The sequence below is a fragment of the Micromonospora sp. NPDC048170 genome, assembly GCF_040652795.1.
Taxonomy (GTDB): domain Bacteria; phylum Actinomycetota; class Actinomycetes; order Mycobacteriales; family Micromonosporaceae; genus Micromonospora.
Window position 1 is genome coordinate 57,672 of record NZ_JBEZMR010000007.1, and the last position, 114,233, is coordinate 171,904.

Consider the following 114,233-nt stretch of genomic DNA (forward strand, 5'->3'; position numbering starts at 1 on the left):
ACGCGCCGCCGTCCCGGTGGCTCGGCCTGAACAGCGCCAACACGGCGCTGACGGTGATCGACTACCGCGACGGCCTGCCGCCCACGATCGTGATGTTCAACGACATGAGCCACCTGCCGACCGACCTGCGCTGGACCGGGTTCCCGGCGGCCGTTTGGCCGTGAGCTCCGCCGACCGGTGCGATCCCACCACGTGGCCGACCGAGGCCCCGGCTGGAGTCCAGCCGGGGCCCCGGTGGGGTGGCGCCGCTGCTGCTAGAGCGTCAGCGTCCAGGTGTTGATGTAGCCGGTGTCGGCGGAGGCCGCGTCCTGCACCCGCAGCTTCCAGGTGCCGTTGCGGGCCTCGGAGGAGAGGTTGACGGTGTAGGTCTGGTTGATGTTGTCCGTCGAGCTGCCCGTACGGTTGTGCAGGACGTAGGCGCTGCCGTCGGGGGCGACGAGGCTGACGACCAGGTCACCGATGTAGGTGTGGACGATGTTCACGTTGACGGTGCTGGTGGCGGAGGCGTTGCCGGAGCAGCCGCTGATGGTGATCGGGCTCTCCACCGTGGTGTTGTCGGGGACGGTGACGTCGGTGCCGTTCGTGCCGGTGCAGCCCGGGGGCGTCCCGCCGACCAGGTTGAGCGTCCAGGTGTTGAGGTAGCCGGTGTCGCCGGAGGCGGCGTCCTGGACCCGCAGCTTCCAGGTGCCGTTGGCGGCCTCGGAGGAGAGGTTGACGGGGTAGGTCTGGTTGATGTTGTCGGTCGAGCCGCCGGTGCGGTTGTGCAGGGTGTAGACGCTGCCGTCGGGGGCGACGAGGCTGACGACCAGGTCACCGATGTAGGTGTGGACGACGTTCACGGCGACGGTGCTGGTGGCGGAGGCGTTGCCGGAGCAGCCGCTGATGGTGATCGAGCTTTCGACAGTGGTGTTGTCGCCGATGGTGACGTCGGTGCCGTTGGTCTGCGAGCAGCCGGGCGGCCCGTTGACCGTCAGCGTGTACGACGCGGTCTGGGTGGTGACCGTGCCGGTGCCGGTGACGGTCACCGGGTAGGTGCCCGGCGCGGTGGTGCCGGTGGTGGAGACGGTCATCGTGGCGGAGTTGCCGGAGGTGACCGACGCCGGGCTGAAGCTCGCCGTGGCCCCGGCGGGCAGGCCGTTGGCGGAGAACGTCACCGTCTGCGCGCTGCCGACCGTGGTGGTGGTGCCGACGGTCGCGGTGACCGAGCTGCCCGGGTTGACCGTGCCGGAGGTCGGCGCCACCGACATGGCGAAGTCCTGCGTCGGCGTGCTGATGTTGCCGACGTAGAGCAGCTTGTTCGGCGAGCCGGTGCCCGGGTTGGTGACCTTGCCGTTGGTCGCGTCGTTGACGAGCTTGTCGCGGACCTGCTGCGGGGTGTACGACGGGTTGGCGGCGAGCACCAGCGCGGCCGCGCCGGCCACGTGCGGGGTGGCCATCGACGTGCCGCTGATGGTGTTGGTGGCGCTGTCGCCGGTGTGCCAGGCCGAGGTGATCGACGAGCCCGGGCCGAAGATGTCCAGGCAGGTGCCGATGTTGGAGTAGTCGGCCCGGGCGTCGGTGCTGGTCGTCGCCCCCACGGTGATCGCGTTGGGGGTGCTGGCCGGCGAGACGTTGCAGGCGTCGGCGGAGTAGTCGTTGCCGGCCGCGATGGCGTAGCTGACGCCGTCGGCGATGGAGGCGGTGACCGCGTCGTTGACGGCCTGGTCCTTGCCGCCGCCGAGGCTCATGTTGGCCACCGCCAGCTCACCGGGGTCGTGGTCGCCGGTGACCCAGTCGATGCCCGCGATCACCCCGGCGTACGTGCCACTGCCCCCGCAGTCGAGGACCCGGACGCCGACCAGGGTGACGTTCTTGGCGATGCCGTACGCGGTGCCGCCCACGGTGCCGGCGACGTGGGTGCCGTGGCCGTTGCAGTCGTCGGCCGCGCCGCCGTCCACCGAGTCGAAGCCGGTGACCGCGCGGCCGCCGAAGTCGCTGTGCGAGAACCGGATGCCGGTGTCGATGATGTACGCCCGGACGCCGGAGCCGTTGTTGGGGTAGGTGTAGGAGTTGTTCAACGGCAGGTCGCGCTGGTCGCTGCGGTCCAGTCCCCACGACGGGGTGGGGCTCTGCGTACCGGAGATCCGCATGACGTGGTTCTGCTCGACGTACTTCACCGACGGGTCGGCGGCCAGCCGCCGGGCCTGCGTGGCGGACATCCGGGCTTCGAACCCGCGTACCGTGTTCTGGTAGGTCCGGGCGACGGTGCCGCCGTGCCGACCGGCCAGAGCGCGGGCGTTGCCCGTGACCTCGGCCCGGGTCACCGCGGTGTCCTTGAACACCACGATGTACGAGTCGGAGACCGCGGTGGCGCCGCCGGCCTGGAGGATCTGCCCCTCGGCGGGAGCGGCCGTCGCCGGAGTGCCGAACGCCACCGCGGCGGTGACCGCGGCCGTTGTGACGCCCAGACGCCAGTGGCGCCCGGACAGGCGGGGGAGTTTCATCAGTCGTCCCTCTCCTGACGCCCGGATCCGGTGCGGGGTGGTGCAGAGACCCGGGATGGTTGATCTGGTCGGGGTGATGCTAGGCGGTGATGTATTCAGATGTATAGATGAAAGAATTTCCGCGTTTCCCGCTGATTTCCGGCGGATGTGAAGGACTTGCCGTGCCGACACGCCGGTTTTTGCGTCATCGGTCGAGGCCGGCGTCCCACCCACCGGAGCCGGTCCGACGTGGCGACAGGCGCTGGCGTGGGAGCGGCGGGTGGTCGGTGTCCCGGTGCTTCCAGCGCTTCTCGACGCCGCCTCTGCCCGCCGCTGACAGCCTCACCGCAGCGATTCCGCCGGCCCGCAGCGCGTGTGCGCCGGTTCGGCGGTCACCTTCGAGCTTGAGGAGCACGCGGTGGCTGACACGTTTCCGTCGACAATCTCCCGCGCCGAGGTGCCGGCCAACCGCCGACGGGGCGGCGACATCCGGGTCCTGCTGAGCCCGCGCACGGTGGCGGCCACGGCGGGGTTCATGGGCATCCTGACGCTGGCGTCGGGCGAGTACGTGGCCGAGCACTACCACCCGTACTCGGAGGAGTACCTGTACGTCGTCGAGGGCCTGCTGACGCTCACGATCGACGGGCACGCCATCGAAGTCGGGGCGGACCAGGCGGTGCTGGTGCCGATCGGCGTCCGGCACCGCGCGGAGAACCGTGGCGGGCAGACCGTGCGGGCCGTCTTCCACCTCGGCCCGCTGGCGCCGAGCCCGGAGCTGGGGCACGTCGACACCGAGGAACTGCCGCACCCGGGCGAGCACCAGGTCGTCGTGGGGGACCGCGCGTGAGTGGCCGGCGCGTGGTGATCGTCGGCGTCGGCGTGGTCGCGCCGGGCGGCATCGGGCGCAAGGCGTTCTGGGACCTGATCTCCGCCGGGCGTACGGCCACCCGGCCGATCTCGCTGTTCGGTGCGAGCGGATTCCGGTCCCGGATCGCTGCGGAGTGCGACTTCGACCCGCTCCTGGAGGGGCTCAGCCCGCAGGAGGCCCGCCGGATGGACCGTGCCGCGCAGATGGCGGTCGTCGGCGCCCGCGAGGCCGTTGCCGACAGTGGCCTGGACTTCGAGGCGCTGCCGCCGGAGCGCACCACGGTCAGCGTGGGCAGCGCGGTCGGCTGCACGACGGGCCTGGAGGAGGAGTACGTCGTACTGAGCGACGGCGGCCGTCGGTGGCTCGTCGACCACACGTACGGCGTGCCGCACCTCTACGGCTACATGGTCCCCAGCACGATCGCGACCGAGGTGGCCTGGACCGTCGGCGCCGAGGGACCGGTCGCGCTGGTCTCCACCGGCTGCACGTCCGGGCTGGACGCGGTCGGCCACGCGGTGGAGGTGATCCGCGAGGGCACGGCGGATGTCGCGCTGGCCGGCGCCACCGACGCACCGATCTCGCCGATCACCGTCGCCTGCTTCGACGCGATCAAGGCGACGTCGGCGAAGAACGACGAGCCGTACAGCGCATCCCGGCCGTTCGACCGGCGCCGCGACGGCTTCGTGCTCGGCGAGGGCGCGGCGATGTTCGTCCTGGAGGAGTACGAGCACGCGCGCCGCCGTGGCGCCGAGCCGTACGCCGAGGTGGCCGGCTTCGCCAACCGCAGCAACGCGTACCACATGACCGGGCTGAAGCCGGACGGCCGGGAGATGTCCGAGGCCATCGACGCGGCGCTGCGGCAGGCCCGTCGCGCGCCGGGCGACGTGGACCACGTCAACGCGCACGGCTCCGGCACGAAGCAGAACGACCGGCACGAGACGGCCGCCTTCAAGCGCAGCCTGGGCCGGCGGGCGTACGAGGTGCCGATCAACTCGATCAAGTCGATGGTCGGGCACTCCCTCGGCGCGATCGGCTCGATCGAGATCGCGGCGTGCGCGCTCGCGCTGCGCCACCAGCTCGTGCCCCCGACGGCCAACCTGCACCACGCCGACCCCGAGTGCGACCTGGACTACACGCCGCTGGTGGCCCGGGAGGCGCGGCTACGGACGGTGCTGAGCGTGGGCAGCGGCTTCGGCGGCTTCCAGACCGCGATGGTGCTGACCGGGGACCGCTCGTGAGGGCCGCCGTGATCACCGGGCTCGGCGTGCTGGCGCCGACCGGCCGTACCGTGGCGGAGCACTGGTCGTCGGTGCTGGCGGGGCGTTCGGCCCTGGCCGGCATCACGCACTTCGACGCGTCGTCCTATCCGGCGCGGGTCGCCGGCACCGTGGCCGGGTTCGCGGCGCGCGAGCAGGTGCCCGGCCGGGTCGTGCCGCAGACCGACCGGTGGACCCACCTCGGGCTGGCCGCGGCGGCGCAGGCGCTCGACGACGCCGCCCTCGACCCGGCCGCGCTGCCCGAGTACGAGATGGGCGTGACGACCGCGAGTTCCTCCGGCGGCACCGAGTTCGGCCAGCGCGAGATCGAGGCGCTGTGGCGGGACGGGCCGGGGCACGTCGGCGCGTACCAGTCGATCGCCTGGTTCTACGCGGCGACGACCGGGCAGATCTCCATCCGGCACGGCATGCGCGGCCCGTGCGGCGTGCTCGTCACCGAGCAGGCCGGCGGGCTGGACGCGATCGGCCAGGCTCGCCGGCTGGTCCGTGGCGGCCTGCGCGCGGTCGTCACCGGCGGCACGGACGCGTCGCTCTGCCCGTACGGGCTGGTGGCCCAGCTCAGCTCCGGCCGGCTGAGCACCGGCACCGATCCGGCCCGCGCGTACGCCCCGTTCGACGTGGACGCCGCCGGTCACGTGCCGGGCGAGGGCGGTGGCATGCTGATCGTCGAGGAGGCGGAGGCCGCGACCGCGCGCGCCGCCGCCCACCGGTACGGCACCGTCGCGGGGTACGCCGCGACGTTCGACCCGCCGCCCGGATCGGCCCGGCCGCCCGCACTCGGCCGGGCGATCACCGCCGCGCTGGCCGACGCAGGGCTGCGGCCGGAGCGGATCGGCGCGGTGTTCGCCGACGCGGCAGCGGTCCCCGAGTTGGACCGGCAGGAGGCGCACGCGATCGCCGGCGTCTTCGGCCCGTACGGCGTGCCGGTCACCGCGCCGAAGACGATGACCGGCCGGCTCTACGCCGGCGGTGCGGCGCTGGACCTGGTGACCGCGCTGCTGGCGCTGCGCGACGGCGTGATCCCACCGACGTCCGGCGTCCGGCACCCGGTCGACGAGCTGCGGCTCGATCTGGTGCGTGACGGGCCACGGCAGGCCGACCTGGAGCACGTGCTCGTGCTCGGGCGCGGTTTCGGTGGCTTCAACGCCGCAGTGGTCCTGTCCCGATGAGTTCCCGACGTACCGAGGAGTGGGCGTGCCCGAACTGACCCTGGAAGACCTGAAGCGGATCCTGCGCGTGGCCGGCGGTGAGGACGACCCGGAGACGCTCGACGGCGACATTCTCGACGTCTCGTTCGCCGACCTCGGATACGACTCGCTGGCGATGCTGGAGACGGTGAGCCGGATCGAACGCGAGTTCGGCACGTCCCTGCCCGACGAGTTGGTACCCGACATGCCGACACCCCGCGTCGCGCTCGACACCATCAATTCCCGGCTGCGCGCGGCGGCCTGATCCACCGGCCGGGCCGGGCATCGTCCGGCGGGGCCCGACGGGAAGGAGACGGCCGTATGACATCGGCCGGCACGACCGACGAGACCGTGACGGCATTCGTGCGCTGCCCGGCCTGCGGACTGATCACGTACGCGCGGCGCCTGGCCCGGGCGGGCGGCGTGTGCCCGGAGTGCGGCGCGCACGGGCGGCTGTCCGCGCCCGAGCGGCTCGCGCACCTGCTGGACGACGGCATCGCGACGCCGCTCCCCGCGGACGATCCGGTGCGCGACCCGCTGGCCTTCGCCGACTCCCGGGTGTACCCGGACCGGCTCGCGGCGGCCCGGAACGCGACCGGGCTGGACGAGGCCGTCGTCTGCGCGCGGGGCACGATCGGCGGCGTTCCGGTGCTGGTGGCCGTGATGGACTTCGGCTTCCTGGGCGGCAGCCTCGGCGCGGTGGTCGGCGACCGGATCACCCGCGCTGCCGAGGCCGCCCTGGCGGAGCGGACACCACTGATCATCGTGACCGCGTCCGGCGGCGCGCGCATCCAGGAGGGCGTGCTCTCGCTGATGCAGATGGCGAAGGTGAGTCAGGCCGTCGCGGCGCTGGACGACGCCGGCCTGCTCACCGTCTCGATCATCACCGAGCCGACCTTCGGCGGCGTCGCCGCGTCCTTCGCGACCTGTACGGACGTGCTGATCGCCGAGCCCGGAGCCCGGATGGGCTTCGCCGGTCCGCGGGTGATCGAGCAGACCGTCCGGGAGCGGCTGCCGGACGGGTTCCAGACCGCCGGCTTCCTGCTCGACCACGGGATGGTCGACATGGTCGTACCCCGCGGCGACCTGCGCGCCGTGCTGGGCCGCCTGCTCGCGGTGACCCGACCGGCGGTGCCCGCCGAGGTCGCCGACGTGGTGGTCCGCGACCCGGCCGCGCTGCCGGAGACCGACGCGTGGGACGTCGTGCGGGCGGCGCGCGACCCGGAGCGCCCGACCACGGTGGACCACGCCGGCGCCCTGCTCGACGGCTTCGTCGAGCTGCACGGGGACCGGCTCGCGGGCGACTGCCCGGCGGTCGTCGGCGGGGTCGGCATCCTGCGCGGGCGGCCGGTGCTGCTGCTCGGGCACCAGAAGGGGCACACCACCCGCGAGCTGATCGAGCGCCGGTTCGGCATGGCCTCGCCGGAGGGCTACCGGAAGGCGGCCCGCCTGCTGCGGCTGGCCGCCAAGCTCGGGCTGCCGGTCGTCACGCTGGTCGACACGCCGGGCGCGTACCCGGGCGTCGCGGCAGAGGAGCGCGGCCAGGCGCTCGCCGTCGCGGAGATCATCAAGCAGCTGTGCTCGCTGCCCGTGCCGGTGGTCTCGGTGATCACGGGGGAGGGCGGCAGCGGCGGGGCGCTCGCGTTCGCGGTCGCCGACCGGGTGCTCTGCCGGGCGGACGCGTTCTACTCGGTGATCAGCCCGGAGGGGTGTGCCGCGATCCTGTGGAAGGACGCCGCCGCGGCGCCGCAGGCCGCCCGCGCGCTGCGGCTCGGTGCCCGGCACCTGCTGGCCTCGTCGGTCGTGGACGGCGTGCTGCCGGTGCCGGCCGACCCGGCGGCGGCGGTCGCGGCCGTGGGCGACGCCGTCGCGGTCGCCCTGGGCACGCTCGACGGGACCGGCCGCCGCGAGCTCGTCGCCGCGCGGCGCGCGCGGTTCCGCCGGTACTGATCGTGCGGGGCCGGCACCGTCGTCGTCCGCCGACTGGCCGCCACCGGCTCAGTGGTACGGATGCGCCGTCTTGTCCGGCGGCTGCGGAGGATCGCCGTCGACCCGCGGCGCAGGGATCAGCGCGGCCCCGATCGCCTTGTTCACCGCGTCGATGCGCGACACCGCGTTGAGCTTGTTGAACACGTGCCGCAGGTGCCGCTTGACCGTGCCCTCGCTGATGAAGAGGCGGCGGGCGATCTGTGAGTTGCTCAGCGCCTCGGCCGCGAGCGAGAGCACGTCGTGCTCCCGGCGCGAGAGTTGCACCGTGCGCGACACCACCGGGAACACGTCGCGCTCCCGGTGGCCGTCGCGGGCGCCGCCCGGCAGGGCCACCGGGCGGCGCCGGGCCGGCAGGATCAGGTGGACCCGACCGTCGTCGCGGCCCACGCCGCGGATGGTGGCGAGCAACTCGTCGCTGGAGACGCTCTTCGGCAGGTACGCCCGGATGCCCAGCGCGAGCAGGTCCGGCACGATCCACGTGTCGTCCTGCCCGCTCAGCACGACGATGCCGCTCCCCGGCCCGTGCGCGCGCAGCGCGCCGACCACGTCCAGGGTGGTGGGACCGGTCAGTTCCCGGTCGACAAGCACGACGTGCGGACGGTGGGCGGTGGTCAGGACGACCGCGTCCGCCGTGCGCGGGTCGGGCGCGTCGTGGATCACCGAGAGGTCGGGCTCTACGTCGATGATGCGGCGTACGCCCTCCCAGAAGAGCGTCGTTCCGCCGAGCGTCAACACCCGTATCGGTTCTTCTGCCCGGGGTGCGGCAATATGTGCCGGATGAGTCGCGGCGCCGGTTCCATGTGGTGGTGAATAACCCGTCAACAGTGCCCCCGATGCCTGTTTAGGTCGTCCGCGATAATCCTGCCGTATCATCCAGTCGCAGTCCAGCCAACGGGCAGTCGCAATGGCGATAGCGAATGTCAGGGCGTGCCTATAAGGTCCGCTATCGCCAGGTATCGCAGTGTTCATGGACAGTGCCGCGGTGATCTCCTGGCAGGTGTCTGCGGGATGACCCGAAGGGGGTGGTTGCCCTACCCCCTTCGGCCAGAGCCGCTCGCGCGGCCGATGTAATTGGCGTTTGTTCAATAGTCTCGACGTGGCCGGATCGATCAGGAATTCGGTTGCCGAGACAATTGGAAATGGCTTGTGTGACGGGGGTAACAAAGTGATTCACTATCGCATGCTCGGTCCACTCGAGGTCGAGGTCGACGGCGCATTCCGCACGCCGACCGCGCCGAAGAACCGGCAGGTTCTCGCCCTGCTGCTGCTGAGCCCGGGCCGGGTCGTCCCGATCGAGTCGTTCATCGAGGAACTCTGGGACGCGGATCCGCCGGCGAGCGCGGTGACGACGACCCAGACGTACATGTACCAGCTCCGCAAGATCCTGCACGGGGACGACGGTCGCCGCGAGCCGGTGCTGCTCACCCGCGCGCCCGGCTACCTGCTCCGGGTCCAGCAGGGGCAGACCGATGTGGAACTGTTCGACCGGTTCGCCGGGCAGGGCCGGGCGATGCTCGCCGCCGGCGAGGTGCAGCGCGCCGCGGAACGGCTGCGCCAGGCCCTCGCCCTCTGGCGCGGCCCGGTGGCGATGCCGGACGTGAGCTGCGGCCCGCTGCTGCAGGCCCACCTCGCGGCACTGGAGGAACGGCGCATCCGGGTCCTCTACGAACGGATCCAGGCCGACCTGATGCTGGGCCGCTACGCCGACCTGGTAGCCGAGCTGCGCCGGCTGGTCGCGGAGCGTCCGCTGGACGAGTGGTTGCACTGCCGCCTGATGGCCGCGCTCTACGGCCTGGGTCGCCGGGGTGAGGCCCTGGCCGCCTACCAGCAGGCCCGCGACGTGCTCCAGGAGCAACTCGGCCTCGATCCGTCCGCCGCCCTGCGGCGGATGCAACGCCTGGTGCTCGCCGGCCTGCCGCTCGACGCCGCACCGGCATCCTCGCTGGTCTCCTGAGGACGGTCCCTACCGCTAAACGCCACGGTGCCCGGCGCGGCACACGCGCCGGGCACCGACGTCCGGAGGTCAGGGGGCCTCGCTGGTGCTGGCCGGCACCCGCCCGGCCACCACCAGCGACGGGATCGGCAGCCGGACGGCCGCCACCAGGCCGACCGTCAGCAGCACGGCCGTCAGCCCGAACACCACCTGCGCCGCGTCCAGCACGGACGTTCCCGCGCCGGCGGACAACCGGGCGTGGAAGACCCCGGAGAGCACGGCCAGGGCCAGCGAGCCGCCGACCTGCCGGCTCAGCGACTGCACGGCGAGCGCGGCGCCCAGGTGCGCGGGCGGCGCATGCCGCAGCAGGGTCAGCGTGTAGACCTGGAACCCCAGGCCGATGCCGACGCCGATCGCCATCGTGGCCAGCGCCCACCCGGCCCAGCCGCCCGGCCCGAGGTCCGGGTGGGTGAACGCGAGCCACGCCGTGCCGGCGATCAGCAGCGCGGTGCCGGCCACGCCGAACCACTGCGTGTGGCCGACGCGGGCCAGCAGCGGCGTACCCGCCAGCGACACCACCAGCGTGCCGAACGTCAGCGTGAGCAGGTAGATCCCGGCGTCGGCGGCCGAGGCGCCCAGCGAGACGAACACGACGGGCAGGAACGTGACCACGACGAGCATGCCGGCGCCGGTGTTCCAGCCCTGCACCGCCACCGACCGCACCACCCGGTCGCGCAGCAGCGCCGGTGGCAGGACCGGATCGGCCGCCCGGTGCGCCGACCGCCGCCACAGGGTGAGCAGCACGGCGGCGGCCACCACCAGCGCGACCACCTGAGGCGACGTCCACGCCCATCGGGTGCCGGCCGAGCCGGCCAGCAGCACCAGCGCCGTGAGCGCACCACCCAGCCACAGCATCCCGGCATGGTCGACCGGGCCGCCGCGCGCGACGCGCGGCAGCCGCAACGTGGCCACCAGCAGCAGGGCCAGCACCGAGGGCGGCACGGTGACCAGGAACGCCCAGCGCCAGCCCCAGGTGTCGGTCAGCACGCCACCGGCCACCGGGCCGAGCGCGGTGCAGAGGTTGAGCAGGGTCGCGGAGACGATCTGGTAGCGCACCAGCCGGCGCGGGTCCAGCAGCTCGGCATAGATCGCGTACGCGGAGACCATCAGGCCACCGGCCCCGGCGCCCTGCACCGCGCGGGCCGCGATCAGCTGGTTCATCGACTGCGCCAGGCCGCACAGCACCGAGCCCAGCGTGAGCACGACCAGCGCGACCACCAGGAGCGCGCGCCGGCCGCGCACGTCGCTGAGCTTGCCGTACCACGGGGTGGTCACCGTGGCCGCGAGGACGGCCGCGGTGGTGACCCAGGTGAAGCGGTCTGCGCCGCCGAGGTCCGCGGCGATCGCCGGCAGCGCGGCCGCCGTCAGGTTGAGGTCGACCATCGCGAGCAACTGGGCCAGCACCACCCCGGCCAGCGGAAGCATGATGCGCCGGTCAGGCATGGTCGAGTCCGTCGCGTTCGCCGGGGGAGCCCGGGGGACGGTCGGCGGAACGCGGCATCGGGCGCCGTGGCTGCTGTGGCATCGGCGGGCCCATCGGGTGGGTGAGGGCGGCGCACCACCCGTACACCAGGATCACCCGCCCGATCCGCCGGCTGAGCCGCCGCCAGAACCCGCTCACCGCCACTGCCCGGCCCGGCCCGGCACGGCGCCCGTGCGGCCGCGCACCGCGTCCGCCGCGGTGGCCAGCGCCACGGCGTCCGGAGCCGGCGAACGCCAGGCGACGTAGCCGTCCGGGCGCAGCAGGATCGCCTCGCCCGGGGCCGCCCGGTAGCGGCGTTCCCAGCCGCCGTCCGGGTCGGTGTGCGCGTCCAGCACGACGAGCGGCAACCCGGCCTCGTCGGCGGCGGTGCGCCAGCCAGCGCCGTCCGGGCCGGTGAGCAGCACCGGGCCGTCCACCGGCAGGTCCAGGGTGGAGATACGGCGGCCGAGGTGGCGCAGCCACACGTGCGGCAGCCGGGTGCCGGGCCGGCCGGTCAGCTCCGCCGGCCCGTAGGCGGGCACGTCGGGATCCGCACCGTCGTCCAGCACCGCGCTGGAGCGGTACCGCAGCCCGAAGGTCAGCGTGAGGTCGTCCAGGATGCCCTCGCCGCGCTGCGGTGCCGCGAACCCGGTGCCACCGGTCACCCGGCGGCGGCACTGGTCGACGGTGAGGGCCGCGACCGCCAGCCGCTCCTGCTCGTAGCTGTCCAGCAGCGCCTCGCCCGCCTCGCCGGACACCACCGCCGCCAGCTTCCAGGCCAGGTTCTGCGCGTCCTGGATGCCGGTGCTGGCGCCGAAGCCGCTGACCGGCGGCATCACGTGCGCGGCGTCACCGGCCAGGAAGACCCGGCCCTCCCGGAAGCGGGCCGCCGTCACCGCCGACAGCTCCCACGGCTGGGTGTCGCGGATCGTCAGCGGCAGCTCCGGGTCGCCGATCGCCGCCCGCACCAGCTCGGCGCACCGCTCACGGGTGAACGCCGTCACCCCGCCGTCCGCCGTTGGGTCGAAGCGGACGTAGAGCGTGCCCTGTCGCAGCGTGTCGTCGTGCACCAGCAGGCCCTCGACCGCATCGTTGCGCACCTGGCAGATCGCGAAGCGCCGCCCGCGCAGCGGTGTCTCCAGGTCGGCGTCGAAGACGATGCTCAGCTGGTGGTGCAGGCCCCAACGGCCCCGCACCGGGATGCCCAGCCGCTCGCGCACGATGCTGCGCGGGCCGTCGGCAGCGACCAGGTAGGCGGCCCGCACCTCGGTGACCCGGCCGGTCGCCCGGTCGGTGACCTGTGCCGTCACGCCGTCGTCGTCCTGCCGGAACGCGGTCAGTTCGGTGCCGAACCGGACGTCCGCCCCCAGTTCCTCGGCCCGCGCCCGGATCAGCGGCTCCAGCCGGTCCTGGCTGAGCAGCGCCCACCGGCACGGTGTGAGGCCGACGAGGTCGGCTCCGCCCGGCAGGTCGTGCCGGAGCACCTCCGCACCGGTCAGGCTGCGCACCCGGGCACGCAGGGTGTGCCCGTCGAAGCCCCGGCTGGCCTCGGTCACCGCCGCCTCCAGGCCCACGGCCCGGAGCACCTCCACGGCGCGCGGGTTGAAGCCGCGCGCCCGTGGGTGCGGCGACGGGGACGGGCGCCGCTCGACCAGGACGGTGGGCACGCCCCGGGCGGCCAGGTACGCCGCCGTGGTCAGCCCGGTCACCCCGCCGCCCGCGACGAGCACGGCTGTCTGCGAGTGCTGCACGGTGTCTCCTTCTCGTGCGCGGTCAGGCCGGCCGGACGCCGGAGAGCAGGGTGTTGTGCACGCCGAGCGGCGCGGCCGCGACGCCGGTGAAGCCCGCCCCCGCCAGCCACCCGCGCGCCTCCGCGGCGGTGTACTCGGCCCCGTGCGGCGTCACCATCAGCATGTTGAGGCTGGTCAGCAGGGCTCCCGCAGTGCCCCGGCGGTCGTCGTCGATCATCGGGTCGATCACCATGAGCCGACCGCCCGGCGCCAGTGCGTCGAACGCGCGGGACACCAGCACGCGGCGCTCCTCGATGCCCCAGTCGTGCAGCACGTGGCTCAGGACCAGCACGTCCGCCGAGGGCATCGGCACGGTGAAGAAGTCGCCCGCGTGGAAGGTGACCCGGTCGGCGATGCCGAGCTGCGTCATGTGCTCGGTGAAGACCGGCTCCACGCCGGGCAGGTCGAAGACGCCCGCCTTGAGGTGCGGGTGCCGTCGCAGCAGCGCTGCCACCAGGTTGCCCCGGGCGCCGCCCACGTCCACGACGCTCTCCACCGACGCCCAGTCGAACGCCTCCGCCACCGGCGGGCCGATCATGCCGTTCAGGTAGTCCATGCCGGCGGTGAAGTTCCGCCAGGCGGCAGTCGTCCGGTACTGCTCGGTGAACATCTGCGGACCGGCACCCCAGCGGTTCTGCGGCTCGCCGGTGCGCAGCGCCTCGCCCAGCCGGTCCCAGCGGGCGTCCGCGGCGGAGAGGAACGCGCCGACGTAGGAGGGACGGTTCGCGTTCAGGAAATGGTCGGACAGCGGCGTGTTGCGGTAACGGTCGCCGTCGCGCTCCAGCATGTCCAGGGCGACCAGCGCGTCCAGGAAGTCGGGTACGCCACGTGGGTGCAGCTCCAGGCGTACGCGTAGCTGCTCGGCGGTCAGCGGGCCGTCGGCGAGCACGGTGAAGACGCCCAGCTCGGCGGCGATCAGCGTGACCTTACGGCTGAAGTACGCCGTGCCGAGCCGCCACAGGGGCTCGGCGCTGACCGGCTGCGTGTCGAGGGAATCGGGCACGTCGGAAACCTCCACTCGGATGGTGTGCTGCGAGCAGGCTGCGCGGTCGGGCTGGAGCGCGGGTCGTACCGCCGTCGAGCCCTGCGGTCGTCCCGCGCTCGACGACCGCGCGAGCGGGGTCCGGCAGGCTCCGGGCGGTCACCCGACGAGAGGGGCGAGAGCGGATGAGCTCCACCAGCACCACCGGCCCGCCGGCCTTCCCGATGCCGTCGCCGTTTCCCGGCGAGCCGCCGGCCGAGTTCGCACGGCTGCGCGCCGAGGAGCCGGTCACCCGGGTCACGCTGCCCACCGGGGACGAGGCCTGGCTGGTCACCGGCTACGCGGAGAACCGCGTCGTGCTGACCGACGCCCGGTTCAGCCGGGCCGCCGCAGCCGCGCCCGGCGCCCCCCGGCTGCAACCCATCCCGCCGGATCCCACCTCGATGCTCAACATGGACCCGCCCGAGCACACCCGGCTGCGCCGCCTGGTCTCGCACGCGTTCACGCCGCGCCGCATCGAGGATCTCCGGCCCGCGCTGCGCCGCGACGTGGACGCCCTGCTCGACGACGTGCTGGCAGCCGGGCCCCCGGCCGACCTCGTCGCCGGCTTCGCCCGTCGGCTGCCGGTCGCGGTGATCTGCGAGCTGCTCGGCGTGCCGGGCCCGGACCGCGGTCGGATCATGCGATGGGTCGACCTGCTGCTGAGCCTCACCACGCACCCGCCGCAGCGCGTCGGCGCCGCCCGGGGGGAGATGAAGGCGTACCTGGCCGGCCTGGTCCGCGCGACCCGGGCACGGCCGGGCGACGGCCTGCTCAGCCAGGTGATCGAGGCGTACGACGAGAGCGGCGGCACCGACGACGAGGAGGTCGTGATGCTGGCCGCGACCATCCTCACCGGCGGCTTCCTGACCACCGCCGGGGAGATCGCGCTGTCGATCCTCACGCTGCTGCGCCACCCCGTGCAGCTGGCCGCGCTGCGCCGCGAGCCCGACACCCTGCCACGGGCCGTGGACGAGCTGCTGCGCTACAACGTCCTCACCACCGGCGGCGGCCTGCTGCGGGTCGCCACCGAGGACGTCGAGCTGGGCGGCGTGACGATCCGCGCCGGTGCGGCCGTGCTACCCGCGATCAGCGCGGCGAACCGCGACCCGCGCGTCTTCGACCACCCGGACCTGCTCGACTTCGGCCGCCCGGACAACCCGCACATCACGTTCGGTCTCGGCGTGCACTACTGCCTCGGCGCCCGCCTGGCCCGGGTCGAGCTGGAGGAGGCGGTTTCCGGAGTGCTGCGCCGACTGCCGCCGACGCTGCGGCCGGCGAACGACGTGACGGCGCTGGCCGTGCACCCCGGGCACCTGGTGCGCGGCCTGCCGGAGCTGCCGGTCACCTGGTGAAGGGAAGCGGATCCCGCCACCCGGGCCGCACCAGACCCCACTCGTAGGCCAGCACCACGAGCTGCACCCGGTCGCGGGCGCCCAGTTTCGTCATCACACGGCTCACGTGCGTCTTCACGGTCGCGACGCTGCATCTCATGCGGTCGGCGAGTTCCTGGTTGGTCAGGCCGCCGGCGACCAGCACCAGCACCTCGCGCTCGCGGGAGGTGAGCTGGTCGAGGCCGGGCGTCGCCGGGGGCTCGTGACTGCGGGCCGCGTACTCCTCGATGAGCCGGCGGGTGACCGACGGCGCCAGCAGGGCCTCACCGGCGGCGACCACGCGCACCGCCTGCAACAGCGCGGCCGGCTCGATGTCCTTCACCAGGAAACCGCTCGCCCCGGCCCGCAGGCCGCGGAAGATGTACTCGTCATGCTCGAACGTGGTGAGGATGACGACGCGGACGCCGGACAACTCGGGCCGGGCGGCGATCCGCCGGGTCGCCTCGATGCCGTCCATCCGGGGCATGCGGATGTCCATCAGCAGCACGTCCGGCCGCACCTCGGCGGCGACCCGCACGGTCTGCTCGCCGTCGGCGGCCTCACCGGCGAACTCGATGTCCGGCTCGGACTGCAACAGGGAACGCAGACCGGCCCGCACCAGGGTCTGGTCGTCGGCCAGCATCACCCGGATCATCGGGCACCGCTCCGGACCGGCAGCCGCGCGGTGACCAGGAACCCGCCGTCGTCGGCGCCACGCGCCTCGAACGTGCCGTCCACCGCGGCCACCCGCTCGCGCATGCCGAGCAGGCCGTTGCCGTGCCGGGGCAGGCCGTGCGGCACCCCGCGGCCGTTGTCCCGGACCTCGACCGCCAGTTCGCCGTGGACGTGGACGATGCCGATCCGGGCGCGGGACGCACCGGAGTGCCGGACCACGTTGGTCAGCGACTCCTGCACGATGCGGTAGACCGCGAGGTCGAGGCTGGCCGGCAGCGCGGACGGCACGTCGACCACGTCGAGCGAGACGTCAACGCCGTTGGCCACCACGTCGCGGACCAGGTTGTCGAGGTCGGCCATGCCGGGCGCCGGACCGGTCGGCAGCTCCTCGTCGTCGACCCGGCGCAGCATGCCGAGCGTCGACCGCATCTCGACCAGCACCTCCCGGCTGGTCGCGCGGATGGCCAGCAACGCCTCGCGCGCCTGGTCGACGTCGCGGTCGATCAGGTGCGCCGCGACGCCGGCCTGGATCGTCACCGTCGAGATGCGGTGTGCCAGCACGTCGTGCAGTTCGCGGGCGATGCGCATGCGTTCCTCGACCGCGCGGCGCCGGGCCTCCTCCTCGCGGGTGGCCTCGGCCAGCGCGGCCCGCTCCTGCGTCTGGCGCAGCCGCTCCTGGTGGCTGCGGGCGGCCTCGCCGACCGCCATGATCAGTGAGAGCCAGGCGATCAGCCACACCGCGCCCTGCGTGTTGGGTTCGCGGTCGTGCACCTGGCCGAGCAGGAACACCCCGGCCAGGAAACCGAGCGAGGTCAGCCCCGCTGCGAGCCGGTGCGCCGACACGACGGCGAAGTAGATCGCCACGGCGGGCGCGATGGTGAACGCGCCGCCGGGGAAGTTGAGACCGTGGTAGGTGAGGGACAGCGCGAGCGTGCCGGCCAGCATCACGAACGGCTGGCGACGATGCAGCACGACAAGGGCGGCATCGGCCGCCAGCAGCAGGTAGCCGAGCGGGAGCGGGGGGTGCGGCGAGCCGTCGCCCCAGCCGATGATGGCGGTGGCCGCGAGGCTCACGGCCAGCACGACGAGCGCCGGCCCGACCTCGCCGGCCAGGCCGTGGCGCACCGCTGAGCTCCAGCGGGCGGCCGAGCCGCGACGGGTCGCTGAACCCCGGTGGCGTCGCAACCGGTGGGCAAGCACCCACCCAGGGTAGGTGAGAGCGCCCGCGCGGTCACCCGACCGGGGAACACGTGCGGCGTACATCCTCAGGCCAGCCGGGCGCCGCCGCCCTGGCCTGAGGATGTAGCCGATGAGTCGTCCACGGCCCGACGCCCTTTCTAGCGTGTTTCGGCAGACTCGTCGCCATGGACGCCGTCGAGATCAGCAGACTGCAGTTCGCCGTCACGGGCTCGGTGCACTACCTGTTCGTGACGCTCTCCCTGGGGCTGGTGCTGTTCGTCGTCGCGTTCCAGACGCTGTGGACGTTCCGCAAGGATCCGGTCCACGAGCGGCTGACCAAGTTCTGGGGCCGGCTCTACGTCGTCAACTACGGTGCCGGCATCATCGGCGGCCTGGTGATGGAGTTCCAGTTCGGGCTCAACTGGGCCGGCCTCGCGCATGTCACCGGCAACGTGCTCGGCGGCCCGATCGCGATCGAGACGCTGGTGGCGTTCTTCATCGAGGCGACGTTCCTCGGCATGTGGATCTTCGGCTGGGGCCGGATACCCCGCCTGCTGCACCTGGGGCTGATCTGGGTCGTGGCCATCACGGCGTACGTCTCGGCCTACTGGATCCTCGCGGCCAACGCGTTCCTCCAGCACCCGGTCGGTCACGAGATCCGCGACGGGGTGGCCTTCCTGACCGACTTCGGCGCCCTGATGCGCAACCCCAACCTGCTCGACGCGGTGCAGCACGTCGTCTCCGCGGCGGTGGTCACCGGCGCGTTGTTCGTCGCCGGGGTGAGCGCGTGGCAGCTCCTGCGCCGTACGCCCGACGTCATCGAGTTCCGCCGGTCGCTGCGCTTCGCCGTGGTCGCGCTGCCGATCGGCGTCTACCCGGCCATCCACTTCGGGTTCCTCCAGGAGGTGGTCATCGAGCAGAGCCAGCCCGGCAAGCTCGCCGCGATGTACGCCGACCCGGAGCGCACGCTGCGGGTGCAGCAGGAGCTCGCGGCACGGTTCGGCCCGGGCGACTGGCTGCCCCCCGACTGGGTGTCGGTGCCCTACCAGATCATGATGCAGACGACGTTCGGCCTGGCCCTGCTGTCGATCGTGTTGCTGGTGCTGCTGATCCGCAACTGGGTGGTGCGGCTGCGCGTGCCGCTCTACCTCCTGGTCGCGCTCATCCCGGTGCCGTTCGTGCTGGTGATCTGCGGCTGGCTGGTGCGCGAGGTCGGACGGCAGCCGTGGGCGGTCTACGGCGTGCTGTCGACGGAAGACGCCGCCAGTCCGCTCTCCACCGGGGCCGCCGCGGCGTCGTTCACCGGCTTCGCGGTGGTGCTGGGCGGGCTGGTGCTGCTCAACATCGTGCTGCTCGGGCGGTTCGCCCGCCGTGGCATCGAGGACGACGCGCTGGGCATGCCGCTGGGCGCGACGCTCGGCTCGTCCACGTCCGACGACGACTCCGTACTCGTGGGCAGGTGAGGTTCGTGGATCTGTTCTTCGTGCTGTTGCTGGGCCTGCTGCTCGGCGGCTACCTGGTGCTCGACGGTTTCGACATCGGCAGCGGCATGCTGGTGCGCCCGCTCGGCCGCACCGAGTGGGAGCGCCGGGCGATGATCACGGCGTTTGGGCCGTTCCTGCTCGGCAACGAGGTGTGGCTGGTCGCCACCGGCGGGGTCCTGTTCGGAGCGTTTCCCCTGCTCGAGGGCGAGGTGCTCGGCGAGCTGCGGGCTCTGGTCTGGCCGCTGCTGGTCGTCTGGGTGGTGCGCGACGCGGCGGTCTGGTCCCGCAGCCGCCTGCCCGGCGCCCGCTGGCGCGGCTTCTGGGACACGACCCTGGCCGTGGTCAGCACGGTCTTCGCGGCCGGCTGGGGCGTGGTGGTCGCCAACCTGATGATCCGGCTCGGTGACGGTGGTGCCGCGCATCCGGTGTACGGCTGGTTCTCGCTGCTCTGGGCCGTGACCATGGCGGTGGTCTTCGCCGGGCACGGCGCCGTGTTCCTGACGGCCCGGCTGCCCCAGGTGCCGGCCGCCGCGGTGGCGGGCACCGCACGGCGGCTGCTGCCGGCAGGCGCGGGCCTGCTCGCCGTCGCGACCGTGGTGACGGTGGCCGCCGGGGTGCTGCCCCAGCGGGCCGGTGCGCTGGTGCCGGTGGCGCTGGCCGGGTTCGCGGCGGCAGCCGCACCCCTGGGCGCGCGGGTGCTGCTCGGGCGGGGCCGGCCGGGCCTGGCACTGGCCGCCACCGCCGGCGCGGTCGTGGGCCCGCTGCTGATGGTGGCGACTGCCGGGTGGGTGGTCGTACGCGACTCGGCCGCCGACCCGGCGTCGCTCTCCGTGCTCGGCGGCGTCGCGGCGGCCGTGCTGCCGGTGATCGTTCTCAGTCAGGCGTGGATGTGGTGGGTGTTCCGGCACCGGGTCGACGAGCGCTCGGTGGTGTTCTTCTAGTGCGGCGTGCCGGGGCCGCCGGGCCGTGGTCAGGGCAGGGGACGACCGCCGACGAGCGTCTCGCCGTAGGCGAAGACGGTGCCGGTGCCCACCTCGCGCGGCGCCAGCGACGCCAGGTCGGCGAACGCCGGGTCGCCGGTCAGCCACAGGTCGGCCGGCCCGGAGCGCAGGCCGGTGAACGTCACGTCGGTGACCCGGGAGGCGACCAGGCCGGCGACCGGCTCCTCGCCCGGCACCCAGCCGGGGAAGACCCGGCTGTGCGCCAGCGGCAGCGTGAAGAGCGGCGGCGGGTCGGCGTGCTCCACCCGTGCGTACACCGTGCCGCGGCCGATCCGCTGGCCGAACGCCGAGGCCGTGCCGCTGAACGTCCCGGCACCGGTCGCCGGCGGCCCGGCCCGGCCGGCACGCACCGGCCGGGTCTGGCTGATCTCGCCGAACTGCTTCGGCATGCCCTGGATCCAGCCGCGTACCAACGGCACGGCGCTGTCCACCCAGGCGTAGGGACACCGCACCACCGGCACTCCCCGGTGCTCGCAGGCCAGCAGGACGAGGAACTCGGCGAACTGGCACCGCTCCGGCGCGCCCAGTTCGTCGCCCGAGTCGGAGCACCACTGCCACTGCGCCCAGACGGCGGCGGCCGCACCGGCGTCCGGGCCGGGGTCGAGGCCGGGCGGCAGGTGCCGGGCCACGGCGTCCGGGTCGGCCCGGTACTCCACCATCACCACCTCCCCGGAGAAGTGCCACGGCGGCGGGGTGACCATGGCCGCCGTACCCGAGGGCGACAGCGGCAGCGTGTAACCGTACGGTTCCGTAGGGGTGATGGGATCGTCCATGACGGACACCGTAGGAACGGGTGATCCGGCCGTTCTCGAGCGCGGCTCGAGCATTCGCGGATGGCGTCGACCGAGGGAGGAAACGACCGCATGCGAGCGGACGAGACAACCATGGGGGAGGCGGCCGTCACCGCCCGGGACCTGACCCGGGTCTACGGCAGCGGTGACGGGGCGGTCCGGGCACTGGACGGCGTCTCGGCGTCGTTCCCGCTCGGCCGCTTCACGGCCGTGATGGGGCCGTCCGGGTCGGGCAAGTCGACGTTCCTGCACTGCCTGGCCGGTCTCGACCGGCCGACGTCCGGCGAGGTGGTGGTCGCCGGTCAGGAGCTCACCCGGCTGGGCCGCACCGCGCTGGCCAGGCTCCGCCGGGAGCGGATGGGCTTCGTGTTCCAGGCGTTCAACCTGCTGCCGGTGCTCACGGCGGAGGAGAACATCACGATGATCGCCCACCTCGCCCGCCGTCGGATCGACCGCGCCTGGATGACGCAGCTGGTGGCCCGGCTCGGCCTCACCGACCGGCTGGCGCACCGGCCGGCCCAGCTCTCCGGCGGTCAGCAGCAGCGGGTCGCGATCGCCCGGGCGCTGCTCACCCGACCGGACGTCGTCTTCGCGGACGAGCCGACGGGCAACCTCGACTCCCGTTCCGGCACCGAGGTCCTGCGGTTCCTGCGTGAGGCGGTCGAGACCGAGAACGCGAGCATCGTGATGGTCACGCACGACCCGAAGGCCGCGGCGTACGCCGACGACGTGCTCTTCCTCGCCGACGGCCGGATCGTCGACACGCTCGCCGAGCCCACCGTCGACGAGGTCCTGGCCCGGCTGCGCCGGATCTCCAGCCCGGAGTGAGGGGGCGGCATGCGGATCCTCTGGCTGATCACCCGCCGAACGGTCGCCGAGCGGTGGCCCCGGCTCGTCGGCACCGTCGCCGCCGGCGCGCTCGCGACCGGCCTGCTCGCCGGGTCGCTGCAGTTCGTCCTCCAGTTCACGGCGGCGATGGACGACGTCGACGGCAGCGAGTACGCCACCGTCTCGCTGGTCGCCCGACCCGGCGACGCGCCGGTGCGCGGCCCGGAGAGCGGCTCCGGCGCCCGGGTGAGCGCGGCGGCGGTCGACCGAGTCGCCGCGCTGCCGGGCGTCGCCGCGGCGGCCGGTGACGCCGCCGTGCCGGCCGAGATCGTCGGTGCCGACGGGCGCGCCGTCCCGGCACCCGCCGGTGGCGGCAGCTATCTGCGGCCGTGGGTCGCCGCGCCGCAACTGTCGGCGTACGCGCTGGTGGCGGGACGGGCGCCGGCCGCGGCCGGCGAGGTCGTCATCGACCGGCAGACCGCGCGTGGCGGCGGCCTCGGGCCCGGCGACGTCACCACGCTGCTGCTGCCGGACGAGGCCGCACGGGTGACGGTCGTCGGCGTGGTGACGGTCGGCGGCGGGGACGCGTCGGCGGGCGGGCTCACCGTGCTCACCGACCCGGGCCGGGTGCGCCAGGCCGCCGGGCTCGGCGACGACTGGCAGGCGCTCTGGGTGGCGGCCACGCCCGGAGCCGACCGGGCCGTGCTGGCCGGTGCCCTCCGCGGGGCGCTCGCCGGTGACGCGTCCCGCTCCGACGTGTGGGTGGGCACCGGCACGCAGGTGCGGGACGCCCAGCGGCGCACGATCGCCGAGCTGGCCACCCAGATCACCACCAACCTCGGCATGCTGGCGCTGGTCGGCGCGTTCGTCGGGGTGTTCGTGCTGGCCGGCACGTTCGGCACGCTCGTGCGTCAGCGTGCCCGCGACCTCGCGCTGCTGCTGACCGTCGGCATGACACCGCGCCAGGTACGGCTGCTGCTGCGCGCCGAGGCGGTATTCGTCGGGCTCGCCGCGGGCCTGCTCGGCCTGGTCGTCGGTCTCGGCGTCGCGCGCCTGCTGGCCGGGCCGCTGGCGGGCACCGGGCTGGACACCGGCGGTGCCGGTCCGCAGCTGGGCCTCGCCTACCTGCTGCCGCCACTCGCCGCGGGCCTGCTGATCACCTGGCTGGCCTCGGCCCGCCCGGCGTGGCGGGCGTCGCTGACGTCGCCGGTCGAGTCGCTCGCCGAGGCGTCGGCCGACTCGTCGGGCCGGTCCCGGCGGCGCCTGCTCGGTGCCCTGCCGGTGCTCGCCCTGGCCGGGATGTTCGTGGGCCTCAGCTTCCTGGCCCGCCGGGAGGATCCGACGCCGGAGGGCGTGACGTCGGCCGGCGCGGCTGCCATCCTGGCCGGTCTGCTGCTGCTCTCCGCGCTGGCCGTGCTCGGGCCGTACGTGGTGCCGCCACTCGGCCGGCTGGTCGGCACGCTGGCCGTCGCGCTGCGGCCGGACGTGGGCCGGATGGCCCGCGCGTTCATCGTGCGCAGCCCGCGCCGGGTGGCCTCGGCCGCGTCCCTGTTGATGCTGACCGTGGCCCTGTCGACCGTGACCTGGTCGTTGGTCACCTCGATCACCGAGGGCCGCGCCGACCGGGGTACGGCCGCGGTCCGGGCCGACCTGGTGGTGAGCACCGACGGTGGCAGCGGCCTGCCCGCCTCGGTCGCGGAGCAGGCCGCCACGGTGCCCGGGGTGCGGGCGTCCGCCGAGCTGGTGCGGGCGCGCACGACGGTCACCGACCCGATCCCGCCGCCGCGGGTGCGCGGCCGGCCGACCGTCGTGCCGCCGCTCACCGTCACCGGCGCGGACGGCGCGGCACTGGCCGGGCTGGTCGACCTAGGCGCCGCGGGCCGGCCGGTGTCCCGTCTCGCCGACGGGCAGATCGCGGTCGCGGCGGAACTCGCCGAGGCGTACGACTGGCCGGTGGGCACCCGGATGACCGTGCGGGCCGCCGAGGGCGTCCGCGTGCTGGAGGTCGTCGCGACGTACTCCCGGGAGGCACAGGTGATGGTCGGCGACGCGATCGTCACCTCGGCCACGGTCCGGGCGATCGATCCGGTGGCGTTCGTCTCCGTGGTCCTGGTCGCCGGGGCCGGCCCGGTCGCCGACGGGCTGCGGGCGGCGGTGGCCGACGTGCCCACCGCGCGGGTGGACCCGCCCCGCGCCTACCTGACCGGGGCGGGTGGCGGGCTGATGTTCGACCCCACGCTGCTCTACGTCTTCCTCGGCGTGGCCATCGTGACGGCGCTGTTCGGTGTCGCGACGACGCTTTCGCTGTCGGTCGCGGAACGCACCCGCGAGTTCGGCGTGCTCGGGGCGGTCGGCGCGGCGGAGCGCCAGGTCCAGGCGCTGGTCCGGTGGGAGGCGGCAACCGTCGTGGTGCTGGGCACCGGGCTCGGCGTGGCGACCGCGCTGGGCGTGATCCGCCTGGCGCAGGCCGTCACCGGCAGCGATCTGATCGCGGCACGTCTGCCCGGCTACGCGCTGCCGGTGATCGTCCTCGGTGCGGTCACCGTGACGGTACTGGCGTCGGTGCTGCCCGGCCGCCGGGCGGCGCGCGTCCCGGTGCTGCTCGCGGTGCACCGGGAGTAGGGCTCGAATCGTCCTCGACCGGCGGGCGATGTGCTCCTGTGAACCTTCTCGGGACACGGCGATCGTCGCGAGGAGGACGGCTGATGGGCGGTATCGCGGGCTGGCTCGATTTCGAGCGCGACCTGAGCACGTACCGAGGGGTGGTGCTCGCCCAGCTGGGCACGCTGGCCCCGCGCGGGCCGGACGGCGAGGGCGTGTTCGTCGCACCGCACCTCGTCGCCGGGCACCGGGCCCGGGCGGTCGTCGAGCGCGGGCGCGCAAGCCAGCCGGTGAGCGTGCGCGGGCCGGGCGGCGGGCGGGCGACCCTGCTGCTCGACGGCCAGGTCTACAACTGGCGCGAGCTGCGGGCCGAGCTGGCCGCCGCCGGGCACGAGTTCACCGGCGGCGGCGACGCCGAGGTGGTCGCGCACGCCTACCTGCGCTGGGGCCCGGCGTTCGCCGAGCACCTGGACGGCATGTTCGCGATCGCGGTCTGGGACGCCACCCGGGAGCGACTGCTGCTGGTGCGTGACCGGCTCGGGGTGAAGCCGCTGTTCTACCAGCGGGTGGGCGGCGGCCTGACGTTCGGCTCCGAGCCGAAGGCGCTGCTCGCGCATCCGCTGGCCGACCGCGAGGTGGACGCCGACGGTCTGCGCGAACTGCTCGCCTTCACCAGCACACCGGGCCGGGCGGTCTTCCGCGGCATGCGGCGCGTGCTGCCGGGCGGCGTCGTCGAGGCCGGCCGGGACGGCACGACCGAGCACCGCTACTGGGAGCTGACCGCCGCGCCGCACCCCGACGACCGGGACGCCACCGTCGCCCGGGTGCGCGAGCTGCTCGGCGCGTCGGTCGCCCGGCAGCTCGGGGCGGACACGCCTCCGGCCGTCCTGCTCTCCGGCGGCGTCGACTCGTCGACGGTCGCCGCGCTGGCCGCCCGCGAGCTGACCCGGCGCGGCGAGGGGCCGCTGCGGACGTACACGATCGGCTACCCCGGTGGCGGGCCGGGCACGCCAGGGCCGATGCGCAGCGCCGAGGACGCACCCTTCGCGGCCGAGGTGGCCGCACACCTCGGCGCCGAGCACACCTACCTGGAGCTGGACCCGGCCGAACTGCTGGACCCGGTGGCCCGCGGTTCGGCGGTCGCGGCGCAGCAGGACATGCCGGTGGCGGCGCCGCAGTTCCCGGCGTCGCTGCGGTTGCTGTGCCGCCGGATCGCCGTCCACAGCGGTGTGGTGCTTGCCGGGGAGCAGGCGGACACCGTGTTCGCCTCGTTCATGGGCATGGACGACCCGACCGTGATCGGCGCGGACACCTACCCGTGGATCGCCGCCACCCGCGACCGGCTGCCCCCGGCCGGTCTCGGCACCGGCCTGCTCGCCCCGGACCTGCTGGCCAAGCTCGACGTGCCCGGCTATCTCGCCGACACGTACCGGGCCGACCTCGCCCGGGTGCCGCGTCTCGACGCCGAGGACCCCGCCGAGGCACGGCTGCGGGAGATCTACTTCCTGCACCTGCAGGGGTGGCAGGAGTTCGGCTGCGCGCTGGACGACGGCGTGAGCGCGGCCGAGGGCGTGGAGCTGCGGTGGCCGTTCTGCGACCACCGGCTCGTGCAGTACCTGTACAACGTCCCGTGGTCGCTGAAGACCTCGGGCGGTCCCAAGGGTCTGCTGCGCGCCGCGGTGGCCGATCTGCTGCCGGCCTCGGTGCTGACCCGGCCGTCCAGCCAGTTCCCGACCGGGCGGAACCCGGCCTACGCCGGGTCGCTGCGTCGCGAGGCCGCCGAGGTGCTCGCCGATCCGCACGCGCCGGTGCGCCGGCTGCTCGACGTGCCGGCCGTCCAGCGGGCGCTGCGCGCGCCGTTCGATCCTGCCCGCGCGTGGCGGGACCTGACCGACCTGGAGATGGTCCTGCAGCTCAACCAGTGGCTGACGAACACCGCCGCGCGGCTGTCGCTCTGAGCCCCTGCCCCACCGACACCTGGAGTGCGTACATGAGTCCCAGCACGCCCCTGCTGCGTGAGGCCAACCTGACGGAGATCGAGTCCCTCGCGCTCAGCAGCCAGCTCAACATGGCGGACGGCCACGCCCGCCAGGAGCTCACCGAGGCGCAGCGGAGCATCATCGACGAGCTTCCCGACCTGTTCGGCAAGGCGGCCGCGCAGCCGGTCGACGACCTCGAACGCGAGGCGCACGGCGCGTACCTGCACCTGTTGCGCCAGCACAGCTACCCGACCGGGCCGGGCGGGGTGCTGACCTGCTACTCCTCGTCGGTCGCGATGGAGATCCTGTCCCGGTCGCTGGCGGCCTCCGGCGGCGGCCCGGTCGCGCTCGTGCACCCGACCTTCGACAACATCCCCGACCTGCTGCGCGGCAACGGCCTGCGGCTGCTGCCGGTCGAGGAGGACGTGCTGCACCACGGGCCGGTGGGCGAGGCGGTGCCCGAGGCAGTGCGGTGCCTCTTCGTCACCACGCCGAACAACCCGACCGGCCGGGTGCTGGCCGAGGAGCGGCTGGCGGCGATCGCCGCCGAGTGCGCCGCCCGGGACGTCGTGCTCGCCCTGGACACGTCGTTCCGCGGATTCGACACCCGCAGCCACTACGACCACTACGCCGTGCTGCGCGACAGCGGCTGCCGGTGGGTGGTCATCGAGGACACCGGCAAACTGTGGGCCACGCTGGACCTCAAGGTCGGGCTGCTGGCCTACGGCGACGGTGTCGGCCTGCCGCTCGCCAAGATCCACTCCGACATCCTGCTCGGCGTCTCGCCGTTCATCCTGGTGCTGGTCACCCGGTTCGCCGAGGACGCGGCGGCGGGTGGCCTGACCGACCTGCACCGCTTCGTCGCGGACAACCGGGCCCTGGTGCGCGCGACGCTGGCCGACGTGCCCGGCGTGTCGTTCCCCGACGTCGACGCGCGGGTCAGCGTCGAGCGGGTCGACCTCGGCGACCGTCCCTGCCTGGACGTCTGGACCAGGCTCCGGCAGGGCGGCGTCTACGTCCTGCCGTGCGGCCAGTTCCACTGGGCCGACCCGGCCCGCGGGGACCGCTCGCTGCGGATCGCGCTCGCCCGGCCGCCCGGCGCACTGGACGCGGCCGTCCGCGCGCTGCGGGCCGTGCTGCTGGACGCGTGAGCGGCGGACCGTACTGGCGGGCGGGCGTCGTGCAGTCCGTCGCGCCCCCCGGCACGACCGACCTCGGGCCGGGCTACCTGGACCCGGCACTGCTGCCGGTGCGGTCGCTCGCCCGGGCGTACGCGCGGGCGCTCGACGAATTCGGCCCGGCTGCCCTCACCTACGGGGAGAACCGGGGTCCGGCGCCGCTACGCGAGGCGCTCGCCGCCCGGGCCGGGACCGGGCCGGACCACGTGCTGGTCACCGCCGGCGCCTCGCAGGGGCTGCACCTGGTGGCCGGCACGCTCACCCGACCCGGCGACGTGGTGCTCGCCGAGCCGCTCAGCTACGACTACGGCCTGCGCGTCCTCACCGATCGCGAGCTGCGGATCCAGGCGGTCGAGTCAGACGCGGACGGGCCGGTGCCCGGGGCACTGACGGCCACGGCGCGCCGGATCCGCAGGGGAGGGGAGCGGGTGGCGTTCGCGTACCTGATCCCGACGTACCGGAACCCGACCGGCGTGACCGTGCCGGCGGGGCGCCGCCGCGCGCTGGTGGCCGAGGCGGCGGACGCCGGCGTGCCGATCGTCGAGGACGACGCGTACGCGGGCCTGCGCTACGACGGCCCGCCCGAGCCGCCGTCGCTGCACGCGCTCGCCGGGCGGCGTGGCGTCGTGCGGCTCGGCACGTTCGCCAAGACGCTCGCGCCCGGCCTGCGGTTGGGCTGGATCGAGGCCGAGCCGCGGCTGGTCCGGCGATTCGCGACCGCCGGCTGGGCGGACAGCGGCGGCGGCTTCAACCACCTGGCCGCGCTGGCGGTGGCCACGTTGCTGGCCGGCGGCGGCTACGACCGCCACCTGGCGTGGTTGCGCGGCGAGCTGCGCGCCCGGCGGGACGCGTTCGCCGGGGCACTCGGTGTGGCCGCACCGCACGGCGGGTTCTTCGTCTGGCTGCCCGCGCCGGACGGGGACGGCGCCGCCCTGCGGGAGCGCGCCGCCGCGGCCGGGGTGTCCGTGGCCGACGGGCGGCGCTTCGGCGCGGCGGGCGCGGGTGCCGTACGCGCCGCGTTCAGCTTCCACCCGCCGCACCAGCTGGCGGACGCCGGAGCCCGGCTCGCCGCCGCCCGGACGGCTCCAGCGCGGCTGGACGTCGCGTCCACATCGGATTGACAGCATCGCCGACGACGGAGAGGGGACGGCCATGGCCGGTCACACCGACAACAGCATCGTCATCGACGCGCCACTGGACCTGGTGTGGCGCATGACCAACGACGTGGAGAACTGGCCGGAGCTGTTCAGCGAGTACGCCAAGGCCGAGATCCTCCGCCGCGACGGCGACACGATCCGGTTCCGGCTCACCATGCACCCGGACGAGCAGGGAAACGAGTGGAGCTGGGTCAGCGACCGTACGCCGGACGTCACCCGGCGCACGGTGCGGGCGCAGCGGGTGGAGCCCGGCTGGTTCAGGTACATGAGCCTGTTCTGGGAGTACCGCGAGGTGCCCGGCGGGGTCGAGATGCGCTGGGTGCAGGACTTCGAGATGCGCCCGGACGCGCCGGTGGACGACGCGCGGATGACGGAGCGGCTCAACCGCAACACGGCCGTGCAGATGGAGCGCATCCGCACGCTCGTCGAGTCGGCCGCCCGGACGGCCTGAGATGGCGCTGCTGCTGCCCGTCGCACTGCTCGCCGGTGGCCTGGTCGCCGGGATGCTGCTGTGGTCGGCGATCGGCGGTGTGCCGTGGATGCGGCGGCTGAGCGGACCGGAGTACGTACGGCTGCACCGCTTCTGGTCCCCGCGCTTCGACCCGCTCGCGCCGGTCGCCGTGCTGATCACCGTGGCCGCCGACGTCGCGCTGCTCGCCGCCGGTCCGGCCCGGGACGCCCGGCCCGCGCTGGTCGTGGCCGTGGCCGCGCTGGCCGGCGTGATCGCGGTGTCGGCGGCCCGGGCGGCGCCGCTCAAACGCCGGGTGCTCGCGCTCGATCCGGACCGGCTGCCGGACGACTTCGCCGCCCGCGACCCGCGCGCCGCCTGGCAGCGCTGGAACCTGGCCCGCACGGTGCTGGCGGTCGGCGCGTTCGCCGCGAACGCCGTCGCCGTCGGCCTGCTGCTGCCCGCCTGACCCGAGGAAGAGACGAGGAATGAGATGACGACCGAGACCGCCACCGGGGTACGGGTGATCCTCTGGTACCGCGTGCCGGAGGGCGACGTGCTGAGCCTGGCCGACACGTACCGCCGGATCGGCGAACACCTCGCCGGCACGCCCGGCATGGTCAGCAGCGAGTTGCTGACCTCCCGGGACGAGCCCGGGGTGCTGATGGTGACCAGCCGCTGGCGCACCGAGGAGGACCTGCGGCGCTGGGTGCACTCCGACACGCACCGGCACACCACCCCGCTGCGCCCCTATCTGGACACCGGCCGCACCCGGCCGTGGGAGACGTTCGACGTCGCCTCCGAGACCTGACCGCCGATCGCGAAGGGAGTGCCGTGAACGACCAGGAATCCCCGCTCGACCAGTTGCGCCGCACCGCGGCGGCCCTGCTCGAGCTCTCCCCGAGCCCGCCGTCCGGGCTGCGCCTGCGCAGCGGGGACCTCAGCGTCGAGGTCGACTGGGCGGAGCCGGCGCCGGTGGCCGCCGTAGGGCGGACCGCGGTGTCGGCGACCGTCGGCGCGACCGCCGAGGAGCCCGCCGCCGCGCCGGTGGCCGTACGGGCGCCCCTGCTGGGGACGTTCTACCGGGCGCCCGCGCCGGAGGCGCCGCCGTTCGTGGCGCTCGGTGACCGGGTCGAGGTGGGCCAGCAGATCGGCATCGTCGAGTCGATGAAGCTGATGAACCCGGTGGAGTCGGAAGTGGCCGGCGAGGTGGTGGAGGTGCTGGTCGCCGACGCCACGGCGGTCGAGTACGACCAGGCGCTCCTCATGGTGGCCACCGACCGTGCCGGCGGCGGCTGCGCCGAGGTGTTCGGCGGGGGAGAGCGACCATGAGGTTCCGCTCGGTCCTGGTCGCCAACCGTGGCGAGATCGCGGTACGCGTCGTGCGGGCCTGCCGGGAACTCGGCATCCGGACGATCGCCGTCTACTCGACCGCCGACCGCGACGCCGTACACGACCGGCTCGGTGACGAGCAGGTACACATCGGACCGGCACCGGCCCGACGCAGCTACCTCAACGCCGCCGCGGTCATCGAGGCGGCCCTGCAACGCGGCGCGGAGGCGGTGCATCCGGGGTACGGCTTCCTCTCCGAGGACCCGGACTTCGCCGCCGCCTGCGCCGAGAACGGCTTGACGTTCGTCGGGCCACCACCGGAGGTGATCGGCCGGTTCGGCGACAAGGCTGCCGCGCGCGCCGCGATGGGCGAGGCCGGGCTGCCGATCCTGCCGGGCACCGGCACGGCGGTCGAGGAGGCCGAGGCGCGCGCCGCCGCTGACGACATCGGGTACCCGGTGATCATCAAAGCGGTGGTCGGCGGCGGCGGGCGGGGCATGGAGATCGTCACCGGGCCGGACGCGTTCGCCGCGGCGTACCGGCGGACCCGGGAGACCGCCCGGCTGCTCTTCGGCGACGACCGGGTCTGCGTCGAGCGGTTCCTGACCGCCGCGCACCACATCGAGGTGCAGGTGCTCTGCGACGACCACGGCAACGCGGTGCACCTCGGGGTGCGGGACTGCTCCGCCCAGCGGCGGCGGCAGAAGCTCGTCGAGGAGAGCCCGTCGCCGGTGGTCGGCCCCGAGTTGGCCGAGCGGATCGCCGCCGCCGCGCTGCGCGGCGCCCGGGCGGCCGGCTACCGGGGCGCGGGGACGTTCGAGTTCCTGCTCGACGCCGAGAGCCGGGACTTCTACTTCATGGAGGCCAACTGCCGCATCCAGGTCGAGCACCCGGTGACCGAGATGGTGACCGGCGTGGACCTGGTCCGCGAGCAGTTGCTGATCGCGGCCGGCCAGCCGCTCTCGATGCGGCAGGAGGACGTGCGCCCGTACGGTGTCGCGGTCGAGTGCCGGATCAACGCCGAGGACCCGGACCGGGACTTCGTGCCTGCGCCCGGCCCGCTCACCGAGTTCGTGCCGCCCGGTGGCCCGTTCGTGCGGGTGGACACCCACGCGTACCCCGGACTGACCGTCACGCCCCACTACGACCCGCTGATCGCGAAGGTCATCTGCTGGGGGCCGGACCGCGAGACCGCTCTGGACCGCATGGACCGGGCGCTCGCCGAACTGCGCGTCGCCGGTCCCGGCGTGCGTACGACCACCGCTTTCCTGCGCGAGCTCATCGCCCATCCGCTGTTCCGCAAGGGCGTGCACACCACCTCCCTGGTCGACCTGGTCGTCGCCGAGCGGCGGCCCCAACCCACCTGGAGCACGACATGACACTGGCGCCGGACATCTCGCTGGTACGCGGCGCGGACGGCGAGGTGACGCTGCTCATCGACGGCGTGCAGGCGATGCAGGGCTGGGAGGCGGAGCTGATGTGGCGCTCCGCGGATCTGCTGTGCGCCGGCGGCGGGGACTACCTCGAGGTCGGGCTCGGCCTGGGATACTCCGCGCTGCGCATCGCCGGCCACCCCGGGACCCGCCGGCACACCGTGATCGAGAAGCACGCCGAGGTGATCGACCTGTTCCGGGCCGAGCACCCGGCGGCGCCGGAGAACCTGGACATCGTCCACGCCGACTTCTTCGACCACCTGGAGCGCCTTCCGCAGGCGGCGTACGACGGCGTGTTCTTCGACCCGGAGCTGCCGCGCGAACTCTTCGAGGACCGCGCCCGGCTGGACGAGTTCATGCCCCGTCTGGTGCGCGCACTGCGGCCGGGCGGGCGGTTCGTGCCGATGTTCTCGCTGGACGGCGCGGTGCCGGACGCCGCCACCTGCACCACCACGCCGGCCGCGATGCTCGACCGCTACCTGCGGTTCTTCGACCGGGTGGAGGTCGTCCGGCAGCCGTACCGGGCGTACGCGGGCACCGAGTACACCCCGTCGGACCACGGCGACGCGTTCATCCTCTGCTTCGCTCGAGCCTGACGCTTCGATCCAGGAGGGACCACGATGGCACAACGCACCCTGATCATCGCGCGGATGGACGAGGCCGACAAGCAGGCGGTCGCGGACGTCTTCGCCGAGTCCGACGCCACCGACCTGCCGGTCATGCTCGGCGCCTCCCGCCGGACACTGTTCTTCTACCGCGGCCTCTACCTGCACCTCATCGAGGCGCGGGACGGCCTGACCGAGCGGCTCTACGACGCGCGTGAGCACCGGCTGTTCGGCGACGTCAACACCAAGCTCAGCAGGTACGTCTCGCCGTACGACCCGGACTGGAAGGAACCCCGGGACGCGATGGCGGAGCCGTTCTACACCTGGGTCCGGTGACCGGCGTGTTCCGCGTGCTGCTGACCATGCGGGTCGACCCGGACCGCGGCGCGGAGTTCGAACGGGCGTGGACCGAGGTGGCCGGAGTGGTCGGCCGGGAGCCCGCGAACCTCGCGCAGGAGCTCTACCGCGAGCCCGGCGCGGTCTACCACGTCGTCACGGACTGGACCGACGAGGAGTCGTTCCGTCGCTTCGAGACCAGCGAGGCCCACCGGGGACACCGGGCGCGGCTCGACCCGTTCCGCCGCGCGGTGCGCATGACCACCATGCGCCTGGTCCACCGCTCACCAACCGGAAGGGATGCCTGATGCCGGCGACCACCACCACACCCGTCACCCGCGAGCGCCTGAACGGCCTGATGCAGGCCTACAAGTCCACCAGCCTGCTGCGTACGGCCGTCGAGTTGGGGGTGTTCGACGCGCTGGCCGACGGCCCGGCCACGGCCGACGCGCTGGCCCTGCGGCTCGGCACCCATCCGCGGGGTACGCGGATCCTGCTCGACGCGATGGTCGCGATCTCGCTGGCCTGGCTCGATGGCGACGCCTACCACCTGCCGCCCGGCGCCGAGCAGTTCCTGGCCAGCAAGAGCCCGCAGTACCTCGGCGACATGACGAAGGTGATCTCCAGTGACTGGGAGTGGGACGCGCTGAAGCGGCTCACCGAGGCGGTCCGCCACGGCGGTACGGTCATGGACGAGCACGCCGAGACGGCCGAGTACGAGTACTGGGTGGACTTCGCGTCGTTCGCCTCGGCGATCGCCACGCCCACCGCCCGGGTGATGACCGACGCCCTGGGGGACTTCTCGGCGGCCCGCCCGTCGCTGAGGGTGCTCGACCTGGCCTGCGGGCACGGCATCTACGGTTACACGTTCGCGCAGCGGCACACCCAGGCCACCGTGACGAGCCTGGACTGGGACAACGTCGTGCCGGTCGCCGCCCGGCACGCCGAGCGGCTCGGCGTGGCGGACCGGGTCGACTACCGCACCGGCGACATGTTCACCGCGCCGCTCGGCGGGCCCTACGACGTGGTCATGCTGACGAACGTGCTGCACCACTTCAGCGAGGAGCGCGGCATCGAGCTGCTGCGGCGGGCGCGGGAGGCGCTGACGCCGGACGGCCGGCTCGCGCTGGTCGGCTTCACCACCGGCGCCGGCACCCCGGCCGAGGACCCGGCGCCGTACCTCTTCTCCATCCTGATGCTGGTCTGGACGGCGGAGGGCGAGGTGCACTCCCGGGCCGCGTACGACCGGATGCTGGCCGCGAGCGGCTTCGCGGAACCGGAACTGCACACGGTGGCGCACCTGCCGCTGCGGGTGCTGATCGCGTCGCCGGCCGACCTGCCCGCGCGGTGAGCCGGCGCCTCCTGCGGGTGGTCGTCGCCGTGGCGCACACGGCCTGGCGTGGTCTGATGCTGTTCGGCGCAGCGATGGCCGGCGTGCCCCTGGACGACGACGGCCAGTTGCGCGCACCTCTGGGAGGGCCCGGCGGGCGGCACCCCGCCGGGCCGCCACCGGAGCGCCCGCTCACCGCCCGGGAGCGGGCGATCTGGGCCCAGCTCGAAAGCCGCATCGCCCCGCCTCGCTGACCGGTGCGGCCCGCCCGACCATGAAAAGATCGAGACGGCGAGAAGGTCCGCCGGTCAGGACGTGCTGGCGGAACCTTCGGGGCGATGTCAAGGTCCGCGGCGCGGCGACGACCACCAAGCGAGCGGCGTCACCGGGGCGCCGACTGCCGAGGAGAAGAAGACGTGAAGTTCCTCTTGATCATGCACATGAACCCGCAGATCTGGCAGGCCCTCACCGAGGACGAACGCAACGAGGTGATGAACGGCCACGACGCGTTCATCGACACCATCCGCGAATCCGGTGAGCTGCTCGGGTCGACCGCGCTGGCGGAGCCTCCGGAGAGCGCCGTCGTCCGGGTCCGCGGGGGCGTGCCCACGGTGAGCGACGGACCCTACATCGAGGCCAAGGAGTTCCTCGGCGGCTACTACCTCGTCGAGTGCGCGAACCGGGACCGCGCCCTGGAACTGGCCGCGATGATCCCGGACGCCAGGGTGGAGGGGCTCGGCATCGAGGTCCGCCCGGTGGTCTTCGCGGCGGGAGCCGAAGCGACGCCGGGCGCGTGAGTGGCGCCCGGAGATGAAGTTCCTGTTGACGGTGTACGCCCGCGCCGAGGTCGCGGTGCCGCCACCGGACGCGGACCGGGACTTCGTGGCGGCGGCCCGGCAGTCGGGTGAACTGATCGACTGCCAGGTGCTCGCAGACCCGTCGACCAGTCTGCTGGTACGCGTCCACGACGGCGGGACCAGCGTGGCCGACGGTCCGTATGCCGGGCCGCCGGCACACCTCGCCGCCTGTTACCTGGTCGACTGCGAGGACCGTGACCGCGCGGTGGGACTGGCGGCGATGATCCCGGCCGCGCGCCACGACGCGGTCGAGGTGCGGCCGGTGATGCTGGCCGCCGGCCTGGAGATGTGAGATGAGCGCCGAGGACCTGGGTCGCCTGCTGCGGGAACTGGCGCCGCAGGTTCTCGGCGCGCTCCTGCGCAGGTACCACGACTTCGAAACCTGCGAGGACGCGCTTCAGGAAGCCATGTTGGCGGCGACGGTCCAGTGGCCGGCCGACGGGGTGCCGGAGAACGCCCGCGGCTGGCTGGTCACGGTCGGGTCCCGCCGGGTCGTCGACCAGATCCGCAGCGAGCGGGCCCGCCGTGACCGGGAGATGTCCAGCGCCAGCCGGGAACTCCCGGACGCGACGGTCACCCCCGGCCCCGGCGAGGGGGTCGCGCGCGACCACGACGACACGCTGACGCTGCTGTTCATGTGCTGCCATCCCGCGCTGACCCCGGCCTCGCAGGTCGCCCTCACGCTGCGCGCCGTCGGCGGTCTGAACACCGCCGAGGTCGCCAGCGCGTTCCTGGTGCCCGAGGCCACCATGGGTGCGCGGATCAGCCGCGCCAAGCAACGGATCCGGGCCGCCGGAACCACGTTCGACATGCCTGCGGGGCCGGCGTACGCCGAGCGGCTGGGCGTCGTCCTGCACGTGCTCTACCTGATCTTCAACGAGGGCTACACCGCGAGTTCCGGCCCTGACCTGCAACGACCCGACCTGGCCGCCGAGGCGGTGCGGCTCACCCGAGCCATCCATCGTTCGTTGCCCGACGACGGCGAGGTGGCCGGCCTGCTCGCGCTGATGTTGCTGACCGATGCCCGCCGCGCCGCCCGCACCGACACCGTGGGCGGTCTGGTCCCCCTGGCCGAGCAGGACCGGGCCCGCTGGGACAGCGACCTGATCGAGGAAGGTACGCGGCTGGTCACCGATGCGATGCTGCGCTCGCCGCTCGGCCCGTACCAGTTGCAGGCGGCGATCGCCTCCCTCCACGTGCAGGCGCCCCACGTGGCGGACACCGACTGGCGGCAGATCAGGTTTCTCTACCAGGTGCTGTGCCGGATCGCGCCGACCCCCATGGCCGCCCTCAACCACGCGATCGCGGTGGCCATGACCGACGGTCCGCGGGCCGGGTTGGCCATGCTGTCGGTGCTGGCGGCCGACGACCGGATGGCCCACCACCACCGACTCGCGGCCACGCGTGCGCACCTGCTGGAACTCGCCGGAGACCCGGCCACCGCGCGGGAGGAATACCTGCTCGCGTCCCGCCGCACCACCAGCCTGCCCGAGCAGCGCTACCTTCGCGCCCGGGCCGACCGGCTCGCGGAGGCGGACCCGGCCTCCTGACCGGCGCCGGTCGGCGGTACCGCACCGGCGGGGTGCACCGGTGGTGGTGGACGGCGGCGCCGGTGGGGACGGTCAGATGAGGGTGCGCCAGTAGCTCCAGAACTGCACGCCGATCAGCGCGGCGAAGGTCAGCAGCCAGAGGGTCGGGATGGTGCTGTGTACGCGTAGGGCGGCCCCGGTGATGCGGCGCGGTGCGGGCAGCCGGCCTTCCTGCAGGTTGTAGAGGGTGGTGTAGCTGAACAGCACGATCATGACGACCCACACGACCATGCAGTACGGGCAGAGCGCGCCGATGCGGTACAGGCTCTGGAAGAACAGCCAGTGCACGAACGCGACACCGAACAGGGCGCCGGCCTGCAGGCCGAGCCACCACCAGCGGGGCAACTGGAGCCGGGCGAGTACGGCGACGCCGGTGACGGCGACGACGGGGAAGGTGGCCAGGCCGATGAGCGGGTTGGGAAACCCGAACACCTCCGCCTGCCCGGTGGACATGATCGATCCGCAGGAGAGGATCGGATTGATGGAGCAGCTGGGCACGTAGGCGGGGTTCTTCAGCAGGGCGATCTTCTCGACGGTGAGCACGAACGCCGCAAGCGCGCCGACCAGCCCGCCGACGACGAGGATCCAGCCGGTCAGCCGTTCGCCGAGGACGCGAGGTTCGGCAGTGTCGGCGTCCGGCCCGGTCTCGCCGGCCAGGTCGGCGCTGTTGGCCTGGAGCCGGTTCACGAGGCGAGGGACGCGTCGATCGCGGCTTTCAGGCCGGCGTAGGTGGGTTGGTCGGTGTACTGCTTGCCGTTGATGAAGAACGTCGGGGTGCCCCGTACGCCGAGGTTCTCGCCGTCGGCGGCGTCGGCCTTGACCCGGGCCGCGACCTCGGCGCTGGCCACGTCGGCCTTGAACTTGGCCATGTCGAGGCCCATCTCCTGCGCGTAGCCCTCGAAGACGGCGCCCTGCGGCTGCTGGTTGTGTCCCCAGGTGTTCTGGGTGTCGAACAGCTTCTTGTACATCTGCTCGAACTTGCCCTGCCGGGCGGCGGCCTCGGCGGCGTGCGCGGCGTTGAAGGCGTTGGGGTGGCTGGCGATCGGGAAGTAGCGCACCACGTAGGTGATCCGGTCGCCGTACTCGGCCCGCAGTTTCTCCACTCCGGGGTAGGCGGCCAGGCACGACTCGCACTCGAAGTCGAGGAACTCCACCACGGTGGTCTTGCCGTCCGCAGCGGTGGACAGGCGGTGGCTGTCGGGGCGTACGAGCGCCTCGGCCGCCGCCGTGGTGGGCGCGCTGTTCTGGTTGACCACGACGATGCCGACGACCACGGCCATGGCGACGGCCAGCACCCCGAGGGTGACCTTCAGGTTGGTGCTCATGCCGGTCCTGCGGATCTGGCGCGCGGCCTTGCCGGCGCCGGCGTTTCCGGCGGCGGCTCGGGCACCCGGCCTGGCCTGCGCCGTACGGGTGTCGCCGGACGCCGGGGAACCGGCGGGCCGCGCTGCTCCCGCGGGCTTGCCCTTGGCGGTGCGCTTGCGTGCCTTGGCGTTGTTCGCTGGCATGACACCTCACCCTTTGTTCGGCGCGTCTGAGCGCGTCCCGTCCATGATCGGACGCGACGATACAGCTCTGGCTTTATTCATTGCTGGATGAATCCTGAGTCTTGGCTGTGAGCGGTCGATGAGGTGCCTGAACTGCCAGAAGGCTCGAGTGCTCGCCCTTAGTACACTGACCGATGTACTGTCAGGGGGTGGAGACGTTGACGCACGGGCAGGTGCTGGCCCGCTTCGGCCACGCCCTGTCGGATCCGACGCGGGCGCGGCTGCTGCTGGCGCTGCGCGACGGGCCGGGCTATCCGGCCGAGCTGGCCGACTCGCTGGGCGCGACCCGGCAGAACCTGTCGAACCACCTGGCCTGCCTGCGCGGGTGCGGCCTGGTGGTGGCGGTGCCCGAGGGCCGCCGCACCCGCTACGAACTCGCCGACGCGCGGATGGCCCACGCGCTGGGTGACCTTCTCGGGCTCGTCCTCGCGGTCGACCCGGCCGCGTGCCCGGATGCCGAGGAGAAGGGCTGCTGCTGATGGGCCTGCCGTCGATCCGGTTCGCCCCGGCGGGACCCACGCCGGCGCGGCGGGCGGTGCTCGCCCGGCGGGTGCGCCTGTTCGTGGCCGCGACGATCACCTACAACGTGATCGAGGCGGTCGTGGCGATCACCGCCGGCACCATCGCCTCGTCGACCGCGTTGATCGGCTTCGGCCTGGACTCGATCATCGAGGTGTCCTCGGCCGCCGCGGTGGCGTGGCAGTTCGCCGGCCGCGACCCCGAGGCCCGCGAGAAGGTCGCGCTACGCGTCATCGCGGTGTCGTTCTTCGCCCTGGCCGCCTACGTCACCGTCGAGTCGACGCGGGCCCTGATCGGCGGCGCCGAGGCCGAACACTCCAGCGTCGGCCTCGCCCTGGCCGCGCTGTCGCTGCTGGTCATGCCGGCCCTGTCCTACGCGCAGCGTCGTACCGGCCGGGAACTCGGCTCGCGGTCGGCCGTCGCCGACTCCAAACAGACCCTGCTGTGCACCTACCTGTCCGCCGTGGTGCTCGTCGGGCTGGCCGTGAACAGCCTTTTCGGCTGGTCGTGGGCCGACCCGATCGCCGCACTGGTCATCGCCGTGGTCGCGGTGAAGGAGGGCCGGGAGGCATGGCGTGGCGACACGTGCTGCGCCGTGCCGCCGACCGCCTCCCTGCGCACCGACGCGCCCGCCGGTGCCGGCGACACGTGCGGGTGCTGCTGACCAGGCCGTGCTCCGCTGAGGGCCAACGGGGTCGTACGCCGACGGCGCCGGGCGCGCTCCGCTGACCCGGGCCGACGACGGAAAGGAGCGCTTCCGCGGCGCCGGGCGCCGGTCAGGTGCCGGCGGCGATGTCGGCGGCGAGTCGTTTCGCGGCCGAGCGCAACACCGGTGCGACCCGTTCGGCGGCCTGCCGGGTCAGCCGTCCCTCCGGGCCGGAGACGGAGAGCGCGGTCATCGTGGGTGCGCCGACGACCGGTGCGGCGACGCAACGGACGCCCACCTCCTGCTCGCCCTCGTCGATCGCGTATCCGGCCGCGCGGATCCGGTCGAGTTCGCGGTCGAACTCCACCAGGTCGGTGATGGTGCGCCCGGTCATCGCCGGTAGCCCGGTGCGAGCGAGGATGCCGTGCGCCTCCGTCGCCGGTAGCTGGGCCAGCAGCGCCTTGCCCACTCCGGTGCAGTGCGGCAGCACCCTGCGGCCCACCTCGGTGAACATCCGCATCGCGTGCGGCGACGGCACCTGCGCCAGGTACACCACCCGGTCGCCGTCCAGGGTCGCCAGGTTGGCCGTCTCGCCGGTCGCGGCGACGAGGTCGGCGAGGATCGGCCGGGCCCGTTGGGCGAGGTGCCGGTTGGCGGTGTCGCCGAGCCGGATGAGTCGGGTGCCCAGGGCGTAACGGCGGGACGGCTGTTGGTGCACGTAGCCCATCTCGACGAGGGTCCTGATCAGCCGGTGGATGGTGGGCTGGGGGAGACCGGCGACGGCCGCGAGTTGGGAGAGCCCCATCTCGCCACCCGCGTCGGCGAGGTGTTCGAGCAGGTCGAAGGCGCGCTGAAGGGACTGCACGCCGGACCTGCCGGTCGGCGCTGCCTGCGGCACCGGGACTCCCCTCGTGGTGTCGGTCGTGGTTCCGGATGGCCCGCTCTGATGATATGGTACCCCCCGACTTCCGCAATGCGGAAATGCTTATTCACAATGCGAAAGGCAGGGGTTGGGGTATGGCCACAGATGCCTCGGTGACGATCGTCGGACCGGCCGTCGTGGGCGGTACGGAGGTGCTCACCCCGGACGCGCTCGCCTTCGTCGCCGACCTGCAGCGCCGCTTCGGCGCCGACCGGGACCGGCTCCTCGCCGACCGGGTGCGCCGCCGTGCCGAGATCGCCGGCACCGGGCGCCTGGACTTCCTGCCGGAGACGGCCGACGTCCGGGCGGCCGACTGGCGGGTCGCGCCGGCGCCGGCCGACCTGCGCGACCGGCGGGTGGAGATCACCGGCCCGACCGACCGGAAGATGACGATCAACGCGTTGAACTCCGGTGCGCGGGTGTGGCTCGCCGACTTCGAGGACGCCACCGCGCCGACCTGGGCCAACGTCGTCGGCGGCCAGCTCAACCTGACCGACGCCATCGAGCGGCGGATCGAGTTCACCAGCGCCGAGGGCAAGCAGTACCGGCTCACCGGCGACCGGCTGCCGGCGATCGTCGTCCGGCCGCGTGGCTGGCACCTCGACGAGCGGCACCTGCTCGTCGACGGCGCGCCGGCGGTCGGCGCACTGGTCGACTTCGGGCTCTACTTCTTCCACAACGCCCGCCGGTTGATCGCGGCCGGCAGCGGACCGTACTTCTACCTGCCGAAGCTGGAGGGCCACCGGGAGGCCCGGCTGTGGAACGACGTCTTCCGGCACGCGCAGGAGGTGCTGGGCATTCCCACCGGCACGATCCGCGCCACCGTGCTGATCGAGACCATCACCGCCGCCTTCGAGATGGACGAGATCCTCTACGAGCTGCGCGAGCACGCCTCCGGCCTGAACGCCGGGCGATGGGACTACCTGTTCAGCATCATCAAGACCTTCCGCGACGCCGGCTCCGGATTCGTGCTGCCGGACCGCAACTCCGTGACGATGACCGCCCCGATGATGCGGTCGTACACCGACCTGCTCGTTGCGACCTGTCACCGGCGCGGCGCGGTGGCGATGGGCGGCATGGCGGCCTTCATCCCGAACCGCCGCGAGCCGGAGACCACCAGGGCGGCCCTGGCCAGGGTGCGGGCGGACAAGGAACGCGAGGCCGGCGACGGCTTCGACGGCTCCTGGGTGGCGCACCCGGACTTGGTCGCGGTCTGCCGGGAGGTGTTCGACGCGGTCCTCGGGGACCGGCCGAACCAGGTCGACCGTGAACGGGACGACGTGAAGGTCACGGCCGACGACCTGCTCGACATCGCTGCCACCCCCGGCACGGTGACCGAGGCGGGCCTGCGCAACAACATCGCGGTCGGGCTCCGCTACGTCGAGGCGTGGCTGCGCGGTACCGGCGCGGTCGCCATCTTCAACCTGATGGAGGACGCCGCGACGGCGGAGATCTCCCGGTCGCAGGTCTGGCAGTGGGTGCGCACCGGGACGGTGCTGGACACGGACGCGGTGGTCACGGTGGACCTGGTCCGCGGCCTGATCGCCGAGGAGGTCGCCGCGCTGAGGGCCGAACTGGGCGAGGAGCGGTTCGCCGCGAGCCGGTACGAGGTGGCGCGCGAGGTGTTCGAGGAGGTGGCACTCGGTACGAGCTACGTCGACTTCCTGACCCTGCCGGCGTACCGGTTGCTCGACGGCTGAGGCACGCGGCCGGCGAGCGTGGGCTGCCGGGCGGAACGCCCAGCAGCCCCGGCGCGGCGCGGGTGCCGGGGAGCCGGTCTACCGGGGCGCCCGAGAAGCCGGGAGTCCGGTGTGGGCGGCGCGGGTCGCCGCGGCGATCGTGGACGACGACTGCTGCAACAGCGGTACGGCCTGGGCGACCAGGCTGTCGTTGATCCGGGCGGTCGGCCCCGACACGGACAGGGCCAGGGTGCCGGGTGGGCCGGGAACGGCCACCGCGACGCAACGCACCCCGACCTCCTGCTCGCCGTCGTCGGTGGCGAAGCCGTTCGTGCGTACGGTCCGCAACTCCCGCAGCAGGTCGTCCAGATTGGTGATGCTGGTCGGCGTGGCCGCCACGAACTCCGTGTTCGCGTACACGTCGGCGATGACCTGGTCGTCGAGTTGGGCGAGCATCGCCTTGCCGACGGCGGTCCGGTACGCCTCCACCCGCCGGCCGACCTCGATGGACATCCGCATCTGGTGACGGGAGGACACCTGGGCGAGATAGACGATCTGGGTTCCCTCGAGCCGTGCCGCGTTGGCGGTCTCGCCGAGGGCCTCGACCAGCGTCGCCAGGTGCGGCCGGACCAGCGGGGCGATCATGGCCAGGGCCTGGTCGCCGAGGTGGATGAGGGCGCTGCCCAGGGCGTACCGGCGGTCCGCCTCCTGCCGCAGTATGCCGGCGCTGATCAGTGTCCTGAGTAGCCGGTGGATGGTGGCGATGGGCAGGCCCGTGGCGGTGGCCAGTTCGGACAGCCCGCAGGGCGCCCCGGTGTCGGCGATGACATTCATGATCTGCAATGCCCGCTTGACGGACTGGACGCCTCCGCCTCCGCCCGTGCTGTCGCCTTCGCGTTCCATGTCCCCTCGTTCCCCGACCGCCGATTCGCTCGCAGATGCCTGCGCGGCGCACATCGTATGCCGTGCGGCGGCACCGGTGCTGCATCCACCCGCGTGCAGTCCGGCTCCGGCGACGGAGTATCCGCCCGGCCGAATTCAGATCCTCCGAACGAACACTTGACGTGCGCGATGCGGATACTACTATCCACTCTACGGAAAGCGGCCCCGGGTCGATTCACGCCACCTGGTCCTGGTGCGCAGGTCGGGGCCACGCCGGCTGGCCAGCCTGGCCCCCGGCACCAGCGCAGCACCTTCTGACGCCCGACCCCGCGCAGCCCGACGAACGTCCACGTACCGGGAGGTCCCCCGTGTCTCACCGCAACCCCCACCGCCGCCTGCGGGCGGCGACAGCCGGGCTCGCCCTGCTGCCCCTACTGCTCGCCGCCTGCAGCACCGGCGGGGGCGACGAGAGCGTCGGCGACGGCATCAAGGCCGGACAGGTCGATGCCAACCAGGCCAAGGTCAAGGACGGCGGAACGCTCGCCTACTCGATCGAGGTCGACGTCAAGAACTGGAACATCCTGCACGCCACCGGCGACGTCTTCGGCTACCGGCAGATCCTCAACCCGGTGCTGCCGCACGCGATGATCTCCCAGCCCGACTTCACGATGGCCAAGAACGACGCGCTGGTCACCGAGGCCAAGGTCGTCAAGGACTCGCCACAGACCATCGAGTACCGCATCCGGCCGGAGGCCACCTGGTCGGACGGGACGCCGATCACCGCCGACGACTTCAAGTACACCTGGCAGGTCCAGGACCCGCAGCAGTGCCCCACCTGCGAGCCGGCCAGCCAGGCCGGGTACGACCAGGTCGCCTCGGTGACCGGCGGCGACAACGGCAAGACCGTCACCGTCGAGTTCAAGAACACCTACCAGCCGTGGCGGCTGATGTTCCCGCACCTGCTGCCGGCGCACATCGCCGCCAAGCACGGCGACCTGGCCACCTCGTTCAACGACCACTTCACCCGCACGGTGCCGACCTGGTCGGGCGGGCCGTACCTGATCTCCGAGTACGTGCCGAACCAGTCGGTCACCATGAAGAAGAACCCCAAGTGGTACGGCGACGGCCCGCACCTGGACCAGCTCGTCTTCCGGATCCTCACCGACGAGCGGCAGGCCGTCACCGCGATGGCCAACAACGAGATCCAGGTCGTCGTGCCCCGCCCCACCCTCGACCTCGTACAGCAGCTCAAGGGCATCAGCAACGTCACCACGTCGCTGGCCTCCGGGCTGGTCTACGAGCACCTGGACATCAACATCGCCCACCCGGCCCTGGCCGACGTCGCCCTGCGCCGGGCGATCTTCACCGCGGTCGACCGGCAGGCCATCATCGACAAGACCATCGGCCAGTTCGCGGCCGGCACCAAGCCGCTCGGCAACCGCAACTTCATGCCCGGCCAGAAGCTCGAAGGCGTCGACGCCTACGCGGACACCGTGACCCCGGCGGGGCTCGGCGACGGCAACATCGAGGCCGCGAAGAAGATCCTCACCGACGCCGGCTACGTGCTCGGCAGCGGAAGCCTCACCGATCCGAAGGGCAAGGCGGTACCGCCGCTGCGGATGCGCTACAGCAAGGGCAACCAGGTGCGGCTGGACACCTCGGTGCTCGTGCAGAACCAGCTCAAGCAGCTCGGCATCACGCTCCAGCTCCAGGAGACCGACAGCCTCGGCACCACGGTCAACACCGGTGACTTCGACCTGATCGTCTTCGGCACCAACCTCGACGTCATCCCCACCGCCACCGCGCAGTCCGTGTTCGGCTCGAAGGGCACCCACACCGGCTACAAGGACCAGGAGATCGACGGCTGGCTCACCGACGCGGCCCGCACCCTGGACCCGCGGCAGGTCGTCGACCTGCTGAACAAGGTGGACACCCGGATCAGCGAGCAGGCCGTCACCCTGCCGATCTACCAGACGCCGACCCTGGTCGCGTACCGCAGCGACATCGGCAACGTGCGGGTCAACCCGACCCGTTTCGGCACCAGCTACAACAGCCAGGAGTGGGGTATCAAAGAGTGACGGGTGAGCACCGGCCCGGCCGGGACTTCATCGTCGAGGTTCCGTCCCCGGCCGTGGAATTCAACGAGGTCTACCGCAACTTCGTCGGCTCGGCCGGCTACTTCGTGGCGAACAACATCTACAGCCGGCTCGTCGTGTTCGACACCGGATCCCCGGCGGCGTACCCGGACCTCGCCGAACACTGGGAGATGGCGCCCGACGCCCGTACGCTGCGCTTCCAGCTCAACCGGCACGCCCGCTGGCACGACGGTGAGCCGGTGACCGCCGAGGACGTCGCGTACACCCACCTGACCGCCCTGGCGAACGGATACCACGCCGCGTCGTTCCTGCACGACGTGCAGGACATCGAGGTGCTCGGCCCGCACGAGCTGCGGTACGTGCTCCGCCGGCCCAACGCCGGGTTCCTCGCCCAGCTCGGCAACCTGGTGTTCGCCCACATCCTGCCCAGGCACCTGTACGAGGGCACGGACTGGGCGACCAACCCGTACAACCAGCAGCCGGTCGGCTCCGGCCCGTTCCGGTTCGTCGAGCACGTACCCGGCGAGCGGGTGGTGCTGGAGGCGTGGGACGGCTACTGGGGCCCCCGCCCCCAGATCGACCGGGTCATCCTCGACATCGAGCCCGACCTCGACGAGGCCGTCCGCAAGGTCGCCGACGGGCGGGCCCACTACATGGTCCAGGACGTGCTCACCTTCCCCCGGCTGCACCTGGCCGAGGGGAGCAAGGACGCGTCGGTGTGGCGCAAACGCGGCCCCGGGATCGCCGTGCTCGGCTTCAACCACACCCAGGAGCGGTGGCACGACCGACGAGCCCGCGCCGCCATCGCACACGCGGTCGACCGCCGCCGGCTGATCCCGCTGTCGGATCCCGGCTGGTCCGAGCCGTACGACCACTACCTGCCGCGCAGCGTGGACTGGGCGTACGCCGACGACGCGACCGCGCCGGCCTTCGACCCGGCGGAGGCGGTACGCCTGCTCGACGCGGCCGGGATCACGTCAGCCGGCGCCGACGGGCCGACGCTGCGGCTGGCGTACATGAAGAACTTCACCGGTCACGCCGGAATCGCCGCGGCGGTCGCCGAGGACCTGCGTGCCGTCGGACTGGACGTCGAGGTCGCCGGGCTCGACTCGCCGACCTGGGCCCGCCAGGTGGCCGGCGACGCCGCGTTCGACCTCACGATCAGCGGCGGCAACATGGTCCCCGACCCGGAGATCACCGCCAGCCGGTTCGAGACCGGCGGCGGACGCAACCACGCCCGGCTGTCCGACCCGGAGGCCGACGCCTGCTACGCGGCGGCCCGGGCCACGATCGACCAGGCCCGGCGCGGCGAGCACTACCGGGAACTGCAGCGGGTCTGGGCCCGCAACGTCGACTGGGTGCCGCTGTTCTGGTACGCGGCCTACTACCTGCGCAGCGACAGCTTCTTCGGCTGGCCGGACCAGGTCGGCTTCCGGGTGCCGTTCTGGCACTGGGGCCGGATCCGGCCCGTCGAGCGCTGATCCTTTTCCATCCATCCGTAACCACCTTGGGCAATCCCCACCCTGATCACCGAGGAGAGGTCTTGGACGAGTACATCGTCGTCGTACCCAACGGTACGACCGAGATCAACGAGTCGTACCGCAACTTCGTCGGGGGCGCCGGCTACTTCGTCGCCAACAACATCTTCAGCCGGCTCGTCGTCACCGAGGTCGGCGGCGCCTCGTCCTACCCGGACCTGGCGGAGCACTGGGAGTGCCTGGACGGCGCCCGGCGCTGGCGGTTCACCCTCAACCGGCACGCCCGCTGGCACGACGGCCAGCCGGTCACCGCCCACGACGTGGCCTACACCCACCTGACCGCCCTGGCGAACGGGTACCACGCCGCGTCGTTCCTGCACGGCATCGCCGACATCAAGGTGCTCGACGACCACCTGGTCGAGTACCACCTGGAGGAGCCCAACGCCGCGTTCCTCACCCAGCTCGGCAACTTCGCCGCCACCCACATCCTGCCCAAGCACCTGTACGAGGGCACCGACTGGGCGACCAACCCGTACAACCAGCAGCCGGTCGGCTCCGGTCCGTTCCGGTTCGTCGAGATGGTGCCCGGTGGGCGGATCGTGCTGGAGGCCTGGGACGGGTACTGGGGGCCGCCGGCCGGCGTGGACCGGGTGAGCATCGTCGTCGAGCCGGACCTCGACGAGTGCGTCCGCATGATCGCCGACGGCAGGGCGCACTACGCCCCGCAGGACGTGCTCACCATGAAGCGGCTGCCGCTGGCCGAAGGCTCGGCGCACGCCAGCGTCTACCGCGAGCGCGGTCCCGGGGTCGCGTTGCTGAGCTTCAACTACCGGCAGGAGCGGTGGGCCGACCGCCGGCTGCGGCTGGCGCTCGCGCACGCCGTGGACCGCAGCCGCCTCGAACGCTTCGCCGAGCCCGGCTGGTCGGAGCCGTGGGCCAACTTCTTCCCGGGCAGCAGCTTCGCGGTGGCCCGTGACGTCAAGGCGGTCGGCCACGACGCGGCCACGGCCGAGAAGCTGCTCGACGAGGCCGGCTACCCGCGCGACGCGGACGGTCGTCGGCTGTCGCTGCGGATGTACTACATGGCCACCTTCGACGGCCACGGCGGGCTGGCGCGCAGCGTCGCCGAGGACCTCGCGGCGATCGGCGTGCACGTCGAGTACGCCGGGCTGGACTCGGAGACGTGGTCGCAGCAGATCGGCCGGGAGGGCGACTTCGACCTGACCATCAGCGGCGGGAACATGATGCCCGACCCGGACATCACCGCCAGCCGGCTGGCGGGCGGCGGGCAGCGCAACCACCTCGCGCTCGCCAATCCCGACGCCGACGCCTGCTACGTCGCCGCCCGGTCGACCACCGACATGACCGAGCGGATCGCGCACTACCGACGGCTCCAGGAGGTGTGGGCCCGCGACGCGAGCGTGGTGCCGCTGTTCTGGTACTGCATCTACCTGCTGCGTAGCGACCAGTTCTTCGGCTGGGCCGACCAGGTCGACTTCCGGATCCCGTTCTGGCACTGGGGTCGCCTCCGGAAGATCACCGGCGGCGAAGGCTAGCCGGCAGCGGGCGCGGGAGGGTTCCTCATGGAGATCGTGGGCTTCGCCCTGCGGCGGCTGCTCGTCGCCATTCCGGTGCTGTTCGTGTCGACGTTTCTGATATTCCTGGCCGTTGCCAAGTCCGGTGATCCGCTGGCCGAGCTCCGGGAGCGACAACCACCGGTGCCGCCACACACGATCGCCGCCGAGGAGGCCCGGCTCGGGCTGGACCAGCCCGTGCTGCAGCGGTACTGGAACTGGCTGACCGGGGTCGTCCAGGGCGACCTCGGTCCGTCGGTCGACCGCAACGCCGACATCGGCATGGAGATCGCCTCGCGCCTGGGCATCACGATGCGCTTCGTTCTCATCGCGATGCTGATCGCGGCCGTGCTGGCGATCCTGGTCGGGGTCGTCAGCGCGGTCCGCCAGTACTCCTGGCTGGACTACCTGTTCACCTCGACCGGGTTCCTGTTCCTGGCGATGCCGTCCTTCTGGCTGGCCGTACTGCTCAAGCAGGGCGGCATCGAACTGAACACCCTCGCCGGGCGCACCCTGATCTACACCGTCGGCGACAGTTCGGTGATCCCGCCGCCCACCCTGGGCGGCCGGATCGCCGACTTCGCCGGCCACCTGGTGCTGCCGACCATCACGCTGGTGCTGATCAACTTCGCCGCGTGGAGCCGGTTCCAGCGCTCGTCGATGCTGGACGTGCTCGGCAGCGACTACGTCAAGCTGGCCACCGCCAAGGGCCTCCGGCGGCGCACCGTGCTGCGCAAGTACGCCCTGCGCACGGCGCTCACCCCACTGGTGACGGTCATCGCGCTGGACTTCACCGCCGTCTTCGCCGGGGCGGTGGTCACCGAGACCGTCTTCCAGTGGCGGGGCATGGGCGACTACCTGCTGGAGTCCATCAACGGGCGGGACGTCAACGCCGTGATGGCGTGGCTGCTCGTGGCGGCGGTCGCGGTGGTCCTGTTCAACCTGTTCGCCGACATCCTGTACGCCGCTCTCGATCCGAGGATCCGTCGTGTCAGCTGAACCGCTACCGGTGTCCGCACCCGCCGCCGCGCCTGGTCAATGGCGCGGTGTCCTCGCCCGGTTCCGCCGGCACCGGCTCGCCGCAGCCGCCCTGGTGGCCCTCGTGCTCGTCGCGTTGTTCGCGTTCGTCGGCCCCCTGCTGTGGCGCTACGGCCACGACGACATCACGCCCGACAACTCGCAGCCACCGTCGGCGGCCCACCCGCTGGGCACCGACTCGCTCGGCCACGACCTGCTCGCCCAGGTGATGCGCGGTACCCAGCAGTCCCTGCTGATCGCGCTCACCGTGGCGTTCGGCGCGGCGGTGGTCGGCACCGTGATCGGCATCGTCGCCGGCTACTACCGGGGCCGCACCGACGCCCTGCTGATGCGGCTGGTGGACCTGTTCCTCACCGTGCCGACGATCGCGGTCGCCGCCGTGCTCGGGCACAACTTCGCCGGCAGCGGCGGCGGGTGGATGCTCATCGCGGCCGTACTCGCCGCGCTGATGTGGACCAGTGTCGCCCGGGTCGTCCGGGGCGTCGTGCTCGGCCTGCGGGAACGCGAGTTCATCTCCGCCGCCCGGGCCCTGGGGTCGTCCGACCTGCGGATCATGCTGCGGCACGTCCTGCCGAACGTGGCCGCCCCGATCATCGTGTCGGTGACCATCCTGGTCGCCACCGCGATCCTCGCCGAGACCGCGCTGTCGTTCATCGGCTTCGGCGTCCAGCCGCCGGACACCTCCCTCGGCCTGCTGGTGGCCAACGCCCAGTCCGCGGTCGCCACCCGGCCCTGGCTGTTCTACTTCCCGGGCCTGGTCATCCTGCTCATCGCCCTGTCCATCAACTTCATCGGGGACGGGCTGCGCGACGCCCTCGACCCGACCCAGACCAAGGGCCCGCGCCGCCGCCGGTACCTCGCCCGGCCGGCCGCCCGCACCGAGGCGGTGCCCGACGACGTGCTGCTGTCGGTCCGCGACCTGCGGGTGGTGTTCGCCGCCGACAGCGGCGACGTGCCGGCGGTCCGCCACCTCGACCTGGACCTGCGCCGGGGTGAGGTCGTCGGCCTGGTCGGGGAGTCCGGCTCGGGCAAGTCCGTCAGCGCCGCGGCGCTGATGGGGCTGCTGCCGCCCACCGCCACCGTCAGCGGCTCGATCCACTTCGCCGGCCAGGAACTCGTCGGGCTGCCCGAGCCGCAGTTCCGGCGGCTACGGGGCAGACGGATCGCCATGGTGTTCCAGGACCCGATGTCCTCGCTGAGCCCGGTGCACACCATCGGCGACCAGGTCGCCGAGGCCGTCCGCGTGCACCAGGGCGGCTCCCGGGCCGCCGCCCGGGCCCGCGCCGTGGAACTGCTGGACACCGTCGGCATCCCCGACGCCCGCAACCGGCTCGACGACTACCCGCACCAGTTCTCCGGCGGCATGCGCCAGCGGGTGGTGATCGCGATGGCCATCGCCAACGACCCGGATCTCATCATCGCCGACGAGCCCACCACCGCCCTGGACGTCACCGTGCAGGCCCAGGTGCTCGCCGCGTTGCGGGCCGTCCGGGAGCGTACCGGCGCGGCGATCCTGATGATCACCCACGACCTCGGGATCGTGGCCGAGATCGCCGACCGGATCGCGGTGATGTACGCCGGCCGGCTCGTCGAGGTCGGCACCGCCACCGACGTGTTCGACAACCCCTCGATGCCCTACACCCGGGGCCTGCTGGACTCCGTACCCCGCCTCGACCGGCCCGCCGACGAGGAGCTGTGGGCGATCCCCGGCTCACCGCCGAGCATGACCGCACTGCCGGCGGGGTGCGCGTTCGCCCCCCGTTGCGCGATCCGCACACCCGACTGCTCGGCCGCGGTGCCGACCCTCCTCCCGGTGACCCCCGGCCACCTGGCGGCGTGCCTGCGCCTGACCCCGCACGACGGTGCCCCGCCGGAGAACGCCACCACCACGTCGATCCCCGAAAGGCCGTGACGACATGACCTCCCGTGCACCGCTGCGAACCCGTGCCGGGGAACGCCAGCTCCTCCGGTTCCCCGTACTGACCGACCTGGACGGCTCGGAACTGGCCATCCACGCCCACGTGGTGACGGGCACCGCCGACGGGCCGACGCTCACCCTGCTGTCCGGGGTGCACGGCAACGAGTGGTTCTCGCACGCGGTGCTGCGCGAGGTGCTGGCCGGCACCGATCCCGCGACGCTGCGCGGAACCCTGGTGGTCGTGCCGGCCGCCAACCCGTACGCACTGCGGACCGTCACCCGCTATTCCAACGACATCCAGCAGGTCGGCTTCGTCAACATGAACAAGGCGATCCTGCGTGACACCGAGTCGATCACCGGACGGACCGGTCAGGTGCTCGTGGAGCAGATCGTCGAACGCTCCACCCACCTGCTCGACTTCCACCCCGGCCCGTGGGGCACCACCTGGGGCGTCGTGCTCTACGACTCGACCGGTCCGCTGTCGGCCGCCGGCCGGGAGATGGCCGTCGCCTTCGGTATGCCGTACATCCAGGGCGAGGACGCCGCGGTCGCGTTCCCGAACTCGGTGTTCGACGCGGCCAGCGCCGCCGGGGTGCCCGCCATCGGCATCGAGGTCGGCGGCCTCGGGTTCGGCTCCCGCAGCGAGGCCGACTGGATCGCCCGCAACGTCGACGGCGTCCGCCGGACGATGGCCCACCTGGGCATGCTCGACGAGCCGGCACCGCCCCGGCCGGTCACCGACGTCGAGGTCCGCTGGGACCTGCGGCCCGCGCACGGCGGCATGCTGGTACCCGAGATCACCGAGGAGCGGCTGCTGACCGCCACCACCGAGGGGGAACTGCTCGGGCGGTTGCTCTCCCCGGTCGAGCTCACCGTCATCGAGGAGTACCGCTCGCCCGGCGACGGGATCCTGCTGTCGGTTCCGCGTAGCCATCCGGTGCACCCGTACAACTTCGGGTTCGTCATCGGCCGGGCCCGCGGGAGCGCGGCATGACCGCCGACGTGCTGCTCGACGTCGACGGACTGACCAGGCACTTCCCCGTCCGGCGGGGAAACCTGGTCAAACGGTCGGCGGGGGTGGTCAAGGCCGTCGACGGCGTCTCGTTCCAGCTCCGGCCCGGCGAGACGCTGGGCATCGTCGGTGAGTCCGGCTGCGGAAAGTCGACTCTCGCCAAGCTGCTGACCCGGCTGGACCAGCCGACCGGCGGGCAGATCCGCTACCGGGGAACCGACATCTCCGGGCTGCGTGGCAGGGAGCTGCGCGACCTGCGACGGCGGATCCAGATCGTCTTCCAGGACCCGTACTCGTCGCTCGACCCGAGGATGACCGTCGGCCAGATCATCGCCGAGCCGTTCGTCGTGCACGGCGAGTTGGGCACCGCCGACCGGCGCCGGCGGCGGGTCCAGGAACTGCTGGAGACCGTCGGGCTCAACCCCGAGCACGTCGACCGCTACCCGCACCAGTTCTCCGGCGGGCAGCGGCAGCGGATCGGCATCGCCCGTGCCCTGGCGTTGCAGCCCGAGGTGGTGGTCTGTGACGAGCCGGTGTCGGCGCTCGACGTGTCGGTCCAGGCGCAGGTGATCAACCTGCTCCGGCGGCTGCAACGGGACCTCGGTCTGGCGTACGTGTTCATCGCCCACGACCTGTCCGTCGTGCGGCACATCTCGCACCGGGTCGCCGTCATGTACCTCGGCAAGGTGGTGGAGACCGGCACCGTGGCGGAGATCTTCGACCACCCGGCACACCCGTACACCCAGGCGTTGCTGTCCGCCGCGCCGGTACCGGACCCGCACCACGCGCGTGAGCAGATCCTCCTCCGTGGCGACCCGCCCAGCCCGGTGAACCCGCCCAGCGGCTGCCGGTTCCGGACCCGCTGCTGGCAGGCCGTCGACGCCTGCGCCGGGGAGCAACCCGCCCTGGTCCCGCGCGGTGTCGGGCATCCCGTGGCGTGCATCAACGTGGTCCCCCCGACGGCGCGGAACCTGCCGGCCGTCGCCTGACGACACCCGCACCGGCGCCTACTCCGCCCCCGTCGCGCGGACGCTCCCACCCGGCAAGCCGGGTGGGAGCGTCCGTGTGCGCGCTACCTGTTACCGGAGCTGGTAGGCGCGGGTCACGATCTGCTCGACGGTGTTGCCGTCAGCGTCGGCGGCCTGCACCCGCAGCGACACGAACCCGTTGGTCGCGGCCAACTTCGGGTGCCGGACGCTGGCCTCGAACTGTCCCGTCCGCTTCCGGTCGACGTCGGCGAACTGCCAGGTCGCGCCGTCGTCGTAGGAGACCCACAGCTTCGTGTCCCGTACCGCCGGCCCGGACAGCCCCTTCGGGTGCCGGACCGTCAGGCCGATGTCGAAGCGGGAGTCGGCCCGGGCCCGGTTGTCGAGGTCGACATCCACGTCGTAGTCGACCGACAGCATCGGCATGAGCTGCCGGGCGTCCGCCCGCTGCGAGTGGAACGTCCAGGCGGTGTTGACCCTGGTGGCGGTCGTCCACCAGGCGTCCTCCCGCGCCACGTCGAGCGTCACCCGGTACTCGGCCCGCTCCGGCGCGGCCGGGAAGGCGAACGTGGCGAAGTTCGCGGCTCCGAGGTACTCGCCGTTGCGGTGGACCGTGGCGCGAACCTTGTCGGTCTGGATGACGTGCGGCTGCTGCCTGTGGTCGGCTCCGGTGTCGAGCATCGCCGAGGCCTGGACCACCACCAGGTCGCCGTCGCGGTAGGCCGCGTCCGTCAGATCCGCGGGCAGGGCCGTACGGACCACGGGCTTGTTCCAGGCCGGGGAGAGCCGCTGCCCCGGGCGCAGCACCTTGACCGTCTCGATCTGCTGGGACCCGCCCAACTGCCACACCGGAGCGAGCAACGTGGTCTGCCCGGTCCGCAGACCGGCGCTGACGTACTCGGTCCGGGTCGACGGCATGATCAGCCGGTCCAGGGCGCCGTACGCCACGCTCTGTCGCGGTGCCCAGATGTACCGGAAGTGGCCGCCCTCGGTGCCGTTGGTCGAGGCGTGGTAGGAGCTCCGCAGGGTGGCCAGTTCGTCGTGCCGGACCCGGTACCGCTGGTTCGCCGGCAGGCCGCCCTTCTCCACCTGGAGCAGTTCGTAGGCGTACGGGCTGACCGTCACGCCCTTGAACTCGACCGTGACCCGGTCACGGCGCAGGAGGTCGAGCAGTTGCCCACCCTGCTTGCCGGAGAGGGTCATCGCCGGGATCGCGGTGGGCGTGCGGGTCCAGAAGTCGACGCCCCACCGCTCGGGGACGCTGTTGTAGACGATCACCGCTGCCGCGCCTGCGGCGACCGCGTTGGCGAGTTGCTGGGCGGGGGAGACGGTGGCACTGCGCTTGACCAGTGCGGTCCTGCCCCGCACCGCGAGTCCGGCGTACTCCTGGGCGGTGCCGGTCCCGGCGGAGACCACCTCGAGCCGCCGGGTGCCGTCGAACCGCACCGAGCCGCCGTTGCCACCGAAGTAGGCGGCGTCGTCCAACGACGTCGCATTCCGGCCGACGACCCGCGCGGCCAGGTCGAGCGCGGTGAGCGTCCACCCGGTGTACGCCTCCAGGTTGTCGTTGGCCCGCTCCGTGGGGATCGAGTAGAGCGCGGTCTCGCCACCCGCCCACATCTCGAGGCCGTACCCGAACTTCTGGTCGCTGCTGCTGTTGGTGAAGCCGATCCGGGCCCGGTCGGTCTTCGTGGGATTCGGCGTCCGCATGCTCACCGCCGAGGCCTTACGCCCGTCGAAGGTGACCGTCCGGTCACCCGTGATCGAGATGTTCGGGATGATGCCCTGGGTGTACTCCCAGAGCCGGTTGTACTCCGGGCTCGGGTCGGAGATCGCCGCGTGGAGGGTGTACTCACCAGCCGGCAGGGCCAGCGCGACCGTCCCGTCCGCATCCGGGTACGACACCTCGGGCAGGCCGGGACGCCCGAAGTCGAAGAGTCGCACCTCCGACTTGGCGAGCGCGGGCGCCGCACCGTTGCGGCCGATGACCTTGATCTTCACCGCGAACCGCTCCACGTCCTTGACCAGACCGACGGCGGTGGAGACCACCGTCGTACCGTCGGCGGAGACGCCGGCCAGGTGGGCGCTGTAGGTGCCGGTCGGCACCCCCGTGGGGTTCATGGTCACCGGCACCGTGGCGGTGCCCTTCGCCGGCACGGTCACCGTCCCGGCACCGAGGCCCAGCAGCCCGGCGGGCAGAGCGGCGCCCCGCAGCGACAGGGCCAGGGTGACCGGCTGGTCGCCGTCGTTGGTGTACGTCACCTGCTTGACCACCGGCGCGGTGGCATCCCACCGTACGATGCCGTAGTTGACCACGCCGGTGCCGAACACGTCCTGCTGGACGGCCCGGGACACGTCCACCCGACCCGCTCCCTGGCTGAACGCCGGGTCGCTGGCGTGCGCCTTCGCGGTGCTGACCAGGTGGGCCTTGAGCCGCTCGGCGGTCCAGTCCGGATGCTGCTGGGCGAGGATCGCGGCAGCGCCGGCGACGTGCGGCGTGGCCATCGACGTGCCACTGGCCGAGGTGTAGTGCGGGTCGACCGGCTTACCCATCGAGGTGCCGGCGGCCCGGGCGGCGACGACGGCCACCCCGGGCGCGGTGATCTCGGGCTTGATCGCGCCGTCGCCGATCCGCGGGCCGCGGCTGGAGAAGTCGGCGATGTCGTCCGCGTCGTCGACCGCGCCCACGGTCAGCGCCGCGTCGGCCGTACCTGGGGAGCCGAGGGTGCTCGCTCCGCTGCGGCCCTCGTTGCCGGCGGCGATGGTGAAGAGGGCACCGGTCTCGGCGGTCAACTCGTTGACGGCCAGCGCCATCGGGTCGGTGCCGTCGGTGCCCGGGCCGCCGAGGCTCATCGAGACGATCTTGGCACCGGACCGGGCCGCCCACTCCATCCCGGCGATGATCTCGGAGTCCGCGCCGTAACCGCCGTCGCTGAGCACCTTGCCGATCAGCAGTTGTGCGCCGGGCGCCACCCCCTTGTTCTTGCCACCCGAGGCCGAGCCGGAGCCGGCGATCGTCGAGGCGACGTGGGTGCCGTGGCCGTGTCCGTCCTTGACCTCCTCGCCGGCGATGAAGCTCCGACTGTCGACGATCTTCCCGGCGAAGTCCGGGTGGTTCGGGTCGATGCCGGTGTCCAGCACCGCCACCTTCACCCCGGTGCCGTCGTAACCCGCCGCCCAGGCGCCGGGCGCGCCGACCTGGGGCACGCTCACGTCGAGCAGCGCCTTGGCCTTGGCGTCCAACCAGACCCGGTCGATTCCACCGGCGAGCTGGGTACGCGCCGTACCCGCCTGCGGTCCGTCGTCGTCGATGGCCTCCCAGAACGACTCCGCCTGCTTCTTGTCCGCCGCCATCGCCGCGCCGTTGATGCTGGTCAGCGGCCGGAGCGCCTGGCCGCCCGAGGGTGCCGCGGCACGTGCGGCGACGCCGTTGCCCCGGTACCGCACGATCAGCGGGATCGACCCCGTACGGGCGTCGTCGTACCCCTGCTCGATCAGACCGGTCACGTTGAACAGCCGCCGGTCCAACCGCCCGGCCGTGATCAGCGACTGGGCCTCCTTGGGCAGGACGTAGATGTCCTTGCCGACGGTGGTGATGGTGGTTCTTCCGTTCGAACCCTCCTGCCCGTTCACCGCCACCGCAGTCGGCCGGTTCGCGCCGCTCGTCACCGTGACGACGTCACCGGTGAGCAGGGTGACCTGGTGGGTCGTCTGCGCCGGCCGGGGGACCGCGGTCACGCCGCCTTCAGTGGTCGGCGGCTGCCCGTGGGCTGCCGCACCGCCGCCTGTCGCGACGAGCGCGGCAGCGACGGTGACGCCGAGCAGCGTCCGTCTACGCCATATCCGCATCTCATTGACTCCTGTCCATGAAAATCGCTGGCCTGGTGATCAAACAGCCTGGTCAATGTCTGGCCGGCGGCGCTACGGTCCAGCCTGGCGAGCACCGGACATGTCGGGTCTTCGCCACGCGTCGATGTCACGGAAGGGCGCGCCCCGCTGCCTGATCGCACATGCGGAGTCCCTGGTCAGCGGGCCGATGGCGTAACCGAGACTGGTGCGACGCACAGCGGCACGTGGGAGGGGCGAGATGCTAGGTGGGTTCGGCATTGACGAGCGCGAGGAGGCGGTCTATGCCGAGATCCTCCGCCGCCGCCAGACGACCGTCACCGAGGTGTCGGACGCTCTCGGCATCGATCCCGCCACCGTCGGCGACTGCCTCGCCAAGCTCGCCTCACTCGGTCTGGTCACCGGCCACGACACCGGACTGCACACGGCGGTGGCCCCGGACGTCGGACTCGGCGCACTGATAGTGCAGCGTCAGGCCGAGCTGCAACGGGTCCACGGCAGGCTGGCGGAGCTGGTCGCGGTGTACCGCACCGGATCGTCCTGGCCGGCCGGTCAGGTGGAGACGATCACCACGCCCGAGCAGCTCGCCACGTGGATCGACACCATGGAACGGGGGGCCCAGACGGAGATCCTGGCGTTCTTCCGACCGCCGTACATCCTGAATCCCGATCTCGAAACCTTCAGCAGGTTCGCGCCGACCTACCGCTACGTGTACGAACGCAGCGCCTTCGACGACTCCCGGGTTCCCGAGGAGATCAACGGATTCCTGCGGAGCGGCTACGAGATCAGGATCGCGGACGCCCTGCCGAACAAGATGATAATCATCGACCGGCAGGCCATCCTCCTGCCGATGCGGCTCGACCAGACGAGCATGCACCCCGGTTTCCTGCTGATCCGCGGCGAGTCCCTGGTCCGGATGCTGGTCGACCTGTTCGAGCGGGTGTGGGCGGCGGCGACACCGCTGCGGGTCACCGCCGCCGGTCTCACCGACGGCGCACAGGCCATGGACGAGGTCGACGTCCTCCTGCTCACGCTGCTCTTGTCCGGGCTGCCGGACAAGACCGTCGCCGCCCGGCTCGGTACCAGCGAACGCACGGTGCAACGCCGGCTCCGTCGCCTGATGGAGTTGGCCGGCGCCAACAGCCGGATGCAACTCGGCTGGTACGCCGCCCGGTCCGGCCTCGTTCCGCTCTGACGATCACCCGTCCGGCGACGAGCGGCGTATGGCGCCGCGGATCGTGTGGACGATGCTGGTGGTTCGCGTCGGCGGTGAGGCTGCCCCCGTCGCGGGACACCTTCCACGTGTTCGTGCCGGTACGACCATGGGGCGAGCACAGGCCAGGCGGCGGCGGGGCCAGCGGTTGCGGCGGAACCCCGGGACCGCACGGGCGCACCGGTCATGCGGTTCGCCCGATGAAGGGCCGGATCGTCCGTACGCTCAGGCCTGTGACTGCTCCGTCCGGCGCGGCGCCTCAAGGGCTGACCAGCGCGGAGGTCGCCGAGCGGGTGGCGGCCGGGGCGGTCAACTCGGTGCGGCGGCGCACCAGCCGCCCGCTGCGGCAGATCCTTCGGGCGAACCTGCTGACGCGCTTCAACGCCCTCATCGCCGTGCTATGCGCGTTGGTCCTGATCTTCGGTCAGCCGATCGACGCGGTCTTCGGTCTGGTGATCGTGGTCAACAGCGTGGTCGGCGTGGTCCAGGAGTTGCGGGCGAAGAAGGTCCTGGACAGCCTGGCCGTTCTCGCGGAGGCGCCGGTGCGGGTGCGGCGGGACGGCCGAGAGTCGCCCGTCGCGTCGCGGGAGGTGGTCGTCGACGACGTCGTGCTGCTCGGCCCGGGGGAGGAGGTGCCGGTGGACGGGACGGTGCGGGACAGCGATGGGCTGGAGATCGACGAGTCGCTGCTGACCGGCGAGGCGGAGCCGGTCGGAAAGCAGCCAGGCAGCGAGGTGCGGTCGGGCACGTTCGTGGCGGCGGGAAGTGGCCTGATCAGCGCCACCCGGGTGGGCTCCGACTCCTACGCCGCCCGGCTGGTTGCCGCCGCCAGCGTCTTCGACCTGACCGACTCCGAGTTGATGCGGGGCACCAACCGGTTCCTGCGACTGGTCACCTGGATCATCGTTCCCATTGGCGCGCTGCTGGTCGTACGGCTGTTCCTGGCCGGGTCGAGCGTGTCCGACGCCGTGGTGGGGAGCGTGGCGGGGATAGTGCCGATGATTCCCGAGGGGCTCGTGCTGATGACCAGCGTCGCGTTCGCGGTGGGAGTGATCCGGCTGGGCCGGCACCGATGCCTCGTGCAGGAACTGCCGGCGGTGGAGGTGCTCGCCCGCGTCGACACGCTCTGCATCGACAAGACCGGCACCCTCACCGAGCCCGGCATGGCCCTGAAGGAGGTGCGCCCGCTCGCCGGTACCGCACCCGAGACCGTCCGGGCAGCGCTTGTGGCCCTCGCCCGGACCGAGGCGAACCCCAACCCGACGATGGCGGCGATCGCGGCCGGCCTGTCCGACGCCGGCTGGCACGCTGACGACAGCATCCCCTTCTCATCCGCCCGCAAGTTCTCGGGGGCGACCTTCGCCGGGCACGGTACCTGGCTGATCGGCGCACCCGAGGTGTTGCTGCCTGCCGGCGACCCGGTTCGCTCCGCCGCCGGCGAACTCGCCGCGGGCGGGCTCCGGGTGCTGGTCCTCGCCCGGGCCCCCGGCCTGGACAGTCACGAGCGCTCCGCCGCCGCCCTCGTCGTCGTGGAGCAACGGATCCGGGCCGACGCGCCGGACGCCGTGCGGTACCTCGCCGCGCAGGGCATCGACGTGAAGATCCTCTCCGGGGACAATCCCGCCACGGTGGCGGCGATCGCGCGGAAGGTCGGGGTGCCGGGCGCGGACGACCCGGTCGACGCGCGTTCCCTCACCCGGGATCCGGCCGTACTCGCCGACCTGGTCGCCGGCCACGCCGTCTTCGGACGGGTGAGCCCTCAGCAGAAGCAGGAGATGGTGGGCACGTTGCGGTCGCGCGGCCGAACCGTGGCGATGACCGGCGACGGGGTCAACGACGCGCTCGCGCTCACCGACGCGGATCTCGGCGTGGCGATGGGCTCCGGTAGCCCCGCCACGCGGACGGTCGCCAAGATCGTGCTTCTCGACGACACCTTCAGCGCGCTGCCCCGAGTCCTCGCCGAGGGCCGCCGGGTGCTGGCCAACATCGAACGCGTGGCGAACCTCTACCTCACCAAGACCGTGTACGCGCTGCTCATCGCGCTTCTCGTCGGCGTCGCGCGACTGCCGTTCCCGTTCCTGCCCCGGCACATCACGCTGGTCGGAACACTGACGATCGGCGTGCCCGGGTTCTTCCTCGCCCTCGCCCCGACCGACGAACGCGCACGCCCGGGTTTCGTGCCCCGTGTCCTGCGCTTCGCGGTCCCGGCTGGACTCGTCGCCGCCCTCGCCACCTTCGCGGCGTACGCGGTCGGCCGGCGCAACACCGCGTCGAGCCTCGCGGCCGACCGGTCGACCGCGACACTCACGCTGTTCCTCGTCGCCTTCTGGATCCTCGCGCTCGTCGCCCGACCGTACACTCCGTGGCGCCTCGGCCTGCTCGCCGCGATGGCCGCCGGCTTCGGGGCCGTGGCCCTCGTGCCGGGCCTCCGCAAGGTCGCGGCCCTCACCTTTCCCGACCCGCGCGACACCCTCACCGCGGTGGGAGTCTCCGTCCTCGCCGCCCTCGCCCTGCTGGTGTTGCGGCAACGCCCGGCGGGGCCGAACGCGGGTGGCGGCAGATCATGATGGTGCGCGCGCGTGACGGCCATGACGCGGGCCGGGCCCGCACGGTATTGGATATCGATCATGAGTCAGAATGCGATCACGGTCGGTCCCGCCCTTGTCGTGCTTCTGGTGGTGCTGATCGCCGTCGCGGCAGTGGTGGCCAGACTCGGTGGTCTGGGGATGGGCCGTGCGGCGGTGACGGCGGGTTGTCGCGCCACCCTTCAGTTGGCCGCGGTGTCCGTGCTGATCACCGCAGTTCTGGGTTCGGCCTGGGCGACGGCCGGGTTCATCGTCCTGATGCTGACCATCGCGGTCGGCACGTCGGCACGCCGGGTCGCGTCGGTCCGCCATGGCTGGCCGGTGGTCGTCCCGATCGCGGTCGGCGCGGTCCCGGTCGGGGCGGTGATCCTCGCGGCCGGCACCATGCCGTTGACGACGGTGGCAGTCCTGCCGATCGCCGGCATCCTGATCGGTGGCGCGATGACCGCCACGTCACTCGCCGGTCGCCGTGCACTGGACGAGCTGCGTCAGCGGTACGGAGAGTACGAGGCAGCGCTGGCTCTCGGCTTCGGCCCCCGGGAGGCGGCCCTTGAAGTCTGCCGCCCCAGCAGCGGGCAGGCGCTCGTGCCGGCCCTCGACCAGACCCGGACGGTCGGGCTGGTGACGCTGCCCGGAGCGTTCGTGGGCGTACTGCTCGGTGGCGGGTCGGCCGTGCAGGCCGGCGCCACCCAGCTGCTCGTCCTGGTCGCCCTGGTGGCTGTCGAGGCGGTGGCGGTGACGGTAACCGTCGAACTCGTCGCCAGAGGCCACATCCGGCGCCCACCCATCACGTAGCCGGTCGCCCCCGGTCCGTCGCCGGCGCGCTCGGGTGACCCGGGACTCCTGCCGGCCCGGGCGGCGTAGGTCATTCGTCCGCTTCGCGGAGAAGGCGGCGCAGGATCTGTTCGTCCTGTTCGTCGAGAGCGCTGACGAAGCGCCGGAGTACCGAGGCGTGGTCGGCTTCGGCCCTCAGCAGTCGGCCCATCCGGCCGGCGACGAGGGCGGGGGCGTCGGCGACGGCCGCGTAGCGATAGGCGCGTCCATCTCGCTGGCGGGTCACCGCGTCCTTGTCGAACAGGCGGGTGAGGGTGGTGACGACGGTGCTGTACGACAGGGGAGTGGACCAGTCGAGTCTCTCGCGCACCTCGGCGGGGGTGAGCGCCCGGCCTGCGTCGACGAGCGCGGTGATGATCTCGGCTTCCAGTTCGCCGGGGCGGCGGCGGTTGCCGTGCCGGTCGCTGTCGGGTTGATCGTTGGCCGCCACCCGGCAGAGCCTACCGACCGCCCGGGTGCGCGGAGGCGAGCAGGTCAGCCAGGTGGTGGCAGACTGGCCGGGTGCTCGGATCGGAGGAGGGACATGTTCGATCACTTCGTCTGGTCTGTGGTGGTGACACCGCTGCTGGTGCTCGCGGCGGCCTGGTTGTTGAGCGAGCGGCTCCGGCCGGGCCCGGCCGCCGTGGTACTGGCCTGGTCAGTGGCGGTTGCTGCCGGTGCCAGCCTGGTGAACGTCGCCGCCTTCGCCGTCAAGGCCGTGGCCGAGACACCTGCTGTGGCCCGTCGGTTCGACTTCTCGGACAGGGTCGTGCGCCAGGACACCGCTCATGTGCCGTGGGTGTCCTGGCTGTCCCTGCTGATGTTGGCCGTGGCGGGCGTCGCTCTCGTGCGGCTGGCCCGCCGGCACCGGCGGGCGCAGGCGGCCCTTCGCCACTACGCCGAACTGCCGGGGCAGGTGGGCGGGCAGTTGGTGGTTCTCGACGACACCCGGGTCGACGCGTTCGCGGTGCCGGGTCCCCCGAACCGGATCGTGGTGACGACCGGCATGCGGGCTGTGCTCGACGACGAGCACTTCGCCGCGCTGCTGGCGCACGAGCGGGCGCATCTGGCCGGGGGGCATCACCGGTTGGTCCGGCTGGCGCAGTTCGCCGCGGCGGCGCATCCGATGTTCCGGTGGGCCGTGCGGCGCATCGAGTACCTCGTCGAGCGGGACGCCGACGAGCGGGCCGCCGTCGATGTCGGTAGCCGCCGGGTCGTCGCTCGGGCGATCGGTGCGGCGGCACTGGCCGCCTCGGGGCGTTCGGGCCATGCCAGCGTCCTGCGTCTCACGCCGGCCGATTCGGACGTCGCCCGGGCCGGGGCGGTACCCCGCCGGGTGGCATCGCTGCTCCATGACCGGACGGGTAGCCGGTCTCGCCTGATGGCGGCCGTCCCCGCCCTGCTCGCCGTAGGTTCCGTCGTGTGGACCGGGGAGTGCGTCTACGACCTGCATGAACTGATGCGGGCTGCCCGTACCCGGATCGGGTGAGCTGGGCACCGCGAGTCGGGAGCACCAGGGGTCGTCGCTAGGTGAGGTTAGGCTCTGCTAACTTCTACAGCCAGTAGAAGAGCCAGGGCCCGGCTCTGCCCAGCTATCGAAGGAGCACCGCTGTGCCCGCCCCCATCCGAACTCCCCTCCTCGCGCTGGCCTGCGCCGGCCTTCTCCTGCTCGGGGTCACCGCCTGCGGCGATTCGGCGTCGACCGACGACACAGCGGCCGCCCCGGCTTCCGACAAGAAGATCACCCTCTACAGCGGGCGCAGCGAGTCGCTGATCAAGCCGTTGCTGGAGAAGTTCACCCAGCAGTCCGGCATCACCGTCGAGGTCCGTTACGCCGGGACCGCGGCGATGGCCAGCCAACTGCTTGAGGAGGGCGAGAAGTCGCCGGCCGACGCGTTCCTCGCCCAGGACGCCGGAGCCCTCGGCGCCGTGGCCAAGAAGGGCATGTTCGCACCGCTTCCGGCAGACGTCGTCGCCAAGGTGCCGCAGCACTACCGCGCCAGCAGCGGGCAGTGGGTGGGCGTGACCGCGCGCTCGCGGGTCCTGGTCTACAACCCGGACCTCGTACCGGCCGCCCAACTGCCGACGTCGGTCTTCGACCTGACCGGCCCGGCGTGGAAGGGCAAGGTCGGCGTCGCCCCGACCAACGCCTCATTCCAGGCGTTCGTCACCGCGATGACGGTGCAGCACGGCGGGGCCAAGGCCAAGGAGTTCCTCGCCGGGCTCAAGGCCAACGACCCCCAGGTACGCGAGGGCAACGGCCCGATCGTGGAGGAGGTCGACGCCGGCAAGCTGGCGGTCGGGCTGGTCAACCACTACTACCTCGGGGAGATCGCCCACGAGCGCGGCACCACTCCGGAGAAGATGAAGGCCAAGCTGCACTTCTTCCCCAACGGCGACACCGGCGCCCTGGTCAACGTCGCCGGGATCGGCGTGCTCAAGAAGGCGGTCCAGGACCCCGACGTGAAGACCTTCGTCGACTACCTGCTCGGCACCGAGGCGCAGACGTACTTCACGGAGAAGACCTACGAGTACCCGGTCGTCAGCGGCGTTCCTGCCCCGGCGTACGCCCCGGCCCTGGACACGTTGAAGGCTCCCGCAGTTGACCTGAACGACCTCGACCAGCTTGAGGCGACCATCAACCTGATCAAGGAATCGGGACTGGTCCCCTGAGTACTCCGTTGACCGTCGAAAGGCGGGCCCGCGCCGGCGGGTCCGCCCCTCGGCGTGGGTTCCGCCGCCGGGCACCCCGCCCGATCCTGCTCGCCCTGTCGATCGTCGCCGTCGCAGTGACCCTGATCCCCCTGGCCTATCTGGTGGTACGCACCGGAGAGGCGGGCTGGACGCGGATCACCGAAGAACTGCTCACCCGTCGGGTCGCCCGGCTGGCGCTGCACACCCTGGGTCTGGCCACGGTGGTCACGCTCGGCTGCCTACTGCTCGGAGTTGGCGCGGCGTTCCTGGTGGTCCGCACCAATCTGCCGATGCGGCGGCTCTTCGCGGTGCTCGCCGCGCTGCCGCTGGCGGTGCCGACCTACATCGCCGCGTTCACCTGGGTGTCGACCGTCGACGGGTTCGAGGGGTTCTGGGCGGCCGCGCTGGTGCTCACGCTCTGCTCGTACCCCTATGTCTTCCTGCCGGTCGCGGCCGCGCTCGCCGGCAGTGACCCGGCGCAGGAGGAAGTGTCCCGGTCACTGGGCCGCGGCGGCTGGGCCACCTTCACCGCGGTGACCCTGCGCCAGATCCGTCCCGCGCTGACCGGGGGTGGCCTCCTGGTGGCCCTGTACGTCCTCGCCGACTTCGGCGCGGTCTCCATCCTGCGCACCGACACCTTCACCCGGGCCATCTTCATCGCCTTCGACCTCGGCTTCGACCGGACCGGGGCCCTGGTGCTGTCGCTCGTGCTGGTCGGGCTCACCGTGCTGATCCTCGCCGGGGAGACCGCGAGCCGCCGATCGGGGACCCGGCACGCATCCCTCGGCGGCACCCGCCGGTCGCCGGCACGGATCAACCTGGGCCGGTGGGGCTGGCCCGCCGCCGGCGCCCTGACCGCAGTCGTGACGCTCGCCCTCGGTGTCCCGGCGGCCAGCCTCGCCCGCAGGCTCGCTGAAGGCGTGTCCCGCCCCGGCAACTGGACCGAGGTGGCCACCGCGGCCGGCAACTCACTGTCGCTCTCGCTTGCTGGCGCCACGTTGACCATGCTGCTCGCCCTGCCACTGGGCCTGCTCACCGCCCGAGCCCCCGGGATGGTCTCCACCACCCTGGAACGACTCAGCTACCTCAGCCACGCCCTGCCGGGGCTGGTGATCGGCCTGTCCCTGGTCTTCTTCGGGATCAACGTCGTCTACCCGCTCTATCAGAGCACCGCGTTGTTGGCCCTCGCCTACGCCGCCCTGTTCCTCCCGCTCGCCACCGCCGCCGTGACCGGCGCCGCTGCGCAGGCCCCGCCGGTCCTGGAGGACGTCGCTCGGTCGCTCGGTCGCGGACCGGTGGCCGTGCTGCGAACGGTCACCCTGCCACTCACCCTGCCCGGCATCGCGGCCGGCGTCGCCCTGGTCTTCCTCACCTGCATGAAGGAGCTGCCGGCGACCCTGCTGCTGCGACCCACCGGCACCGACACCCTCGCCACCGAACTGTGGACGAACACCTCGGTGGCCGCCTATGCCGCCGCCGCACCGTACGCGGCCCTGCTGGTCGTGCTCTCCTCGGTGCCCACCTGGCTGCTGACCGCCCGCACCGGAGTCCTGATCAAGGAGAACCAGCCGTGAGCTACCTGGAACTGCAGGCGGTGGCCAAGCGCTACGGCCAGGTGGACGCGGTCACCCGTGTCGACCTGACGGTCGCGCCGGGCACCCTCACCGCCATCCTCGGCCCGTCGGGCTGCGGCAAGACGACCCTGCTGCGCTGCGTCGCCGGCTTCGAGCGGATCGACGCCGGCACCATCACCGTTGACGGCCGCACCGTGGCCGGCGACAGGACCCACCTCGCGCCCCACCGCCGCAAGGTGGCGATCGTGCCGCAGGAGAGCGCACTCTTTCCGCACCTGTCGGTTCGGGACAACGTGGCGTACGGACTGGACCGCGCGACCCGCCGCACCAACCGCGTCCATGAGGTGCTGACCCTGGTCGGGCTCGCCGAGCATGGTGATCGGATGCCGCACCAACTCTCCGGTGGGCAGCAACAGCGGATCGCCGTCGCCCGGGCCCTGGCACCCCGGCCAGCACTGATCCTGCTCGACGAGCCGTTCAGCGCTCTGGACGCGGCGCTGCGCGCAGACCTGCGCGAGGACATCCGCGTCGCGCTACGCGCCGACGGGGCGACCGCGGTTCTCGTCACCCACGACCAGGGCGAGGCGCTCTCCGTCGCAGACCAGGTGGCCGTCATGCGCGAGGGCGTCATCGTCCAAACGGCCACCCCCACCGACATCTACCACCACCCCACCGACCCGTGGACGGCGACCTTCGTCGGGGACGCAGTCCTGCTGACCGGCCAGGTTCACGACGAGACCGTCCACACCCCACTGGGCGCGGTGCCGATCACCCCACCACGACCCGGCAGTTCGGCACCCACCACCACCGAGGTCGACGTCATGCTGCGCCCGGAACAGATCCGCGTCGGCCGAGCCGACGAGGGCGTACCCGCCACCGTCGAGACGATCGCATTCCACGGCCACGACGCCCTGATCAGGCTGCGGCTCAGCGACGCCGGAACGATCACCGCCCGTGTCTTCGGCACCACCAGCCTGCCGGCCGCCGGCACCGTGGTCGGCCTACGGGTCCAGGGCACCGCGCTGAGCTGGGCGACGAGCGGGCGACCCAGGGCCGGCACTGATCAACTACCTCCGCCGGCCCGGCAGCCGCTCTCCAGGTGCTGAAACCCTCTGGCAAGATCGCCGGAACGCTTGGCGAGGCCCGCGTCGCTGTCAGTGTCGGGGTGGGCGATGCCCGTCGGAAGAGCATTCCGGTCTCCTCGAGGCGGAGGGAAGTCAGCCCGTCAGTTGGTTGACCAGCTGTGCGTGACGGCCGGCGTCGAGGCCGTAGGTGCTGACTATCGTGGCGCCCGGGGAGACGACGAGGAGACCGTCGTCGTCGATCAGGACGCCGACCTGGTGACTCGACCGGAACCAGAGCTCCTCGGTGGGCACTGGAATCTCGCGTGCCATGAACTCGGCCCGACGCTCCTGGCCGAGGTGGCGTTCGAGGTAGAAACGCAGCTGCTGGGTGAAGGTCAGCCAGCCCTCGTTGAGCTCGTCGTAGATGCCGTCCCAGGTCGAGTGGCCGGGGGGCGCCGCCCGGGTGATGCGGACGACCGTGGTGTCGCCGGCCGGTTCCAGTTCGAACCGCCCGGCGCCGGTGTCCAGGGTGAGATCCTCGGCAGAGATCGTCACATCGTCGAGGTAGATGGCTCGGATCTCGTCGTCCAGGGTGTCGGCGTCCCAGCCGTGCCAGCGACGGAGATGCTCCGGTTCGGTCAGCGCCCGCCACACCGTGTCGGCGGGCGCCGCGATGGTGACCTCGACGATGACTGGCTCGCTCATGGCTGGTTCCTCCTGTCGTGGGGAGCTGGATAGGCGCCGGTGACGAGCCGGTACGGCCGGCCGCCGGCTGCCGATGTGTTGAACTGGCTGGCGAGTTGACCGATGGCCGAAGCCAGGGCCTCGCTGAACCGTCGGAGGTCGTCGGGTTCCGCGAACGACACCTCGGTCTCGACGGTGAACGTGAGCAGGCGGGAGTTCGTCCTGCCGGCGGCCTCCTGCATCCGGCCGACGTCCCGCACGATGTCGCTGGCGGCGATGATCAACCGTTCCGCGGCATGCCGATCACTGGTGGTCGAGGTGACCTGCATGACCCGCTCCACGCAGCCGCGCCGGCGTCGCTCCTCGACCAGCTCGACCATCCCGGCCTGTTCCAGCAGTCGCAGGTGGTAGTTGACCCGCTGCCTGCCGAGGCCGAGCTCTGCGGCGAGCTGGGTCGCCGAGGCCGGCTGCCGAAGCCTGTCGAGAAGTTGCCGACGCAACGGGGAGGCGGTGAGGCGAGCATCGGACATGCCCGCGACGCTACTTTTGGAAAAAGAAACTGTCAATTGGTTCGGTGCGGCGTGCCCCTCCTTTGTCGAAGACCGGGAGACTTTGTTGAAGACCGGGCGCGTCCCCCGGCCGGAAGCCGGGGGAACTGGCAGAACCAGTCAGCGGAAGTCTGCGGCGTGGTCGTGCGCCCACTGCGCGAACGTCCGCGCGGGACGTCCGGTCACCTGCTCCGCCGTGGGTAGCGGCGCCCCGGCCGTGGGAGCCGGCTCCGTCATCGACTCCGGGTCGGACTCGTTGCCCGAGTAGTCCTCGAACCCGAGCAGGAAGTCGGCGTTGTCGGCAGCGAAGCCGCCCTGTTCCCGGTAGATCCTGCGCGCCTGCTCGGGAGTCGGCACGTCCAGTCGCACGTCACGACCGATCGCCGCCGCGATGGCACGCACCTGCTCCCGTCTGCTGATCAGTTCGGGCCCGTTCAGGTCGTACGCCCTGCCGTGGTGGCCGTCCTCCAGCAGCGCGGCGGTGGCGACCTCGGCGATGTCGCCTTCGTGCACCGGGCACCACGCCTCGTCGGGGAAGGGTTCGTGGACCACGCTTGCGGCGCGGACGGACGGCCCCCACAGCCAGAGTTTGTTGAGCATGAACTCGCCAGGACGTACGTGTGTCCATTCCAGGCCCGAGTCCTCCACCGCCCGCTCCACCGGCAGGTGGAAGTCGGTGTCGTGGCCGCCGGTGACCGCAGCGGAGGAAAGCACCACGACGCGCCGTACCCCGGCCAGTTTCGCCAGACCGACCACCTCGCGCGCGGTCTGGGCGACCGGAAAGAGGTACATCCGCTCGACGCCGTCCAGGGCCGTCTCCAACGTCGCCGGCTCGTCGAGGTCGCCGCGCACCACCTCGACGCCGTCGGGAAGTCCGGCCGAGCCGGGGGAGCGGGTCAGTGCGCGTACCCGCTCGCCCGCCTCGACCAGGCGCGCGACCACGAGCCGGCCCACGTTCCCGGTGGCGCCGGTCACCAGAATCGTCATCGAATTCTCCTCCGATCGGCAGCGGTTCGGCGCGTACGCCGGACACCCGTCCGGGGGACGGGTGGTAGGCGGGATCTGCGCTCGTCGGCGGCGTCGCGCTCGATGGCGGCTCATCTTCGCCTGCTCGGCGGGAGCGTGGCAAACACGAATGGCCGTGGCGGGCTAGCCTCCTGACAGAGATCACTTGAGGAGTTGGCCATGCCGAACCTGCCGTCTCGCCCCACGTCCGTGCTTCGCGTCGCCGCCGCGGCGATGCTGAGCGTCGGCGTCGCCGCGTCCACGCAGGCCTGCACCACGCCGGCTCCCGAGAACGGGGATCCGACGGCCTCGCCGACGACATCGGCACCCGCCACCGGCAGCGGTGCGACCACGGGCGCGCCGTCGCCCACCGGCTCGGGGTCGACGGGCGGGTCGCAGGCGGACCCGATCCTGCGGGGCGAACGGCAGGTCGTGTTGCGGCCCGTCGCGTCGTTCGAGTCGATCCTGGCGGTCGACGCCAAGGGCCGACTCAACCTGACCGGCGGCTACACGGACAAGAGCCTGTTCGTGTTGCTGCCCGCCGGCGGCAACAAGTACCAGATCCGGACCGCGAAGGCACACGGCGGCGGCGAGCCCGACTGCATGGGCCTGCGCGACAACGGCAGTGCTCCGGCGACGGTCGTGGCGACCGCCTGCGACTCCAGCCGGGCCGGTCAGTTGTTCGTCATCGAGAAGACGCAGGAGAAGGACGAGGGCCGGCCCACGTACACCATCGAAGGCGAGGGCAAGGTCCGGCTGCGCGCGACGGACCGGCAGGGCCTGACCGTCGAGCGGGCGGGCGAGGGTGCTGCGGGAGAGGGCCTGACCTTCGACTTCGTCGACAACGGCGCCGCGCCCGCCGGCCCGGGCGACTGACGATCGGGCACCGCTCCAGGACCGAACGTGACGGAGGTGAACCCCGTTCTCGCGGCCGGTGGGGGTGGTCCATCATGTGCTGACCGCCGAGGAGGTCGCCATGCCCGTCCCGCACCAGGTGCCGCCCCCGGCGCCGCCGAGCGCCGACGGCCGCGCCGCCGCTGACGCGCCCACCGGCGATCCCGCCCGGCTGCGACCGCGCATCTGGGTCGCGGTGGTGCTGCTCGGCCTGGTCGGCCAGCTGGCCTGGACGGTCGAGAACATCTATCTGAACCTCTTCGTGTACGACACGGTCACCGACGACCCGACCGTGATCGCCACGATGGTCGCCGCCAGCGCCGCCACCGCCACGCTCGCCACGCTGCTGCTGGGCGCGCTCTCCGACCGCACCGGACGGCGCCGGGCGTTCGTGGCGGGCGGCTATCTGCTCTGGGGCGTCTGCACCGCCGCGTTCGGCTTCCTCACCGTGGGCGCGATGGGTGACATCGCGCCGGTGGCGAACGTCGTCCTGCTCACCGTGATCGCGGTGATCATGCTGGACTGCCTGATGTCGTTCCTCGGCTCGGGCGCCAACGACGCGGCGTTCCAGGCGTGGGTGACCGACGTGACCCGGCCGGCCAACCGCGGCCGGGTCGAGGCGGTACTGGCCGTCATGCCGCTGCTCTCCATGCTGGTGATCTTCGGTGGCTTCGACGGGCTGGCCCGCGCCGGTGAGTGGCGGACGTTCTTCCTGGTCATCGGGGCGGTGATGGCGGCGGCCGGCGTCGTCGCCTGGTTCCTGGTCGAGGACAGCCCCACGCTGGTACGCAACGACGCCGGTTACCTGCGATCGGTGGTCCACGGCCTGCGGCCGTCCGCGATGCGCGCCAACCCCGGCCTCTACCTGGCCCTGACCGCCTGGTCGGTCTGGGGCGTGTCGACGCAGGTCTTCCTGCCGTACCTGGTCATCTACCTACAGCGCTACCTCAGGGTCGAGGGGTACGCCGTGGTGCTCGCCGCCGTGCTGGTGACCGCGTCGGTGGTCAGCGTGCTCTCCGGTCGTGTGATCGACCGGGTCGGCAAGGTCCGGTTCGTGCTGCCGGCGGCGGCCGTCTACGGCACCGGCCTGCTGCTGATGTTCCTGGCCCGCGGCACGCTGCCGGTGATCGGCGCCGGGATCGTGATGATGTCCGGGTTCATGCTGGTGCTGGCGCCGCTGGGCGCGCTGGTGCGGGACTACTCGCCGCCGGATCGGGCCGGTCACGTGCAGGGACTGCGGATGGTCTTCGCCATCCTGATTCCGATGCTGGTCGGCCCGTACCTGGGCGCGGCGGTGATCAGCAACGCCGGCGAGACGTACCAGGACCTGGGGGTGGTCCGGCAGGTGCCGACGCCGGGCATCTTCCTGATGGCGCTGGCCGTGCTGACGCTCATCGTCGTACCGGTGCTGGCACTGCGGCGCCGGGGCGGGAGGATCGCCGCGTGACGCTGACGACGCAGTGGGGCGAGGCGCTCGACCCCGAGCAGGTGCTGCCCGAGTATCCGCGCCCGCAACTGGTCCGGGACAGCCACCTCAACCTCAACGGCCGGTGGGCGTACGCGATCACCGACGACGCCCGCGAGCCGGCGCGGTACGACGGCGAGATCCTGGTGCCGTTCTCGCCGGAGGCGCCGCTGTCCGGGGTGGGGCGGCAACTGCTGCCCGGTCAGACCCTCTGGTACCGCCGCGCGCTGCGTCTGCCCGACGGCTTCCGCCGACCAGGCCACCGGGTGCTGCTGCACTTCGGCGCGGTGGACCAGACCTGCTCCGTGCTGCTCAACGGGGTGCCCGTCGGCGGGCGCACCGGCGGCTACCTGCCGTTGACCTGCGACGTCACCGACGCGCTGCGCGACGGCGAGAACGTGCTGGTCGTCGCGGTGCGCGACGACAGTGACACGGGCTACCACGCGCGCGGCAAGCAGAAGCTGCGCCGGGGCGGCATCTGGTACACCGCCCAGTCCGGGATCTGGCAGACCGTCTGGGCCGAGTGTGTCCCCGAGGCCCACGTCGAGCGGCTCACCCTCACGCCCCACCTGGCGCAGGGCTGTGTCGAGGTGACCGTGCACGCCGACGTGGCCGCGGCTGACGCGGAGATCCGGATCCTGGCCGACGGCGTCGTGGTCGCCGAGGCGAGCGCCGCCGCCGGGGTCGCCGTGCGCCTGCCGCTGCCCGAGGTACGCCCCTGGACCCCCGAGGACCCGTTCCTGTACGACGTGACGGTCGCCTACGGCGACGACCGCGTACGCGGCTACGTGGGGATGCGCTCCTTCGGTGTCGGGCCGGACGCGGACGGGGTGCTGCGGCTGCTGCTCAACGGGCAGCCGTACTTCCACGCCGGGGTGCTCGACCAGGGCTACTGGCCGGACGGCCTCTACACCCCGCCGTCGGACGAGGCGATGGTCGCCGACATCGCCGCGATGAAGCGGCTCGGCTTCACCATGCTGCGCAAACACATCAAGATCGAGCCGCTGCGCTGGTACCACCACTGCGACCGGCTCGGCATGCTGGTCTGGCAGGACATGGTCAACGGCGGTGCCGCGTACCATCCGCTGGTGGTCACCGCGCCGGTGCTGACGCCGCTGCGGCTGCCCGACCGGGGCCGGTGGCGGCGCTGGTTCGGCCGGGGTGACGCGGCCGGGCGCGACGAGTTCCGCGCCGAGGTGCGCGAGACCGTCGAGCACCTGCGCAACGTGGTGAGCATCGCCGTCTGGGTGCCGTTCAACGAGGGCTGGGGGCAGTTCGACGCCGCCGAGGTCGCCCGGGAGGTGGCCGCCCTCGACCCGACCCGTACCGTCGACCACGCCAGCGGCTGGCACGACCAGGGCGGCGGCGACCTGCGCAGCCTGCACGTCTACTTCCGTCGCTTCCGCGTGCCCCGGCCCGACGCTGCGGCGGGCGGGGACCGGCGGGCCCTGGTGCTCTCCGAGTACGGCGGCTACACCCTGCGCGTCGACGGGCACACCTTCGGGCCGGCGGAGTTCGGGTACAGGCGCTACCGCACCGGCGCCGAGCTGGCCGAGGCGTTCACCCGGCTGCACGACGAGCAGATCGTGCCGGCCGTCCCGGCCGGCCTCGCGGCCACCGTCTACACCCAACTGTCCGACGTGGAGGACGAACTGAACGGCCTGTTCAGCTACGACCGGCGGGTGCTCAAGCTGCCCGAGGAGGTCGTCCGGCAGGTCAACGTCCGCCTACGCCTGCCGCCCAGGGGGTGAGGAAGGGTCCCTTCCTTGTCCCACACCCTCAGCGTCACCAGCGGTTGCGCGCCTCCTCGGCCCAGCCGACCAGGCCGTCCAGGTCGACCCGTTCGCCGTCGTCGGCCGCCGCCCAGCCGGTGAAGTGCCCGAAGCACTGGTGCGTCTCGTTGGCCAGGACGCCGAAGTTGGTCCGGGCGACCTTCTCGTGGAACGGGTGGAACTCCACCGCCACCCGTGTACCGCTGATCCGCCACGGCCGCAGCCAGTCGGCACGGTCGTACTCCCAGCGCAACTCGTCGCCGATCTTGTGCAGCCGGCCGTCGACGAAGAGCCCGTTCTCGGTCGAGCCGGTGCCGTCGGTCCACCTGCCGCCGAGCTGGATCGCCCGACCCGGGCCGCTGCCGGCGGCCCAGTTCCAGCGGATCGCGTACGGCCACCTGCCGCGGCCGTGGTCGAGGACGGCGAAGGAGTCCGCCTCGTCGACCGGATGCTCCACCCCGTCCACCCGCAGGGTGCCGCGCACCGGGCGGCCGACGTCCTTGACCGTGTACTGGAAGCGGCGGGTGCTCCAGGGCACCACCACGCCGAGCGACTCGTGACCCACCGGCATCGGCACCACGAGATCGACCTCCAGGCCGGGGGCGGTGGCGCGGATCGTGGTCCCCGACGCGCCCTGGTCGATGTCGATCGAGAGCCCCCCGCCGCGGGCGCGCACGGCGCCGGCCCCGCTGACCGGCGGGAAGACGGTGCCCCGGGCGAAGGGCACCACCGCGCCCCTGTCGATCTCGACCTTCGTCGTACGGTCCAGCACGTAGAGGCCGTGCACGCCCGCGTAGTCCAGCGACGAGGCGACCAGGCCGACGATGTGGGTCGGGGTGACGATTCCCCAGTACTCCCAGCGCTTGTTGCGGCCCCAGCCACGCAGGTTCGCCCGGTGCACCGGGCGGCGGCTCCAGCCCACCGCGGCGGGGTGGAGCCGCCCGCCCGGCAGGCACAGGTCGACCGGCCCGGCGATCTCCTTCTCGTGCGTCACGACGGCGAGGGTAGCCGGTCGGGCTCGTGGGTCTGGCGTGGGTCTTCGGGCTGGACACGGCTGCCCTAGTGTGGGGCCGGTGGAGGCAGGCGATCTCCTGTGGTTACCGGGAAACCGCAGGAGAGTGGCTGTCGACCTGGAACAACGCACTTTCCAGCAGATCAGGGGACTCATGGGGACCAGGCAGTTCAGGGGCTCGCCCGAGGACGCGGACCTGACGCGCGCGGACTCTCTGGCGCGGGAGATCTTCTCGGACGTCGCCAACAAGTGGGCGTTCCTGATCATCGAGTTTCTCGGTGAAGGCACCCTGCGGTTCAGCGAGTTGCGCAACAGGATCGAGGGCATCAGCCACAAGATGCTCACCCAGAACCTGCGCATGCTGGAGCGCAACGGCCTGGTCGAGCGGAACGTGCACCCCACCGTGCCGCCGCGGGTCGAGTACACCCTCACCGAGCCGGGCCAGGCCCTCCGCCAGACGGTCGATGGAATGTGCGGCTGGACCCGCCGGTATCTCGGTCACATCGAGGACTCCCGCCGCCGCTTCGACCCCTGACAGGCGGAGCGCCGGTGTTCAGTCGAGGACCGCGGTGGCCTCGACCTCGACCAGATGCTCGGGGATGTCCAGGGCGGCCACGCCCAGCAGGGTGCCCGGCGGGACGGGGGTGACGCCGAGCTTCACGGCGGCCCGGGCGACCCCCGCCAGGAACAGGGGCATCTTGTCGGGGGTCCAGTCGACGACGTAGACCGTCAGTTTCGCCACGTCGTCGAAGGAACCACCGACCCCCGCCAGGGCGGTGCCGATGTTGAGGTAGCACTGCTCGACCTGAGCGGCGAGGTCACCTTCGCCGACCGTGACCCCGTCGGCGTCGCAGGCGACCTGCCCGGCGATGTGGACCAGCCTCGACCCGGTCGAGACCGACACCTGCCGGTACACCTCGACCTCGGGTAGTCCAACGGGGTTGACCAGGGTGACGGCCATGTCGACTTCCTCTCCTCGTCGTGACGGGCGGTGGTTTCGCCAGCACCGGAACGACGACGCTTTCGCTCTCTTCGGGTTACTCAGAAACCGTAGGAGAGTGGTCGGCGACATGGAAGAACGCACTTTTCGGTAACTGGGTCACCCTCCGGTGACCGTGCGGTCCGGAGGCCCGCCCAGGGGACCGCACGCGTGATCAGCCGTGGTCGTCCGGGTTGGTGCTTCGGCGCTGGGGCGCGAGGACGCGCCACAGCGCCAGGGTCGCCACGAGCGACGCCGCACCGGCCAGCGCCATCACCGTTCCCGGACCGAACACGTCGCTCAGTGCGCCGCCGACGGTGGCGGCCAGCCCCTGGATCGTCATCAGGCCGGCGCTGAGCAGCCCGAAGGCCTGGCCGCGGCGGGCCTGCGGAACCGCGTCGAGGAACCGCCGGGCCAGCCCGAGCTGGTAGGCGAAGCCCGCGGTCGCCGCCGCGAAGAGGACCGCCGCCAGCCACAGGCCCGGCCGGGCCACGAAGGTCAGCATGGGTACGCCGAGCAGCAGCGCGAGCCACGGCGTCCACGCCTCCCGGTGGGCCGGGCCGACGAACCGCCCCACCAGCAGGTTCCCGAGGAGCATCCCGAACGCGGCGGCCATCAGCAGCACTCCCGCACTGGCCCCCGGCCCGAGCCCGGCGGCGTACGGCACGGCGACCCCCTCGGCGCCGACGAACAGCGAGCCGGGCAGCCACTGCGCCAGCAGCAGCCCGCGGATCCGTCGGTCGGCGAGCAGTGCCCGGTTGATCCGCCAGGTCTCGCGGACCGCCCCGGAACCGTCCCGCCCCGTGCGGGACGGTCGCGGCGCGAGCCCGGCGCGGACGAGCAGGGCGGAGAGGGCGCAGGTCGCGGCGGTCGCCCACAGCGCGCCGTACGGGCCGATCCAGCCGAGCAGCACACCGCCGAGGGCGAACCCGACGACCTGGGTGCCGCCTGCCGCGATGGTGAGCAGGGACCGGCCGAGCACGTAGGCGTCGCCGGGCAGCACCTCCGGCAGCAGCGCGGCCCGGGCGGCGTTGCTGACCGGCGCGAACAGACCGACGGCCGCGGCCAGGACGAGCATTCCCGCCGGGGAGAGCACGCCGAGGGCGAGGATCACCACCGTGGCGAGCCGGAGCAGGTCGTAGCCGACGATCACCGCGCGCGGGGGCCACCGGTCGGCGAGCGCCAGCATGAACACCCCGCCCAGCGCGTGCGGCAGGAAAGCGGTCACGTACGCCAGCGCGGAGAGCAGTCCCGAGCCGGTGCGCTCGTAGACCAGCACGGACAGGGCGATCATCTTCACCGTCTCGCCGACCATGAAGACGCCGAAGCTGCCGAACAGGACGCGGGACTCGGCGGCGGCGAAGACATCCCGGTAGGTGGCGGGCCGGGCGGCGCCGGTCGTGGTGGGGGTGACGTTCACCAGGCAAGCCTGTGGGTCGTACCGACGGTGGCCTATCCTTTCGCTGTCCGACGAAAGGTGCGACGTGCGGATCGAGGTCACCCCGGCCGATGTCGCGGCGAGCCGGTACGCGATCTCCCCGCTGGGCGAGGCGGTGTCCGCCCTGCGGCTCTGCGCCGGCCAGAACGCCGCCACCGCGCTGATGCCGTGGGTGACCCGGGCACGACCGGCGTATGAGCGGCTGCGGCGGGAGTCGCCCGCGGTGGGTGCCCTGCTGGCGTTGCTGCGCCATGGCGGCTACAACGCGGACTTCACCCAACCGCCACCGGACGGCGCCGGGCGGGAGTTCGCCGACGAGTTGGCCGTGGTGCGGGCGACCCCACTCGCGCAGGCCCGCAGCGAACTGGCCCGCAACCTCGCCGGCCCGCGAAGCACCCCACCGGCGTACGCCCGCGCGATCTACCGCTCACCCGACGTGGTGGACCTGCTCGCGGACGCGATCGAGGCCGCCTGGGTGGCGCTGGTCGAGCCGGACTGGCCCCGCCTGCGGGCGATCCTGGAACGGGACCTGCTGCACCGGGCCGGCCGGCTCGTCGCGTACGGCTGGGGGGCGGCCGTCGCGGACCTGGACCCCCGGTTGCGCTGGGTGCCCGGCGGGGCGGTCGGGGCGATCGAGGTCTCCCACGCCGACTCGCGCGTCTGCCGGCTCGACGGCCGGGGGATGCTCTTCGTCCCCACCGTGTTCGGCACCATGATCACCTATGCCGACCCGCCGTGGCCGTTCGCCGTCGTCTACCGGGCCTCCGGGGTGGCGGAGCTGCTGGGTCCGCCCGATCCGGCCCGGCCCGAGGACGCGCTGGACCGGCTGGTGGGGCGCGGTCGGGCGGCGGTGCTGCGGGCGCTGGCCGTGCCCGCCACCACCAGCCAGCTCGTCGTCCAGCTCGGGCTCAGCCTCGGCGGTGCCGGCGACCACCTGGCGGTGCTACGCGACGCGGGGCTGATCGCCGGGACCCGCACCGGACGGTCGGTGCTCTACCGGCGTACCCCGCTCGGCGAGGCACTCGCCGGTCCAGGGTGACCGGCCCGTCGCGACGGGCGGGCAGCCGCCGATGGAACAGCGGGTCGAAGGCGGGGCGCCGGCTGTCACCGCGTGGCGGCGGCGTGGCGGTCGAGGGCGCGCAGGAGGTTGCCGCCGAGGATGGCCTCGCGGCCCTCGACGGGCAGCCCGTCCAGGCCGATCGGGTCCGCGGCCTGCGCGAAGGACACGTGGTCCAGGCAGGGCGGGAAGTCGGATCCCCAGTACAGGCGCCGCGGGCCGAAGGTGTCGAGGAGCAGGTCGACGAAGGGGCGGGCCGCCTGGTGCGGGAAGCCGTGCGAGGGGCGGCTGACCGCGTACAGCCCGGAGATCTTGACCCCGACGTGGGGTAGCCGGGCCATCCCCGCCAGCGGGGCGAGGACGGCCCGCGCGGCGTCGCGGGTGGGTGCCTCGGCCTGTTCCCCGGGCAGGCCGAGGTGGCTGAAGAGCACCGTGCACCCGTCCAGGGCGGCCAGGGCCGGACCGAGCCGGGTGGTCGCCGTGGGAGTGGCGTTGAGGCTGACCAGCGCCTTGACGCGGTTCAGTGTCGACGCCTGCCGCGTCATCCAGCCGGCGAACGCGTCGGCCGCCGCCTGGTCCGCCAGGTACGCGGCGACGCCGACGAAGCCGGCGGACAGCCAGTTCTCGGCCCCGGACCCGCCCACCGGTCCGCCTGGTGGGACGTAGGCGACCGCGGCGATCCAGTCGTGCGCGGCGGTGAGGCGGGCGAGGTGGTCGTTGTTGCCGACGAAGCGCGGCTCGCCCTCGTAGCCGATCACCAGTGCCCGTTCGATGCCGTGCTCGCGGCGTATTCCCTGGTAGACGGCCAGTTCGTCGCCGCCGGCGGGGGAGTGGCCGTAGCGGCCGGGGTAGCCGTCGGCGAACAGGTGCAGGTGTGCGTCAGCGCGTCGCATGGTCGGACCCTAACCCAAATTTCCGCAGGCCATTGACGCGGCGGCACCCCTGACTTAGGTTCTTGTCTCAATTAGGTCCGGATTGTTGGGCGTGAGCAAGGGGTGAACCGCGTGACGCTGGCAGGCGACAACGTTGATGAACTGGTCCGGCTGCGGCGCCAGCTTCACCAGCACCCTGAGCTGCGGTTCGCCGAACGGCAGACCGCCGCTACCCTCGTGGAGCTGTTGCGGCCACTGGGCCGGATCCGGACCGGAATCGCCGGAACCGGGCTGACCCTGGAGATCGATGGGGCTGCCCCGGGACCCGAGGTCCTCCTTCGGGCCGATATGGACGCCTATCCCGTCCAGGACGCCAAGCAGCAGCCGTACGCCTCGCGTAACCCCGGCGTCTGCCACGCCTGCGGGCACGACGTGCACATGACCGTCGCGTACGGTGTCGCCGCCCGGCTCGCCGCCGACCCACCACAGCGGGGCTCGGTGACCGTGCTGTTCCAGCCCGCCGAGGAGATCCCGTTCGGGGCCGACTCCGGCGCCGCCGCGGTGCTCGCCGACGAGGCGTTCCGTGACCGCCGGTACGCCGCCGTACTCGGCCTGCACTGCTGGCCCGATCTGGCGGCGGGCACGCTCGGCGTGGACCGGAACACCGCGATGGCGGCGAAGGACGCGTTCCGCGTCGAGGTGCTCGGGCTGGCCGCACACGCCGCGACCCCGGCGCTGGGACGCGACGCCATTCTCGGCCTCACCGCCATGGTCACCACCCTGCACGCCGCCGTGGCCCGGTCCCGCAACCCCGAGGAACTGGTCGCCTTCAACATCGGCACCATCTCCGGCGGAGCGAGCCAGAGCCAGGTCGCCGACTGCGCCGAGGCGACCGGAACCCTGCGGACCCACGACCCGGCCGTCCGGGACCGGCTCAAGGCGGTGATCGAACGCGTCACCCGCCAGCAGGCCGCCGCACTCGACCTCGGCGTGCGCTTCACCTGGGCCAACGAGATGCCCCCAGTGCGCAACGCCGCCGAGCTGGTCGCCCTCGCGCACGCCGAACTGCCCGGCATCGTCGACGTCGTCGACCTGCCGGTGCCGCCGCTGACCACGGACGACTTCGCGCTGCTCGGTGCCCTCGGCCCGAGCCTCTACGTCAAGCTGGGCGTCACCGGCGAGCGCGGCGGAGCCCCGCTGCACTCCGGCGCGTTCGACGTCGACGAGCGCTGCCTCGTGACGGGCGTGGCCGCGCTGGAGCGGCTCACCCGGGCGGTCCTCGACGGTCGACTGCGGGCCGGCGCCGCACCGACCGGGGCGGTGGACGCGTGAGCGACGGGCCGCGGGTGGCGGTGATCGGGGGCGGCGCGTTCGGGGCCCGGCACGTCGCCGCCTACCAGGGCCTCGGCGTTCGGGTCGACGCGTTGGTCGACCCCGACGCGGCCACCCGGGAACGAGTCGCCGCCCGCCACGGCATCGCGCACACCTTCGCCACCGTCGCCGACCTGCTCGCCGCGCGTACGCCGGACGCCGCGTCCGTGTGCGTGCCCGGCTCCGCGCACCGCGCCGTCGCCGTCGCCCTGATCACCGCCGGGGTGCCCGTCCTGGTCGAGAAGCCGCTGGCCGCTACGGTCGCCGACGCCGCCGCCATCGTCGCCGCCGCCGAGACGCACGGGGTGCTCTGCCAGCCGGGGCACATCCTGCGGCACAGCCCCGCCCACCGGGCGCTGCACGACGCCGTCCGGGCGGGCCGGCTGGGCCAGGTGCTGGCCGTCTCCTCACGCCGGGACCGCCCCCGCACCCTGACCCGGCTCTTCCCCGACGAACATCCCGCCCTGCTGACCGCGGTGCACGACATCGACCTGGCGCTGTGGTACGCGCAGTCGCCGGTGGTCGAGGTGCGCGCGGCGGCCCGGACCCGACCGGGATCGGCGACGCCGGTGCTGGTGTGGGCGGAGCTTCGGCACGCCAACGGCGTCGTGTCGTCGATCCGCAACAGCTATCTCCTACCCGAAGACACCCCCAACCACACCGCCGACCTGGTCGAGGTGTACGGCACCGACGGGGTCGGCCACGTCGACCTCGGACAGCCCACCGTGCTCGTCCAGGCCGGGCTGACGGAGGCGCCGGACTGGCTGCTCTCCCCGGCCGACGGCGGCGGCGCACTCGCCGCCGAGATCCGGCACTTCCTGCGCCGGGTGGACGGTAGCGAGTCCACCCCGGTCGTTCCCCTCGCCGACGGGCTGCACGTGGTGCAGGTCGCCGCCGCCGTCGCCGACAGCGCCACGGCCGACGGTGCCCCCCGTCGGGTTCCCCCATCCCCCTCCCTGACAGGAGCTTCTGCCGATGATCCGACGTAGATTGGCCGCCGGCATGGTCGCCGCCGGCATGGCCGCCGCCGCGTTGCTGACCGGTTGCGGCGGCGACGACGCCTCGACCGGCCCGGTCACCCTCAAGGTGCTGACCTGGGAGCCGGGCGGTACGGAGTACTGGAAGCAGGTCAAGACCAGCTTCGAGGCCAGCCACCCGGACATCAAGTTGGACATGCAGTCGGTGCCGTTCGACAAGTACCCCGAGGTGCAGGGCCCCTACATCACCTCCCAGTCGGGCCCGGACGTGATGGCCAACAACGCCGGTCTGGAGTTGTTCGACCGACGCGGCGCGTACGTGCCGCTGGGCGACAGGGCCGCCGAGATCGGCAAGGACCTCGTCACCTACAGCGGCGCCTGCGAGGGCTTCGACACCGCCAAGCCCTGCTACGGCGTGCCCTTCTCCTACCAGGGCAACGTCCTCTACTACAACAAGAGCGTCCTGACCGCCGCCGGACTCGACCCGGAGAAGCCGCCGGCGACCTGGACCGAGTTCAGCGCCGCCTGCGACGCGGTGAAGAAGGCCGGCAAGACCTGCCTGGCCCTGGGGCTGTCGGGAACCTTCCCCGCCTACTGGGACTTCCCGGAGATCGCCCGGAGCTACCTGAGCGAGGACGACATCCGCGGCCTGCTGGCCGGCACCCTGTCGTGGAAGGACCCGAAGCTCGTCGCGGTGCTGGGCAAGCTCGCCGAGATCACCACCAAGGGCTGGGCCAACAGCAACGCGCCGTCGATCACGATGCTCCCCGACGGTGCGGACATCTTCCAGCGCGGTGACGCCGCGTTCGCCGGGACGATCATCTCCGACGCGGTGAACTGGGAGGCATTCGGCAAGGCCCTCGGTGACGACAAGCTCGGCGTCACCCGCTGGCCGGCGGCCGAGCCGACCGCAGCCCTGGCGCAGAAGTTCTCCGGCATCGAGGGCGCCGTCTACGGCGTGACGAAGTGGAGCGAGAAGAAGGAGGCCGGCCTGGCCTTCATCACCTGGCTCGCCGGCAAGGAGAACGGTGAGCTCTGGGTGAAGCACGCCAAGGGCCAGCCGCTGAACAAGAACGTCGACAAGGCGCTGCTGCCGTCCTCGCCGGCCTTCCAGAAGATCCAGGAACTGGTCGCCGACCCGACCCTGCACGCCGGCGTGATGCTCTCCGGCCCCGAGGCGGACGCGTTGGCCCGCGGCTGGCAGCAGGTGAGCCTGGGCCAGCTCACGGTCGACAAGTGGGCCGAGCAGATGCAGCAGGCGCTGGAGCGTAGCCCCACCAAGAAGCAAGGCAAGTAGCCGTACGGGGCGGGGCGGTCGACGCCCCGCCCCGCCCCGCGACCGGAGAAGGAAGCCAGATGACGATCTCCACCGCGCCGGTGCCGGAGCCGGTGGCCGCCGACGGTCCACCCCGGCACGCCCGGCGGCCCAACCGCCCCGGCCGGGCCCGCGAGTGGTGGCTGGGCGCCGCGCTGGTGCTGCCCGCGCTGGCCCTCGCCGTGATGTTCAAGCTGGTGCCCCTGGTCCGGGGAGTCATCACCAGTTTCGAGTCGTCCAGCGGGTTCGGTGGCAGCTCCTTCGCCGGGGCCGACAACTACACCCGGATGCTCGACGACCCGATGGTGCGCACCAGCTTCCGCAACGCCCTGCTGGTGGTGGCGACCCTGCCGGTGTGGGTCGTGCTGCCGCTGGTGCTGGCGGTGCTGATCCACCAGCGGTCGCCGGGTTGGAAGTTCTTCCGGGCCGTCTACTTCATCCCGTACACCATCGCCCCGATCGTCGTCGGGATCATGTTCCGGCAGATCCTCGCCCCGGACGGACCGCTGAACGCCATGCTGCGGACGGTCGGCCTGGAACCGCTGGCGATCGAGTGGCTCAACGGCCGGCACAGCGCGCTGTTCTCACTGGTCGCGGTCGCGCTGTGGAGCTTCTTCGGCCTGGGCGTGATGACCTACCTGGCCGGGCTGGCGACCATCCCCGACGAGATCGTCGAGGCGGCCTACCTCGACGGCGCGGGGTTCTGGCGGCGGCTGCTCTCGGTGGTGGTGCCGATGCTGCGGCCCACTGTGGCGTACTGGAGCGTGCTCTGCGCCTCCGGCGTCCTGATCTGGCTCTTCCCGCTGATCTACGCGCTGACCCAGGGCGGGCCGGGAGACGCCACCATGCTGCCGGAGTACCTGGTCTTCCTGACCACCTTCCAGTTCCTGGACCGGGGCTACGGGTCCGCCATCGGCATCGCGCTGTTCGTCTTCGTCGCCGTGCTCTCCATCTTCAGCGTGCGACACATGTTCACAGAGGGGACCAGGAAGCCGCGATGAACCAGCGCCAACTCGCCCGGATCGGGCGCTACCTGCTCACGTTCGCGCTGGTCGTCGTCGCGGTCGCGGCGGTCTACCCACTGCTGTTCACGGTGGTCAGTTCGCTGAAGACGCAGACGGGCTTCGCCCAGGACCCGCTGGGCCTGCCGAGCGGGATCACCCTCGACAACTACCTCGAGGCCTTCCGCCGGATGAACATGCCCCGGCTGCTGCTCAACTCGCTGGTCACCACCCTGGGCGGGCTGGTGCTGTCGGTGCTCGCCGCGTTGCTGGTCGCGTACGCGGTGACCAAGCTGCGCTTCCGCGGCGGCAAGGTGGTCTTCCTGCTGATCATCGTCACGTTGACCATCCCCAGCCAGGCGATCATCTACCCGCTCTACCAGACCGTGCTGGACCTGGGCATGTCGGGCGAGTACCAGGGCCTGATCTTGGCGTACGCGGCGTTCGGGCTGCCGTTGGGCACCTACCAGCTGGCCGGTTACTTCCAGCAGGTGCCGGACGAGCTGATCGAGGCGGCCCGAGTCGACGGGGCGGGGCACTTCACCATCCTGTTCCGGCTGCTGGCGCCGATCGCCGCGCCGGCACTCGCGGCGCTGGCCATCTTCAACTTCGTCTGGATGTGGAACGACCTGCTGCTGCCCCTGGTCATCATGGGCGGTTCGGACAGCAAGACCCTGATGGTCGGGGTCTCCCTGCTCAGCGGCCAGTACGACGTGTCGGTGCCGCTGGTCAGCGCCGGTCTCATCGTCGCCCTGCTGCCGGTGCTGATCATCTATCTGGTCTTCCAGCGTCAGCTCGTCTCCGGCGCGCTCGCCGGCTCCGGCAAGTGACTCAGCCGGCGGCCGATCCGGGTGCCTCGGGGCCCGGGGCGCAGCTGTGTCACCTCTACCGGCTGCGCCCCGGGGCCGAGCGGGAGTACGAGCGCCGGCATGCCGAGATCTGGCCGGAGATGTCGGCGTTGCTGGACGAGGCCGGCATCTACGACTACCACATCTACCGGCACGGACTGTTGCTGATCTGCGTGCTCCGCACCCGCGACGGCTACCCGCGGGCGCGCCGGGTCACCGAGGCCGCGGCCGTGCAGGCACGCTGGACCCGGTCACTGGCCCACCTGTTCGCCGAGATCGGCGACGCCGACGGGGAGCCGCTGTGGGCGTACCCGGTCTTCCACCACGCGGGCCGGCCGCCGTCGGCCTGACCCCGGCGTCCCGTACGACGGTTGCCCGGCGGTGTGATCCGCCGGGCAACCGTGTCGTGTGCTCAGACCGCGTAGGCGACGGAGCCGTCCGCGCGCAGCGGGATGCGGTGCAGGTCCCGGCCCGTCAGGTCCAGGGCGGTGGCGCCGGCGAGATCCAGGGTCACGCCGAGCCCGGGCTCCTGCGGCACCGGCAGGAAGCCGCCCTCGCGTCGTACGCAGGCCCGCGCCGGTCCGTCGGCCAACTGGTCGTCGAGGGGGGAGTACTCCTGCACCACGAAGTTGGGGATGGCGGTGTCCAGGTGCACCGAGGCCATCGTCAGCAGCGGGCCGAGGCAGTTGTGGCTGACCACGGCGGCGTGGTGCGCCTCGGCCAGCGCGGCGATCTTGCGGGCGTGACTGATGCCGCCAGCCAGTCCCAGGTCGGGGCGGACGTACTGGGCGCCTCCCTGGGCGAGCAGTTCCTTGAACTCCCAGATGGTGTGCAGCCGTTCCCCGTTGGCCATGGGCACGCCGAGTGCCCGCCGGGCGACGTCGGACTGGCTGCTGACACTGTCGATCTGGATCGGGTCCTCCACCAGCAGCGGCAGGTGCCGGGCCAGTGCGGGGACGACCGCCTCCGCCTGCAACGGGGTGAGCTTGCGGTGCAGTTCGACGAGGAGGTCCACATCGGGGCCGACGGTGTCGCGGACCGCGGCCGTGGTGGCCTCGGTGGACATGACCAGCCGGGCCAGCGACAGGTCTGCGTAGTCGGCCGGCAGCGGGTCGAACTTGACCGCGGTGAAGCCGTCGGCAACGGCCGCCGCCGCCTGTGCCGCCAGCGCGTCCGCGCCGGTGCCCGGCAGCAGCAGGTGCAGGCGGATCCGCTCGCGTACCCGGCCGCCCAGCAGCTGCCAGACCGGCACGCCGAGACGCTTGCCGAGCAGGTCCCACAGGGCGATGTCCACCGCGGAGACGGCCGCGGAGAGCACCGAGCCCCGGAACGGGCCCATCCGGTAGAGGTGGTGCCAGTGGTGCTCGACGCGGCTGGGGTCGGCGCCGAGCAGATGGGGACGGAACGCCTCCACCACGGCGTGCACCGCGGCGGGATATCCCCAGCAGGCGGACTGGCCGACGCCGACCAGCCCGTCCGATGTGTGCAGCTGGACGAAGTGCGCGTCGCCCAGCACCACCGAGTCGACGGCGGTGATCTCCATACCTGCCCCCAATTAGAGACCAATAACGGCCAGAAACTTGCTTGTGCACTCTTCCATAGCCTCGCAGGGCTGGTCTAGGCTTCGGAACGAACGAGCCGGAATAAGGCTCTAACTGCTAGGGGGGTGTGATGGGTCTGCCGGACGACTATCGGCTCATGGCTCGGATCCGCCGGTTCGAGGAGCGGCTGGCCGCCCTCAAGGACGACGGCGAGATTCCGGGTTCGATCCACCTGTGCAACGGCCAGGAGGCGATTCCGGTCGGCGCCTGCCGCGCGCTACGCGACGGCGACCACGTGACCGCGACCTACCGCGGCCACGGCTGGGCGATCGCCCGGGGCGTGGACCTGGCCGGGCTCTTCGCCGAGATGATGGGGCGTGACTCCGCCCTCTGTGGCGGCCGGGCCGCCTCGCCGTACCTGTCCGACCCGAGTCGCTGGTTCCTCGGGGAGAACTCCATCGTCGGCGCCGGAGTGCCGGTCGCCGCCGGCGCCGCGCTCACCGCGCAGCGCACCGGCAGCGGCGCGGTCTCGCTGGTCAGCATCGGCGACGGCGCGATGAACCAGGGCAACGTCCACGAGGCGATCAACCTCGCGGCCGTGCTGGACCTGCCGCTGGTGCTGGTCGTGGAGAACAACGTCTACTCCGAGATGTCCCGGATCGAGGACATGGTCCGCGTCCGCCAGCTCGCCGAACGCGCCCCCGGCTACGGCATTCCCGGCCGCGTCGTCGACGGCAACGACGCCGACGCGGTGGCCGAGGCCGTCGCCGAGGCGGTCGCCCGGGCCCGTGAGGGCTCCGGCCCCTCCATGGTGGAGGCCATGACCGAACGGCTGGTCGGCCACTACAGCGGCGACGTGCAGCACTACCGGCCGGCCGGCGAGATCGCCGCCGCCCGCGAACGGGAGCCCCTGGCCCGGATCCGGCAGACCGCCGATTCCGCGCTCGCCGCCCGGCTCGACGTCATCGACGCCGAGGTGGCCGCCGAGGTCGAGGCCGCCGTCACCGCCGCCCGCGCCGTGCCCTTCCCGGACCCGGCGACCGCCAAGGAGCACGTCCATGTCTGAGTCCCTGCGCTACATCCAGGCCGTCAACGCCGCACTCACCTGGGCCCTGGACGCCCGCGACGACACCGTCTACTTCGGCGAGGACGTCGCCCTGCCCGGCGGGCCGTTCGGCGCCACGAAGGGGCTGCACAAGCGGTTCGGCTCCGCCCGCATCTTCGACACCCCGATCTCCGAGACCGGCTTCCTCGGCATGGCCCTCGGGGCGGCGATGACCGGCCTGCGCCCGATCGCCGAGATCATGTACGCCGACTTCTCGTTCGTGGCGATGGACCAGTTCGTCAACCAGATCTCCACCATCCACTACTCCAGCAACGGCCGGTGGAAGGCCCCGCTGGTGGTCCGGATGCAGCAGGGCTACTCGCCCGGCGCCTGCGCGCAGCACTCCCACTCGCCGGAGGCGTACTTCGCGCACACCCCCGGCCTGCGCCTCGCGCTGCCGTCCACCCCCGACGACGCGTACCAGATGCTGCGTACCGCGGTGGTCAGCGACGATCCGGTGATCGTCGCCGAGGCGCGGATGCTCTACCCGACGCGTGGGCCCGTGCGCACCGACGCCCCGGTCGAGCCCGTCGGCGGGGCCCGCGTGCTCCGTCCCGGCGGCGACGTCACCGTGGTCGCCTGGTCCCGGATGGTCGGTGCCGCCCTCGACGCGGCGGGGCAGCTCGCCGAGGAGGGCATCGAGGCCGAGGTCATCGACCTGCGCTGGCTCAACCCGCTCGACTTCGACACCGTCGCCGCCTCGGTGGCGCGCACCGGCCGTCTGGTCGTCGCCCACGAGGCGAACCTGACCGGCGGGTTCGGCGCGGAGATCGCCGCCCGGGCCGCCGCGGAGTGCTTCGCCGACCTGCGCGCCCCCGTCGCCCGGGTGGCCGCCCCGGACGTGCCGATGCCCGCCGCCCCGGCCCTGCAGGCCGCCGTCGTGCCCGAGGCCGCCGACGTGGTGGCGGCGGTACGCCGGACGGTCCGTCCGTGACCGGCGACACCCCGTCGGCCGGGCTGCTGTCCGGCCGACGGGTGGTCGTCGTCGGCGGCGCCTCCGGCATCGGCCTGGCCACCGTCCTGGCCGCGGCTGCCGCCGGCGCGTCGGTGGCCGTGCTGGACGCCGACGGCGCCGGTGCGGCCAGCGCCGCCGAGCAGGCCCGCGACGGCGGGGCGAGCGCCTGTGCCCGGCAGGTCGACGTGACCGTCGAGGCCGACGTCTCCGCCGCTCTCGACGGCGCCGCCGCCGAGCTCGGCGGGATCGACGCCGTGCTGCACGTGGCGGGCGTCATGCGCGGGCAGGGTCTGGACGTCCGGGAGGTCACCGCCGAGCTCTGGGCCCAGGTGATCGCGGTCAACCTGACCGGGCCGTTCCACGTCGCCAAGCACGCCGTGCGGCACCTCACCGGCCGGTCGGGCGTTCTCGTGCTCGTCGGCTCCAAGGCGGGCGTACAGAACGGGTCGGGCTCGGTACCCTACGGCGCGAGCAAGGGAGGGCTGCACGGCCTGGCGCTCACCCTGGCCCGACAACTCCGTCCACACGGGATCCGTGTGCACGCGCTCTGTCCCGGCGACATCGACACGCCGCTGATGCGGAGGTCGTTGGCCGAGGCACGGGCCAACGGCGCGGACGGGGGACGGGTCGCGGAGATCGAGGCCGCCCTTGGCCGGCCGGAGGATGTCGCGTCCACGCTGGTCCTGCTGGCATCGCCGGTCAGCGACGGTGTCGTGGGCACCGTCCACACCGGCTGAGCAGCCCACCCCCGAGGGCGGCGACGACGTGGAGGCAACAAGGTGATCGGCATCATCGGACCGGAGGACTCGATCCGGCTCGTGCAGGAGGTCGCGGCCGGCGAGGGACGCGCCGGGGAGCTGACCGCCCGCGCGTACACACGACCCGAACAGGCGCCCGAACTCGCCCGCGAACTCGACGACCTGTGTCAGGTGCTGCTGTTCACCGGGCGCATCCCGCACGCCTTCGCGGCCGGCGCCGGCGGCCTGCGCGCCGAGATCGACTTCATGCCGCACGCCGGCATCGACCTCTATCGCACACTGTCGCGGATGCTGCTGGCCAGCGGTGGAAGGCTGCCCACGGTGAGCGTCGACACCATCGAGGCCGACACCGTCCGGGAGACCTACCACGACATCGACCTGACCCCGCCCACCGAGATCCTGCCGATCGCCGACTCCTCCGGCCTGCTCTTCTCCGGCCTCGACGAGATCGTCGCCTTCCACCGCGAACGATACGCCTCCGGCGCCGTCGAGGCGTGCCTCACCTGCCTCGGCGCGGTCCACCGCGACCTGCGCGAGAGCGGCGTGCCGGTCTGGCGCGTCGAACACACCCGCGCCTCGGTCCGCGACGCCCTGCGCCGGGCCTGGCTCGCCGCGGAGATACGGCAGTCCCGGGCCACTCAGATCGCGGTGATGCTGATCGAGTTGGCCGAGCAGACCGGCCGCGGCCACGACCAGTACCAGGTGGAACGGCAACGCCTGCGGCTGCGCGAGGCGCTACTGGAACACGCCGAGCGGATGCGGGGCAGGCTGAGCACGATCGACGACCGGACGCTGCTGATCACCACCACCCGGGGCACCGTGGAGAGCGCCATCGCCCGGCACCGCTCCGGCCACGCGACCCTGCTCACCCTGCGTGGCGTCGACGTCGCGCACACCGTCGGCTTCGGCGCCGGCACCACCATCGCCGCCGCCGAGGACAACGCCCGCAAGGCGCTGGCACTCGGGCGCGGCAGCGGCGACACCCACGTGGTCTTCCCCGACGGGGAGATCTACTCCAGCCGCGAGAGTCCCGTCAAGCAGCGGCTGCGCGAGACCGCCTCCGGGGTGCTGCGCATCTCCGAGCAACTGCGGATCGGACCGCTGTCCACCCGCCGGCTGCTGGAGGCGCTGCACCAGACGGACCCGAACGAGGTCACCGCACGCGGCCTCGCCGACGCGTACGGGGTGGAGGTCCGCTCGGCGCGCCGACTGCTGAACTCGCTGCGCGCGGCGGGCTACGCCGAAGAGATCGGCGTGCACGTCAGCACCGGCGCGGGCCGGCCGCAGACAGTCTACCGGGTGGAGATGCAGCGGCTGTTCGACGAGGTCGGCGGTGGGGCGTGAGGTTCGAACCGACCTTCCTGGTCACCGCCACGTTCGCCGCCGACGCCGCCGTCCGGCGCGAACCCCACCGCCAGGCCCACCTCGCCCGCGTCGAGGCGCTGCTCGCCGACGGCACCGCCCTGATCGCCGGGGCGCGGGCGGACCTCGGCGCCTCCGTCCTCGTCCTGCGGGCCGCCGACGCCACCGCCGCCCGCGCCCTCTGCGAAGAGGACCCCTACTGGCGGCACCGGGTGTGGACGGCCATCGACGTGGCCGACTACCTGGCCGCCATCCCTCCACCCCACGGAAGGTCATGATGTCGCAGTACCGCCAGATCACCGGAATCCGCGTGCGGGGCGCCGCGTCCGCGCCGTACGCCGCCCAACTGCTGGCCCAGGGCCTGGGGGAGACCGCCGAGGGTACGACGGTCGACCTCGACGTCGACCCGGCGCTGCCCGAGGGCGGCTACCGCATCGAGGTGCCCGAGCGGGGTGCCATCCGGCTCACCGGTGACCCCTTCGCCGGTCTGGTCTACGCCGCGCGGGAACTGCTCACCCTGGCCACGCCGGCCGGCCTGCCCCTGGGTGTCCGCACCGGATCGCCCGGGATGCCGCTGCGGACGCTGTGGACGTGGGACCACTCCACCAACTGGGATCTGCGCCAGCTCGGCCAGCAGGAGCTCGGGGCACTCAACCCGTACGCCAAGTCCGCCGACGCGTTCGGCGCCGACTACCGCCGGCTGGTCGACTTCTGCAGCCGCGAACGGATCGGCGGCATCGTGGTCTACGGGCTGCTGCGCGACGCCCACGGCGGCGTCGAGGCGGCCCGCGAGCTGTGCGAGTACGCCAACGCCCGGGGCGTACGCATCATCGCCGGCATCGGCGTCAACGCCTACGGCGGCATCTACTTCGACGGCCGGCACCGCTTCAACCTCGCCACCTGGCTGCGGCAGCGACCCGACCTGGCCGCCGAGCTGCCGAAGAAGGTCGGCTTCGACATCGACGACTTCGGCGACCTGCACTTCCCGGCCAGCGAGTACATGATGGCCGCCTGCCCCTCGCAGCCGGACAACCTCGCCTGGAACCGCGACGCCGTCGACTGGCTGCTGGACACCCTGCCCGTCGGGGGCATCAACTTCGAGACGGGCGACTACGGCAGCTGCGCCTGCCACCGCTGCACGGCCCGCACGGGCGGCGAGCGCACCTCCTGGTCGTACGAGGCCATGCGCTCGGTCTATCCCACGCTCCTGGAGACCGCCCGCCGCAAGGGCCCGGCGGGTGTCCCGCTGCGGCACCTGGTCGAGGTCTACTGGGACAACATCTTCGATCTCGACGCGCAGAAGCCGCTGGCCGAGCTGCCCGACGACGTGGCCTACCAGTACTGCGTCAACCGGGGCTTCTGGTACGAGAACCGCGACCGGCTCACGGCGGCGCACGTCGAGAAGCTCCCGCACACCACCAACGTGCTGCGCACCCACGCCGGGTCCCAGTGGAACCGGCAGCGACACTCCTGGGTGCCCGAGATGTACGCCGACATGGGCACCCGGGCCGGCGGCGCCGGGATACGCGGCCTCACGATCTTCGCCGAGGCGTCGGCGTACCACCCCACCAACGAGATCAGCTACCTGGCGTACGCCCGCTTCACCTGGAACCCGGGCCTGGCGTGGGCGGACTTCTGGCGGGACGAGGTGGCTCCCCGGTTCGGCGGCGACGCCGAGGCCGAGGCCTTCCGGGCCGGGGCCGCCCTGCTGGACGACCCGCCGGCGACGGCGGACGCGCTCGCAGCGGTGCGGGGCGACGCGCTGGACATGGTCGCCGCGACCGGCGGTGACATCCAGCGCCGCTGGCTGTGGCTGGCCGAACGCAGCGCCCGCCACGCGCACTGCGTCGACTGACGACCGCTACCCGGCCTGCCGATCGTTGCGCGGACCCGGGCCTGCCGAGTCGGTGCCCTCGTCGAGGTCGCCGACGAGCGGGCCCGGGGCGCGCATCCGCCACGCGTCGGTGACGAGTTCGCTCAGGCGATCGACCTCCACCTGCGCCAGCCGCAGCATGACCAGCGGCAGCCCGTCGTACGCGGACGTGGTGAAGAAGACCTCGGGCTCGCCGAGGAGCAACGCCTGCTTCTCCGCCTCGTCGCCCACGTACAGCACCGCGATGTCGGTCCGGATGAGGCGCGACGTGCCGGGTCTGCGCTCGGGATAGGACCAGACGAACCCCTTGTCGGCGACCCGGAAGTCGAAGCCCTCGCTGTCGATCTCGGTCACGTGCGGCAGCGTCAGCGCCAGGCGACGGACGTCGTCGGCGTCAACCATCGAGCCTGCTCCAGAACGTCGTCTCCCTCACCCGCGCAGACTAGCCGCCGCTTGTCACGGGGATCCACGAGCCCGGCCGAAGGCAGCGGGGGCCGCCGGTGTCCCGGCGGCCCCCACAGGTGTGACGTCGATCAGACGATCTCCACCCCGTAGACGCTCAGCGCCTCGGTGACCGGCTGGAAGTAGGTGGTCCCGCCGGAGGAACAGTTGCCGCTGCCGCCCGAGGTCAGGCCGAGGGCGGTGCTCCCGCTGAAGAGCGCGCCGCCGCTGTCGCCCGGCTCGGCGCAGACCGTGGTGCGGATCAGGCCGGTGACGGTGCCCTCGGCGTAGTTGACCGTGGCGCCGGTGGCCTGGACGGTGCCGCCGTGCAGGCCGGTGGTGCTGCCGGAGCGCTGCACCGACTGCCCGACGAAGGCGTCGGCCGCACCGGTGATGTCCCGGGTGGTGCCGTCGTAGAGGTAGACGCTGCCGTCGGCGGCGCCCGCGTCGCGGTGCTCGACGATCCCGTAGTCGTCACCAGGGAAGCTGCCGGTGCCGCCGGAGCCGAGCAGACTGTTCTGCCCGGAGTCGGCGTACCAGTTGGGGGTGATGTCGGTGCAGTGCCCGGCGGTGAGGAAGTAGTACGTGTCGCCGCTGCGGACGTTGAAGCCGAGCGAGCAGCGACCGCCACCCTCGGCGTAGATGGCCTCGCCGCCGGCGGCCCGGGTGCTGAGCGTCCCGGCCTCCCGCTCGATGCGCACGGCGCCGCCGAGTCGCTTGGCGACGGCCTCGACGCGGTGGAGCTTAGCGCCGGTCACCGTGCTGTCGACGGAGACGACGACCTGGTTTGTCGCCGGGTCGGTCCACCACGCGGTGCCGGCGACCCGTGCGGCGCCGTCGAGGGTGGCGGTGGCCCGGGCGAGCTCGTCCGCGCCACGGGTGACGAGCTTCGGGGTCGCGCCGGCCGCGCGGACCTTTCGGGCGGCGGCGTCGTCGGTCACGGTGACGACCATGGCGCCGTCGGCCCCGGCGTACGCCCCGGCCGAGCGGTCGCCGAGTGCGGCGGCGAGCGCGGTGGCCTGGTCGGGGGAGGCGGGCGTCGCGGGTGCGGCCTGAGCGGGAGCGCCGGCCAGTGTGCCGACGACCAGCGCGCCGGCCACGGAGAGCGCGGCGGCATGGCGCAGCGGGGACCCGGAGAGTCGCATGTGGTACCTCCATGGAGCTGAGCACGAGCTGCCTTTCGGGCAGCCCCGGGCAGTCGACCAGGTGATGGGGGTCACCCGATCGGAGGAGTCGAAGTATTCATAGATCCAATATTGATTGCAAGGGTGCCGGTTGGTCGGACTAGGCCGGTTCTCACAGCTTGGGTCCGGACAGCCCGACGAGTGGCGAGTCAGGCGATTAGTGGTAGTTCGCCGCTGATTCGCAGGTCAGCGCGCCCGGTTGGGCGGGCCCGTCGGGCGGGATCGGTCGCCTGCCCGACCGGATGGCGGGACAGAGTGGATGGCGGAAATTGGTGCGGGCAGCCGCCTCGGCGGTACGCCGCCTGACCGATCAGACCCGGTGAAAGTGCATGGACAGCGCCCTATGCGTTCGCGGCTTCCGCTTTGAGAGTGCCGAGGAAGCCGGTCCAGCCGGTGCAGGTGTCTGCGACGAGGTTGGGCGGCAGGCTGATGTGGTGCAGGGTCAGCAGGGTGCCGCCGGCTTGCGCCGACAGGGTCACCTCGACCTGGGAAGAGCCGGGCGGCAGATCGGGCACGCCAGGCGTCGGGTCCCAGCCGAATGTGAAGACGATCTTCTCGTACGGCCGAAGCTCGGTGAAGCGGCCGCGCACGACGGGCCGTGGGCCGTCGGAGAGCTGGAACGTCAGTTCGCCGCCCGGCGTGGGGTCGAGGTCGGCCGGACCGAGCCAGCGGGCCATGCGCGCCGGGTCGGTGAAGAAGCGCCAGACCACCTCGGGCGGGGCTTCGATCCAGATGGTGCGCTCGATCATCCTCGGTGTTCCTTCTCCACTTCCCGCTTGAGGTGGTCGAGCCGGGCCGCCCACATGGTGTCCAGGAAGCCAGCCGCCTCGGCGAAGCCTTCAGCCCGCAGCCGGTAGAGGCGGCGGCTTCCGTCGCGTCGCACGTGGAGCAGGCCGGCGTGAGTCAGGACACGCAGGTGCTGCGAGACGGCTGGCCGGCTGATCATCGGGAACTGCGCGGCGATCTCGCCGGCTGGGACCTCGCGGTCGCGGGTGAGGAGGAGGATCCCGCGGCGGGTCGGGTCGGCCACGGCAACGAACACCTCGTCCATCCACACCCCTTGGTGTTAGCTTGTGCTTAACAGCTTACACGAGGACAGGAGTGTGACTGCGGTGATCGAGCGGCTCGAACCCCTGGTCGGACGGTGGAGATCCAGTGGCCGCACGGTGGACGGCGTGCAGATCGCCGGCACGGACGCCTACGAGTGGTTCCCGGGCGGCGGGTTTCTGGTGCACCACGTCGACGTGCGGATGGGTGAGGGCCGAGTGCAGGTGATCGAGATGATCGGCGACCCGGACCCGGCCGACGCCGGCCGGCTGCGGATGCGGGCGTTCGACGACCAGGGCGGATATGGCGAGATGCGGGCAAGCGTCGACGAGGCCGGTGTCTGGACGTTCACCGGGGACACGATGCGCGCGACGCTGACCATCGACTCGGGCGGCCAGACGATGGCCGCGAAGTGGGAGCGCTTGCCCGACGGCGCAACCTGGGTGGACTGGATGGACATGGAGTTCGTCCGCGAGGCGTGAGCGCTGGCGCGGCGCGCGACCGGTCCACCGTCGTCCGCGAGGAACGGGCAGGCCGGATCCGCCTTGCCACGGTCCGTTCCGTCGCCGGCCGGCCTGGTCGGGCACCAGGCCAGCCGGCAGCAGTCGCCACCTGCGGTCAGGCGGCCCCGACGGGCACCGGTTCGGGGGCGGAAACCGGCGCGCTGACGGAGGCGGGAACGGGGACGGGAACGGAAGCGGGAACCAGCGTCTTCTCGGGCAGGTACCTGCCGAGCTTGCGGATCCGCCTGGCGTTGTTCTCCATGACGTCGATCGACGGCAGGTCGGCGTCGGCCCGCACGATCGTCGGGTTGGCGGCAGCCGTGTGGATGTTGTTCAGCAGGGTGTGGAACGACCGGGGGAACAGCGAAGCGACGAACCGGGACTGCTGCCGGCCGCGCCGGATGCTGGCCACCGGCTTCGACCAGTCGATCTGGCCGGCCCGGAACCGGTGCTGGCGGACGAGTTCGCGCCGGAACACCGGCCACGGCACCAGCTTCAGATCGAACCGCTCGGCGATCTCCCGCGTGGTCACGGGGGTCACCGGGAAGCTGATCACCCGCGGCGCGTTCGACAGTGCGTTGGCGACCACCGACCGGGCCAGCACGTCACCCGCCACGACCGGGCTGGTGACCTCCGAGTTCCAGACCATCCCGAGCTGGAGGACGTGCGAGATCATGTTCCAGAACGAGTACTCCATCCCGGGGTCCTTGAACCCGGTGCTCGGGCCGCCCAGCGCGAACGGCGCCTGGTAGATGTGGATCGGCACGCCGTCGCGGTTCGCCCGCAGGCTGATGTGCTTGACGACCCACTTCATCCGGCTGTAGCCGGTGTAGAAGAAGCTGTTGCGGTAGAAGTCGCGCCACTGCTGGTAGACCTCGCTGCCGACCGAGCCGATGACGTGCAGCGTCTTGAACCGCTTCCGCAGGCAGAACTCGGCGAGCCGGAGCGTCGGCAGGACCTTCTCCTGGCGGTATCGGGCGTACGGGTAGTCGTGCGTCGTCGCGCCCGCGGCGTCGATCACCACGTCGACCTCGGTCAGAAGTTCGTCGTAGTCGGCGGGCGCCAGCCCCATCGCCGGCTCCAGGTAGCTGCCCTCCAGGACCGACAGCTTTCCGGTGTCGGGCAGGTCCATCTTGTACTTCCGCAGCTGTCGGGCGATGCGGTCCTGCCCGGACTTGTCGCCCTTGCGGCGAACCAGGGCGTAGACCGTGGCGACCCGGGTGTCGCCGAGGAGTTCACGCAGCATGTGCATGCCGACGAACCCGTTCGCGCCCAGCAGGAGCACGTTCTTCGGCTCGCCGTCGGCGCGTCGGGGAAGTCTCTTCGCGACCGCTCGCGGATCCTCGGAGTAGGCGAGCGAGATCCGGTTGGGGTTGCCCGTCGAGAGCGCGACGCGGTCACTGTGGTGACGCAGGGAAATGTGCATGGGGTTCCGCCTTTGCGTGGAGGGTGAGGGTCGTGGAGCCGGAACGGGACGGGTCGGGCCGCTAGGCCACGCGCCGGTCCAGGTGCTGCCAGAACCTTTCCCGCAGCTCTCGCCGGAGGAGCTTTCCGCTGGGGTTGCGGGGCAGCTGGTCGACGAACTCGAAGCTCGCCGGGATCTTGAAGTCGGCGATCCGCCCCCGCAGGAACGGGGTGAGTTCGCGCGCGGTCGTGGGCTGGCCGGGGTGGGTCACCACGAAGCAGTGCACGACCTCGCCCCAGTGCTCGTGCGGCACGGCGACGGCGGCGGCCTCGACCACCCCCGGATACGCGCAGACCGCGTTCTCGATCTCCGCCGGATAGACGTTCTCGCCGGCCACGATGATCGTGTCCTTGATCCGGTCGCGGACGAACAGGAAGCCCTCGTCGTCCAGGTAGCCGGCGTCGCCGGTGTGCAGCCAGCCGTCGACCAGGGCCGCGGCGGTGGCCTCGGGCAGGCCCCGGTACTCGACCATCCGGGCCGGGGTACGCAGGCAGATCTCGCCGACCTCGAACGGCGGCAGGACGCGGCCCGCCCCGTCGATGACCTTCACGCCGAAGCCCGGGTACGGCCGGCCGGCCGCCTGCATCCGGGGCCCGCCGACGACGTGCTCCGACGGCGGCAGGCAGACCGCCGTGTTTCCGCTCTCGGACAGGCCGTAGATCTGCGCGAACTCGCAGCCGAACATCTCGATGCTGCGGCCGAGCAGCGCCTCGGAGATCGGCGACCCGCCGTAGACGATCTTGCGTAGCGAGGTGAAGTCGTCCCGCTTCGGCCGGGGCGGCGCGAGCATCATCTGCAACTGGGCCGGTACGACACACGCCGTGGTGACGCCGTGCTGCCGGACGAGGCGGACCGCCTCGTGCCCGACGAACACCCGTACCGACACGTTGGTGATGCCGGCGCTGAATCCCTGGATCGACCACCACAGCCCGCCGATGTGGAACCCGGGGATGCCGATCAGGCTCACGTCGTCCGGTCGCCAGTCGATCCAGTCGAGGCCCTCGGAGGCGAGCGCGTCCCGTACCGCGAAGAAGCTGCGGTGGGCCAGCACGACGCCCTTGGGGTTGCCGGTCGTGCCGCTGGTGTACACCTGGGCCAGGGGCTGTCCGTCGGGCCAGGACGGGTCCAGGTCGCCGTCCTCGTCGGCCTGCCAGCCGGTGAATCCGGCCAGCGACACGACCTCGCGCAGCTCGGGCAGGTCCGGTCGCAGCCTGTCGACGGTGTCCAGGAGGTCCTCGTCGCAGAAGAGGACCGTGCTGCCGGAGTCGCCCATGATGTGCTGGATCTCGCCGGCGCGCAGCCGCCAGTTGATGGGGACCAGCACGGTGCCGGTCTTGGCGCAGGCGAAGAGGACGTCGTAGTAGTGCTCGGACTCCTTGCCGAGATAGGCGACGCGGTGCCCGGCCGTGACCCCGGCACGCCGCAGGGCGTGCGCCGTCCGGTTGCTCGACCGGTGCAGTTGCGCGTAGCTGACCGAGCGGTCCTCGCAGCGTATCGCCGGATGGTCGGGCCGCTGCTCGGCGTGGAAGGCGACGACGTCGTGCACCGTACGCAGGTGCGGGTGGTACGCCCTCACCGGCTCGTCCCCTCCGGGACCGCGAGCGTCTCCTCGAGGAACCGCACGATCGCCGGGCCGGACGCGAGGGCCGGCAGCAGGTTCGGGTCGATCTCGATGCCGAACGCGTTCTCGAGCGCCATCATGAGCTGGATCTGGCGCAGCGACGTCCAGCCCTCCAGGGTCTCCGGGGCCAGGTGTGCGGGCAGTTCGTCCGGTGCGACACCGAACACCGAGGCGACCACCTCGCGGACGCGGGTCTCCAACATTGCTACTCCTTGGGTGTCGCGCCGGGGCCCTGCCCCGGGGTGAAGAAACGTCGCGTGATCCGGGAGACGGTGCGGAAGTCGTCCGTGCTCACCTCGTCGAGGGAGATCTCCGTGCCCAGCTCCGCCTCGATCAGGTAGAGCAGCTCGACGAAGTGCATCGAGTTCAGGACCCCGGTGTCCACGAGGTCGTCGTCGGGCCCGACCGGGTCGAGGTCCGGGCATCTGGCGCGCAGGAACGTGGTGAGGAACTCGGGAATCGTGTCGGTCGTACTCATGACCCCTCCTCGGGGCGCGTCGGTGCGGGGAGGATCTTCGTGGTGACCCGGGCCGCCGCCGGTCGGTCGGCGCACCGGTGTTCGGCCACGGCCCGCCCGGTGGACAGGCCGGTCGGGACGAGCCGGTTGGTGCGCAGCGCGACGGCCGGGTCGCGCAGCAGCGGGTTGGTGCCACGCACGGTGGCGGAGAACAGCGCGAAGACCGGGTCGATGACCTTGGTGACTCCGTCGGCGTCCTCGACCTCGACCCAGGCGTGGACCAGGTCGAGCATGCCGACCACCCAGCCGATCCTGGTGACCGCCGGGAAGCCGGCCCGGACGCAGCGGCGGGCCAGGTACCGGCTCGCCGAGTCGCAGCTCGCCACGCCGTGCCCGGTCACCAGGTCGACGTCGTCCTGCAACGCCGCGGGCAGCTTGACCCAGCGCAGGTCCATCGCGGCGAACTCGGCGGCGATCGCGCGCAGCTCCGGGGAGCGCAGCTCGGCCTGCTCGCCGCGGGTGTGCACGGTGGCGGTGATCGCGAGCTCCGACGCCGTACGGACGACGGTGTCGCCGCTCGGCCCGGTGACGCCGCCGGCGGGTTCGACCGTCAGGTCGTGCACCGCGCCGCCGAGGCGTTCGGGGCGCGGCAGGGCCAGCATGCTGGTCGGTTCCGGGCCGCACCGGTCGGCGGCGCAGGCGACCCGCAGCGCGAACCGGGAGGCGCGGGGCGCGAGCAGTTCCTCGGTCGACGAGCGCATCCACCGCAGCGAGTACGCGAAGGCCTGCTCCGGCACGGTGGCGCCGGTGCCGGAGTACAACGCCAGGTTGAACAGGTCGCGCGAGTCGAACCGCTCCTCGCCCGCCTCGCCGCTGGCCTGGAGCCCCCGGTCGAGCAACGTGGACAGCGTGTGGTCGTCGCAGCCGAGCAGCTGTCTCGCCGACGCGCGGTCGACGTCGTCGAGCCGGTGCTCCGGCGGGACCGCGAACAGCGTGTCCAGTCCACGGCACAGCCCGGCCGCGGTCATGACCGCACCGCGCCGTCGCGCCACATCGTCCTGATGACGCTTCCGGTGCTCAGCACGTACTCGTCCACCGAGGTCCAGCCGAGCATCTCGTTGATCTGCACCTGCTCCGGGCCGGCCGAGGTCTCCAGGTAGCCCGGCAGGCCGAGAGCCTCGGCCCGCGCCTGGCCGGCGCGCATGAGGACGTAGCCGACGCCGACCGAGTCGACCCGCCGGCCGAGCACCGCGAACCACACGTGCGGGCGGCTCGGGCGCATCCGGTCCAGCGCGTTGGAGATCCGGACCGCGTGCACCACGGCCCGTGGCCCCGCCAGCAGGCAGGCCACCGAGCGCAGGGCCCATCCCCACCACGGCGTGGTGCGTTCGTCGCCGTAGAGGACGAGGATCCCGTCGAGCCGGTCGGCGCGGTACGCGGCGAGGGTGATGCCCGAGCTCATCAGCTGGGCGACCGCCAGTTCGGCCAGGTACAGCGCGGTCAGCGCCGACCTCCGCTGCCACCGGGGGAGCGAGCCGGCGGCGGCCCAGATGGCGCCGTTCTCGTACGCCTGGGCGAGCAGTCGCGCGCCCGCCCACAGCTCTCGCCACCCGAGGTCCCGGACTTCGAGCCTGGGCTCCGGCCGCGCGATCGTCTGTCTGTTCACATTGCACCCCACGTCCGGACGGAAGCCCGCTGACCTGGGTGAATTTAATGGTCTTGGGTAATCGGCCAGTAATAAGAGACCCCTTCCGGCGGTCTCCATCCGTCGCGACGTGCTCCGGGGATCCGTCGTGCGAATCCGGCCCCCGGCGGCCGGGCTGCTCCCTTCCCCGGGCCGATCACGGATGGGAGACTGAGTCGTGCCGCGTGACGACGTCGGGAGCCCGCCGGAGCACCACCGCGCCGGGCCGGTCCCGGCATGATCGGCGGCCACTGGGAGGTCGTCGTGGTCGGCGGCCGGATCGCGGGGGCGTCCACCGCCTGGGCCCTCGCGCCGTACGCGGAGCGGATCCTCGTCCTGGACGCCTCGCGGGCCACCACGTTCTGGCCGCAGCAGGCCACCTGGGACCGCTCCGGAAACCTCGCCTGGGCCGAGCTCGGCCTGCTGGAGACGGTCCTGGCCTGTGGCGCCCCGCGCACCTACGGCGACACCCAGCGCATCGGCCAGGACGTCGTCGAGCGGGTCTACCCGCGCGAGGACGCGTACTCGTACCGGATGAGCGTGCCGCGTGAGGTGTTGGATCCGGCGCTGCTGGCCGCGGCGCGCAGCCGGGGCAACGTCACCGTGCTGCGCCCGGCCCGGGTACGCGATATCACGATCGACGCCGGTCGGGTACGCGGGGCGACCGTCCGGCACGGCACCCTCGACAGCGAGATCACCTGTGACCTGCTGGTGCTGGCGGACGGCCGGCTGTCGCGCAACGCGGAACGCGTGGGTGCGACCGCCTACCGGGTCGTCGAGTCACCGTGGTTCGCGTTGCTGGCGTACTACGAGAACCTGCCGCTGCCCACCGACCGCTCCTACTTCTCGTTGCAGGACCGCAGCGTGCTCATCTCGACGCCGTGCGGCGACAAGCAGTGGTGCGTCGCGGTGGACCTGCACCAGAGCCTGATCGACGAATCCGGCCGGCACCCGGCGCGCTCGTTCGAGCGGATGGTGCGCGACGATCCGCACCTCGGCCCGGCCGTTGCCGCCGGCCGGCGGACCACGCCGATCGGCGGTGCCGGCCGGATGCGGATGCTGCGCCGGCCGATGAGCGGGCCGGGCTGGTGCCTGGTCGGCGACGCCGGCTACCACCTGGACCCGGTCACCGCCCAGGGCACCCGGGCCGCCGTGGTCACGGCCCGCATCCTGCGGGACCGGGTCGCCGGCGCCGGCCGTGTCGCGGGCGCGGACCTGGCCGGCCTGACGGACGAACGGGACGCCGCCCTCGACGCGGACTGGGCCTACACCGAGCAGATCGTGCGAGCCTGACCGCCTGACCGCCTGACCGGGGCGGCCGGCGGTGTGGCCGGCCGCGATCCGGCCGTCCGGTCACCCGGTCGGCCGGCTGCCGTTGATGGTCACCCGCTGGCCGTAGCGGGAGTGCGGGTAGTAGTCCCACACGGCGTGGTGCTGGGTGCAGCGGTTGTCCCAGAACACCAGCGTGTTCGGCGTCCAGCGGACCCGGCAGCTCAGGATCGGCTGCTGGGCGACCCAACCGAAGAGCATGTCCAGCAGCGCCCGGCTCTCCGGCCGGGAGAGCTGCACGATGTGCGAGGTGAAACCGGCGTTGACGAAGAGCAGCCGCCGGCCGGTCTCCGGGTGGCGTACGACGACCGGGTGCTCGCTCTTCGGCACGACGTACTCCGGCGGCGGGGTGTGACCCTGCCACGGGATCAGGCCGTCGTGGATCGCGGTCAGGCCGTCGAGGAAGGTCCGCATCGGTGGGGAGAGCATCTCGTACGCCAGGTGCATGTTCGCCCAGAGCGTGTCGCCGCCGACGCCGATCTCCGGGGTCCTGGTGACGTAGAGCATGGAGCCCAGCGACGGCTCGGCCTCGGCGGTGCCGTCGGTGTGCCAGTCCTCGCCGGCCACGAACCGCGATTCCCGGCCGGCGGCGATCTCCAGGATGGCGGGGTCGCCGCCGTCGAGGTCGGCCAGGGGCTGGCGGCGCAACTCGCCGAAGTGGCCGGCGAAGCGCTTGTGGTCCTCGGCGGAGATCACCTGGTCGCGGAAGACCAGCACGTGGTGGTCGAGGAAGGCGTGCCTGACCTCGGCCAGTTGCTTGTCCGACAGTTCCGTGGCGAGGTCGAGGCCGGAGACCTCCGCGCCGATGACCGGTGAGATCGGACGGACGGTGATGGTGTCGTAGGCCTCCGGCGGGCGGGTGGTCACCCGTTCGACGGCGGCAAGGACGTGCTCTTCCATCTCGTTCCCTCCTGGGTTCGGTGTCACAGTCCCCGCGCCAGCAGGTCGGCCACGATCAGCCGGCCGAAGGCGAGGTTGCCGTGGATCGGGTCGTCCGGCTCGCAGAACGCGGCCCGCTGCCGGCCCGTCCCGTCGGTGACCCGGGACCGCAGATCCACGATCTCCACGCCGAGCGCGACGAGCGCGCGGCGGATCGTCTCCTGGGCCGCCATGAAGACCAGCGGGTCGGACATGCCCGGCACCCGTTGCGGTGGCAGCACCGCGAGGACGCGCAGCCCCATGCCGAGGGCGTGGCGGTAGAAGGCCAGGGCGTCGCGGGCCATCGCGCGCACGATGTCGTCGAAGAGCCCGCTGGCGAGGAAACCCGCCGGGAAGGCGCCGTCGCCCGCCCGGTAGATCCGCCAGTTCTCGGTGGTGGCGAAGAAGTGGGCGCTGAGGCCGAACGTCGAGACCAGCGGGACGGCGAGCCGGCCGAGGTCCGCCACGCCCAGGTCGGCCAGGAAGCCGCGGTGGCGTTCCTCCACCGCCGCGTCCCGGAACACCAGGCCGTCGTCGCGTACGTCGAAGAAGCCGACGTTGAAGTCACGCCCCGAGCCGACCGGCCCACCGGCGAAGGGGAGACCGGCCGCCGTCGCCGCGCGGGCGATCGGTCCCGCGTGCGAGTCACCCAGCAGCAGGAATCTGGCCGGCGCGGTACCGGTCGAGGACGGCGTCGTCACAGTGGAGGTCACCTCCGTCGGCGGCGTCGGCGAAACGGTCGGGCGTCGTCGCGGTGGGATCCGCCGCCCGGGCCGCGGCGGATCCCCGGGCGAGGGCGTCGAAGAAGTGCCGCATGACGAAGGCGACCCCCTCCGGTGTGACGGCGCGCAGGTTCGGCGCGAAGAAGACCCCCCGGAACGGGAAGCCGGTGATCAGCTCGTACGAGGGGAAGTAGTCGACGTGGTCGTGTTCCTGGGCCAGTTGGCCCGCCGCGGCCCGCAGCACCGACTTGGAGTACGTGGTGGCGGTCAGCGCGTGTGCCCCGGTCGCCGTCGCGGTGAGCGGCACCGGCGAGACGGTCAGCAGGACGTTCAGCCGGGGATTGGCGGCACGCAGCAGCGCGACGGCGGCGGAGAGGTCCCGGTGCACCTCGGCCACCGTGAAGTTGTGGAAGACGTGCCGCCCGGCGTCGAAGTCGCCCCGGACGGTGCCCGGGCAGACCGGGTGGACGGTGCCGGTGACCCGGTCCCGCCACGCCTCGGTGAGGCCGAGGGTGAAGATGAGGCAACCCGCCTCGGCGATCGCCGCCCGGATCGCCGCCAGGGTGGACCGGCGGGCGGCCAGCGTCGCCTCGGCCGAGGCGTACCCGTCGGGTTCGACCGACGGCCGGTACGGGTCGAAGAACCGGTCACCCTCGCGCCAGACCTCGTCGGGCCCGGTGTCGTCCGTCAGCGCCCAGGCCAGCCACTGCCGCAGGGTGGCGGCGGTGTAGATGGTGCCGGTGCGGAAGGAGAACGCGCCGTAGTGGCGGGCCCGCCGTTCGGCCTCGGTCAGCCCGGGCGGGGGCAACTCGACCTCGCGCCAGTTCATGCCCTCGTCGAGCAGGGCGGGACCGAGGTGGCGGGCGAAGCAGGAGCCGGCGGTGAGGACCGGATCGTCCGGGGCGATGCCGAACTTCGGCGTCCACACCTCACCGATGGCCAACATCTCCGGCTCGGCCACCGCGCTGCGCCAGAACGACCGCGACGGCAGCGACTGGTAGGGGTTCATCGCACGGCCCCCGGATCGACGGCCGGTGTGGCAGCCACCTCGCGGGCCCGGCAGGTCCAGCGTCGCACGGTCAGCTCACCGCCTCGTTGATGGTCTCGGCCACGGCCCGGGCGTTCGGCGTCCCGACGATGCCGTAGTGGGTGGTGTCGACGAGCTGCCACGCGAGCCCGGCCAGGTGCGTCCGCCACTGCCGGGCCTGCTCCTGCGGCGTACCGAGCGCCGGCAGACCGGCCGTCGGGCGGCCCGCCAGCCAGAGCCGGCCGGGCGTACCCGCCAGCCGGGGCAGGGCGTGCCGCGCCATGCTCGCCAGGTTGGCCCGGCAGCAGCGCGCCAGCGCGTCCACGTACGCCGAAGCCGGGGTGTCCGCGCCGGTCGCCGCCCCCAGCTCGTGGGCGAAGAGCGCGGCGAGCCGCTCCTCGTCGTACGCCTCGAAGGCCGGCGCGGCGTCCGGCGGTGGCGGGTCGAGCAGGTAGAGCTCGTCCGCCGGCTGGCCGGCCGACTCGGCCTCCGCCGCCATCCCGAGCGCCACCCAGGCGCCGAACGACCACCCGGCGAGCCGCCAGCGCCACTCGTCGGGAGGGAACCGGTCCCGCAGCGCGGCGTGGTACCGCGCGGCCCGCTCCGCGAGCGACCAGGCCTGCTGCCCGGGGCGGGCCAGGGCGGGATCGGCGATGACGCAGACCGTGAGCGCCGGGTCGAGTGCCGACACCAGCGGCCGGTACGCCTGGACGTCGCCCCCGACCGGGTGGACGAGGCAGAGCACCGAACGCCCCCGGCCGGTCTGCCAGACCTCCACCGCCACGGCGGGCCCGGCGGGCTCGTCGTGACGGACCGGCTCGCCGAGGAGCCCCAGCACCTCGGCCAGGCTCACCCGGTGGCTCAGCTGGGACAGGCTGAGGCTGACGCCGAAGTGCTCCTTGGCCTGGTCGATCAGGTCCAGCATCAGCAGCGAGTCGGCGCCCAGGTCGTACAGGGAGGCGGCCGGGTCGATCCGTTCGGTGCCCAGCCAGTCGCAGAGCCATCCGCCGACCTGGTCGGCGGCCGACGGGGGCAGCACGGCGGGCGCCGCGACCTGCGTGCCGGCCGGTGGCGAGTAGAACTCCCGCGCCCGCTCCAGCGCGGTGGTGCAGACGAGCAGGTGCGGCAGCCGCAGCCGCAGGGCCTGCGCGAAGAGTCGTCGCCCCTCGTCCACGCGGAGGCCGACCGTCAGGTGCGCCCGGTGCCGGGCGTCGGTGGGCAGGGCGTCCCGGGCCAGGCCCACCTCGTTCCAGACGTCCCAGTCGACGCAGATCCGCAGCGTGGTGTCGTTCCCCGTCGCCCGGTGCCGGGCGAAGGCGTCGAGCAGCCCGTTGCTGGCGGCGTAGTCGAGCTGGCCGACGCCGCCGAGCTGCGCCGACATCGACGAGCAGTAGACGGCGAAGGCCGGCCGGTGGCGCGCGACCAGTTGCTCCACGAGCAGCGCGCCGTGGGTCCGGCCCGCCGTGGCCCGGCGCATCGCGGTGGCGTCCCGTCGGCTGATCAACCCGCCGGCCGCGATCCCCGCGGCGTGGACCACCCCGTCGACCCGTCCGGTCCGGGCGTCGAGCCGTGCCATCAGCTCGTCGGGACCGATCTCGGCCAGGTCCGCCTCGACGAGGTCGACGCGATCGGCCCAGCGCGTCAGCCCGGGCGGCAGCAGCCCGCGCCGCGCCAGCAGGATCACCCGGCAGTCGCCCTGTTCCAGCAGCCAGGCCGCGATGCTGCCGCCGATACCACCGGTGCCCCCCAGGACCACGTACACGGCCGGGCCGGGCGGCAGCGGACGCGTCGGCGCGGTCGGCGGGCGTACCGGTAACAGCGCCTGTTCCCACCAGTAGCCGTCGCGCAGCGCGAGTCGCCGGGGCGGCGGTGTCTCCTGCGCCAGCAGCGCCGCGAGCGTCGGCGCCCAGTCCGCCGGGTCGGGTCCCGGCAGGTCCAACCAGTGGCTCTCGACGGCGCTCTCCTGGGGTGCGACCTCGCACACCCCGGCGAGCAGGCCCAGCTCCGGCCGGTGCACGTCGCCGACCACGGGCTGCGCCTGGTGCGACAGCCACCAGGCGCGCAGCCGGGGCCGGTGGGGCAGCCCGGCGACGGCCGCCAGCAGCGCCGCCGGGGTGTCGACGCAGGCCCGGTACGAGTGGGCCAGCGTCTCCGCGTCGACCGGTCCGTCGACGGCCAGCGGCAGCGCGTGCAGCCACTCGACCCCACCGTGCCCGGCTCCGGCCGGGGAGGCGGCGTCGGTGAGCGCGTCGAGCAGCCGGCGTAGCGAGCCCGGGTCGGCCGGGTCCACCTGGTAGCTGTCCGGTCCGAGCCGGGCGAAGCCGTCCGCGGCGGTGACGGCCACCACCCGGGCGTGGGACGCCGCGAACGCGCGGAGCGCGACCGGCGACGGTGGCTCCGCCGCCATGATCACGAGCGTCGCCGGACGGCGGGAGCCCGGGTCGGTCCCCGCGTGCCGCCAGCGCACCCAGTGCGGTTGGTGCAACCACTGCGCCTCGGGCAGCCGCGCCGGCCACCGCTGATCGGCCGGCGTTGCCGCCGATGCCGCCTCGGCCGGTGGCGTCGCCCCGGTCGCGGACGACGTCGCCCCGGACGGCGGAGAGGCGCGGGCGAAGTCGTGGTCGACGAGCGCGAACGCCGGCGGCGGGAAGTCCCAGGGCGGCTGCGCCGGCCCGGCCGGCCACCGGATCGGGTGCCCGGCCAGCCAGGCGGTGACGAGCTCGGCCGCCGGCCGCGTACCGACCGGGCCGGCGACCGCGATGAGCGTCGCCTCGACGGGGGCGACCTCGACGGCGGTCGCGGTGCGCAGCCAGGCCACGGCGGCGGCCACGTCGCCGCAGACGGTGGCCGCCCGCCAGCGACCCGGCGACCGGCCGGCCTGGAGGTGGCGCAGCACCTGCCGGTAGGCCTCGGGCCGGGCCGTGAGGTAGTCGGCGATCCGGTCGGCGTCGGCGCGCAGGCCGGCGGCGCTGCCGCTGGCGAGCACCACCACCGGCACGCCGGAGCCCGGCGGCGGCGTCGATCCGGTGCCGACCGGCTCGGCCGCCTCGCAGACCAGGTGGGCGTTGGTACCGCCGATGCCGAAGCTGCTCACCGCCGCCACGCGCGGCCGGTCCACCGGCCAGGGCCGGGCCTTCGTGGGGACGTAGAACGGGGCCGGATCGGGGCCCAGCCGTGGGTTGAGCCGACGGAAGTCGACGTTCGGCGGGATCAGCCCGTGGTGCACCGCCAGCACGGCGCGTACCAGGCCGACCACCCCGGCCGCCGCGCCGAGGTGACCGATCTGGCTCTTCACCGAGGCCAGCGCGGTGCGGCCGGAGCCGGCCAGGTCGAACGCCTGGCGCAGTGCCGTCACCTCCACCGGGTCGCCCAGCTCCGTGGCGGTGCCGTGCGCCTCGACGTACCCCAGGTCGCCGCCGACCCGGCCGCTGCGGCGCAGCGCGGCCCGGATCACCTCACGCTGGCCGGTGACCGACGGCGCGGCGTAGCCGAGCTTCTGCGCGCCGTCGTTGTTGACGGCCGACCCGGTGATCACCGCGTAGACGGTGTCGCCGTCGCGCCGGGCCGACCGCAGGGGCTTGAGCACCACCACACCCACCCCGCTGGCGCCGACGGTGCCGCCGGCGTCGTCGCTGAACGGCCGGCAGTGCCCGTCCGGGGAGAAGATGTGCTGCGGCTGGTAGCGGTAGCCGCCGGCCAGCAGCGGATCCACCAGCACGCCGCCGACCAGCATCACGTCGCTGTCGCCCTGGCGCAGCAGCCCGGCCGCGACGTGGACCGCCACCAACGAGCTCGCACAGGCCGCCTGCACGGTGAAGGCCGGCCCGGTCAGGCGCAAATGGTAGGCGACCTTCGTGGCGAGGAAGTCCTTCTCGTGGTGCAGCGCCAACTGGAAGGAATCCGGCAGCCGCGTCTGGTCGGCCTCGCGCAGCATCGTCTGGAAGTAGGTGTTCTCGCCGCAACTGGCGAGCAGACCGACGCGCTGCCCGGCGGGATCGGCGATGCCGGCGTGCGCCAACGCCTCGACACAGCTCATCAGCAGATGCCGCTGCTGCGGATCCATCAGCCGCGCCTCCTGCCGGCTGATGCCGAAGTGCCCGGGGTCGAAGCCGAGCGGCCCGGCCAGCTGGCTGCGCGCACCGACCAGGCCGTCGGCGGCGTCGAAGTGCTCGATGCCACGGCCGCCGGCCTCCACCATCGCCCAGAAGGCGGCCAGGTCGGTCGCGCCGGGCAGCCGGACGGCCATCCCGACCACGGCGACCGGCTCGTCCGCCGGGCCCGGAACGGCCCCGTCCCGCCCGCTCGCCGCGGCCCGGCCCTGCCCGCTCGCCGCGGCCCGGCCCTGCCCGTTCGCCGTCGTCTCGTCCGCCTGCTGCCCGGTGAGGAACCGGGCCAGGCGGCGGATGGTGACGTGCTCGAAGAGGTCGGGGATGGTCAGCGGCAGCCCCTCGGCGGCGCAGCGCAGGTGGAAGCGCATCAGATCCAGGCTGCCCGCGCCGTGGTCGAAGAAGCGTCGATCCGGTTCGATCGGGGTTCCGACGACCTCCGCGAAGAGCCCGGCCAGCCGCGCTTCCAGGTCCGACATGACCGGTGCCGGCGCGGCGGCGCGTGGCCGCAACTCCTCGCCCGGCGCGGTCAGCGCGCGGCGGCGGTCCAGCTTCCCGCTGGCGGTACGCGGCAACTCCGCCAGCCACCGGAACCGGTCCACCCGCACATACGCGGGCAGGAGCGACGCGAGATGGCCGGTCAGTTCCTCCGGGGCCGGTGCGCCCGCCCGGAACTCCAGACAGGCGACCAGGTGCGGGCGGTCGTGGACCACCACGGCGTTGACGACCGCCGGATGCGTCAGCAGCGCCGCCTCGACCTGGCCCAGCTCAAGTCGGTGACCGCTCACCTTCACCTGCTGGTCGTCGCGGCCCAGATAGTGCAGCAGGCCGTCCCGGTCGAACCGGGCCTGGTCGCCGCTGCGGAAGAACCAGCCGAGACCGGGCAGCTCGACGAAGCGGGCCCGGTCGAGCGCCGGATCGTCCAGGTAGCAGGGCGCGACCAGTTCCCCGCCGATCAACAACTGCCCGGGGCAGTCCGGCGGCACGGCCTCGTCGGCCTCGTCCACCACCCGCAGCCACGTGTTGGCGACCGGGCGGCCGATGGCGGGGCGGGTCGGCCAGGCGGCCGGGTCACCGTCCAGGCACAGGCCGCTGACCACGTGCGTCTCGGTCGGGCCGTAGTGGTTGAACAGGCGTGCGCCGGGCAGCCCGGCGAACCAGCGGCGGATGCTGTCGGTGCAGATCAACTGCTCGCCGGCGGTGACCACCTCCCGCAGCCGCGACGGGTACCGGCCGAGGCGTACCCCGTGCTCGGCGAGGAGTTGCAGGGCGACGTACGGCAGGAAGATCCGCTCGATGCCGGCGGCGTCGAGGTGCTCCAGCAACGCCGGCATGTCCTGGCGCCACCCGCGCCGGGGCAGGTGCAGGGTACCGCCGCCACAGAGCGTGCCGAAGATCTCCTGGAAGGAGACGTCGAAGGAGAGCATGGAGAACTGGAGGGTCGCCGCCTGGTCCGCCAGGCCGCCGGCGTCGCTCTGCCACCGCAACAGGTTGACCAGCAGGGCGTCGCCGACCTGGACGCCCTTGGGCGTGCCGGTCGAGCCCGAGGTGAAGAGCGTGTACAGCGGGCGGCCGGCGTACGAGGGCGCGACGGGTGCGGCCGAGGGGGACAGGAACACCGGATGGCGGGGGTGGCGGCCCTCGTCGATCACGTCGAGGGCGGGCTCGTCGCCGGGCGCCAGCAGCACGCAGCGCGGCTCGACCTGGCCGAGCACCTGGCGCAGCAACGCCGGCGGGTACGCCCGGTCGAGCGGCACGACGGTGAGGTTGAGCCGGGCCGCGGCCAGCAGTGCGACCACGTGTTCCACCGATGGTTCGAAGAACAGGGCGACGCTGTGCCGGCCGCCGGTCGACGCCGGCTCGTGCCCCGCCAGCTCGGCGGCGAGTGCCGAGGCGTACCCGTCGAGGTCGGCGTAGCTGAGGCGGCGGTCACCGGCGACCAGGGCGGTAGCGGTCGGCTCCGCCCGTACCCGCCGGGCGAAGGCCTCGGCCACCGTCGGGAAGTCCACCGCGGTACGCCGACCCCGGCCCGCCTCGGGCAGCCCGCTGCGGTAGGGCCGCACCAGCTCGGCGAGCGTGCCCGGGCCGTTGCCGGTCAACGCGTCCAGGCCCCGCCGGAACAGGTCGGCCACGGCGGCCACCTCGGCGGCGTCGAAGTGGTCGTCGGCGTACTCCCAGAGGCAGTCGAAGCCGGTCTCGTGCTCGACGACCGAGAGGGTGAGCGGGCACTTGGCCTCGGTCGGGGCCAGCCAGACCGGGCGGGACGCGCAGCCGGGCAGCGCCAGCGCGGAGAAGTCGGTGTTGTCGAGGACGAAGAGGAAGTCGAACAGCGGCGCGTCGGTGCCGAAGTCGTGGTCGGCGACGGCGTGCGCGAGCGCCACGTCCTGGGCGTCGAGCACCGCGCGTACGGCGGCGGCCTGTCGCCGCACCTGCGCCCGCAGCTCCTCGTGGGGCGCCAGCGCCAGCGGCAGCAGCACCGTGTTGGCGAACATGCCGACGCTGGCCGCGAAGTCCCGCACCGGACGGTTCGCCACCGGGCTGGCGACGCGCGGATGGGTGCGGCCGGTCACCCCGTGCACCGCCCAGCCGAAGAGCGTCAGCAGCACCGGGAAGCGGGTCAGTCCCAGCTCGGCGCCGAACCGGTCGAGGGCGCTGCGGCGCGCCGCGTCGATCGAGGTCCGGAGCAGGTGATCCCCGGTGCCGGTGCGTTCCCGGATCGGCCGCAGCGGCGCGGCGACCTCGTCCACGGCGGCGTAGTGGCCGCGCAGGGCGGCGCGCTGCGCCCGATAGGCCGGTCGGGCGAACCAGTCGGCCTGCCACCGGGCGTAGTCCAGCGGGGTCGCGACGGGCTCGCCCCCGGCCACGGTCGTGCCGTCCAGCGCCGCCGCGTACTCGGCGGACAGTTCCCGGAACAGGACGTCGAGCGACCAGCCGTCGACGGCGATGTGGTGCAGGTGCAGCAGCAACACCCCGCCGTCGTCGCGGGCCAGCCAGTGGACCCGCAGCAGGCGCGGCTGCCCGAGGTCGAACGGGACGGCGAAGAGGGCGCGGGCCCGCTCCCGCCAGCCGGCCGCGTCGCCTTCTCCGGCGGGCTCGTGCCACGGGTCGTAGGGCTCGGCCACCACCTGGCGCAGCCCCTCCGGCGTGGCCCGGAACGCGGTCCGCAACGCCGCGTGTCGGGCCACGGCCCGGCGCAGTGCCTGCCGCAGCGCGCCGACGTCGACCCGGCCCCGCAGCTCGAAGGCGAGCCCCACGTGGTAGGCGGTGGACGCCGGCGACCGTTGCTGGAGCAGCCAGAGCCGCTGCTGCTCCGAGGTGGCCGGCGCGGACCGGGCTCCGGTCGGCGGATCCGGCGGCGGGTACGGCGACCCGCTCGTGGACCGGGTCCGGGCCGTGTCGATCGCCGCGGCCAGCTCGGCGAGGTCGCCGCCCAGCACCACCGTCTGCGGCACCTCGCCGCCCCAGCGCCGCTGGATCTCGAAGCGCAGCCGCAGCGCCTTCAGCGAGTCCCCGCCGCTGGCGATCCACCGGTCGTCCGGTCGCAGCTGCGGCACCCCCAGCACCTCGGCGGCCAACCCGAGCACCGTGCGCTGCCACGCCGTGGTGGGCGCGTCGGTGTTGTCACCGTCGCGCCAGGGCGGGTCGTCGCGTCGCAGCAGCGCGGCGGAGTCCACCTTGCCGTTCGCGGTCAGCGGCAGCGCCCCGACCCGGTGGACCCGGTGCGGGCGCAGGTACGGCGGCAGCGTCGCGGCCAGGTGCCGGTCGAACTCCGCGTACGTGAGGTCGGCGGCCGGCACCAGGTACGCGAGCAGCTCGTTCGTGCCGTGCACCGGGTCCCGCCGGGTGCACACGTACGCCTGCCGCACCGCCGGGTGGGCGAGGATCTGCCGCTCCACCTCGCCGGGCTCGACCCGGAAGCCCCGGACCTTGACCTGCCGGTCGACCCGCCCGACGTACTCGATCCGGCCGGCGGCGTCGGCGCGCACGAGGTCGCCGGTGCGGTAGTGGCGGTGGGCGGAACCGTCCAGCCAGGGCAGCCGGACGAAGCGGGCGGCGGTCTCCTCGGGCAGGTTGCGGTAGCCGGCCGCCAGCGCCTCGCCACCGAGGTGGAGCTCGGCGACCTCGCCCGGCTCGGCGAGGCGGACGCCGTCGACCACCAGGTGCGCGTCGGTGCCGGGCAGCACCCGGCCGATCGGCACCACCTCCGCGTCGAAGTCGCGCGGAATCGGATGGCACAGGGCGAACGTGGTCGCCTCGGTGGGCCCGTACACGTTGTGCAGCCGGGTGCGGCTGGCGGCGTTGTCGCGGTACCACCGGCGGATCAGCCGGGCGTTGAGCTGCTCGCCGCCGACCAGCACCTGCCCGACCCCGGCGAAGCAGTGCGGCAGCTCGTCGACCACCGCGTTGAACAGCGCCACCGTGATGAAGAGCGTGTCGATGCGCTCCCGGCGCAGCGCGGCGTCGAGCTGGTGCGGCGTCGCCACCGTCTCGTCGTCGAGGACGACACAGCAGCCGCCGGTCAGCAGCGGCACCCAGACCTCGAAGCTGATCGCGTCGAACGCCGGGTTGGCGAGGCTCGCGTAGCGGGCCGCCCCGGCCAGTTCGAGGTAGCCGGGCCGGGCCAGCCGCAGGATGCCCGCGTCGCGCACCTCCACGCCCTTGGGGCGACCCGTGGTGCCCGAGGTGTAGAAGACGAACGCGACCGGCGCGGGCGTGATCTCCGGTGCCGTCTCCCCGTCCGCGTCGGGTGGGGCGTCCACCGGGAACAGCGCCTCCGCCGGCAGCGGCCGGACCCCGTCGGGGAGGTCGCCGGGCGCGTCCGGGCCGTGGACCACCGCCACGGCGGCCGAGTCGCGCAGCATGTGCCCCCGGCGCCCGGGTGGGCTCTGCCGGTCCAGCGGCACCACGGTCGCGCCGAGCCGGAGGATGCCGAGCATGACGCAGACCAACTGCCAGCCGCGTGGCAGGTGGACCGCGACCGCCTGACCCGGCCGGGCACCGGCCCGGCGCAGGGACCGGGCCGCCGCCGCGCTGGCGGCGTCCAGTTCGGCGTAGCTGAGGCGTCGGTCGCCGTCGACCACCGCGACCGCGTCGGGGGTACGGCGGGCCTGGGCGAGCACCGCGTGGGCGAGACCGGGACCGTCTGCCATCACGCCTCCCGCACGGCCGGCGTCGTCGCACGGGCGTCCCGGATCCGGTCCACCTCGCCGCGCAGCAGCGCGGCGACCCGCAGCACCACCGCGCTCTCCAGGATGTCCCAGTGGTCGCAGTGCACCCGCTCCAGCAGGAAGTCGGCGTCGCCGCGACGACGCCAGAAGGCGCGCACCTCGCGCAGGAACGCCTCCTCCCGCCCGGCGGTGGCCTGCAACAGCACCAACCGGGCCGGTGACGCCGGGGTCGGGTAGTCGCGCATGGTCGACCGGTTGTGGTTGTAGACGCGGTGGTACTGGTCGATCTGCTCGTCGTCGATGCCCGGGTACATCCCGTTGAACTTGATGAGCTTGTCGCGGAACTCGGCCATGTCCACCGGCTCGATCGCGGCGCGGTGGGCCGGGTCGTCGGTGCCCAGGGTGTCCAGCAGGACCACGCTCAACCCGGGATGCCCGGCGAGGGCCAGCCGGCGTCCCATCTCGTACGCGACCAGACCGCCGTAGGAGAGCCCGGTGAGCACCACCGGACCGTCCAGCAGGTGCGCGACCTGCCGCAGGTACGCCTCGGCCATCGCCTCGACCGTGGGCAGGAACTCCTCGCCCGGGTTCACCCCCGGGGACTGGATCCCGTACACGCCGAGTGACTCCGGCAGCGCCTTGGCCAGCGACAGGTAGCAGAACGCGGTGCCGCCGGCCGGGTGCACGCAGATCACCCGGCCCGCGCCGTCGCCCGCCCGGAACCCGATCAGGTTGCTCGGCGGCCGGCCCGCCGCGCCCCGCCGCAGCCGGCCACCGAGCGCCTCGATCGTCGGGTGCAGCATGATCTCGTGGACCGGCAGCGTCTCGCCGAACGCCTCGCCGATCGCGTGGGCCAGCTTGATCGCCGAGATCGAGGTGCCGCCCACGTCGAAGAACCGGTCGCTGATGCCGATCTCCGGATGGAGCAGCAACCGCTTCCAGATCTGGTAGAGGGTCAGCTCGATCTGGTCGCGCGGGCTGGCCAGGTTGACCTGCCAGGGCGCGTTGGCCCGGGCCAGCCGCAGCACCTCGTCCCGGTCGAGCTTGCCGTTGGCGGTCAGCGGCAGCCGCGGCAGCTCCACGAACGACGACGGGATCATGTAGCCGGGCAACCGGCGCGACAGCGCCTCGCGCCACTCGCTCACCAGCAACGGCGTCGCCCCGCCCCGGCTGACCCCGGCGACCAGCCTCGGCTCACCGGCGGCGTCGGAGTCGACCAGCACCGCCGCCTCGCGTACGTCCGGCCGGTCGAGCAGCGCCGCCTCGATCTCGCCCAACTCGATGCGGAAGCCCCGGATCTTGACCTGGCCGTCCCGGCGGCCGAGGTACTCGATGTTCCCGTCGGGCAGGAGTCGGGCCAGGTCGCCGGTGCGGTAGACCCGTTCGCCGGGCACGAACGGGTCGGGCACGAAGCGCTC

The 114,233-nt window shown here is 72.7% G+C and carries 101 protein-coding genes and 1 pseudogene (2 of these 102 cut by a window edge); 64 read left to right on the top strand and 38 right to left on the bottom strand.

The features are described from left to right. Positions 1–164, top strand: partial view of a histidine phosphatase family protein gene (locus tag AB0D32_RS13005; RefSeq protein ID WP_357088721.1) — the 3' end only. It extends 463 nt beyond the left edge of the window; the window shows 164 of its 627 coding nt (coding positions 464–627); its start codon lies beyond the left edge, outside the window; it ends in the stop codon at positions 162–164. Positions 165–254: 90 nt separating this feature from the next. On the opposite strand, the gene AB0D32_RS13010 is transcribed toward AB0D32_RS13005, so the two are convergent. Then, positions 255–2,483, bottom strand: a complete 2,229-nt coding sequence (locus AB0D32_RS13010) for a S8 family peptidase (RefSeq protein WP_357088724.1) — start codon at positions 2,481–2,483, stop codon at positions 255–257. A 397-nt stretch (positions 2,484–2,880) separates the two neighbouring features. Here AB0D32_RS13010 and AB0D32_RS13015 point away from each other — a divergent pair, with 397 nt between their 5' ends. Genes AB0D32_RS13015 through accD form a run of 5 tightly spaced genes read left to right on the top strand, consistent with a single transcriptional unit; the run spans position 2,881 to position 7,744 of the window. Continuing rightward, on the top strand, positions 2,881–3,309 hold the full coding sequence (locus AB0D32_RS13015; protein WP_357088727.1) for a cupin domain-containing protein: 429 nt from the start codon (positions 2,881–2,883) through the stop codon (positions 3,307–3,309). Next, entirely contained in the window at positions 3,306–4,568 is a 1,263-nt protein-coding gene (locus AB0D32_RS13020; protein ID WP_357088730.1) for a beta-ketoacyl-[acyl-carrier-protein] synthase family protein, read from the top strand. The genes AB0D32_RS13015 and AB0D32_RS13020 overlap by 4 nt, the downstream gene beginning before the upstream one ends. Next, the gene (locus AB0D32_RS13025) at positions 4,565–5,776 is read left to right on the top strand and encodes a ketosynthase chain-length factor (RefSeq protein WP_357088734.1); all 1,212 of its coding nucleotides are present in this window, start codon (positions 4,565–4,567) and stop codon (positions 5,774–5,776) included. Before AB0D32_RS13020 ends, AB0D32_RS13025 begins: the two co-directional genes overlap by 4 nt. A 19-nt stretch (positions 5,777–5,795) precedes the next feature. Next, on the top strand, positions 5,796–6,059 hold the full coding sequence (locus AB0D32_RS13030; protein WP_357088737.1) for an acyl carrier protein: 264 nt from the start codon (positions 5,796–5,798) through the stop codon (positions 6,057–6,059). Between the two features lie 56 nt (positions 6,060–6,115). Beyond that, complete coding sequence (gene accD / locus AB0D32_RS13035; protein ID WP_357088741.1) at positions 6,116–7,744, top strand: acetyl-CoA carboxylase, carboxyltransferase subunit beta; 1,629 nt, start codon at positions 6,116–6,118, stop codon at positions 7,742–7,744. 48 nt (positions 7,745–7,792) lie between these two features. On the opposite strand, the gene AB0D32_RS13040 is transcribed toward accD, so the two are convergent. Continuing rightward, a complete protein-coding gene (locus AB0D32_RS13040) occupies positions 7,793–8,518 on the bottom strand; it encodes a response regulator transcription factor (protein ID WP_357088744.1) in 726 nt (241 codons plus the stop codon). A 445-nt stretch (positions 8,519–8,963) separates the two neighbouring features. On the opposite strand from AB0D32_RS13040, the gene AB0D32_RS13045 reads away from it, so the two are divergent. After that, a complete protein-coding gene (locus AB0D32_RS13045) occupies positions 8,964–9,737 on the top strand; it encodes an AfsR/SARP family transcriptional regulator (protein ID WP_357088747.1) in 774 nt (257 codons plus the stop codon). Between the two features lie 69 nt (positions 9,738–9,806). Here AB0D32_RS13045 and AB0D32_RS13050 read toward each other — a convergent pair whose 3' ends face one another. From AB0D32_RS13050 to AB0D32_RS13065, 4 genes are read right to left on the bottom strand one after another with little or no spacing between them, the layout of a single operon-like run. Further along, the gene (locus AB0D32_RS13050; RefSeq protein WP_357088750.1) at positions 9,807–11,219 is read right to left on the bottom strand and encodes an MFS transporter; all 1,413 of its coding nucleotides are present in this window, start codon (positions 11,217–11,219) and stop codon (positions 9,807–9,809) included. Beyond that, on the bottom strand, positions 11,212–11,397 hold the full coding sequence (locus tag AB0D32_RS13055; RefSeq protein ID WP_357088753.1) for a hypothetical protein: 186 nt from the start codon (positions 11,395–11,397) through the stop codon (positions 11,212–11,214). The genes AB0D32_RS13050 and AB0D32_RS13055 overlap by 8 nt, the downstream gene beginning before the upstream one ends. Then, positions 11,394–12,989 carry an FAD-dependent oxidoreductase gene (locus AB0D32_RS13060; protein WP_357088756.1) on the bottom strand — a complete coding sequence of 532 codons (1,596 nt, stop codon included), beginning with the start codon at positions 12,987–12,989 and terminating at the stop codon, positions 11,394–11,396. Before AB0D32_RS13060 ends, AB0D32_RS13055 begins: the two co-directional genes overlap by 4 nt. Positions 12,990–13,011: 22 nt before the next feature. Next, positions 13,012–14,031 (bottom strand): methyltransferase, encoded by a 1,020-nt coding sequence (locus AB0D32_RS13065; protein WP_357088759.1) that lies wholly within the window; start codon positions 14,029–14,031, stop codon positions 13,012–13,014. 164 nt (positions 14,032–14,195) lie between these two features. On the opposite strand from AB0D32_RS13065, the gene AB0D32_RS13070 reads away from it, so the two are divergent. Next, entirely contained in the window at positions 14,196–15,404 is a 1,209-nt protein-coding gene (locus tag AB0D32_RS13070) for a cytochrome P450 (RefSeq protein ID WP_357088761.1), read from the top strand. Here AB0D32_RS13070 and AB0D32_RS13075 read toward each other — a convergent pair. Beyond that, positions 15,394–16,077 (bottom strand): response regulator transcription factor, encoded by a 684-nt coding sequence (locus tag AB0D32_RS13075; RefSeq protein WP_357088765.1) that lies wholly within the window; start codon positions 16,075–16,077, stop codon positions 15,394–15,396. The two genes, AB0D32_RS13070 and AB0D32_RS13075, sit on opposite strands and share 11 nt — an antisense overlap. Next, positions 16,074–17,222: a sensor histidine kinase gene (locus AB0D32_RS13080; RefSeq protein WP_357088768.1), complete on the bottom strand. Its 1,149-nt coding sequence runs from the start codon at positions 17,220–17,222 to the stop codon at positions 16,074–16,076. Before AB0D32_RS13080 ends, AB0D32_RS13075 begins: the two co-directional genes overlap by 4 nt. Before the next feature lie 239 nt (positions 17,223–17,461). Here AB0D32_RS13080 and AB0D32_RS13085 point away from each other — a divergent pair, with 239 nt between their 5' ends. Together AB0D32_RS13085 and AB0D32_RS13090 are read left to right on the top strand one after the other, a co-directional pair. Further along, positions 17,462–18,739: a cytochrome ubiquinol oxidase subunit I gene (locus AB0D32_RS13085; RefSeq protein WP_357088771.1), complete on the top strand. Its 1,278-nt coding sequence runs from the start codon at positions 17,462–17,464 to the stop codon at positions 18,737–18,739. 5 nt (positions 18,740–18,744) lie between these two features. After that, complete coding sequence (locus tag AB0D32_RS13090; RefSeq protein ID WP_357088773.1) at positions 18,745–19,701, top strand: cytochrome d ubiquinol oxidase subunit II; 957 nt, start codon at positions 18,745–18,747, stop codon at positions 19,699–19,701. Positions 19,702–19,730: 29 nt separating this feature from the next. On the opposite strand, the gene mppR is transcribed toward AB0D32_RS13090, so the two are convergent. Beyond that, complete coding sequence (gene mppR, locus AB0D32_RS13095; RefSeq protein ID WP_357088776.1) at positions 19,731–20,534, bottom strand: enduracididine biosynthesis enzyme MppR; 804 nt, start codon at positions 20,532–20,534, stop codon at positions 19,731–19,733. 90 nt (positions 20,535–20,624) lie between these two features. Between mppR and AB0D32_RS13100 the strand changes: the two genes are divergently transcribed. The 18 genes and pseudogenes from AB0D32_RS13100 to AB0D32_RS13185 all read left to right on the top strand — a co-directional run bounded on the left by AB0D32_RS13100 (position 20,625) and on the right by AB0D32_RS13185 (position 36,186). Next, complete coding sequence (locus tag AB0D32_RS13100; RefSeq protein ID WP_357088779.1) at positions 20,625–21,380, top strand: ABC transporter ATP-binding protein; 756 nt, start codon at positions 20,625–20,627, stop codon at positions 21,378–21,380. A 9-nt stretch (positions 21,381–21,389) separates the two neighbouring features. Further along, positions 21,390–24,002, top strand: coding sequence for an FtsX-like permease family protein (locus AB0D32_RS13105; RefSeq protein WP_357088782.1), 2,613 nt, complete (start codon positions 21,390–21,392; stop codon positions 24,000–24,002). Positions 24,003–24,085: 83 nt separating this feature from the next. Continuing rightward, positions 24,086–25,939, top strand: a complete 1,854-nt coding sequence (gene asnB / locus AB0D32_RS13110; protein WP_357088785.1) for an asparagine synthase (glutamine-hydrolyzing) — start codon at positions 24,086–24,088, stop codon at positions 25,937–25,939. 32 nt (positions 25,940–25,971) lie between these two features. Then, positions 25,972–27,111: an enduracididine biosynthesis enzyme MppP gene (gene mppP, locus AB0D32_RS13115; protein WP_357088789.1), complete on the top strand. Its 1,140-nt coding sequence runs from the start codon at positions 25,972–25,974 to the stop codon at positions 27,109–27,111. After that, entirely contained in the window at positions 27,108–28,259 is a 1,152-nt protein-coding gene (mppQ, locus tag AB0D32_RS13120) for an enduracididine biosynthesis enzyme MppQ (RefSeq protein WP_357088792.1), read from the top strand. The genes mppP and mppQ overlap by 4 nt, the downstream gene beginning before the upstream one ends. Before the next feature lie 37 nt (positions 28,260–28,296). Continuing rightward, a pseudogene (locus AB0D32_RS13125) lies at positions 28,297–28,746 on the top strand (SRPBCC family protein); the annotation flags it as partial. A gap of 1 nt (position 28,747) precedes the next feature. Then, on the top strand, positions 28,748–29,212 hold the full coding sequence (locus tag AB0D32_RS13130; RefSeq protein ID WP_357088795.1) for an anthrone oxygenase family protein: 465 nt from the start codon (positions 28,748–28,750) through the stop codon (positions 29,210–29,212). Between the two features lie 24 nt (positions 29,213–29,236). After that, a complete protein-coding gene (locus AB0D32_RS13135) occupies positions 29,237–29,554 on the top strand; it encodes an antibiotic biosynthesis monooxygenase family protein (RefSeq protein WP_357088798.1) in 318 nt (105 codons plus the stop codon). A 23-nt stretch (positions 29,555–29,577) separates the two neighbouring features. Next, entirely contained in the window at positions 29,578–30,075 is a 498-nt protein-coding gene (locus AB0D32_RS13140) for a biotin/lipoyl-containing protein (protein ID WP_357088800.1), read from the top strand. Next, positions 30,072–31,454: a biotin carboxylase N-terminal domain-containing protein gene (locus tag AB0D32_RS13145; protein ID WP_357088803.1), complete on the top strand. Its 1,383-nt coding sequence runs from the start codon at positions 30,072–30,074 to the stop codon at positions 31,452–31,454. Before AB0D32_RS13140 ends, AB0D32_RS13145 begins: the two co-directional genes overlap by 4 nt. Next, positions 31,451–32,104: a methyltransferase domain-containing protein gene (locus AB0D32_RS13150; RefSeq protein ID WP_357088806.1), complete on the top strand. Its 654-nt coding sequence runs from the start codon at positions 31,451–31,453 to the stop codon at positions 32,102–32,104. Before AB0D32_RS13145 ends, AB0D32_RS13150 begins: the two co-directional genes overlap by 4 nt. Positions 32,105–32,128: 24 nt before the next feature. After that, a complete protein-coding gene (locus AB0D32_RS13155) occupies positions 32,129–32,449 on the top strand; it encodes a TcmI family type II polyketide cyclase (protein ID WP_357088809.1) in 321 nt (106 codons plus the stop codon). Further along, complete coding sequence (locus AB0D32_RS13160) at positions 32,446–32,757, top strand: antibiotic biosynthesis monooxygenase family protein (protein WP_357088811.1); 312 nt, start codon at positions 32,446–32,448, stop codon at positions 32,755–32,757. The genes AB0D32_RS13155 and AB0D32_RS13160 overlap by 4 nt, the downstream gene beginning before the upstream one ends. Continuing rightward, positions 32,757–33,800, top strand: coding sequence for a class I SAM-dependent methyltransferase (locus AB0D32_RS13165; RefSeq protein ID WP_357088813.1), 1,044 nt, complete (start codon positions 32,757–32,759; stop codon positions 33,798–33,800). The genes AB0D32_RS13160 and AB0D32_RS13165 overlap by 1 nt, the downstream gene beginning before the upstream one ends. Beyond that, positions 33,797–34,033 carry a DUF6059 family protein gene (locus tag AB0D32_RS13170; protein ID WP_357088815.1) on the top strand — a complete coding sequence of 79 codons (237 nt, stop codon included), beginning with the start codon at positions 33,797–33,799 and terminating at the stop codon, positions 34,031–34,033. The genes AB0D32_RS13165 and AB0D32_RS13170 overlap by 4 nt, the downstream gene beginning before the upstream one ends. A 162-nt stretch (positions 34,034–34,195) precedes the next feature. Then, positions 34,196–34,576, top strand: coding sequence for a YciI family protein (locus tag AB0D32_RS13175; protein ID WP_357088818.1), 381 nt, complete (start codon positions 34,196–34,198; stop codon positions 34,574–34,576). A 13-nt stretch (positions 34,577–34,589) separates the two neighbouring features. Continuing rightward, complete coding sequence (locus tag AB0D32_RS13180) at positions 34,590–34,928, top strand: YciI family protein (protein ID WP_357088821.1); 339 nt, start codon at positions 34,590–34,592, stop codon at positions 34,926–34,928. Position 34,929: 1 nt separating this feature from the next. Next, a complete protein-coding gene (locus AB0D32_RS13185) occupies positions 34,930–36,186 on the top strand; it encodes a DUF6596 domain-containing protein (RefSeq protein WP_357088824.1) in 1,257 nt (418 codons plus the stop codon). Positions 36,187–36,258: 72 nt separating this feature from the next. Here the strand turns inward: AB0D32_RS13185 and AB0D32_RS13190 are convergent, their stop codons facing one another. Both AB0D32_RS13190 and AB0D32_RS13195 read right to left on the bottom strand, forming a co-directional pair. Then, complete coding sequence (locus AB0D32_RS13190) at positions 36,259–36,882, bottom strand: vitamin K epoxide reductase family protein (protein ID WP_357089072.1); 624 nt, start codon at positions 36,880–36,882, stop codon at positions 36,259–36,261. 26 nt (positions 36,883–36,908) lie between these two features. After that, a complete protein-coding gene (locus tag AB0D32_RS13195) occupies positions 36,909–37,550 on the bottom strand; it encodes a thioredoxin domain-containing protein (protein ID WP_357089075.1) in 642 nt (213 codons plus the stop codon). Between the two features lie 356 nt (positions 37,551–37,906). Between AB0D32_RS13195 and AB0D32_RS13200 the strand changes: the two genes are divergently transcribed. Further along, a complete protein-coding gene (locus tag AB0D32_RS13200; RefSeq protein WP_357088827.1) occupies positions 37,907–38,251 on the top strand; it encodes a metalloregulator ArsR/SmtB family transcription factor in 345 nt (114 codons plus the stop codon). Beyond that, on the top strand, positions 38,251–38,955 hold the full coding sequence (locus AB0D32_RS13205; protein WP_357088831.1) for a cation transporter: 705 nt from the start codon (positions 38,251–38,253) through the stop codon (positions 38,953–38,955). Before AB0D32_RS13200 ends, AB0D32_RS13205 begins: the two co-directional genes overlap by 1 nt. 112 nt (positions 38,956–39,067) lie before the next feature. Here AB0D32_RS13205 and AB0D32_RS13210 read toward each other — a convergent pair whose 3' ends face one another. Further along, positions 39,068–39,835, bottom strand: coding sequence for an IclR family transcriptional regulator (locus AB0D32_RS13210; protein WP_357088834.1), 768 nt, complete (start codon positions 39,833–39,835; stop codon positions 39,068–39,070). Positions 39,836–39,954: 119 nt separating this feature from the next. Between AB0D32_RS13210 and aceB the strand changes: the two genes are divergently transcribed. Further along, the gene (aceB, locus tag AB0D32_RS13215; protein WP_357088837.1) at positions 39,955–41,559 is read left to right on the top strand and encodes a malate synthase A; all 1,605 of its coding nucleotides are present in this window, start codon (positions 39,955–39,957) and stop codon (positions 41,557–41,559) included. Between the two features lie 78 nt (positions 41,560–41,637). Here aceB and AB0D32_RS13220 read toward each other — a convergent pair whose 3' ends face one another. Beyond that, positions 41,638–42,441, bottom strand: coding sequence for an IclR family transcriptional regulator (locus tag AB0D32_RS13220; RefSeq protein WP_357088840.1), 804 nt, complete (start codon positions 42,439–42,441; stop codon positions 41,638–41,640). Between the two features lie 347 nt (positions 42,442–42,788). Between AB0D32_RS13220 and AB0D32_RS13225 the strand changes: the two genes are divergently transcribed. The 7 genes from AB0D32_RS13225 (at position 42,789) to AB0D32_RS13255 (ending at position 52,525) form a co-directional block, all read left to right on the top strand. Then, positions 42,789–44,498: an ABC transporter family substrate-binding protein gene (locus tag AB0D32_RS13225; RefSeq protein WP_357088843.1), complete on the top strand. Its 1,710-nt coding sequence runs from the start codon at positions 42,789–42,791 to the stop codon at positions 44,496–44,498. Then, positions 44,495–45,997 (top strand): ABC transporter substrate-binding protein, encoded by a 1,503-nt coding sequence (locus AB0D32_RS13230; protein WP_357088847.1) that lies wholly within the window; start codon positions 44,495–44,497, stop codon positions 45,995–45,997. Before AB0D32_RS13225 ends, AB0D32_RS13230 begins: the two co-directional genes overlap by 4 nt. 62 nt (positions 45,998–46,059) lie before the next feature. Then, the gene (locus AB0D32_RS13235; protein ID WP_357088850.1) at positions 46,060–47,550 is read left to right on the top strand and encodes an ABC transporter substrate-binding protein; all 1,491 of its coding nucleotides are present in this window, start codon (positions 46,060–46,062) and stop codon (positions 47,548–47,550) included. Between the two features lie 27 nt (positions 47,551–47,577). Beyond that, complete coding sequence (locus AB0D32_RS13240) at positions 47,578–48,567, top strand: ABC transporter permease (protein ID WP_357088853.1); 990 nt, start codon at positions 47,578–47,580, stop codon at positions 48,565–48,567. Then, positions 48,557–50,518 carry a dipeptide/oligopeptide/nickel ABC transporter permease/ATP-binding protein gene (locus AB0D32_RS13245; RefSeq protein ID WP_357088855.1) on the top strand — a complete coding sequence of 654 codons (1,962 nt, stop codon included), beginning with the start codon at positions 48,557–48,559 and terminating at the stop codon, positions 50,516–50,518. Before AB0D32_RS13240 ends, AB0D32_RS13245 begins: the two co-directional genes overlap by 11 nt. A gap of 4 nt (positions 50,519–50,522) precedes the next feature. Then, positions 50,523–51,518, top strand: a complete 996-nt coding sequence (locus tag AB0D32_RS13250; protein WP_357088857.1) for a succinylglutamate desuccinylase/aspartoacylase family protein — start codon at positions 50,523–50,525, stop codon at positions 51,516–51,518. Continuing rightward, positions 51,515–52,525: a dipeptide ABC transporter ATP-binding protein gene (locus tag AB0D32_RS13255; protein WP_357088860.1), complete on the top strand. Its 1,011-nt coding sequence runs from the start codon at positions 51,515–51,517 to the stop codon at positions 52,523–52,525. The genes AB0D32_RS13250 and AB0D32_RS13255 overlap by 4 nt, the downstream gene beginning before the upstream one ends. Positions 52,526–52,615: 90 nt before the next feature. On the opposite strand, the gene AB0D32_RS13260 is transcribed toward AB0D32_RS13255, so the two are convergent. Continuing rightward, complete coding sequence (locus AB0D32_RS13260) at positions 52,616–56,371, bottom strand: S8 family serine peptidase (RefSeq protein ID WP_357088864.1); 3,756 nt, start codon at positions 56,369–56,371, stop codon at positions 52,616–52,618. A 238-nt stretch (positions 56,372–56,609) separates the two neighbouring features. Between AB0D32_RS13260 and AB0D32_RS13265 the strand changes: the two genes are divergently transcribed. The 3 genes from AB0D32_RS13265 (at position 56,610) to AB0D32_RS13275 (ending at position 60,961) form a co-directional block, all read left to right on the top strand. Continuing rightward, positions 56,610–57,563 (top strand): helix-turn-helix domain-containing protein, encoded by a 954-nt coding sequence (locus AB0D32_RS13265; protein ID WP_357088866.1) that lies wholly within the window; start codon positions 56,610–56,612, stop codon positions 57,561–57,563. Positions 57,564–57,814: 251 nt separating this feature from the next. After that, on the top strand, positions 57,815–60,148 hold the full coding sequence (locus tag AB0D32_RS13270) for an HAD-IC family P-type ATPase (RefSeq protein WP_357088868.1): 2,334 nt from the start codon (positions 57,815–57,817) through the stop codon (positions 60,146–60,148). Between the two features lie 60 nt (positions 60,149–60,208). Continuing rightward, positions 60,209–60,961, top strand: coding sequence for an ABC transporter permease (locus AB0D32_RS13275; RefSeq protein WP_357088870.1), 753 nt, complete (start codon positions 60,209–60,211; stop codon positions 60,959–60,961). Positions 60,962–61,031: 70 nt separating this feature from the next. On the opposite strand, the gene AB0D32_RS13280 is transcribed toward AB0D32_RS13275, so the two are convergent. Next, positions 61,032–61,430 (bottom strand): BlaI/MecI/CopY family transcriptional regulator, encoded by a 399-nt coding sequence (locus tag AB0D32_RS13280; RefSeq protein WP_357088873.1) that lies wholly within the window; start codon positions 61,428–61,430, stop codon positions 61,032–61,034. A gap of 93 nt (positions 61,431–61,523) precedes the next feature. Here AB0D32_RS13280 and AB0D32_RS13285 point away from each other — a divergent pair, with 93 nt between their 5' ends. From AB0D32_RS13285 to AB0D32_RS13300, 4 genes are all read left to right on the top strand, one after another. Further along, positions 61,524–62,468, top strand: coding sequence for a M56 family metallopeptidase (locus tag AB0D32_RS13285; protein WP_357088876.1), 945 nt, complete (start codon positions 61,524–61,526; stop codon positions 62,466–62,468). A gap of 122 nt (positions 62,469–62,590) precedes the next feature. After that, on the top strand, positions 62,591–63,652 hold the full coding sequence (locus AB0D32_RS13290) for an iron ABC transporter substrate-binding protein (RefSeq protein ID WP_357088879.1): 1,062 nt from the start codon (positions 62,591–62,593) through the stop codon (positions 63,650–63,652). An 83-nt stretch (positions 63,653–63,735) separates the two neighbouring features. Then, the gene (locus AB0D32_RS13295; protein ID WP_357089077.1) at positions 63,736–65,247 is read left to right on the top strand and encodes an iron ABC transporter permease; all 1,512 of its coding nucleotides are present in this window, start codon (positions 63,736–63,738) and stop codon (positions 65,245–65,247) included. Then, positions 65,244–66,353, top strand: coding sequence for an ABC transporter ATP-binding protein (locus AB0D32_RS13300; RefSeq protein WP_357088882.1), 1,110 nt, complete (start codon positions 65,244–65,246; stop codon positions 66,351–66,353). The genes AB0D32_RS13295 and AB0D32_RS13300 overlap by 4 nt, the downstream gene beginning before the upstream one ends. Before the next feature lie 111 nt (positions 66,354–66,464). Here the strand turns inward: AB0D32_RS13300 and AB0D32_RS13305 are convergent, their stop codons facing one another. From AB0D32_RS13305 to AB0D32_RS13315, 3 genes are all read right to left on the bottom strand, one after another. Then, a complete protein-coding gene (locus tag AB0D32_RS13305; RefSeq protein WP_357088885.1) occupies positions 66,465–67,016 on the bottom strand; it encodes an SRPBCC domain-containing protein in 552 nt (183 codons plus the stop codon). Next, positions 67,013–67,525, bottom strand: coding sequence for a helix-turn-helix domain-containing protein (locus AB0D32_RS13310; RefSeq protein ID WP_357088888.1), 513 nt, complete (start codon positions 67,523–67,525; stop codon positions 67,013–67,015). The genes AB0D32_RS13305 and AB0D32_RS13310 overlap by 4 nt, the downstream gene beginning before the upstream one ends. Positions 67,526–67,663: 138 nt before the next feature. Continuing rightward, positions 67,664–68,530, bottom strand: a complete 867-nt coding sequence (locus tag AB0D32_RS13315) for an NAD(P)H-binding protein (protein WP_357088891.1) — start codon at positions 68,528–68,530, stop codon at positions 67,664–67,666. A 198-nt stretch (positions 68,531–68,728) separates the two neighbouring features. On the opposite strand from AB0D32_RS13315, the gene AB0D32_RS13320 reads away from it, so the two are divergent. From AB0D32_RS13320 to AB0D32_RS13330, 3 genes are all read left to right on the top strand, one after another. After that, positions 68,729–69,424, top strand: a complete 696-nt coding sequence (locus AB0D32_RS13320) for a hypothetical protein (protein ID WP_357088894.1) — start codon at positions 68,729–68,731, stop codon at positions 69,422–69,424. A 100-nt stretch (positions 69,425–69,524) separates the two neighbouring features. Beyond that, a complete protein-coding gene (locus AB0D32_RS13325; protein WP_357088896.1) occupies positions 69,525–70,889 on the top strand; it encodes an MFS transporter in 1,365 nt (454 codons plus the stop codon). Next, complete coding sequence (locus tag AB0D32_RS13330; protein ID WP_357088898.1) at positions 70,886–72,658, top strand: sugar-binding domain-containing protein; 1,773 nt, start codon at positions 70,886–70,888, stop codon at positions 72,656–72,658. Before AB0D32_RS13325 ends, AB0D32_RS13330 begins: the two co-directional genes overlap by 4 nt. A 34-nt stretch (positions 72,659–72,692) precedes the next feature. Here the strand turns inward: AB0D32_RS13330 and AB0D32_RS13335 are convergent, their stop codons facing one another. After that, entirely contained in the window at positions 72,693–73,673 is a 981-nt protein-coding gene (locus tag AB0D32_RS13335; RefSeq protein WP_357088900.1) for a DUF2804 domain-containing protein, read from the bottom strand. A gap of 172 nt (positions 73,674–73,845) precedes the next feature. On the opposite strand from AB0D32_RS13335, the gene AB0D32_RS13340 reads away from it, so the two are divergent. Further along, positions 73,846–74,226: a helix-turn-helix domain-containing protein gene (locus AB0D32_RS13340; protein WP_357088902.1), complete on the top strand. Its 381-nt coding sequence runs from the start codon at positions 73,846–73,848 to the stop codon at positions 74,224–74,226. A gap of 18 nt (positions 74,227–74,244) precedes the next feature. Here the strand turns inward: AB0D32_RS13340 and AB0D32_RS13345 are convergent, their stop codons facing one another. Together AB0D32_RS13345 and AB0D32_RS13350 are read right to left on the bottom strand one after the other, a co-directional pair. Further along, entirely contained in the window at positions 74,245–74,652 is a 408-nt protein-coding gene (locus tag AB0D32_RS13345; protein WP_357088904.1) for a RidA family protein, read from the bottom strand. A 193-nt stretch (positions 74,653–74,845) separates the two neighbouring features. Further along, on the bottom strand, positions 74,846–76,090 hold the full coding sequence (locus AB0D32_RS13350) for an MFS transporter (protein WP_357088907.1): 1,245 nt from the start codon (positions 76,088–76,090) through the stop codon (positions 74,846–74,848). Positions 76,091–76,154: 64 nt separating this feature from the next. Here AB0D32_RS13350 and AB0D32_RS13355 point away from each other — a divergent pair, with 64 nt between their 5' ends. Continuing rightward, entirely contained in the window at positions 76,155–77,147 is a 993-nt protein-coding gene (locus tag AB0D32_RS13355; protein ID WP_357088910.1) for a winged helix-turn-helix domain-containing protein, read from the top strand. A 65-nt stretch (positions 77,148–77,212) separates the two neighbouring features. On the opposite strand, the gene AB0D32_RS13360 is transcribed toward AB0D32_RS13355, so the two are convergent. Continuing rightward, entirely contained in the window at positions 77,213–78,058 is an 846-nt protein-coding gene (locus tag AB0D32_RS13360; protein ID WP_357088912.1) for an amidohydrolase family protein, read from the bottom strand. A 111-nt stretch (positions 78,059–78,169) separates the two neighbouring features. Between AB0D32_RS13360 and AB0D32_RS13365 the strand changes: the two genes are divergently transcribed. From AB0D32_RS13365 to AB0D32_RS13390, 6 genes are read left to right on the top strand one after another with little or no spacing between them, the layout of a single operon-like run. Next, a complete protein-coding gene (locus AB0D32_RS13365; RefSeq protein WP_357088914.1) occupies positions 78,170–79,369 on the top strand; it encodes a M20 family metallopeptidase in 1,200 nt (399 codons plus the stop codon). Next, a complete protein-coding gene (locus tag AB0D32_RS13370) occupies positions 79,366–80,397 on the top strand; it encodes a Gfo/Idh/MocA family oxidoreductase (RefSeq protein WP_357088916.1) in 1,032 nt (343 codons plus the stop codon). Before AB0D32_RS13365 ends, AB0D32_RS13370 begins: the two co-directional genes overlap by 4 nt. Continuing rightward, the gene (locus AB0D32_RS13375) at positions 80,384–81,682 is read left to right on the top strand and encodes an ABC transporter substrate-binding protein (RefSeq protein WP_357088918.1); all 1,299 of its coding nucleotides are present in this window, start codon (positions 80,384–80,386) and stop codon (positions 81,680–81,682) included. Before AB0D32_RS13370 ends, AB0D32_RS13375 begins: the two co-directional genes overlap by 14 nt. Before the next feature lie 59 nt (positions 81,683–81,741). Then, positions 81,742–82,701: a sugar ABC transporter permease gene (locus AB0D32_RS13380; RefSeq protein WP_357088921.1), complete on the top strand. Its 960-nt coding sequence runs from the start codon at positions 81,742–81,744 to the stop codon at positions 82,699–82,701. Beyond that, positions 82,698–83,531 (top strand): carbohydrate ABC transporter permease, encoded by an 834-nt coding sequence (locus AB0D32_RS13385; RefSeq protein ID WP_357088923.1) that lies wholly within the window; start codon positions 82,698–82,700, stop codon positions 83,529–83,531. The genes AB0D32_RS13380 and AB0D32_RS13385 overlap by 4 nt, the downstream gene beginning before the upstream one ends. Further along, positions 83,528–83,899 carry an L-rhamnose mutarotase gene (locus AB0D32_RS13390; protein ID WP_357088925.1) on the top strand — a complete coding sequence of 124 codons (372 nt, stop codon included), beginning with the start codon at positions 83,528–83,530 and terminating at the stop codon, positions 83,897–83,899. The genes AB0D32_RS13385 and AB0D32_RS13390 overlap by 4 nt, the downstream gene beginning before the upstream one ends. 62 nt (positions 83,900–83,961) lie before the next feature. Here the strand turns inward: AB0D32_RS13390 and AB0D32_RS13395 are convergent, their stop codons facing one another. Continuing rightward, on the bottom strand, positions 83,962–85,092 hold the full coding sequence (locus AB0D32_RS13395) for a mandelate racemase/muconate lactonizing enzyme family protein (protein WP_357088927.1): 1,131 nt from the start codon (positions 85,090–85,092) through the stop codon (positions 83,962–83,964). 155 nt (positions 85,093–85,247) lie between these two features. Between AB0D32_RS13395 and AB0D32_RS13400 the strand changes: the two genes are divergently transcribed. From AB0D32_RS13400 to AB0D32_RS13425, 6 genes are read left to right on the top strand one after another with little or no spacing between them, the layout of a single operon-like run. After that, positions 85,248–86,156, top strand: a complete 909-nt coding sequence (locus AB0D32_RS13400; protein ID WP_357088929.1) for a thiamine pyrophosphate-dependent dehydrogenase E1 component subunit alpha — start codon at positions 85,248–85,250, stop codon at positions 86,154–86,156. After that, positions 86,149–87,129 carry a transketolase C-terminal domain-containing protein gene (locus tag AB0D32_RS13405; RefSeq protein WP_357088931.1) on the top strand — a complete coding sequence of 327 codons (981 nt, stop codon included), beginning with the start codon at positions 86,149–86,151 and terminating at the stop codon, positions 87,127–87,129. The genes AB0D32_RS13400 and AB0D32_RS13405 overlap by 8 nt, the downstream gene beginning before the upstream one ends. Then, complete coding sequence (locus AB0D32_RS13410) at positions 87,126–87,887, top strand: SDR family NAD(P)-dependent oxidoreductase (protein ID WP_357088932.1); 762 nt, start codon at positions 87,126–87,128, stop codon at positions 87,885–87,887. Before AB0D32_RS13405 ends, AB0D32_RS13410 begins: the two co-directional genes overlap by 4 nt. Before the next feature lie 42 nt (positions 87,888–87,929). Continuing rightward, positions 87,930–89,252: a hypothetical protein gene (locus AB0D32_RS13415; RefSeq protein WP_357088934.1), complete on the top strand. Its 1,323-nt coding sequence runs from the start codon at positions 87,930–87,932 to the stop codon at positions 89,250–89,252. After that, a complete protein-coding gene (locus AB0D32_RS13420) occupies positions 89,249–89,548 on the top strand; it encodes a YciI family protein (RefSeq protein ID WP_357088937.1) in 300 nt (99 codons plus the stop codon). Before AB0D32_RS13415 ends, AB0D32_RS13420 begins: the two co-directional genes overlap by 4 nt. Beyond that, positions 89,548–91,125, top strand: a complete 1,578-nt coding sequence (locus AB0D32_RS13425) for a hypothetical protein (protein WP_357088939.1) — start codon at positions 89,548–89,550, stop codon at positions 91,123–91,125. The genes AB0D32_RS13420 and AB0D32_RS13425 overlap by 1 nt, the downstream gene beginning before the upstream one ends. 6 nt (positions 91,126–91,131) lie before the next feature. Here AB0D32_RS13425 and AB0D32_RS13430 read toward each other — a convergent pair whose 3' ends face one another. The 4 genes from AB0D32_RS13430 to AB0D32_RS13445 all read right to left on the bottom strand — a co-directional run bounded on the left by AB0D32_RS13430 (position 91,132) and on the right by AB0D32_RS13445 (position 93,819). Then, positions 91,132–91,545 carry a hypothetical protein gene (locus AB0D32_RS13430; RefSeq protein ID WP_357088941.1) on the bottom strand — a complete coding sequence of 138 codons (414 nt, stop codon included), beginning with the start codon at positions 91,543–91,545 and terminating at the stop codon, positions 91,132–91,134. 131 nt (positions 91,546–91,676) lie between these two features. After that, complete coding sequence (locus tag AB0D32_RS13435) at positions 91,677–92,729, bottom strand: S1 family peptidase (protein ID WP_357088943.1); 1,053 nt, start codon at positions 92,727–92,729, stop codon at positions 91,677–91,679. A 380-nt stretch (positions 92,730–93,109) separates the two neighbouring features. Then, positions 93,110–93,517 (bottom strand): SRPBCC domain-containing protein, encoded by a 408-nt coding sequence (locus AB0D32_RS13440; protein ID WP_357088945.1) that lies wholly within the window; start codon positions 93,515–93,517, stop codon positions 93,110–93,112. Next, positions 93,514–93,819, bottom strand: a complete 306-nt coding sequence (locus AB0D32_RS13445) for a metalloregulator ArsR/SmtB family transcription factor (protein ID WP_357088947.1) — start codon at positions 93,817–93,819, stop codon at positions 93,514–93,516. Before AB0D32_RS13445 ends, AB0D32_RS13440 begins: the two co-directional genes overlap by 4 nt. 52 nt (positions 93,820–93,871) lie before the next feature. Here AB0D32_RS13445 and AB0D32_RS13450 point away from each other — a divergent pair, with 52 nt between their 5' ends. Continuing rightward, positions 93,872–94,297: a hypothetical protein gene (locus AB0D32_RS13450; protein ID WP_357088950.1), complete on the top strand. Its 426-nt coding sequence runs from the start codon at positions 93,872–93,874 to the stop codon at positions 94,295–94,297. Between the two features lie 136 nt (positions 94,298–94,433). Here the strand turns inward: AB0D32_RS13450 and AB0D32_RS13455 are convergent, their stop codons facing one another. From AB0D32_RS13455 to AB0D32_RS13480, 6 genes are all read right to left on the bottom strand, one after another. After that, on the bottom strand, positions 94,434–95,744 hold the full coding sequence (locus tag AB0D32_RS13455; RefSeq protein ID WP_357088952.1) for an SDR family oxidoreductase: 1,311 nt from the start codon (positions 95,742–95,744) through the stop codon (positions 94,434–94,436). Between the two features lie 61 nt (positions 95,745–95,805). Beyond that, complete coding sequence (locus AB0D32_RS13460) at positions 95,806–97,359, bottom strand: long-chain-fatty-acid--CoA ligase (protein ID WP_357088956.1); 1,554 nt, start codon at positions 97,357–97,359, stop codon at positions 95,806–95,808. Continuing rightward, positions 97,356–97,607 carry an acyl carrier protein gene (locus AB0D32_RS13465; RefSeq protein ID WP_357088959.1) on the bottom strand — a complete coding sequence of 84 codons (252 nt, stop codon included), beginning with the start codon at positions 97,605–97,607 and terminating at the stop codon, positions 97,356–97,358. The genes AB0D32_RS13460 and AB0D32_RS13465 overlap by 4 nt, the downstream gene beginning before the upstream one ends. A gap of 2 nt (positions 97,608–97,609) precedes the next feature. Continuing rightward, positions 97,610–97,882, bottom strand: a complete 273-nt coding sequence (locus tag AB0D32_RS13470; protein ID WP_357088962.1) for a phosphopantetheine-binding protein — start codon at positions 97,880–97,882, stop codon at positions 97,610–97,612. Next, entirely contained in the window at positions 97,879–98,889 is a 1,011-nt protein-coding gene (locus AB0D32_RS13475) for a hypothetical protein (RefSeq protein WP_357088964.1), read from the bottom strand. Before AB0D32_RS13475 ends, AB0D32_RS13470 begins: the two co-directional genes overlap by 4 nt. Beyond that, complete coding sequence (locus tag AB0D32_RS13480) at positions 98,886–99,527, bottom strand: hypothetical protein (RefSeq protein WP_357088966.1); 642 nt, start codon at positions 99,525–99,527, stop codon at positions 98,886–98,888. The genes AB0D32_RS13475 and AB0D32_RS13480 overlap by 4 nt, the downstream gene beginning before the upstream one ends. 255 nt (positions 99,528–99,782) lie before the next feature. Between AB0D32_RS13480 and AB0D32_RS13485 the strand changes: the two genes are divergently transcribed. Next, entirely contained in the window at positions 99,783–100,838 is a 1,056-nt protein-coding gene (locus AB0D32_RS13485; RefSeq protein WP_357088968.1) for an NAD(P)/FAD-dependent oxidoreductase, read from the top strand. Between the two features lie 60 nt (positions 100,839–100,898). On the opposite strand, the gene AB0D32_RS13490 is transcribed toward AB0D32_RS13485, so the two are convergent. From AB0D32_RS13490 to AB0D32_RS13510, 5 genes are all read right to left on the bottom strand, one after another. After that, the gene (locus tag AB0D32_RS13490) at positions 100,899–101,774 is read right to left on the bottom strand and encodes a TauD/TfdA family dioxygenase (protein ID WP_357088970.1); all 876 of its coding nucleotides are present in this window, start codon (positions 101,772–101,774) and stop codon (positions 100,899–100,901) included. A 23-nt stretch (positions 101,775–101,797) separates the two neighbouring features. Beyond that, positions 101,798–102,493, bottom strand: coding sequence for a hypothetical protein (locus tag AB0D32_RS13495; RefSeq protein WP_357088973.1), 696 nt, complete (start codon positions 102,491–102,493; stop codon positions 101,798–101,800). Continuing rightward, positions 102,438–103,523 carry a GSCFA domain-containing protein gene (locus AB0D32_RS13500; RefSeq protein ID WP_357088976.1) on the bottom strand — a complete coding sequence of 362 codons (1,086 nt, stop codon included), beginning with the start codon at positions 103,521–103,523 and terminating at the stop codon, positions 102,438–102,440. The genes AB0D32_RS13495 and AB0D32_RS13500 overlap by 56 nt, the downstream gene beginning before the upstream one ends. 70 nt (positions 103,524–103,593) lie before the next feature. Continuing rightward, entirely contained in the window at positions 103,594–112,797 is a 9,204-nt protein-coding gene (locus AB0D32_RS13505) for an amino acid adenylation domain-containing protein (protein WP_357088979.1), read from the bottom strand. Further along, on the bottom strand, positions 112,797–114,233 hold the end of the coding sequence (locus AB0D32_RS13510; RefSeq protein ID WP_357088982.1) for an amino acid adenylation domain-containing protein. Its footprint extends 2,622 nt past the window's final position; 1,437 of the gene's 4,059 nt are visible here — the last part of the coding sequence; its start codon lies off the right edge, out of view; it ends in the stop codon at positions 112,797–112,799. Before AB0D32_RS13510 ends, AB0D32_RS13505 begins: the two co-directional genes overlap by 1 nt.

Excerpts from the sequence above, each read along its gene's own strand:
- AB0D32_RS13185 (WP_357088824.1), top strand. The coding sequence starts at position 34,930 with ATGAGCGCCGAGGACCTGGGTCGCCTGCTGCGGGAACTGGCGCCGCAG.
- AB0D32_RS13505 (WP_357088979.1), bottom strand. The coding sequence starts at position 112,797 with ATGGCAGACGGTCCCGGTCTCGCCCACGCGGTGCTCGCCCAGGCCCGC.
- AB0D32_RS13050 (WP_357088750.1), bottom strand. The coding sequence starts at position 11,219 with ATGCCTGACCGGCGCATCATGCTTCCGCTGGCCGGGGTGGTGCTGGCC.
- AB0D32_RS13285 (WP_357088876.1), top strand. The coding sequence starts at position 61,524 with ATGTTCGATCACTTCGTCTGGTCTGTGGTGGTGACACCGCTGCTGGTG.
- AB0D32_RS13240 (WP_357088853.1), top strand. The coding sequence starts at position 47,578 with ATGGAGATCGTGGGCTTCGCCCTGCGGCGGCTGCTCGTCGCCATTCCG.
- AB0D32_RS13045 (WP_357088747.1), top strand. The coding sequence starts at position 8,964 with ATGCTCGGTCCACTCGAGGTCGAGGTCGACGGCGCATTCCGCACGCCG.
- AB0D32_RS13380 (WP_357088921.1), top strand. The coding sequence starts at position 81,742 with ATGACGATCTCCACCGCGCCGGTGCCGGAGCCGGTGGCCGCCGACGGT.
- AB0D32_RS13465 (WP_357088959.1), bottom strand. The coding sequence starts at position 97,607 with ATGTTGGAGACCCGCGTCCGCGAGGTGGTCGCCTCGGTGTTCGGTGTC.
- AB0D32_RS13200 (WP_357088827.1), top strand. The coding sequence starts at position 37,907 with ATGTACTGTCAGGGGGTGGAGACGTTGACGCACGGGCAGGTGCTGGCC.
- AB0D32_RS13155 (WP_357088809.1), top strand. The coding sequence starts at position 32,129 with ATGGCACAACGCACCCTGATCATCGCGCGGATGGACGAGGCCGACAAG.
- AB0D32_RS13440 (WP_357088945.1), bottom strand. The coding sequence starts at position 93,517 with ATGATCGAGCGCACCATCTGGATCGAAGCCCCGCCCGAGGTGGTCTGG.
- AB0D32_RS13135 (WP_357088798.1), top strand. The coding sequence starts at position 29,237 with ATGACGACCGAGACCGCCACCGGGGTACGGGTGATCCTCTGGTACCGC.
- AB0D32_RS13470 (WP_357088962.1), bottom strand. The coding sequence starts at position 97,882 with ATGAGTACGACCGACACGATTCCCGAGTTCCTCACCACGTTCCTGCGC.
- AB0D32_RS13485 (WP_357088968.1), top strand. The coding sequence starts at position 99,783 with ATGATCGGCGGCCACTGGGAGGTCGTCGTGGTCGGCGGCCGGATCGCG.
- aceB (WP_357088837.1), top strand. The coding sequence starts at position 39,955 with ATGGCCACAGATGCCTCGGTGACGATCGTCGGACCGGCCGTCGTGGGC.
- AB0D32_RS13405 (WP_357088931.1), top strand. The coding sequence starts at position 86,149 with ATGTCTGAGTCCCTGCGCTACATCCAGGCCGTCAACGCCGCACTCACC.
- AB0D32_RS13105 (WP_357088782.1), top strand. The coding sequence starts at position 21,390 with ATGCGGATCCTCTGGCTGATCACCCGCCGAACGGTCGCCGAGCGGTGG.
- AB0D32_RS13385 (WP_357088923.1), top strand. The coding sequence starts at position 82,698 with ATGAACCAGCGCCAACTCGCCCGGATCGGGCGCTACCTGCTCACGTTC.
- AB0D32_RS13445 (WP_357088947.1), bottom strand. The coding sequence starts at position 93,819 with ATGGACGAGGTGTTCGTTGCCGTGGCCGACCCGACCCGCCGCGGGATC.
- AB0D32_RS13310 (WP_357088888.1), bottom strand. The coding sequence starts at position 67,525 with ATGTCCGATGCTCGCCTCACCGCCTCCCCGTTGCGTCGGCAACTTCTC.
- AB0D32_RS13180 (WP_357088821.1), top strand. The coding sequence starts at position 34,590 with ATGAAGTTCCTGTTGACGGTGTACGCCCGCGCCGAGGTCGCGGTGCCG.
- AB0D32_RS13455 (WP_357088952.1), bottom strand. The coding sequence starts at position 95,744 with ATGCACATTTCCCTGCGTCACCACAGTGACCGCGTCGCGCTCTCGACG.
- mppR (WP_357088776.1), bottom strand. The coding sequence starts at position 20,534 with ATGGACGATCCCATCACCCCTACGGAACCGTACGGTTACACGCTGCCG.
- AB0D32_RS13165 (WP_357088813.1), top strand. The coding sequence starts at position 32,757 with ATGCCGGCGACCACCACCACACCCGTCACCCGCGAGCGCCTGAACGGC.
- AB0D32_RS13430 (WP_357088941.1), bottom strand. The coding sequence starts at position 91,545 with ATGGTTGACGCCGACGACGTCCGTCGCCTGGCGCTGACGCTGCCGCAC.
- AB0D32_RS13010 (WP_357088724.1), bottom strand. The coding sequence starts at position 2,483 with ATGAAACTCCCCCGCCTGTCCGGGCGCCACTGGCGTCTGGGCGTCACA.
- AB0D32_RS13425 (WP_357088939.1), top strand. The coding sequence starts at position 89,548 with ATGTCGCAGTACCGCCAGATCACCGGAATCCGCGTGCGGGGCGCCGCG.
- AB0D32_RS13345 (WP_357088904.1), bottom strand. The coding sequence starts at position 74,652 with ATGGCCGTCACCCTGGTCAACCCCGTTGGACTACCCGAGGTCGAGGTG.
- AB0D32_RS13195 (WP_357089075.1), bottom strand. The coding sequence starts at position 37,550 with ATGAGCACCAACCTGAAGGTCACCCTCGGGGTGCTGGCCGTCGCCATG.
- AB0D32_RS13475 (WP_357088964.1), bottom strand. The coding sequence starts at position 98,889 with ATGACCGCGGCCGGGCTGTGCCGTGGACTGGACACGCTGTTCGCGGTC.
- accD (WP_357088741.1), top strand. The coding sequence starts at position 6,116 with ATGACATCGGCCGGCACGACCGACGAGACCGTGACGGCATTCGTGCGC.
- AB0D32_RS13075 (WP_357088765.1), bottom strand. The coding sequence starts at position 16,077 with ATGATCCGGGTGATGCTGGCCGACGACCAGACCCTGGTGCGGGCCGGT.
- AB0D32_RS13100 (WP_357088779.1), top strand. The coding sequence starts at position 20,625 with ATGCGAGCGGACGAGACAACCATGGGGGAGGCGGCCGTCACCGCCCGG.
- AB0D32_RS13145 (WP_357088803.1), top strand. The coding sequence starts at position 30,072 with ATGAGGTTCCGCTCGGTCCTGGTCGCCAACCGTGGCGAGATCGCGGTA.
- AB0D32_RS13205 (WP_357088831.1), top strand. The coding sequence starts at position 38,251 with ATGGGCCTGCCGTCGATCCGGTTCGCCCCGGCGGGACCCACGCCGGCG.
- AB0D32_RS13400 (WP_357088929.1), top strand. The coding sequence starts at position 85,248 with ATGGCTCGGATCCGCCGGTTCGAGGAGCGGCTGGCCGCCCTCAAGGAC.
- AB0D32_RS13375 (WP_357088918.1), top strand. The coding sequence starts at position 80,384 with ATGATCCGACGTAGATTGGCCGCCGGCATGGTCGCCGCCGGCATGGCC.
- AB0D32_RS13070 (WP_357088761.1), top strand. The coding sequence starts at position 14,196 with ATGAGCTCCACCAGCACCACCGGCCCGCCGGCCTTCCCGATGCCGTCG.
- AB0D32_RS13150 (WP_357088806.1), top strand. The coding sequence starts at position 31,451 with ATGACACTGGCGCCGGACATCTCGCTGGTACGCGGCGCGGACGGCGAG.
- AB0D32_RS13250 (WP_357088857.1), top strand. The coding sequence starts at position 50,523 with ATGACCTCCCGTGCACCGCTGCGAACCCGTGCCGGGGAACGCCAGCTC.
- AB0D32_RS13325 (WP_357088896.1), top strand. The coding sequence starts at position 69,525 with ATGCCCGTCCCGCACCAGGTGCCGCCCCCGGCGCCGCCGAGCGCCGAC.
- AB0D32_RS13265 (WP_357088866.1), top strand. The coding sequence starts at position 56,610 with ATGCTAGGTGGGTTCGGCATTGACGAGCGCGAGGAGGCGGTCTATGCC.
- asnB (WP_357088785.1), top strand. The coding sequence starts at position 24,086 with ATGGGCGGTATCGCGGGCTGGCTCGATTTCGAGCGCGACCTGAGCACG.
- AB0D32_RS13435 (WP_357088943.1), bottom strand. The coding sequence starts at position 92,729 with ATGCGACTCTCCGGGTCCCCGCTGCGCCATGCCGCCGCGCTCTCCGTG.
- AB0D32_RS13260 (WP_357088864.1), bottom strand. The coding sequence starts at position 56,371 with ATGCGGATATGGCGTAGACGGACGCTGCTCGGCGTCACCGTCGCTGCC.
- AB0D32_RS13395 (WP_357088927.1), bottom strand. The coding sequence starts at position 85,092 with ATGGAGATCACCGCCGTCGACTCGGTGGTGCTGGGCGACGCGCACTTC.
- AB0D32_RS13220 (WP_357088840.1), bottom strand. The coding sequence starts at position 42,441 with ATGGAACGCGAAGGCGACAGCACGGGCGGAGGCGGAGGCGTCCAGTCC.
- AB0D32_RS13360 (WP_357088912.1), bottom strand. The coding sequence starts at position 78,058 with ATGCGACGCGCTGACGCACACCTGCACCTGTTCGCCGACGGCTACCCC.
- AB0D32_RS13340 (WP_357088902.1), top strand. The coding sequence starts at position 73,846 with ATGGGGACCAGGCAGTTCAGGGGCTCGCCCGAGGACGCGGACCTGACG.
- AB0D32_RS13490 (WP_357088970.1), bottom strand. The coding sequence starts at position 101,774 with ATGGAAGAGCACGTCCTTGCCGCCGTCGAACGGGTGACCACCCGCCCG.
- AB0D32_RS13500 (WP_357088976.1), bottom strand. The coding sequence starts at position 103,523 with ATGAACCCCTACCAGTCGCTGCCGTCGCGGTCGTTCTGGCGCAGCGCG.
- AB0D32_RS13275 (WP_357088870.1), top strand. The coding sequence starts at position 60,209 with ATGAGTCAGAATGCGATCACGGTCGGTCCCGCCCTTGTCGTGCTTCTG.
- AB0D32_RS13320 (WP_357088894.1), top strand. The coding sequence starts at position 68,729 with ATGCCGAACCTGCCGTCTCGCCCCACGTCCGTGCTTCGCGTCGCCGCC.
- AB0D32_RS13315 (WP_357088891.1), bottom strand. The coding sequence starts at position 68,530 with ATGACGATTCTGGTGACCGGCGCCACCGGGAACGTGGGCCGGCTCGTG.
- AB0D32_RS13085 (WP_357088771.1), top strand. The coding sequence starts at position 17,462 with ATGGACGCCGTCGAGATCAGCAGACTGCAGTTCGCCGTCACGGGCTCG.
- AB0D32_RS13255 (WP_357088860.1), top strand. The coding sequence starts at position 51,515 with ATGACCGCCGACGTGCTGCTCGACGTCGACGGACTGACCAGGCACTTC.
- mppP (WP_357088789.1), top strand. The coding sequence starts at position 25,972 with ATGAGTCCCAGCACGCCCCTGCTGCGTGAGGCCAACCTGACGGAGATC.
- AB0D32_RS13130 (WP_357088795.1), top strand. The coding sequence starts at position 28,748 with ATGGCGCTGCTGCTGCCCGTCGCACTGCTCGCCGGTGGCCTGGTCGCC.
- AB0D32_RS13305 (WP_357088885.1), bottom strand. The coding sequence starts at position 67,016 with ATGAGCGAGCCAGTCATCGTCGAGGTCACCATCGCGGCGCCCGCCGAC.